Annotated in this window: 115 protein-coding genes, 3 tRNA genes, 1 other RNA gene and 1 other annotated feature (2 of these 120 cut by a window edge); of the genes, 25 read left to right on the plus strand and 94 right to left on the minus strand. The window is 39.1% G+C overall.

Annotated elements, in window-relative coordinates; genetic code table 11:
• From AC6UDD_RS04225 to AC6UDD_RS04240, 4 genes are all read left to right on the plus strand, one after another.
• On the plus strand, window positions 1-342 hold the 3' portion of the coding sequence (locus AC6UDD_RS04225) for a YueI family protein (protein ID WP_500718998.1). Its footprint begins 117 nt before the window's first position; the window shows 342 of its 459 coding nt (coding positions 118-459); the start codon falls outside the window, past its left edge; its stop codon occupies window positions 340-342.
• A 14-nt stretch (window positions 343-356) separates the two neighbouring features.
• A complete protein-coding gene (locus tag AC6UDD_RS04230) occupies window positions 357-1640 on the plus strand; it encodes a replication-associated recombination protein A (RefSeq protein WP_500719001.1) in 1284 nt (427 codons plus the stop codon).
• A 6-nt stretch (window positions 1641-1646) separates the two neighbouring features.
• A complete protein-coding gene (locus AC6UDD_RS04235) occupies window positions 1647-1931 on the plus strand; it encodes a hypothetical protein (RefSeq protein WP_500719003.1) in 285 nt (94 codons plus the stop codon).
• 68 nt (window positions 1932-1999) lie between these two features.
• On the plus strand, window positions 2000-2491 hold the full coding sequence (locus tag AC6UDD_RS04240; protein WP_500694366.1) for a universal stress protein: 492 nt from the start codon (window positions 2000-2002) through the stop codon (window positions 2489-2491).
• A gap of 20 nt (window positions 2492-2511) precedes the next feature.
• Here AC6UDD_RS04240 and AC6UDD_RS04245 read toward each other — a convergent pair whose 3' ends face one another.
• The 23 genes from AC6UDD_RS04245 to AC6UDD_RS04355 form a co-directional block, all read right to left on the minus strand.
• On the minus strand, window positions 2512-3381 hold the full coding sequence (locus AC6UDD_RS04245; protein WP_500719005.1) for a helix-turn-helix domain-containing protein: 870 nt from the start codon (window positions 3379-3381) through the stop codon (window positions 2512-2514).
• Window positions 3382-3418: 37 nt separating this feature from the next.
• Complete coding sequence (locus tag AC6UDD_RS04250; RefSeq protein WP_500719007.1) at window positions 3419-3997, minus strand: DNA-3-methyladenine glycosylase I; 579 nt, start codon at window positions 3995-3997, stop codon at window positions 3419-3421.
• Between the two features lie 80 nt (window positions 3998-4077).
• Window positions 4078-5214, minus strand: coding sequence for a D-alanine--D-alanine ligase family protein (locus tag AC6UDD_RS04255; RefSeq protein WP_500719009.1), 1137 nt, complete (start codon window positions 5212-5214; stop codon window positions 4078-4080).
• A 94-nt stretch (window positions 5215-5308) separates the two neighbouring features.
• Window positions 5309-6505, minus strand: a complete 1197-nt coding sequence (locus tag AC6UDD_RS04260) for an FtsW/RodA/SpoVE family cell cycle protein (RefSeq protein ID WP_500719011.1) — start codon at window positions 6503-6505, stop codon at window positions 5309-5311.
• Between the two features lie 31 nt (window positions 6506-6536).
• A complete protein-coding gene (locus tag AC6UDD_RS04265; protein ID WP_500719013.1) occupies window positions 6537-6752 on the minus strand; it encodes a DUF2969 family protein in 216 nt (71 codons plus the stop codon).
• 42 nt (window positions 6753-6794) lie between these two features.
• Complete coding sequence (gene yidD, locus AC6UDD_RS04270) at window positions 6795-7070, minus strand: membrane protein insertion efficiency factor YidD (protein WP_500719015.1); 276 nt, start codon at window positions 7068-7070, stop codon at window positions 6795-6797.
• 11 nt (window positions 7071-7081) lie between these two features.
• Window positions 7082-8095, minus strand: a complete 1014-nt coding sequence (locus tag AC6UDD_RS04275) for a rod shape-determining protein (protein WP_500719017.1) — start codon at window positions 8093-8095, stop codon at window positions 7082-7084.
• 106 nt (window positions 8096-8201) lie between these two features.
• Complete coding sequence (gene murA / locus AC6UDD_RS04280; RefSeq protein ID WP_500719019.1) at window positions 8202-9494, minus strand: UDP-N-acetylglucosamine 1-carboxyvinyltransferase; 1293 nt, start codon at window positions 9492-9494, stop codon at window positions 8202-8204.
• A 21-nt stretch (window positions 9495-9515) separates the two neighbouring features.
• Window positions 9516-9746, minus strand: coding sequence for a DUF1146 family protein (locus tag AC6UDD_RS04285; protein WP_500719021.1), 231 nt, complete (start codon window positions 9744-9746; stop codon window positions 9516-9518).
• A gap of 125 nt (window positions 9747-9871) precedes the next feature.
• Window positions 9872-10300 carry a F0F1 ATP synthase subunit epsilon gene (locus AC6UDD_RS04290; RefSeq protein ID WP_010021955.1) on the minus strand — a complete coding sequence of 143 codons (429 nt, stop codon included), beginning with the start codon at window positions 10298-10300 and terminating at the stop codon, window positions 9872-9874.
• Window positions 10301-10313: 13 nt separating this feature from the next.
• On the minus strand, window positions 10314-11738 hold the full coding sequence (gene atpD, locus AC6UDD_RS04295; protein WP_500701338.1) for a F0F1 ATP synthase subunit beta: 1425 nt from the start codon (window positions 11736-11738) through the stop codon (window positions 10314-10316).
• Between the two features lie 23 nt (window positions 11739-11761).
• On the minus strand, window positions 11762-12688 hold the full coding sequence (locus AC6UDD_RS04300; RefSeq protein ID WP_500719023.1) for a F0F1 ATP synthase subunit gamma: 927 nt from the start codon (window positions 12686-12688) through the stop codon (window positions 11762-11764).
• A gap of 22 nt (window positions 12689-12710) precedes the next feature.
• A complete protein-coding gene (atpA, locus tag AC6UDD_RS04305; protein ID WP_500719025.1) occupies window positions 12711-14246 on the minus strand; it encodes a F0F1 ATP synthase subunit alpha in 1536 nt (511 codons plus the stop codon).
• A gap of 36 nt (window positions 14247-14282) precedes the next feature.
• Window positions 14283-14825: an ATP synthase F1 subunit delta gene (gene atpH, locus AC6UDD_RS04310; RefSeq protein ID WP_500719027.1), complete on the minus strand. Its 543-nt coding sequence runs from the start codon at window positions 14823-14825 to the stop codon at window positions 14283-14285.
• Window positions 14812-15330 (minus strand): F0F1 ATP synthase subunit B, encoded by a 519-nt coding sequence (gene atpF, locus AC6UDD_RS04315; RefSeq protein ID WP_500694351.1) that lies wholly within the window; start codon window positions 15328-15330, stop codon window positions 14812-14814. The genes atpH and atpF overlap by 14 nt, the downstream gene beginning before the upstream one ends.
• 41 nt (window positions 15331-15371) lie before the next feature.
• Complete coding sequence (gene atpE / locus AC6UDD_RS04320; RefSeq protein WP_010021947.1) at window positions 15372-15584, minus strand: F0F1 ATP synthase subunit C; 213 nt, start codon at window positions 15582-15584, stop codon at window positions 15372-15374.
• Window positions 15585-15604: 20 nt separating this feature from the next.
• A complete protein-coding gene (atpB, locus tag AC6UDD_RS04325; protein ID WP_500719294.1) occupies window positions 15605-16321 on the minus strand; it encodes a F0F1 ATP synthase subunit A in 717 nt (238 codons plus the stop codon).
• A 292-nt stretch (window positions 16322-16613) separates the two neighbouring features.
• Complete coding sequence (upp, locus tag AC6UDD_RS04330) at window positions 16614-17246, minus strand: uracil phosphoribosyltransferase (protein ID WP_500694349.1); 633 nt, start codon at window positions 17244-17246, stop codon at window positions 16614-16616.
• A 71-nt stretch (window positions 17247-17317) separates the two neighbouring features.
• The gene (gene glyA, locus AC6UDD_RS04335; RefSeq protein WP_500719029.1) at window positions 17318-18562 is read right to left on the minus strand and encodes a serine hydroxymethyltransferase; all 1245 of its coding nucleotides are present in this window, start codon (window positions 18560-18562) and stop codon (window positions 17318-17320) included.
• Window positions 18563-18598: 36 nt separating this feature from the next.
• Window positions 18599-19612: an L-threonylcarbamoyladenylate synthase gene (locus AC6UDD_RS04340; RefSeq protein ID WP_500719031.1), complete on the minus strand. Its 1014-nt coding sequence runs from the start codon at window positions 19610-19612 to the stop codon at window positions 18599-18601.
• A gap of 15 nt (window positions 19613-19627) precedes the next feature.
• Window positions 19628-20479 carry a peptide chain release factor N(5)-glutamine methyltransferase gene (prmC, locus tag AC6UDD_RS04345; RefSeq protein ID WP_500719033.1) on the minus strand — a complete coding sequence of 284 codons (852 nt, stop codon included), beginning with the start codon at window positions 20477-20479 and terminating at the stop codon, window positions 19628-19630.
• Window positions 20463-21551, minus strand: a complete 1089-nt coding sequence (gene prfA / locus AC6UDD_RS04350; protein WP_500694425.1) for a peptide chain release factor 1 — start codon at window positions 21549-21551, stop codon at window positions 20463-20465. The genes prmC and prfA overlap by 17 nt, the downstream gene beginning before the upstream one ends.
• Before the next feature lie 20 nt (window positions 21552-21571).
• Window positions 21572-22144, minus strand: coding sequence for a thymidine kinase (locus AC6UDD_RS04355; RefSeq protein ID WP_500719298.1), 573 nt, complete (start codon window positions 22142-22144; stop codon window positions 21572-21574).
• 231 nt (window positions 22145-22375) lie between these two features.
• Here AC6UDD_RS04355 and AC6UDD_RS04360 point away from each other — a divergent pair, with 231 nt between their 5' ends.
• Window positions 22376-23740: a MurT ligase domain-containing protein gene (locus AC6UDD_RS04360; RefSeq protein ID WP_500719036.1), complete on the plus strand. Its 1365-nt coding sequence runs from the start codon at window positions 22376-22378 to the stop codon at window positions 23738-23740.
• Window positions 23740-24444 (plus strand): type 1 glutamine amidotransferase, encoded by a 705-nt coding sequence (locus AC6UDD_RS04365; protein WP_500719038.1) that lies wholly within the window; start codon window positions 23740-23742, stop codon window positions 24442-24444. Before AC6UDD_RS04360 ends, AC6UDD_RS04365 begins: the two co-directional genes overlap by 1 nt.
• 39 nt (window positions 24445-24483) lie before the next feature.
• Here the strand turns inward: AC6UDD_RS04365 and AC6UDD_RS04370 are convergent, their stop codons facing one another.
• Window positions 24484-24840, minus strand: a complete 357-nt coding sequence (locus tag AC6UDD_RS04370; protein WP_500719040.1) for a DUF1516 family protein — start codon at window positions 24838-24840, stop codon at window positions 24484-24486.
• Between the two features lie 123 nt (window positions 24841-24963).
• Here AC6UDD_RS04370 and AC6UDD_RS04375 point away from each other — a divergent pair, with 123 nt between their 5' ends.
• A complete protein-coding gene (locus tag AC6UDD_RS04375) occupies window positions 24964-27354 on the plus strand; it encodes a Xaa-Pro dipeptidyl-peptidase (RefSeq protein ID WP_500719042.1) in 2391 nt (796 codons plus the stop codon).
• A gap of 44 nt (window positions 27355-27398) precedes the next feature.
• Here the strand turns inward: AC6UDD_RS04375 and AC6UDD_RS04380 are convergent, their stop codons facing one another.
• From AC6UDD_RS04380 to AC6UDD_RS04390, 3 genes are all read right to left on the minus strand, one after another.
• A complete protein-coding gene (locus AC6UDD_RS04380) occupies window positions 27399-28403 on the minus strand; it encodes a serine hydrolase domain-containing protein (protein WP_500719044.1) in 1005 nt (334 codons plus the stop codon).
• Window positions 28404-28476: 73 nt separating this feature from the next.
• Window positions 28477-29499, minus strand: a complete 1023-nt coding sequence (locus tag AC6UDD_RS04385) for a linear amide C-N hydrolase (RefSeq protein ID WP_500719046.1) — start codon at window positions 29497-29499, stop codon at window positions 28477-28479.
• 78 nt (window positions 29500-29577) lie between these two features.
• Window positions 29578-29651, minus strand: a tRNA-Glu gene (locus AC6UDD_RS04390).
• A gap of 117 nt (window positions 29652-29768) precedes the next feature.
• On the opposite strand from AC6UDD_RS04390, the gene AC6UDD_RS04395 reads away from it, so the two are divergent.
• Window positions 29769-29841: transfer RNA gene (locus tag AC6UDD_RS04395), tRNA-Gln, on the plus strand.
• A gap of 63 nt (window positions 29842-29904) precedes the next feature.
• Here the strand turns inward: AC6UDD_RS04395 and AC6UDD_RS04400 are convergent.
• The 4 genes from AC6UDD_RS04400 to AC6UDD_RS04415 form a co-directional block, all read right to left on the minus strand.
• Window positions 29905-30372, minus strand: coding sequence for a DUF2798 domain-containing protein (locus tag AC6UDD_RS04400; RefSeq protein WP_500719048.1), 468 nt, complete (start codon window positions 30370-30372; stop codon window positions 29905-29907).
• A gap of 132 nt (window positions 30373-30504) precedes the next feature.
• Entirely contained in the window at window positions 30505-30999 is a 495-nt protein-coding gene (locus tag AC6UDD_RS04405) for a DnaJ domain-containing protein (RefSeq protein WP_500719050.1), read from the minus strand.
• Window positions 31000-31022: 23 nt separating this feature from the next.
• The gene (locus AC6UDD_RS04410) at window positions 31023-31214 is read right to left on the minus strand and encodes a hypothetical protein (protein WP_500719052.1); all 192 of its coding nucleotides are present in this window, start codon (window positions 31212-31214) and stop codon (window positions 31023-31025) included.
• Window positions 31215-31285: 71 nt separating this feature from the next.
• Window positions 31286-31492, minus strand: coding sequence for a MerR family transcriptional regulator (locus AC6UDD_RS04415; protein ID WP_500719302.1), 207 nt, complete (start codon window positions 31490-31492; stop codon window positions 31286-31288).
• Between the two features lie 309 nt (window positions 31493-31801).
• Between AC6UDD_RS04415 and AC6UDD_RS04420 the strand changes: the two genes are divergently transcribed.
• Together AC6UDD_RS04420 and AC6UDD_RS04425 are read left to right on the plus strand one after the other, a co-directional pair.
• On the plus strand, window positions 31802-33880 hold the full coding sequence (locus AC6UDD_RS04420) for an NlpC/P60 family protein (protein WP_500719054.1): 2079 nt from the start codon (window positions 31802-31804) through the stop codon (window positions 33878-33880).
• Between the two features lie 114 nt (window positions 33881-33994).
• Window positions 33995-34309 carry a hypothetical protein gene (locus tag AC6UDD_RS04425; protein ID WP_500719056.1) on the plus strand — a complete coding sequence of 105 codons (315 nt, stop codon included), beginning with the start codon at window positions 33995-33997 and terminating at the stop codon, window positions 34307-34309.
• A gap of 72 nt (window positions 34310-34381) precedes the next feature.
• On the opposite strand, the gene AC6UDD_RS04430 is transcribed toward AC6UDD_RS04425, so the two are convergent.
• The gene (locus tag AC6UDD_RS04430; protein WP_500719058.1) at window positions 34382-35746 is read right to left on the minus strand and encodes a glucose-6-phosphate isomerase; all 1365 of its coding nucleotides are present in this window, start codon (window positions 35744-35746) and stop codon (window positions 34382-34384) included.
• Window positions 35747-35843: 97 nt separating this feature from the next.
• Window positions 35844-37013, minus strand: coding sequence for a class I SAM-dependent rRNA methyltransferase (locus tag AC6UDD_RS04435; RefSeq protein ID WP_500719059.1), 1170 nt, complete (start codon window positions 37011-37013; stop codon window positions 35844-35846).
• A gap of 117 nt (window positions 37014-37130) precedes the next feature.
• Between AC6UDD_RS04435 and AC6UDD_RS04440 the strand changes: the two genes are divergently transcribed.
• Window positions 37131-37904: a Cof-type HAD-IIB family hydrolase gene (locus tag AC6UDD_RS04440; protein ID WP_500719061.1), complete on the plus strand. Its 774-nt coding sequence runs from the start codon at window positions 37131-37133 to the stop codon at window positions 37902-37904.
• A gap of 49 nt (window positions 37905-37953) precedes the next feature.
• Window positions 37954-38320: a transfer-messenger RNA gene (gene ssrA, locus AC6UDD_RS04445) on the plus strand.
• Window positions 38321-38591: 271 nt separating this feature from the next.
• Here the strand turns inward: ssrA and AC6UDD_RS04450 are convergent.
• The 9 genes from AC6UDD_RS04450 to AC6UDD_RS04490 form a co-directional block, all read right to left on the minus strand.
• Entirely contained in the window at window positions 38592-38753 is a 162-nt protein-coding gene (locus AC6UDD_RS04450; RefSeq protein WP_500719063.1) for a hypothetical protein, read from the minus strand.
• 113 nt (window positions 38754-38866) lie between these two features.
• A complete protein-coding gene (locus tag AC6UDD_RS04455; RefSeq protein WP_500719066.1) occupies window positions 38867-39451 on the minus strand; it encodes a YdeI/OmpD-associated family protein in 585 nt (194 codons plus the stop codon).
• Window positions 39452-39528: 77 nt separating this feature from the next.
• Window positions 39529-40032, minus strand: coding sequence for a C40 family peptidase (locus tag AC6UDD_RS04460; RefSeq protein WP_500719068.1), 504 nt, complete (start codon window positions 40030-40032; stop codon window positions 39529-39531).
• Window positions 40033-40240: 208 nt separating this feature from the next.
• A complete protein-coding gene (locus AC6UDD_RS04465) occupies window positions 40241-41641 on the minus strand; it encodes a DHA2 family efflux MFS transporter permease subunit (protein ID WP_500719070.1) in 1401 nt (466 codons plus the stop codon).
• A gap of 121 nt (window positions 41642-41762) precedes the next feature.
• Entirely contained in the window at window positions 41763-43160 is a 1398-nt protein-coding gene (gene asnS, locus AC6UDD_RS04470) for an asparagine--tRNA ligase (RefSeq protein WP_500719072.1), read from the minus strand.
• A 43-nt stretch (window positions 43161-43203) separates the two neighbouring features.
• Window positions 43204-43412, minus strand: a binding site (T-box leader).
• 46 nt (window positions 43413-43458) lie between these two features.
• Window positions 43459-44208, minus strand: coding sequence for a sulfite exporter TauE/SafE family protein (locus tag AC6UDD_RS04475; protein ID WP_500719074.1), 750 nt, complete (start codon window positions 44206-44208; stop codon window positions 43459-43461).
• 23 nt (window positions 44209-44231) lie between these two features.
• Window positions 44232-44978: a sulfite exporter TauE/SafE family protein gene (locus AC6UDD_RS04480; protein ID WP_500719076.1), complete on the minus strand. Its 747-nt coding sequence runs from the start codon at window positions 44976-44978 to the stop codon at window positions 44232-44234.
• Window positions 44979-44999: 21 nt separating this feature from the next.
• Complete coding sequence (locus AC6UDD_RS04485; RefSeq protein WP_500696035.1) at window positions 45000-45773, minus strand: sulfite exporter TauE/SafE family protein; 774 nt, start codon at window positions 45771-45773, stop codon at window positions 45000-45002.
• Window positions 45774-45790: 17 nt separating this feature from the next.
• Entirely contained in the window at window positions 45791-46318 is a 528-nt protein-coding gene (locus AC6UDD_RS04490; RefSeq protein WP_500719078.1) for a GNAT family N-acetyltransferase, read from the minus strand.
• Window positions 46319-46475: 157 nt separating this feature from the next.
• Here AC6UDD_RS04490 and AC6UDD_RS04495 point away from each other — a divergent pair, with 157 nt between their 5' ends.
• Window positions 46476-47357 carry a 3-hydroxyacyl-CoA dehydrogenase gene (locus tag AC6UDD_RS04495; RefSeq protein ID WP_500719080.1) on the plus strand — a complete coding sequence of 294 codons (882 nt, stop codon included), beginning with the start codon at window positions 46476-46478 and terminating at the stop codon, window positions 47355-47357.
• Window positions 47358-47416: 59 nt separating this feature from the next.
• Here AC6UDD_RS04495 and AC6UDD_RS04500 read toward each other — a convergent pair whose 3' ends face one another.
• From AC6UDD_RS04500 to cdaA, 12 genes are all read right to left on the minus strand, one after another.
• Window positions 47417-48757, minus strand: a complete 1341-nt coding sequence (locus tag AC6UDD_RS04500; RefSeq protein WP_500719082.1) for a dihydrolipoyl dehydrogenase family protein — start codon at window positions 48755-48757, stop codon at window positions 47417-47419.
• A gap of 82 nt (window positions 48758-48839) precedes the next feature.
• Window positions 48840-49442: a cation efflux transmembrane domain-containing protein gene (locus tag AC6UDD_RS04505; protein ID WP_500719084.1), complete on the minus strand. Its 603-nt coding sequence runs from the start codon at window positions 49440-49442 to the stop codon at window positions 48840-48842.
• Window positions 49432-49752: an ArsR/SmtB family transcription factor gene (locus AC6UDD_RS04510; RefSeq protein WP_500719086.1), complete on the minus strand. Its 321-nt coding sequence runs from the start codon at window positions 49750-49752 to the stop codon at window positions 49432-49434. Before AC6UDD_RS04510 ends, AC6UDD_RS04505 begins: the two co-directional genes overlap by 11 nt.
• 89 nt (window positions 49753-49841) lie before the next feature.
• Window positions 49842-50090, minus strand: a complete 249-nt coding sequence (locus tag AC6UDD_RS04515; protein WP_500719088.1) for a hypothetical protein — start codon at window positions 50088-50090, stop codon at window positions 49842-49844.
• Window positions 50091-50136: 46 nt separating this feature from the next.
• A complete protein-coding gene (locus tag AC6UDD_RS04520) occupies window positions 50137-50964 on the minus strand; it encodes an HAD-IIB family hydrolase (protein WP_500719090.1) in 828 nt (275 codons plus the stop codon).
• A 94-nt stretch (window positions 50965-51058) separates the two neighbouring features.
• On the minus strand, window positions 51059-52102 hold the full coding sequence (locus AC6UDD_RS04525; protein ID WP_500719092.1) for a lactonase family protein: 1044 nt from the start codon (window positions 52100-52102) through the stop codon (window positions 51059-51061).
• 102 nt (window positions 52103-52204) lie between these two features.
• A complete protein-coding gene (locus AC6UDD_RS04530) occupies window positions 52205-52519 on the minus strand; it encodes a hypothetical protein (RefSeq protein WP_500719094.1) in 315 nt (104 codons plus the stop codon).
• 57 nt (window positions 52520-52576) lie between these two features.
• Window positions 52577-53722 carry an ABC transporter ATP-binding protein gene (locus AC6UDD_RS04535; protein ID WP_500719096.1) on the minus strand — a complete coding sequence of 382 codons (1146 nt, stop codon included), beginning with the start codon at window positions 53720-53722 and terminating at the stop codon, window positions 52577-52579.
• Between the two features lie 149 nt (window positions 53723-53871).
• Window positions 53872-55689, minus strand: a complete 1818-nt coding sequence (gene glmS / locus AC6UDD_RS04540; RefSeq protein WP_500719098.1) for a glutamine--fructose-6-phosphate transaminase (isomerizing) — start codon at window positions 55687-55689, stop codon at window positions 53872-53874.
• 201 nt (window positions 55690-55890) lie between these two features.
• The gene (gene glmM, locus AC6UDD_RS04545; RefSeq protein WP_500719100.1) at window positions 55891-57243 is read right to left on the minus strand and encodes a phosphoglucosamine mutase; all 1353 of its coding nucleotides are present in this window, start codon (window positions 57241-57243) and stop codon (window positions 55891-55893) included.
• A gap of 17 nt (window positions 57244-57260) precedes the next feature.
• Complete coding sequence (locus AC6UDD_RS04550) at window positions 57261-58232, minus strand: CdaR family protein (protein WP_500719102.1); 972 nt, start codon at window positions 58230-58232, stop codon at window positions 57261-57263.
• A gap of 2 nt (window positions 58233-58234) precedes the next feature.
• Window positions 58235-59083 carry a diadenylate cyclase CdaA gene (cdaA, locus tag AC6UDD_RS04555; RefSeq protein WP_500694311.1) on the minus strand — a complete coding sequence of 283 codons (849 nt, stop codon included), beginning with the start codon at window positions 59081-59083 and terminating at the stop codon, window positions 58235-58237.
• A 167-nt stretch (window positions 59084-59250) separates the two neighbouring features.
• Here cdaA and AC6UDD_RS04560 point away from each other — a divergent pair, with 167 nt between their 5' ends.
• The gene (locus AC6UDD_RS04560) at window positions 59251-59901 is read left to right on the plus strand and encodes a DUF1361 domain-containing protein (protein WP_500719105.1); all 651 of its coding nucleotides are present in this window, start codon (window positions 59251-59253) and stop codon (window positions 59899-59901) included.
• Window positions 59902-59938: 37 nt separating this feature from the next.
• Here the strand turns inward: AC6UDD_RS04560 and AC6UDD_RS04565 are convergent, their stop codons facing one another.
• Window positions 59939-62050, minus strand: a complete 2112-nt coding sequence (locus AC6UDD_RS04565; protein ID WP_500719107.1) for a cation:proton antiporter — start codon at window positions 62048-62050, stop codon at window positions 59939-59941.
• A 15-nt stretch (window positions 62051-62065) separates the two neighbouring features.
• On the minus strand, window positions 62066-62965 hold the full coding sequence (murB, locus tag AC6UDD_RS04570) for a UDP-N-acetylmuramate dehydrogenase (RefSeq protein WP_500719110.1): 900 nt from the start codon (window positions 62963-62965) through the stop codon (window positions 62066-62068).
• A gap of 100 nt (window positions 62966-63065) precedes the next feature.
• Between murB and AC6UDD_RS04575 the strand changes: the two genes are divergently transcribed.
• Window positions 63066-63836: an exodeoxyribonuclease III gene (locus AC6UDD_RS04575; protein WP_500719112.1), complete on the plus strand. Its 771-nt coding sequence runs from the start codon at window positions 63066-63068 to the stop codon at window positions 63834-63836.
• Between the two features lie 14 nt (window positions 63837-63850).
• Window positions 63851-64384, plus strand: coding sequence for a 3'-5' exonuclease (locus tag AC6UDD_RS04580; protein WP_500719114.1), 534 nt, complete (start codon window positions 63851-63853; stop codon window positions 64382-64384).
• Window positions 64385-64402: 18 nt separating this feature from the next.
• Here the strand turns inward: AC6UDD_RS04580 and AC6UDD_RS04585 are convergent, their stop codons facing one another.
• From AC6UDD_RS04585 to gap, 12 genes are all read right to left on the minus strand, one after another.
• On the minus strand, window positions 64403-64897 hold the full coding sequence (locus tag AC6UDD_RS04585) for a GNAT family N-acetyltransferase (RefSeq protein ID WP_500719117.1): 495 nt from the start codon (window positions 64895-64897) through the stop codon (window positions 64403-64405).
• Window positions 64887-65363, minus strand: coding sequence for a tRNA (adenosine(37)-N6)-threonylcarbamoyltransferase complex ATPase subunit type 1 TsaE (gene tsaE, locus AC6UDD_RS04590; protein WP_500719119.1), 477 nt, complete (start codon window positions 65361-65363; stop codon window positions 64887-64889). Before tsaE ends, AC6UDD_RS04585 begins: the two co-directional genes overlap by 11 nt.
• A gap of 15 nt (window positions 65364-65378) precedes the next feature.
• Window positions 65379-66353, minus strand: coding sequence for a phosphate acetyltransferase (gene pta, locus AC6UDD_RS04595; RefSeq protein ID WP_500719121.1), 975 nt, complete (start codon window positions 66351-66353; stop codon window positions 65379-65381).
• Window positions 66354-66355: 2 nt separating this feature from the next.
• The gene (locus AC6UDD_RS04600) at window positions 66356-67057 is read right to left on the minus strand and encodes a uracil-DNA glycosylase (RefSeq protein WP_500719123.1); all 702 of its coding nucleotides are present in this window, start codon (window positions 67055-67057) and stop codon (window positions 66356-66358) included.
• Between the two features lie 82 nt (window positions 67058-67139).
• Window positions 67140-67613 (minus strand): SsrA-binding protein SmpB, encoded by a 474-nt coding sequence (smpB, locus tag AC6UDD_RS04605; protein WP_500694301.1) that lies wholly within the window; start codon window positions 67611-67613, stop codon window positions 67140-67142.
• Between the two features lie 11 nt (window positions 67614-67624).
• On the minus strand, window positions 67625-69964 hold the full coding sequence (gene rnr / locus AC6UDD_RS04610; RefSeq protein WP_500719125.1) for a ribonuclease R: 2340 nt from the start codon (window positions 69962-69964) through the stop codon (window positions 67625-67627).
• A gap of 116 nt (window positions 69965-70080) precedes the next feature.
• Window positions 70081-70317: a preprotein translocase subunit SecG gene (secG, locus tag AC6UDD_RS04615; RefSeq protein ID WP_500694299.1), complete on the minus strand. Its 237-nt coding sequence runs from the start codon at window positions 70315-70317 to the stop codon at window positions 70081-70083.
• An 86-nt stretch (window positions 70318-70403) separates the two neighbouring features.
• Window positions 70404-71354 carry an LPXTG cell wall anchor domain-containing protein gene (locus AC6UDD_RS04620; protein ID WP_500719127.1) on the minus strand — a complete coding sequence of 317 codons (951 nt, stop codon included), beginning with the start codon at window positions 71352-71354 and terminating at the stop codon, window positions 70404-70406.
• Between the two features lie 102 nt (window positions 71355-71456).
• Entirely contained in the window at window positions 71457-72776 is a 1320-nt protein-coding gene (gene eno / locus AC6UDD_RS04625; protein WP_500719130.1) for a phosphopyruvate hydratase, read from the minus strand.
• 86 nt (window positions 72777-72862) lie between these two features.
• Entirely contained in the window at window positions 72863-73630 is a 768-nt protein-coding gene (gene tpiA, locus AC6UDD_RS04630; RefSeq protein ID WP_500719132.1) for a triose-phosphate isomerase, read from the minus strand.
• A 113-nt stretch (window positions 73631-73743) separates the two neighbouring features.
• On the minus strand, window positions 73744-74961 hold the full coding sequence (locus AC6UDD_RS04635; RefSeq protein WP_500719134.1) for a phosphoglycerate kinase: 1218 nt from the start codon (window positions 74959-74961) through the stop codon (window positions 73744-73746).
• 90 nt (window positions 74962-75051) lie between these two features.
• Window positions 75052-76056 carry a type I glyceraldehyde-3-phosphate dehydrogenase gene (gene gap / locus AC6UDD_RS04640; RefSeq protein WP_500719136.1) on the minus strand — a complete coding sequence of 335 codons (1005 nt, stop codon included), beginning with the start codon at window positions 76054-76056 and terminating at the stop codon, window positions 75052-75054.
• A 237-nt stretch (window positions 76057-76293) separates the two neighbouring features.
• Between gap and AC6UDD_RS04645 the strand changes: the two genes are divergently transcribed.
• From AC6UDD_RS04645 to clpP, 4 genes are all read left to right on the plus strand, one after another.
• Window positions 76294-76365 (plus strand) — tRNA-Arg (locus tag AC6UDD_RS04645).
• Window positions 76366-76461: 96 nt separating this feature from the next.
• Complete coding sequence (locus AC6UDD_RS04650; protein WP_500719138.1) at window positions 76462-77118, plus strand: helix-turn-helix domain-containing protein; 657 nt, start codon at window positions 76462-76464, stop codon at window positions 77116-77118.
• A gap of 201 nt (window positions 77119-77319) precedes the next feature.
• Window positions 77320-79236: an asparagine synthase (glutamine-hydrolyzing) gene (gene asnB / locus AC6UDD_RS04655; protein WP_500719140.1), complete on the plus strand. Its 1917-nt coding sequence runs from the start codon at window positions 77320-77322 to the stop codon at window positions 79234-79236.
• Window positions 79237-79334: 98 nt separating this feature from the next.
• The gene (gene clpP, locus AC6UDD_RS04660) at window positions 79335-79928 is read left to right on the plus strand and encodes an ATP-dependent Clp endopeptidase proteolytic subunit ClpP (protein WP_500694292.1); all 594 of its coding nucleotides are present in this window, start codon (window positions 79335-79337) and stop codon (window positions 79926-79928) included.
• 71 nt (window positions 79929-79999) lie between these two features.
• Here clpP and whiA read toward each other — a convergent pair whose 3' ends face one another.
• The 4 genes from whiA to AC6UDD_RS04680 form a co-directional block, all read right to left on the minus strand.
• On the minus strand, window positions 80000-80935 hold the full coding sequence (whiA, locus tag AC6UDD_RS04665; RefSeq protein ID WP_500719142.1) for a DNA-binding protein WhiA: 936 nt from the start codon (window positions 80933-80935) through the stop codon (window positions 80000-80002).
• A gap of 11 nt (window positions 80936-80946) precedes the next feature.
• Window positions 80947-81954 (minus strand): gluconeogenesis morphogenetic factor MgfK, encoded by a 1008-nt coding sequence (mgfK, locus tag AC6UDD_RS04670; RefSeq protein ID WP_500719144.1) that lies wholly within the window; start codon window positions 81952-81954, stop codon window positions 80947-80949.
• Complete coding sequence (gene rapZ / locus AC6UDD_RS04675) at window positions 81955-82836, minus strand: RNase adapter RapZ (RefSeq protein WP_500719146.1); 882 nt, start codon at window positions 82834-82836, stop codon at window positions 81955-81957. It abuts the gene before it with no gap.
• Window positions 82837-82932: 96 nt separating this feature from the next.
• On the minus strand, window positions 82933-84276 hold the full coding sequence (locus AC6UDD_RS04680) for a glutamate--cysteine ligase (protein WP_500719148.1): 1344 nt from the start codon (window positions 84274-84276) through the stop codon (window positions 82933-82935).
• A gap of 240 nt (window positions 84277-84516) precedes the next feature.
• Between AC6UDD_RS04680 and AC6UDD_RS04685 the strand changes: the two genes are divergently transcribed.
• A complete protein-coding gene (locus tag AC6UDD_RS04685; protein ID WP_500719150.1) occupies window positions 84517-85569 on the plus strand; it encodes a lactonase family protein in 1053 nt (350 codons plus the stop codon).
• Between the two features lie 66 nt (window positions 85570-85635).
• Here the strand turns inward: AC6UDD_RS04685 and AC6UDD_RS04690 are convergent, their stop codons facing one another.
• From AC6UDD_RS04690 to AC6UDD_RS04765, 16 genes are all read right to left on the minus strand, one after another.
• Complete coding sequence (locus AC6UDD_RS04690) at window positions 85636-85905, minus strand: CsbD family protein (RefSeq protein ID WP_500694432.1); 270 nt, start codon at window positions 85903-85905, stop codon at window positions 85636-85638.
• Window positions 85906-86051: 146 nt separating this feature from the next.
• On the minus strand, window positions 86052-86591 hold the full coding sequence (locus AC6UDD_RS04695; protein WP_500719152.1) for an HdeD family acid-resistance protein: 540 nt from the start codon (window positions 86589-86591) through the stop codon (window positions 86052-86054).
• A gap of 53 nt (window positions 86592-86644) precedes the next feature.
• Entirely contained in the window at window positions 86645-89503 is a 2859-nt protein-coding gene (uvrA, locus tag AC6UDD_RS04700; RefSeq protein WP_500719154.1) for an excinuclease ABC subunit UvrA, read from the minus strand.
• 9 nt (window positions 89504-89512) lie between these two features.
• Window positions 89513-91528, minus strand: coding sequence for an excinuclease ABC subunit UvrB (gene uvrB / locus AC6UDD_RS04705; protein ID WP_500719156.1), 2016 nt, complete (start codon window positions 91526-91528; stop codon window positions 89513-89515).
• 152 nt (window positions 91529-91680) lie between these two features.
• Complete coding sequence (gene trxB, locus AC6UDD_RS04710) at window positions 91681-92613, minus strand: thioredoxin-disulfide reductase (RefSeq protein ID WP_500719158.1); 933 nt, start codon at window positions 92611-92613, stop codon at window positions 91681-91683.
• Window positions 92614-92629: 16 nt separating this feature from the next.
• A complete protein-coding gene (tpx, locus tag AC6UDD_RS04715) occupies window positions 92630-93139 on the minus strand; it encodes a thiol peroxidase (RefSeq protein ID WP_500719160.1) in 510 nt (169 codons plus the stop codon).
• Window positions 93140-93256: 117 nt separating this feature from the next.
• Complete coding sequence (gene galU / locus AC6UDD_RS04720; RefSeq protein ID WP_500719162.1) at window positions 93257-94156, minus strand: UTP--glucose-1-phosphate uridylyltransferase GalU; 900 nt, start codon at window positions 94154-94156, stop codon at window positions 93257-93259.
• A 23-nt stretch (window positions 94157-94179) separates the two neighbouring features.
• Window positions 94180-95196 (minus strand): NAD(P)H-dependent glycerol-3-phosphate dehydrogenase, encoded by a 1017-nt coding sequence (locus AC6UDD_RS04725; protein ID WP_500719164.1) that lies wholly within the window; start codon window positions 95194-95196, stop codon window positions 94180-94182.
• A gap of 26 nt (window positions 95197-95222) precedes the next feature.
• Complete coding sequence (lgt, locus tag AC6UDD_RS04730; RefSeq protein ID WP_500719165.1) at window positions 95223-96035, minus strand: prolipoprotein diacylglyceryl transferase; 813 nt, start codon at window positions 96033-96035, stop codon at window positions 95223-95225.
• A gap of 11 nt (window positions 96036-96046) precedes the next feature.
• Entirely contained in the window at window positions 96047-97063 is a 1017-nt protein-coding gene (hprK, locus tag AC6UDD_RS04735) for an HPr(Ser) kinase/phosphatase (RefSeq protein WP_500719167.1), read from the minus strand.
• Between the two features lie 116 nt (window positions 97064-97179).
• Complete coding sequence (locus AC6UDD_RS04740) at window positions 97180-98337, minus strand: PDZ domain-containing protein (protein ID WP_500719169.1); 1158 nt, start codon at window positions 98335-98337, stop codon at window positions 97180-97182.
• Window positions 98338-98355: 18 nt separating this feature from the next.
• A protein-coding gene (prfB, locus tag AC6UDD_RS04745; RefSeq protein ID WP_500719171.1) for a peptide chain release factor 2 occupies window positions 98356-99472 on the minus strand; the annotation gives its coding sequence in 2 pieces (ribosomal slippage) (window positions 98356-99399 and window positions 99401-99472; 1116 coding nt in all).
• 52 nt (window positions 99473-99524) lie between these two features.
• Window positions 99525-101891 carry a preprotein translocase subunit SecA gene (gene secA, locus AC6UDD_RS04750; protein WP_500719173.1) on the minus strand — a complete coding sequence of 789 codons (2367 nt, stop codon included), beginning with the start codon at window positions 101889-101891 and terminating at the stop codon, window positions 99525-99527.
• Between the two features lie 133 nt (window positions 101892-102024).
• Window positions 102025-102558, minus strand: coding sequence for a ribosome hibernation-promoting factor, HPF/YfiA family (hpf, locus tag AC6UDD_RS04755; protein WP_500719175.1), 534 nt, complete (start codon window positions 102556-102558; stop codon window positions 102025-102027).
• 88 nt (window positions 102559-102646) lie between these two features.
• The gene (locus tag AC6UDD_RS04760; RefSeq protein ID WP_500719177.1) at window positions 102647-103246 is read right to left on the minus strand and encodes a ComF family protein; all 600 of its coding nucleotides are present in this window, start codon (window positions 103244-103246) and stop codon (window positions 102647-102649) included.
• Window positions 103247-103328: 82 nt separating this feature from the next.
• A complete protein-coding gene (locus AC6UDD_RS04765; protein WP_500719179.1) occupies window positions 103329-104669 on the minus strand; it encodes an ATP-dependent helicase ComFA in 1341 nt (446 codons plus the stop codon).
• A 46-nt stretch (window positions 104670-104715) separates the two neighbouring features.
• Between AC6UDD_RS04765 and AC6UDD_RS04770 the strand changes: the two genes are divergently transcribed.
• Complete coding sequence (locus AC6UDD_RS04770; protein ID WP_500719181.1) at window positions 104716-105348, plus strand: YigZ family protein; 633 nt, start codon at window positions 104716-104718, stop codon at window positions 105346-105348.
• A gap of 29 nt (window positions 105349-105377) precedes the next feature.
• Here AC6UDD_RS04770 and AC6UDD_RS04775 read toward each other — a convergent pair whose 3' ends face one another.
• A complete protein-coding gene (locus AC6UDD_RS04775; protein WP_500719183.1) occupies window positions 105378-106529 on the minus strand; it encodes a glycosyltransferase family 4 protein in 1152 nt (383 codons plus the stop codon).
• Between the two features lie 202 nt (window positions 106530-106731).
• Here AC6UDD_RS04775 and AC6UDD_RS04780 point away from each other — a divergent pair, with 202 nt between their 5' ends.
• The 3 genes from AC6UDD_RS04780 (at window position 106732) to ade (ending at window position 109660) form a co-directional block, all read left to right on the plus strand.
• A complete protein-coding gene (locus AC6UDD_RS04780; protein ID WP_500694450.1) occupies window positions 106732-107154 on the plus strand; it encodes a CidA/LrgA family protein in 423 nt (140 codons plus the stop codon).
• Window positions 107155-107160: 6 nt separating this feature from the next.
• Window positions 107161-107898, plus strand: a complete 738-nt coding sequence (lrgB, locus tag AC6UDD_RS04785) for an antiholin-like protein LrgB (RefSeq protein WP_500719186.1) — start codon at window positions 107161-107163, stop codon at window positions 107896-107898.
• 85 nt (window positions 107899-107983) lie between these two features.
• Window positions 107984-109660: an adenine deaminase gene (gene ade, locus AC6UDD_RS04790; protein WP_500719188.1), complete on the plus strand. Its 1677-nt coding sequence runs from the start codon at window positions 107984-107986 to the stop codon at window positions 109658-109660.
• Window positions 109661-109707: 47 nt separating this feature from the next.
• Here the strand turns inward: ade and kimA are convergent, their stop codons facing one another.
• The 5 genes from kimA to tsaD form a co-directional block, all read right to left on the minus strand.
• Window positions 109708-111543: a potassium transporter KimA gene (kimA, locus tag AC6UDD_RS04795; protein WP_500719191.1), complete on the minus strand. Its 1836-nt coding sequence runs from the start codon at window positions 111541-111543 to the stop codon at window positions 109708-109710.
• A gap of 149 nt (window positions 111544-111692) precedes the next feature.
• Window positions 111693-113318, minus strand: a complete 1626-nt coding sequence (gene groL, locus AC6UDD_RS04800; protein WP_500696130.1) for a chaperonin GroEL — start codon at window positions 113316-113318, stop codon at window positions 111693-111695.
• A 34-nt stretch (window positions 113319-113352) separates the two neighbouring features.
• Window positions 113353-113637, minus strand: coding sequence for a co-chaperone GroES (gene groES, locus AC6UDD_RS04805; RefSeq protein ID WP_500694454.1), 285 nt, complete (start codon window positions 113635-113637; stop codon window positions 113353-113355).
• A 144-nt stretch (window positions 113638-113781) separates the two neighbouring features.
• Window positions 113782-114417: a redox-sensing transcriptional repressor Rex gene (locus AC6UDD_RS04810; RefSeq protein WP_500719195.1), complete on the minus strand. Its 636-nt coding sequence runs from the start codon at window positions 114415-114417 to the stop codon at window positions 113782-113784.
• A gap of 151 nt (window positions 114418-114568) precedes the next feature.
• A protein-coding gene (tsaD, locus tag AC6UDD_RS04815; protein ID WP_500719199.1) for a tRNA (adenosine(37)-N6)-threonylcarbamoyltransferase complex transferase subunit TsaD crosses the window boundary here: on the minus strand, window positions 114569-115343 show its 3' portion. Its footprint extends 254 nt past the window's final position; only the last 775 of its 1029 coding nucleotides appear in the window; its start codon lies off the right edge, out of view; the stop codon is at window positions 114569-114571.

The following is a 115343-nucleotide window of genomic DNA, read 5'->3' on the forward strand; positions in this document are numbered from 1 at the left end:
GACTTCGCCATTACGATTTCTGAAGATAAAAACCAGGATGCAATCGATCAGTTGAGTGCCGAGATGAAACAACATCCTAATTACCAACTCTTCATTAATGGCAATATAGCTGAAGAACAGCAACAACCGTACATGAAGTTAGCTAGCCAAAACAACACCAAGTTCACTTTAAAAAATAACAGTGCTTATGGTACGATGCCTAATCAATATGCCGTGGTCTTAGTTGCCCCTGATGCAATTAATAAAGACCACATTGATTTTGATCCTAGTAAGGTTAACGCCAAACATGACGACGATCAACCTAAAAAACACCAATCATGGTTCTCACGGTTATTTAAGTAGAAAGAAGCTATAGAATGCAAAAGCCCCTCGCCTACAGAATGAGGCCCACTAAAATTGAAGATATTGTTGGCCAACAGGATTTGGTCGGCCCGGGCAAAATTATTGATCGCATGGTAAAAGCCAAGATGCTTTCGTCAATGATTTTATATGGACCTCCAGGCACTGGAAAAACTAGTATTGCAAGTGCAATCGCAGGTTCGACTAAATATGCTTTTCGGATGTTAAATGCGGCAACTGACACTAAAAAGGACCTCCAGGCAGTAGCTGAAGAGGCTAAAATGAGTGGAACGGTAGTGTTATTACTAGATGAAATTCATCGGTTAGATAAGACCAAGCAAGATTTTTTGTTACCACTACTAGAAAGTGGGCAAATTATCTTAATCGGGGCAACGACAGAAAATCCTTATATCAATATCAGTCCGGCCATTCGTTCTAGAACAGAAATATTTCAAGTTCATCCATTAACCAGTGCTGACATAGCCAAAGCCGTTAAGCGAGCACTAGCGGACAAGCAAAATGGCTTAGGTAATCTAAAGATCAAACTCGACCATAACGCCATGAGCTTTTTAGTCCACAGTACTAACGGTGATTTGAGAAGTGCTTTAAATGCCCTAGAATTATCCGCCAAGTCCACTACGCCTGACCAAGATGGCGTCATTCACATTACTCTGTCTGATATTGAAGCTTGTTTACAAAAGAAAGCACTGAGTCAAGATAAAAATGGTGACGCTCACTACAACGTGATGTCAGCACTTCAAAAATCAATTCGTGGCTCCGATGTTAATGCGGCCTTACACTATGCCTCTAGATTAATTGAATCAGGCGATTTAAACTCCCTAACCCGCAGATTAATGGTAATTGCTTATGAAGATATTGGGCTAGCTAATCCGGCTGCTGCGTCTAGAACCGTATCGGCAGTGCAAGCTGCTGATAAACTCGGTCTCCCTGAAGGACGGATTCCACTGTCTGACGCCATCATTGATCTTTGTCTTTCACCAAAATCAAATTCAGGAATTACAGCGATTGATAAGGCTTTATCTGACGTAAAGACTGGCAATTATGGGGACATTCCCGATCACTTAAAGGATGCCCACTTCAAAGGTGCCAAAAAACTAGGCCACGTCGGTTATAAATATCCACATAATTATCCCAATGACTGGGTTAAACAGCAGTATCTTCCTGACAAAATTAAGAATGCCAAGTACTATCAACCAAAGCTGAACGGTAAATACGAAAAAGCTTTAGCCGATCAATATAAAAAAATCAATGAGGCTGAAAAGCATGTCGGAAAGGAATAATTGTCAATGCTTATCAAAGTTTTAATGTTATTTTTCTCCGTAATTTTAATCATTAACGGAATTTATTTTTTAACCAATGCTCATAAAAGTTTCCTACTGTTTCATCCCGAAAAGTTTACCTCATTAAGCATCATCTTACTCATTAGCGGGGTCATTCTAATCGTGGTAGCAATTTTTGGGATTATTTCAATATTCTTCGACAACACCGTTTTTACTCTGCTAGTCCTATGTGCGGGGTGTTTGTGTGCTGTGATTCCAGAACTATTCATCATTCAGTACATGGATAAATAACCTTTATATCTGACTTTTCAATTAAAAAATACTAGAATTAAGTTAAATAAAACATCGAGGTGGTTTTTATGCTACAAGAATACAATAATATTTTAGTTCCCGTTGATGGTTCATACGAATCAGAGCTGGCTTTTAAAAAAGCCGTTGCCGTTGCCAAACGTAATGATGCCCATTTACACATTGTCCACGTTGTAGACACACGAGCATTTCAAAATATCTCTAGTTTTGATACATCAGTAGTTGAAGAAGTAACTCAAAACGCTAAAAAAACACTCGAACAGTACGCCAGAGAGGCCAAGGATGATGGCGTTAACAAAGTTGATTATTCAATCGAATATGGCGCTCCGAAAACAATCATCTCTAAGGAAATTCCCGACAAACTTGATATTGATTTAATCATGATCGGTGCAACTGGGTTAAATGGTGTTGAACGATTACTAATCGGTTCAGTAACTGAGTACGTCACTAGGATGGCGGTCTGTGATGTATTGGTAGTAAGAACAAATCTAAATAATCAAAAAGTTGATCCTAAAAAAGGAAAACAAAAAGTTTCTAAGTAAAGCAAAAAATCATTCGATAATTATTTCGAATGATTTTTTATTTTGGCAATTTTTAATAATTTATCAATCCGCCCGCTATCTCTTACTCCCTTCAAAAGGTTGATTTTACTTTGAGTGCTTTCCGCCTTTTCAAATAGTTTCTCCCGTTTATAACTCAAATACTTTAAACTGTAAAAGGATTTCAAACAATAGAAGGAATACTTACGTTTTAGATAAGATATCATAACATTTGATTCAGAAATCACTAGTTGATTGTCGTTAGCTACAAAGGCAAAAGTGACAATGGCAAGTCCCAATTTAATAACAATATACCGATCAATAGTGCTCATTTTTCTTCGATGCAGTAATTGTCCCATCCTCATCAGGGCATCATCCAAGTACTTACGAGCTAATTTCTGACATCCCAATCTCCGATATGAGATTGCAATGCCCAAATAACTCCATGCCGTACAAATAAAATTTGTTTTGACGGAACACGAGTCAATCATAGTATGAAAGCATAGGATTACTTCATCTAAGGAAAAACCACAAAATAATTCTACAAAACCCCGTTCACAACAGTATCTTCCTTTGATTTCTCTTGAATCAATATTCTCAACTTTGATTGTTTCAATAATCGTATTAGCTTTCTTGAAATGATAATGAAGTAAAATACATTCAACTTTCTTCAGTATTTTTTTAGCATAGCAATACTTTTCATCAGAACAAACTTCATCTAAGTTCAATCCCAATCGAGACACAATTTCTGGAATAATCACCCATTGATTAAAACACCCATCATTTTCAAGCGCACTGATGGTTGACTGAGTACATAGTCCTTTGGCAAGCTCAGACTGCGTCATATGAATATCAATTCGGCGTCTTTTAATTCTTGCTCCAATCTTTTTCAATAGCGCTTTTGAGGGCATTATGACTTCCAATTACACGTCATCTCCCTTGACGATTCAAAATTTCATCGTGTCTAAAACAATTAACGTTATGATCATTAATAATCCCTGAAGCTTGTAAAAACGAATAGAGTGTCGTGGGTCCAACCCTTTTAAAGGGATACGTTTGAAAAACCTGATTAAATTTTTTAATCACTGGTTCCATTTGCTGAATATCGATTTGATCATTAATAACTAAATGATCAATGGGAGTATAATTCACTTGCTGCCATAATTGGTCAAAAAAATGAATCCCCTTTCTTTCTAACTCAAAAACAATCTTGGCGTTGGTTAAAATGGCATCAATTTTTGACCGATTTCTAATTCCACGCTTGTCACTCACTGCGATGTTCTTGACGATTTCCGCGTGGGTAGACAAATAATTAAAATCGAAATTGTGATAAATATCATCTAACCCGTCTAACTTCTTTAAAATTAAATTCCATTGAAGTCCTGCCTGCATTATCTCTAGTGACAGTTCTCTAAATAATGATTTTTCGTCATAATCTGGAACACCCCACACCGTATCATGATAATTCATCAATTGTGGACTCTTAGTTGCCCAGTTACATCTTTCCATTATTATCACCTCTTATAAGTATATACGAAGAACTGTCCTCAAATAAAAAAAGATTATGACTATGTCATAATCTTTTTTTATTACTTATCCTTATATACTTTTTTCTGATCGCCCTTTTGAAGCGGCTTGAAGTCATGCAAAATTTTTGACTGACGATCAAATTCAGCATATGCCAATGCAATCAATTTATCGATTAATTCGGTATAACTAATCCCAGAAGCTTCCCAAAGTTGTGGATACAAAGAAATATTGGTGAAGCCCGGTAATGTGTTAACTTCACTCAAATATGGCTTAAAATCCTTTGAAACAAGAAAATCAATTCGAGCCATTCCCTTTAATCCAAGAGCCTTATAGGCGTCTAGTGCCATGTTCGTAATTTGATCATCGACACCATCTGGCAATTCAACTGGGATCGTAAATTGAACCTGACTCGCATCAACAAACTTGTTGTCATAGGTGTAGAATTTATCGTCAGCGGGAACTTTAATTGCACCTAATTTTGATGCCTTGGGATTTTCGTTTCCTAAAATAGAAATTTCAACTTCTTCTGGTCCCTCAATTGCTTCCTCAATCAAAATCTTGTTGTCATAACGAAAAGCATCTTCTAGTCCACTATCCAACTCATCTTGATCATGCACCTGATGAATACCGATGGAGGAACCTTGATTGGCTGGCTTGATAAACATTAATGAACCGAGCTTTTTCGATAATTTAGCATAATTCCAATCTTTTCGATTATCCGGAGTCAATAAGACGTATTTGGTATTGTTGATACCGGCTTCATCCAGGATTTTCTTGGTAATATCCTTATCATAAGCCATTGCAGAAGCTAAGATTCCACTTCCAACGTAGGGCTTATTCATTAGACGTAATAGTCCTTGAATGGTTCCATCTTCTCCTAGGTTACCATGAATAATGGGAAAGAAAACATCAATATCTTTAGCACTATCGAAATTAATAATAGGAGCTAGCGGATTATTCATGTCGAGATTTAAAGCCTCATCTTTTTCCACCTCTGCTTCATCTTCACCATCAAATACACGATGTGAAGCATCATCACTCAAGACGATTCCATCCTTGGTAATTAGGAATAAGCTGACTTCGTACTTATCCTTGTCCATCGCATCATAGATATTATGCGCGGATCTTTTTGAGACGTCGTGTTCCGATGAATTACCACCAAATAATAACGCGACGTGCTTCTTATTTTTAGTCATATTCGCACCTCTGTCGTTCATAATAGAACCTTAATTATAACACAAAAATTAACCGATAAATAATCCCAAATAAAAAAGCATGAATGAACATGCTTTATGAGAAATTCTTATCTGTACTAAACATTGAACTCTTGTTATGGTATTGCATCGACATTATTAACCCAATCCCTATCATGTTACCAATTAAGGCAGAACCTCCTTGGCTCACAAACGGGAGCGGAATTCCAGTCATTGGAAGTAACCCAATGCTCATTCCGATGTTTTCAAAAACATGGAATAAAATCATCATAATAACTCCACTAGAAATATAGGCATAGAAAACATTCTTAGTCTCAAAAGTAACCTTGATCATCTCATAAATCAATAAGAAATAAAGAAGAATCAACAGTACTCCACCAATGAATCCAAAGTTCTCTCCCATCACAGAAAAGATCATATCAGATTCACGAACTGGAACATAAACTTTGGAAACGTTAAATCCCGTTCCAGTGAGACCACCTGATCCGACTGCTTTCATACTTTGCCATAGTTGAAATCCTTGGTTACTTGTATCTGATTCAGGATGCAGCCAGGTATCAATTCGAGCGAATTGATACGACTTAAAACCAAAATGACCAAGTAACATTCGACCTTCTTTAGTAATGGCAAGTGTCAGCGCGATGGCGCCAAGACCACCTGTAACACCAAAGATTGGCGCCAGTATCTTCCACGTAACACCAGATACAATCATCATCCCTGCCAGGATAGCAATGAACACGATGGTGGTTCCAAAGTCATTTTGTAGCTTCAGTAAAATCACAATTGGAATCGTCCATAAAATCATCTTACCAAGTAGCGCCCAATCACTTCGAGTTTCATGAATTGGATGTTCATTATTGTGAGAAGCAATGACTTTAGCCAACATCAAAATATACGCAGGTTTCATGATTTCAGATGGTTGAAATGTTAATGGCCCTAACTGAAACCAACTTTTAGCACCGGTTTGTGCCGCATAGGAACGACTGTACAAGAACAAAACAGCAACTAAAAGAAAGATCCCAAACCAATACGCATAGGGTGCTAATTTCCATAATTGTTCCGAATCAAATTGCATAATCACAACGATGGCAATCGCACCAATTGCGTACCACACTAATTGTGAAACAACGGCCTTTACGACACTCGTCTGACTTGTATCATGACTGGCAGCTACAAAGATCGATCCTAGGCCCACCAAAGCAAGCATCAGTACACAAAAAATGATTCCCCAATCGATTCGATTCTCGTCTGTACTTTCCGACTTATTAAACACGATTAGAACTCCTTTTTTTCATAAATCATACTTATCTTTGGTGTAAATTATACTCTCTTATTACTTCAGCAACAGCATCTTCATCGCTGTTTTCGTGGAAAGTTTTGTCACCAACTACACAAATTGACTTCCCATTCTTTTCCTCAATGGTGCCAACCGTATGACCACCAATTTGCACTAACTTCAACGTGCTTTCCTCTGGATCATCAATAATATTAACACCAATTTGCTTTTCTTTTCGAGACACGCTTAAAAACCTCCTAGAATAAAAAATAGTTGATAAAATCAACTATTTTAGCTTCATTGAGCGACGATAATCTTCCTCAGCTCTCTTATTTCTTCCCAATGAAAATTGTTTGGGAACTGGATCGTATCCACCCTTAACCAATGGATTACACCTCAAAACTCGTGCAAACCCCATTAGTGTTCCTTTGAATGCCCCGAAGCGATCAATCGCTTCAAGCGTATAATGCGAACACGTTGGTGAGTATCGACAACTAGGTGGAAACAACGGTGAAATAAAACGCTGATAAAACTTAATTAAAGATATAAATATTCGTTTCAATTTTTTCTCGATTATTTTCTACTGAAAAATCCCCGACTCTTCTTGTTGTTACTCATGTGCTCAAGCATTTCACCAGCACCTTTTGCAACGTTATCTAAAGGATCTTCAGAAATATAAACTGGAACCGTTAACGCATTTGAAATTACAGTATCAATGTCTTTAAGGAGTGCACCACCACCGGTTAACATTACTCCTCGATCAATAATATCAGCTGAAATTTCTGGCGGAATTGTCTCTAAGACTGCCTTTGCACCTGACACAATGGAGTTAATTGAGCCACTAATGGCTCTCGCGACTTCTTGACTAGTAATGGTTACCGACTTAGGCATCCCACTAACCGAGTCACGACCTCTAACTTCCATCTCTTTAACATCTTGGTTGGAAACGTCAGCGGTTCCAATCTGCATCTTAATTCGTTCAGCGGTGTGTTCCCCGATAATAAGGTTATGTTCTTGTTTCAAGAAGTTAACAATATCAACGTTCATCACATCTCCGGCAATTTTAAGTGACTTGCTGGCTACAATATCACCGAGTGAAAGAACTGCAATGTCTGAAGTTCCACCACCCATATCGATCACCATGCTACCATGAGGCTGGTAAATATCCATACCGGCACCCACGGCAGCCACTTTAGGTTCTTCCTCAATGAAAACTTCACCGCCAGCGGCGCGTTCCGCTGCTTGGATAATTGCTTTTCGTTCAATGTTAGTGATGTTTGTAGGAGCACAGATCATCGTCTGTGGTTTAGAAACAACGCCCTTAACGCTTAATTTACTGATAAAATACGAGAGCATTTCTTGAGTAATGTCAAAATCAGAAATAACTCCGTCTTTTAAAGGTCTAATGGCTTTAATGTTTCCAGGAGTTCTACCTACCATTTGGTAAGCTTCAGAACCGACCGCCAATACCTTATTTGTCTTAGTATCAACGGCAACTACAGATGGTTCATTAAGAACAATACCCTTCCCCGTAACGTATATAAGAACGTTAGCGGTTCCTAAGTCAATCCCAATATCTTGTGCCATAAAAATACTTCCTTCCGTAACATCGTTTAACTAAATTATAGCATATCCAGAATAGCAAAAGAGGATTATCACATACGAAATTATCTAAATTTTTCTAACGATTAAGTTAGTCATTAGCAATTGCGTCGCTTTCTTTAACTGGGATTCGTTCAACTTCTGCACCAAGTTTTTGCAGTTTCTTGTGAAATTCGTAGTAGCCACGATCAAGATACTTCAGATTAGTAACTTCCGTATAACCATCAGCAACTAGGCCAGCTAAAATCAATGCAGCCGCAGCTCTAAGATCAGTTGCAGCAACTTTAGCGCCCTCAAAGTGAGTTGGTCCATACATAGTGACAGTTTCGCCATTAATGTCGAACTTAGCACCCATTCTGCGTAATTCTTCCATGTGCATAAACCGATTTTCAAAAACCGTTTCCGTTAGCTTGCTAACACCATCGGCCCTTAACTGAAGCACTGTCATTTGAGGCTGCATGTCAGTAGGAAAGCCCGGATATGGAGCAGTTTTAACGTCAACTGGCTTTAATTTTGCTGGTCCAATGACACGAACACCATCATGTTCTTGCTCAACTTTAACACCCATCTGTTTCATTTTTGAAATTAATGGTAAATTATGTTCAGTAATACCGTTTTCAATCAAAAGGTTCCCTTCGGTAAGTGCTGCTGCAACCATAAAAGTCCCAGCTTCAATTCGATCCTGGACCACTTCATGACTAGCACCATGAACACTTGATACTCCAGTAATTGTAATCGTATCAGTGCCTGCTCCAGAAACTTTTGCTCCCATTTTATTCAATACTTTTTGTAAATCAACAATCTCAGGTTCACGGGCAACGTTTTGAATCTTGGTAGTTCCCTTAGCGAGGGTAGCGGCCATCATCACGTTTTGAGTAGCACCAACGCTTGGAAAATCGAAGTAAATGTCGGTTCCAGTAAGTCCATTAGGAGCGGATGCTTCAACATAACCATCATGTTGCTCAATGTGAGCACCTAGGGCTTCAAATCCACGTAAATGTAAGTCAATAGGACGACTTCCAATTGCACATCCCCCCGGTAAAGCAACTTTTGCTTTACCTAGGCGAGCTAAAAGTGGACCCATCACAACAATTGACGCTCTCATTTTTGAAACATACTCGTAAGGAGCTTCTGGTGAAATTTGTCCAGAAGCATTTACCGTGATTTTATTTTTACTTTTATCAAAATTAACCTTAATGCCTAAATGTTTTAAAACTTCATTCATAGTGAAGACATCGGACAACATGGGACAGTTTGTTAAAACGGTCTCGCCATCACTTGCAAGAATAGTAGCAGCTAGAATCGGTAAAACGGCATTTTTAGCACCCTCAATGTGAACTCGACCATTAAGTTTGTTTCCGCCATGCACAACAATTTTTTCCATGGTACTCTCTCCTATTACGTATTATTTAAATAGTACTGTTAAATTTTTTAAGTTATCAATGAATGACATAAAGAACGAACTGCATACAAAACCAACTACGATCGAAAGTAGGACAATCAAGACCTTCCCCTGTCGTTCTTGAATTGGCAAAAACCGTTCAAAGTGAATTCCTTGTATAGACCAAAAAGCTAGTGCAATAAAGAATAGCTGACTAATTATTGTTATTAAAGATTCAACTCCAAATGGATTCATTACGCGATACTCCTAATATTCATTCTTACTATATACTATCATAAAATCATTCAATTGTCGTAAATCGGAGGTCCATGTAAAAAATTGTAACAAAAAAGAGGAACTAAAAAGTTCCTCTTTTTTAATTAATGTTGTGCCACATTAATTCTATTAACAGCTCTTTGTAAAGCAACTTGTGCACGTTTCAATGCATCCGTATCGTTCTTAGATTGAGCATCTTTAATCTTCTGTTCTGCACGCTCGCGGGCATGAGTAGCTCTCGATACATCAATGTCACCTTTACGTTCAGCACTATCAGCAACGATGGTTAAAGTATTATTGGAAAATTCGGCAAATCCACCGTTTACTGCAACAGTATCCATGTCATTCCCGTTAAACTTAAATCTCGTCTCACCAATTCTTAAAGAAGCAATCACTGGAACATGGTTAGCTAAGATTCCAAGGTCACCCATCATAGTCTCAATAACAGCCATGGTGACCTGATCGTTGGAATAAACTTCGCCATCAGGAGTAACGATACTAACGGTTAATACTGACGATTTATTATCAGCCAATTAGATCAGCCTCCTATTTGCTTTGACTTGCTTTTTGTTCTTTCAGTTTGTTGTAGTTTGCAACGACATCATCAATTCCACCACAATTTCTGAAACAGTCTTCAGGAATATCATCGTACTTACCTTCAAGGATTCCCTTGAAGCCGGCAATAGTATCCTTAACGGGTACATACTTACCTGGAAGACCCGTAAACTGTTCGGCAACGGTGAAACTTTGTGATAGGAAGAATTGGATACGACGAGCACGACCAACAATGGTCTTTTCTTCGTCGGATAATTCATCCATTCCTAAAATTGAAATGATATCTTGTAATTCACGATATCGCTGAAGAACATGTTGAACTTGACTTGCAACGTCAAAGTGTTCTTGTCCAACAATTTCTGGAGAAAGAGCAGATGATGTTGATGCCAATGGATCAACGGCAGGATAAATACCTTGTTGCGTTAATGAACGTTCAAGGTTGGTGGTAGCATCCAAATGGGCAAACGTTGTTGCAGGAGCAGGATCAGTATAATCATCGGCTGGAACATAAACAGCTTGAATTGAAGTAATCGCACCCTTTTTAGTTGATGTGATTCGTTCTTGAAGTTGTCCCATTTCAGTAGCCAGAGTAGGCTGATAACCTACGGCTGACGGAATACGTCCTAACAGAGCTGAAACTTCCGTACCAGCTTGAGTAAATCTAAAGATGTTATCAATGAATAAAAGAACATCATCACCTTCAGCATCTCTAAAGTACTCAGCAAGTGTAAGACCCGTCAATGCAACACGCATACGAGCACCAGGTGGCTCATTCATCTGACCATACACCATGGCAGTATGCTTTAACACACCCGATCCTTTCATTTCAAAGTACATATCATTACCTTCACGGGTTCTTTCACCAACACCAGTGAAAACGGAAATACCGTTATGACCCTGGGCAATGTTATGAATTAATTCTTGAATCAAAACGGTCTTACCAACACCGGCACCACCGAATAATCCAACTTTACCTCCACGAATATATGGAGCTAATAAATCAATAACTTTAATTCCAGTTTCAAGAACTTCAGTAGATGGGTTTAACTCATCGTACTTAGGTGGTTGTCTGTGAATGGCCCATCTCGTTTGATCAGGACCAAATTCTGGTCCACCATCAATTGGCTGACCTAAAACATTAAATACTCGACCTAGAGTATCATTACCTACTGGTACTTCAATTGGAGCACCAGTATTTTCAACATCCATACCACGACGTAAACCATCGGTTCCGTCCATAGCGATGGTACGTACCACTCCGTCACCTAACTCAAGAGCAACTTCAACAACTAATTGCTTATTGTCACCCTTTTTAACGTTCAAAGCAGTATTAATTTCTGGTAAATCACCGTCTAGGGGAAATTTAACATCAACAACTGGCCCGATAACTTGTTGTACTTTACCAGTAGTATTCATTATGCTTTAATTCCTCCCATCTATTAATGGTTCAATGCTTCTTGACCACCAGTAATTTCTGTAATTTCAGTAGTGATAGCTGCCTGTCGTGCCCGGTTATACTTGAGTTCAAGTGATGAAATCAAATCATCGGCATTATCAGTGGCTGATTTCATTGCGGTTGAACTGGAAGCATGTTCAGCTGTCTTGGCATCCAAGATCGCTCCATACATTAAACTTTCAGCATATTGTGGAATTACGACACCAAGTACAGCCTTAGCGGATGGCTCAATATCATAATCTTCAATCAAGTTTTTAACTTTGACATCAGATCCAGCTTGACCACTATTCTTATCTTCCATAGATGATTGAATTGACTCTTTATCCATTGGAAGAAGCTTTTCAGCTCTAAAATCAGAGGAAATTCGGTTAACGAAGTGATTATAACAAATGTATAAATCAGTATAAATTCCATCATTATACATAGAAGTAATGGCCTTAACGATCCCTTGCACTTCGGTATAAGTGGGAACATCTGAAACGGTACGGTTTTCGTACGCAACATTTGCTCCACGCTTCTTATAAAAGTCAGCTCCATTACCACCAATTGCTAAAATCATATAATCATCGGTATTGGGAGTGTTTTTTTCAATAAACTCATTAGTACCTCTAATTACATTACTATTGTAACTTCCAACCATTCCACGATCAGATGAAATTACAATATAGGCAGTCTTTTTCTTAGCATTTTTTGAATCTTGACTTGAAGGTTTATTATCCTCTAACAAATCGGACTGAGCCAGATGAGCGATTACAGACTTAACCTTAGATACATACTGATTATAATTCTCTGTATGTGCCTGAATTCTGTTCAACTTAACCGTTGAAACCATCTGCATCGCCTCGGTAATCTGACGCGTACTCTTGGTCGATGCGATTCTGTGCTTTACATCATTCATCGATTCAGCCATTAGTTGTTATCCTCCCTTCAAGTTAATTACTATTAACTATACTGTCACCCTTAGCTGAAGGCTTAAAGGTGCTTGCAAATTCTTGGATTGCACTGTTTAGCTTCTTTTCATCCGGAAGATCACCAGTTTTCTTAATGCTTTCAAGTAAGTCAGAATAATTTGCATCAAAGAATTTGAAGATCTCATCCTGGAATTTCAAAACATCATCAACGGCAATCTTATCAAGATAGCCATGAGTCAAGCAATACAAGATCAAAACTTGTTTTTCAACTGGTAGTGGCGAATGAAGTGGTTGTTTTAATACTTCCACCGTTCTAGATCCACGATCCAGTTTAGCTTTAGTAGCTTCATCAAGATCAGAACCGAATTGAGCAAACGATTCAAGTTCATGATATGAAGCAAGATCCAAACGTAATGTACCGGCAACCTTTTTCATTGCCTTGATTTGGGCATCTCCACCAACACGAGAAACTGAAGTACCAGCATCAACGGCTGGACGGTCTCCAGAATAGAACATGTCAGAGTTTAAGAAGATCTGACCATCAGTAATTGAAATTACGTTAGTTGGAATATAAGCGGAAACATCCCCTGCTTGCGTCTCAACAATTGGAAGAGCGGTCATTGAACCGCCACCCATCTTGTCACTCAACTTAGCAGCACGCTCAAGTAAACGTGAGTGAGTGTAGAAGATATCACCAGGATAAGCTTCACGACCAGGTGGACGTCTCAAAATTAAGGAAAGTTCACGATAGGCATTAGCTTGTTTCGTTAGGTCATCGAAAACAATCAAAACATCTTTACCTTTGTCCATAAAATACTCACCCATGGTTGCACCAGCATATGGCGCAATGTAAAGCAAGGGAGCAGGTTCAGATGGACCAGCTGACATAACAATCGTGTAATCCATCGCACCATATTTTTGGAGGGTGTTTACTTGTTGTCTAACAGTTGAATCCTTTTGTCCAATTGAAACATAAATACAAATCATATCTTGATCTTTTTGATTCAAGATTGTATCAATCGCAATTGAAGTTTTACCAGTCTTTCGATCACCAATGATCAACTCACGTTGACCTCTACCAATTGGAACCAAAGCATCAATCGACTTGATTCCAGTCTGTAGTGGTTGTTTAACACTTTGACGCTGCATGATTCCAGGTGCTTTTTTCTCAATTGGAGCAGTTTGATCAGTTTTGATCTCACCCTTACCATCAATTGGTTGACCTAATGAGTTCACAACTCGTCCAACCATATTGTCTCCAACAGGAACTTCCATGATTCTTCCGGTTCTTTTAACACTGTCACCTTCACGAATACCTGTAAAGTCACCTAAAACAACGATACCAACTTCGTTGCTTTCGAGGTTTTGCACCATTCCATAAACACCGTTTTGGAACTCCAGTAATTCACCGGATAAAGCATTATCTAGACCATATGCACGAGCGACACCGTCACCAACATAGGTAACGACACCAGTCTCGTCGACGTTAAGTTCGTCTTTGTAGCCATCTAATTGTTTTTTAATTAGGGCACTAATTTCTTCAGCCTTAATGCTCATAAAAGTTTCACCTCTTCAATATAGATATCTTACCGACTAAGAGAGCAATTTCCGTACTTCTTTAATCTTAGTACGAACACTTCCGTCGTAAACAACGTTATCTGACGACAAAATTGCACCGCCAATAATACTGCTGTCTACTTTCGCAGATAAGTCAACCGTCTTAGCACCAACCCGTTTGGCAAATGTCTTAGTTAGCTTGTCTTTCTCTTCGTCATTCATTGGAACTGCTGTAACTACGCTAGCACGCACGATTCCTTGTTTCTTATCATATAATTTGCCAAATTCATCAATAATCGCGACCATATCATTAATACGCCCATAGTCATAGACCATCTTTACAAAATTCTTGACGTACTGAGAAGTTGCGCCATCAATCAAAGAATTAATGATCGAATCTTTTTGCTTAAGATCAAGTACTGGTCCTGCCAATGCGGTAGATAAACCGGGATCACTTTGAAAAATGTCTTTAATCGCCATTAAATCAGCGTTCCCTGTTTCTAACTCATCATGCTCTTCTAGTACTTGAAAGAGCGCATTAGAATATCTTTTGGCAAGTGTAACCTTATCTAGACTCATTTGGATTACCTAGCCCTTCAATATAAGAATCGATTAATGCTTTTTGATCATCAGCATTTAAGTTCTTCTTAATGATTTTGGAAGCAATCTCAATAGATAAATCTGCCACATCATCTTTAGTACTTGCTAAAGCGTCTTCACGTTCTTGTTCGATATCTTTATGAGCTTTATCCTTTAAGGTTTTAGCATCATCTTGAGCATCGGAAATAATTGTGTCGCGACGTTTTTGACCAGCTTGTTCAGCATCACTAACGATTTTGGTTGCTTCGTCATGCGAGTTTTGTAATGCATCGGCACGTTCTTTGGCTAACTTAGCAGCATCGTTACGTGATTGTTCAGCAGAATCAATATCGTTGGCAATTTTAGTTGCACGATCTTGCATCATCTTTGTGACGGGTTTCCATGCAAAAATCTTAACAATCCACATCAAGAGTAAGAACAAGATGGCATAAAACAGCATATCACCAACATTGAATCCAGCCGCAATAACTAAATGTGTATACATCTATTGACACCTCCTTTTTCTAAACTAAGAAAATGTTTTCTCTATTTGTTCATAACCAAGAAGGCAACAACAAAGGCCAAGATGGGCATAACTTCAACTAAGGCAACACCAATGAACATATTAGTTCTAAGGGTTCCTGATAATTCTGGTTGACGTGCCATACCTTCAAGCATCTTGGAAATAATTAAACCGTCACCAATTCCGGCACCAATAGCGGCACCACACATTGCGATTCCAGCAGCAATAGCTCCCATAATATAATCCTCCTATTTTCTTATTCCTCAATTGATAATTTTTGAGAAACATATACAGATGATAATGTTACAAATACATAGGCTTGAATACAGCCAATAAACACTGAGAATCCTTGCCATGCTAACTCAAGTGGGGCAGCGACTGGAATCAGCCACAATCCATTTGAAAATGCTAAATTAGCAATTATCCCGGCCAACAATTCACCAGCAAAGATATTCCCATAAACACGAATTCCAAGTGTTAAGAAGTTCGTAAGCTCCTCAAGCAGGTTGATCGGTAGGAACAAGAAGACAGGTTGTAAGAATCCCTTAAAGTGTCCCTTATAACCTAATTTCTCAACACCGCAATACATAGCAAATGTCAGAGACATTAATGAGAACGTCAAAGCAACGATTGGATCGGCCGTAGGACTCTTAACATAGACAATATCACCTACCTGAATATGCAAGAACAAACCAAGTAAGTTGGCTATTAAGATGAAATAGAATAGCGTAAATGCCCATAGTCCATAGTTCTTAGGCGCATCATTACCAATCGTTGACTTTATAATTCCATTTGTAAAATCAATCATGTACTCCAATAAATTCTGTTTCCCTTTTGGTTTCAACTGCAGGTTTCTCGAGCAGACGAATATAAAAGCGAACAAAATAACAGCCACAATCACACCAGAAATCATATTGCTGACGTTGAAAGTAAGACCTAAAAATTGAAAAGTACGAGTTGGCTCCACAGATATCACCTCTTTTCGCAACTATTATCACTCGCAATAAAAAACGTGCCATAAAAAGTAGTTGAATAATTGCGATTCTATATTCAAACAAGTCAAAAGCTCACTTATTCAAATCTGATGAAATAATACCACCATTTCAGGCAAATTTCAAAGCTATAAAGCACCAAAAATTCTAATTTTATAGTCTTTATAACAATTACCTCACAATCGAAATTGACAAACCTTAAACCCGGCCTTTACGTAAAGCAATCTAACAAAAAAGTGGGAGTTCACTAACTCTCACTTAAAATTATTATTTTTATTTTGTTCCAAACAAACGGTCACCAGCATCACCCAAACCAGGAACGATGTATCCATGATCGAGATGATCGTCAAGTGCAGCGGCATAAATGTCAACTTCAGGTTCAGCCTTTTGCACCGCTTTAACTCCCTCAGGAGCGGCAACTAAACAAACAAACTTAATGTTCTTGGGATTAGCGCCGTGTTTCTTTAATGCATCAAGCGCCATAATTGCCGATCCACCCGTAGCAAGCATTGGATCAACTACAAAGATTTGTCTCTCACCAATATCACTTGGCAACTTTAAAAAGTACTCGTGAGGTTGAAAGGTTTTTTCATCACGATACATCCCAATATGACCAACTTTGGCTGTCGGAATTAGGTCAAGTACTCCATCAACCATTCCAATTCCAGCTCTAAGAATGGGAACGACAGCAACTTTTTTACCAGCTAATTTCTTAGCGTGCGCAGTTCCTTCAGGTGTCTCAACTTCGACGTCTTTAAGCGGCATATCACGAGCAACTTCAAAAACCATCAAGCTAGCAATCTCATTAACGACTTCTCTAAACTCACGTGTCCCACAATTCTTATCTCTAATAATGCTTAATTTATGTTGGATCAACGGATGATCCATTACGTGAAACTCGCCCATAACGCACTCTCCTCTTTGTATTATATTTATAAGTATTATAACACAAGGAATAACGAAAAATTTCTAGCTTCCTATCGTGTAATTGGGTTTTCTTTACACAATTCAGCCACGTCGCTCTTGATTTGAGACAAAACATCGGGCTGATCATAATTGTCAATGGCTTTAATAATCAAATCAGCAACTTTCTTTGAATCATTATCATCAAATCCTCTTGAAGTAATCGCAGGAGTTCCAATTCGTAGTCCACTAGTTAAGGTTGGTTTCAATTTTTCATTTGGAATTGCTTCCTTGTTAGTAGTAATCATTAATGAATCCAACATGTCTTGGACTTGTTTACCATTTAAACCAGTATCAGTTAGATCAACGGTCATTAAATGATTATCGGTTCCACCAGAAACTACTCGTAAATGTTTTGAATTATTGAACTCGTTAGCCATGACATTTGCATTTTTAAGAATTTGTTTGGAGTAAGTAACAAAATCGGGTTGTAAATCTTCATGAAAGGCAACGGCCTTAGCAGCAATTACCTGTTCTAAAGGACCACCTTGGGTGCCAGGAAAGACGGCTGATTTAATCTTTTTGGCGTACTTATCTTGGCTCAAAATCATCCCACCACGAGGACCACGCAAGGTTTTATGCGTTGTCGTTGTAACTACATCGGCAATTCCTACTGGACTAGGATGTAATCCGGTTGCAACCAGTCCAGCAATGTGAGCCATATCTACCATTAAGTAGGCTCCCACACTATCCGCAATCTCTCTAAATTTCCGCCAATCAATGATTCGACTATAGGCAGACGCACCAGCCACGATAATTTGTGGTTTCACTTCCTCTGCAATCTTTTGAATATTATCATAATCTAATTGTTCGGTCTTAGGATTGACTCCGTAGGTGAACGACTGATAAATCTTGCCAGAAAAATTAACCTTAGCACCATGTGACAAGTGTCCACCGGCATTTAGATCCATTCCAAGGATCTTCTCTCCCGGCTTTAAGAAAGCAGCATATGCCGCCTGATTAGCTTGAGAGCCGGAATGAGGTTGTACGTTTACATACTCGGCACCAAATAACTTTTTTGCTCGTTCAATGGCAAGCGTCTCTACTTTATCAACATACTCACAGCCACCGTAATAACGATGACCGGGATATCCTTCCGCATATTTATTGGTTAAAACGGAACCCTGGGCAGCTCGAACACCCTTTGAAGCAATGTTTTCGGATGCAATCAACTCAATTGTGTCCTCTTGACGCTTCTTTTCACCGTGAATGGCGTCCCAAAGCTCAGGATCCATCTTTTCGTAATCTTTGTCTGACATGATATCTACCTCATTTCACTATTTGAATTAAGTATACTATTCAAAGTGCTTTTGTCCTGCAGATTTGTTTAAGCGGTTCATATAAGCTTCCCCTAATGCAGTCGGAGTAAATCCCTGTGTCAAAATATTGTCAATACCATCTTCTAAATCAAATTGGCGAAGTCCGGCAAACAGTAAATGACTAGCCGTGGTAATATCTTGTCCCAGACTGTAGGTTTCTGCATTGTTCGGCCAATCAACTGCATCAATTACATCGTCAGTTGCCATCACCCCTACAGTTCCATCTTGTCTTTTAATCCAATCAGCCGCTCGCTTCCAATCATCTTTATGATCAACAATCTGAACTTGAGCATCTGGGGCATAATGACGATACTTCATTCCGGGAGCCTTTGGAACCTGATCCGCACTAACATGATGAACGGCATCGTCAACTGGCCCGATGATCTTTTCAATCTGGTCAACGGTAACTGCACCAGGCCGCAAGATTGCCGGCTTCCCGGTTGACATATCAATAACCGTCGATTCAACCCCAAAGTCAGTGGCACCGTCGTCTAAAATTCCAGCAATCTTACCATTTAAATCATGATAAACGTGCTTTGCAAGGGTCGGACTAGGTTTGCCAGACGTATTTGCTGATGGACCAACTAACGGAACACCAGCGCTCTTAATCAAATTTAGTGTTGACTGCTTATTGGGATTTCGAAAGGCAGCGGTATCAAGTCCACCAGTAACTTCTTTAGCAAGTGCACCCTTTTTTAACTTTAAGATGATTGTCAATGGACCAGGCCAAAACGTTTTCATTAATTTTTTGACGTCTTCGTCTAACGGTTGAGCATACTTTTCAACCGTCTCAACATCAGCAACATGAACGATTAACGGGTTATCACTTGGACGCCCCTTAGCCTTATAAACTTTTTTAACCGCTGAGACATTAGTAGCATCGGCTCCTAATCCGTAAACTGTTTCGGTGGGAAAAGAAACGAGGTTCCCCTTCTTAAGTTCCTCTGCGGCCGCATCAATCTGATCCGGCGTAAATATCTTTGTATCCATTTTAAAAATTCTCCTTTATTTCATTTTAATCATTCGATCTCGCTTCTCCATATCCTTTCGGAGACGAACCGACCGTTTTTTATTATCCTTCATTAAAATCTTTTGAACTGGATCTCCCTGTCTAAAGCCAATCTCTAAATAAAGAGAGCCATCCCTCTTTAAATGAGCATCAACGTCACGCGAAATTCTCTGATAGATTGAAAGCCCATTATCATCAGCAAACAAAGCCTGACGTGGCTCATATTTTAAGACACTTTCATCCATATATTTAATCTCATTTTGAGCCACATATGGTGGATTAGACACAATCAGGTCAAATTTTTGTTCACTAAAAGCGTCAAATAGGTCACTTTGCACGAAATTAATTTCGGCGTAATTTGACGTTGCATTTTTTTGAGCAATTTTTAATGCATCAAGTGAAATATCAGAACCAGTTATTTCCCAACTTGGGCGTTGCTTTTTTAATGAAACCGCAATGGCACCACTACCAGTTCCAACATCCAATACGTTAATAGGATGATCATCGTAATCATTTAAGATCCACTCCACTAATTCTTCCGTTTCAGGCCTTGGAATCAAAACACTGGGATTAACTTGAAACGTGTAGCCATAAAAATTAACAGTTCCAATTACATATTGCAGCGGCTCATGATCTAGAACCCGTTCTATCATTTCAATAAATTTAGCTTCCTGATCATCAGACAAATTAAACCGATAATTCATCAATAAATCCGTCAAATTCCAACCCATCAAAGATCTCATTACTTGGCGACCTTGATCAGGATCCAAATTTTCTTGCTCCAGACGCAAAGAAGCCCATTTAAGGGCTTCAAAAACAGTTGCGTTATTTTTAAGCTTCTGAGTCATTCAATTTCTCCAGCTTTTTAGCTTGATCAGAAACAATTAATGCATCAATAATATCATCTAAATCACCATCCATGATTTTGTCTAACTTGTTCAATGTCAAACCAATGCGATGGTCGGTAACTCGATTTTGGGGATAGTTGTAAGTCCGGATCCGTTCAGAACGATCACCCGTCCCAATGGCATCTTTCCGTTTCTCATCGTACTCATTCTGTTCTTTTTGTTTGTAGTAGTCGTAGACACGCGCTTTTAACACTCGCATTGCCTTAGCACGGTTCTGTTGTTGAGAACGTTCATCTTGCATGGCAACCACGATCCCAGTTGGGAGGTGGGTCATTCGGACGGCTGATGAGGTTTTATTAATGTGCTGACCACCCGCACCAGAGGAACGATAGACATCCGTTCGAATGTCGCCAGGATCAATGTCAATGTCAACATCTTCCTCCTCAGGCATTACACCAACGGTAGCTGTAGAAGTGTGAACTCGTCCAGCCGACTCCGTTGATGGAATTCGTTGTACTCGGTGAGCACCATTTTCGTACTTTAACTTGGAATAAACTTTATCACCAGTGATCATTAGAACAATCTCTTTAAAACCACCAACTTCGGTATCAGTTTCGTCGATTACTTCAATCTTCCATCCCTGACGTTCGGCATACTTGGTGTACATGTTATACAAGTCCGCTGCAAACAAACTGGCTTCATCTCCACCAGCTGCTCCACGAATTTCCATGATAATATTTTTCTCGTCATTAGGATCCTTAGGAATCAACAACAACTTCATTTGATCTTCAAGTTGCGTTTTCTGATCCTTTAAGTCACTAATCTCGGATTTAACCATGTCTTCCATTTCGCTATCAAGTTTTTCTCTTAACATGGTTTCATCATCATCTAATTGTTTACTAATCTTTTTATACTTATTGTAAGTTTCAACCGTTTCTCTGAGACTGCCCTCTTCTTTTGAGAGTTTCATGAACTTCTGTGTGTCAGCAATCACTTCCGGATCACTTATCAGTTCGTTTAATTCATCGTATCTGTCAGAAACGGATTGTAATTTATCAAAGATTTTATCCATATCGGCTTCAGCCATTCTTATTACTCCTTATTCTTTTGTGCTTCAATCGGAGGATTGAAATAATGATAACGACAAACAGGATAATATGACTCGTTACCACCCATAAAGATCTGCTCGCCCTCATAAACGGGCTTCCCATCATGGACTCTTAGGTTCATAATGGCTTTCTTTTCACAAAACCAACAAATCGTTTTCATTTCTTCAATCTTATCCGCATACAATAGTAAATACTTCGATCCCTCAAACAATTTATTTTGAAAATCATTTTTAAGTCCAAATGCCATGACCGGAATATGTAATTGATCAACCACTTCGGTTAATTCAAAGATGTGATGTTTATTTAAAAACTGGGCTTCATCAACTAGCACACAACTAATGGGTTCATCGCGTTTTTCAATTTCATCTTTTATCATTTTAAATGCGTTTGAATCGGAATTAATTGAAAGTGCCTTACGAGTCAACCCAATCCGAGAAGCGATGGTCCCCTTCTTTTCCCTGGTATCAACGCCACTTGTCATCAAAATAACTGATTTACCCTGTTCCTCATAGTTATGAGCGACTTTGATAATTTCGATTGATTTTCCGCTGTTCATTGCTCCGTAACGAAAGAATAGTTGTGCCAAGCTATCACCTTTTCTCTATTTTCACTAACTTTTTCATTATATCGAATTTACCACTTTTTCGCATCCAAATTCAAAATTTGTTCTACCATTTGAATAATTGCTTTTTCTTAAATTAGTCACTATTCTTACTTATAAGAGTGATTTTATGATAGAATTATTTTTAATTGTGTAAAACTAATCATTTCTAAGGGAGAACTCATTATGTCATTTCAGAGTAGAATTGCCACCATGGCTGGTAAGTCATCTTACTGGTTCTTGCATAACTTTTTGCACCGTGGTAGCTCATTACCAGGAAAGATAACCACAGCGATTGATCCCAACATTTTAAAGACGCTAGGTGAAAATTACGATGTGATTATTGTGTCAGGAACGAACGGTAAAACTTTGACTACCGCACTGATCGTTCAAGTCCTAAAGGAAGAATATGATCAAATTCTGACTAATCCAACTGGATCTAACATGACTCAGGGAATTGTCTCAACTTTTTTACAAGCCAAGCATCCCAAGTATGGTGAAAATCCAATTGCGGTCTTAGAAGTTGACGAAGCCAACGTAAAACCAGTTGTTAAGGCCATCAAACCAAAGATGTTTGTTTTGACTAATATCTTTCGTGACCAACTGGATCGTTATGGTGAGATTTACACTACCTACCAAAAAATCTTAAATGGGATCTTACTAGCTCCAGATGCCTTAGTGGTTGCAAACGGTGATTCCGCCATTTTTAACTCTAAAAAAATGCCAAATCAACAAGTGTTCTATGGCTTTCAAGATCAACCAGCTGATAAAGACATCAAGGCAGCCCCTAACACGGATGGTGTTCTTTGTCCCGTTTGTTCGCACATTATGCACTACCATTACATCACTTATGGAAATCTGGGTGACTATTTCTGCCCCAACTGCGGCTTCCATCGCCCAGAACTAGATTACAAAGTCACCAAAGTGGTGGACGAAACCCCTACTAGTTCGACCTTCGACATTGATGGAAATCAGTATTCAATCGATGTTGGGGGGACGTACAATATTTACAATGCCCTAGCTGCTTATGCGGCGGGTCGACAAATGGGAGTTCGTCCTGATCAAATTAAACACGCTTTTGAAACCAACAAACGACTCTTTGGCCGACAAGAAGAAATCAAAGTCGGCGATAAAGAAGTCACCATTGTTTTAGTTAAAAATCCAGTGGGACTTAACCAGGTCATTGACATGATTTCTCATGAAAAAGAACCATTTTCGTTTGTTTTCCTTGAAAATGCCAATTATGCTGACGGAATTGACACAAGTTGGATCTGGGACGGTGACTTTGAACGTCTGCCAAAGATGAACATTAAGAAATTCATTTCGGGTGGTGAACGATACAAAGATATCACCTTCCGCCTTAAGGTTGCTGGAGTTCATGATGATAATCACATCATTGAACCAAACATTGAACCAAACATTGAAAAAGTGCTGGAACAAATCAAACAGTTACCCACCAAAAAAGTCTACGTTCTGGCAACGTACACGGCCATGCTTCAATTCAGACATTTACTAGCACAAAAAGGATTCATTAAAGGAGGAATGGACTAATGACAAAAACCATTCGAGTGGCTCACTTATACGGTGATTTAATGAATACCTATGGTGATATTGGTAACATTTTATCTTTACGATACTATGCCAAACAAATTGGTATTGAGGTCACCTCTGACGTTGTGAGCCTTGAAGAAAACTTCAATGCTGATGATTATGATTTCATGGTTTTCGGTGGTGGACAAGACTTTGAACAAACCATTGTTTCAAAAGACATTCAAACCAAAAAGGATGAAATTAAACGTTTCATTGAACAGGGTAAACCAGTCATCGCAATCTGTGGTGGCTTCCAGTTACTCGGAAACTACTACGTTGCGGCTAATGGCGAAAAACTTCCTGGCATTGGCGCCCTTGATCACTACACAGACGCAATGAAAGATAATCGTTTCATTGGAAACATTGAAATTCAAAACGAACAAACCAAGGAAAAATACCATGGCTTTGAGAACCACGCCGGGGTTACATACCTGGGACCAAGCGAACGAGCACTTGGCAAGGTCATTAAGGGACATGGAAATAACGGAAAAGATGGGACCGAGGGTGCCATCTATAAAAACACCGTTTGTACCTATTTTCATGGACCCATCCTAGCTCGAAACGGAAACCTAGCAAAGCGAATGATGTTTCACGCACTTGAAAAGAAGTATCCTGATACCGATTTTTCAGAAGATAAGAAAAAAGTAAAAGTTAACTCATTTTAAAACTAAAGCACTACCAATCAAATTGGTAGTGCTTCTTTTTTACATAAAATGAATAAACGGTCGACCGCCAGCCAGCAACAACCCAAGAATTGCCACCACTATAATTGCAATCACAGTCAACCACAAAAACCATCTTGAAAGTTTCTGTTGTGATTTAAAGGCAAACGCCATCTCAATCAGACCAATCAATAGTAACGCGCAAACAATCTTGATAATCGTCAAAACCGGATCACGTCCCCACGCAAATGGGATCAGAAAAATTCCTGAAATAATCAAAATTACATAACAAAGTCTGGCAATCATCGTCATGACTTTAAAGTGCCAGTTCGAAAAAAGAGCGATACAAACCACAATCAACAGCACCAACCATGTTAACAAATGAATCCAAATTAGCATAATAACACTTCCCCATTTAGATTAACTCCATTATACACAATCCATCAGGAATTTTAGTCACAATTCGTTAACACCCTTCTCTGGTTATGGCATAATTACTGAAAAGAAGGAGTGGTGGATGACATGAAAAATAATCAGTTCGCACAAGTACTAGTTGACCTTAACACCGCTAAGCAAGAGTTAGCCCAAGTTGGTTTTAATCCAACAGACATTGAAAATTCTCAAACCGTTTCAGAAGCATTTTTGAAATTACTCAGTAAAACGCTTATTAACGTAAATAATGAAAGTGGTCAAATGGAGCAATTGAATAATCGACTAGCAACTCCCGATAAACGACTTGGCGATTACTTGCAAAACAATGGTGAAGTCAACCAACGGGTTTTCTATCTAGTAGCTCTCCAACTGCTTGAATTTCAAGCAAACGTCGACTTTCAGGTTGATGCACCACTGGCAGCAATGAAAAAAATTAACTTGAAGTACCTCAATAAAGCTGGTCAGTGGGACATAAACGACTTGCTTCAGGCTTGGTACCTTCTACTAACTACTCATAACAAGACTGGTCAGACCTACCTTGATCACTTAGCAAATCAGGGATTCTTTAAGGGATTTCCAAAAGACAAGCCCCTCTTCTTTAATGGCAAAGCGCAGGCCATCTTTGAACCAGAAGACCTCATTTATGAAACTGTCTACGTTGAAACCGACACCGATTCTGATAAGGATGGAAAAGCTGACTTAGTTAAAGCTGAGATCATCCGTCCCAAAACTAATTTCAAGCTAGGAACCCTTTACACTGCTAGTCCATACGATCAAGGGACAAACGATGTACTTGGAGACCAAATCACTCATGATGTAAACAAACCAATTATTCGAAAAGAACCAGATGATACCATTTATTCTGACATTATGTACGAAGAACAACCCCAAAAGTTTAGTACTAGAACACCAAAGGGTTTTTCTGATGAAGCCACTGAGGGACACGTTGCAAAGCCTGGTTATACCTTAAATGACTACTTTTTAATGCGGGGATATGCAGTGGTTTATTCAGCTGGTATTGGAACCAAAGATTCTGACGGAATTCAGACGTGCGGTTCCCCCGAACAAACCGATTCAACAATTGCGGTAATTGAATGGCTCAATCATAAACGACAGGCATTCACCAACCGAACGGACAACATCGAGATCAAGGCTGACTGGTCCAATGGTAACGTAGCAATGACCGGACGTTCCTACCTAGGAACTCTTGCCAATGCTGCAGCAACTACTGGAGTGGGCGGCCTTAAAACCATTATTTCAGAAGCCGCCATCTCTTCTTGGTACGACTATTATCGTGAAAATGGTCTTGTAATGGCCCCGGGTGGATTTCAGGGAGAAGACGCTGACATTTTAGCGGTTGAGACATTCAGTAGAAGTCTCAACCCTGGTGATAATTTCCAGATCCGTCCTTTCTTTGATCGTTACTTATCGATTATGCAAAAACAGATGGACCGCACTACTGGAAATTACAACGAATTTTGGGACAAAAGAAACTACCGAAACAACGTTAAAGACATTAAAGCCGATGTCTTAATCGTGCAAGGCTTAAACGATTGGAACGTTAAACCAGTCAACGCAGCCAAACTATGGCAAGGAATCAAGTCTCTTCCAATTAATCAAAAGATTATCCTTCACCAAGGTCAACACATTTACATCAACGCCTTTCGTTCGTTTGATTTCAACGATATCGTCAATATGTGGATTTCACATGAGTTATATGGGATTGAGAATAACGTAATGAACCAAATCCCAAATATGATTGTACAAGACAACGTCAAGCCGGAAACGTGGAACAAAAAGAATAACTGGCTTGATAATCATAGTAAAAAATACTATTTAAATGATGAAAAACTAAGCAAAACTTCAAACAAAGGCCAACTTAAATACCAAGACCAGTTGGATTCGTCGCGATTTAAGGCATACTGTTCTAATCCAACACGGTGGGAAAAAGACTTACTTGATCCAAACAGTTCGTTAAAAGGACACCGTTTGATCTTTAAGACCTTACCTCTTAGTGAAGAGCAAATCATTTCGGGATTTAGTACCCTTCACCTGCGCATTGCCACGTCTAAGAACGTCGGAATCTTGTCAGCCCAATTGGTCGATTACGGAGATGCTAAAAGATTGAATGTTACCCCAACCATTCTTGAGCCCAAGGGAATTCTACTAGGACACAAATGGTACACGGATGATCTACGGGAATTCACCTTAAATAAGCATTCAACACCAAATAAAATGATTTCGTTTGGACATATGAACCTTCAGAATCGCCATTCTGCTTATCAAAACGATCAATTGGTCCCAAACCGATTTTATGATATTGATTTAACGTTACAACCAACCTTCTACCACCTTCCAGCTGGCAGAAAACTTGGACTAGTACTATACGGAACTGACTTTCAGATGACTCAATGCGGGAATCAAGAGATTGAGTACACGATTGATTTGGAAAACAGTTATCTTAAAGTTCCTTATAAATAAGAAAAACACGTTTGCCTTAAAAATAAAGCAAACGTGTTTTTAATCTAATTAAATAGTTCATCAAGATAAGTGTCAATTAAGTCATTTCGATCTTCCATGAAATGCTCACTTAAGTGAGGGTGAACCCGATTAGACAAAAAGACAAAGCCACTCTTTTGGTTACGATTGAGTACGATTACCACCCCTGTGTAACCAGACTGCCAAATGTACGGATGACCTTCGTAATCAGCTAAAGCCCATCCAAATGACCGAGTGCCATCCCCCATTGGCGTCTGATCGGTATACAACTCATCAAACGTCTCATTATTAAAGATACTACTACGACTATTAACCTGAAGCATCCATTGAGCAAAACGAGACAAGTCATTTAAAGTACTAAACATCCCAGCTGAACCACAGTCATCGCCCAAGATTTGCGCCTTGGGGTCATGAACTTCACCCTGCAAATTAGTACGGGTTTCTTCATTGTACGTGGTGGGAACAGAACGTTGCGCTTCTGGATGAAAAGTCGTGTCATTTAAACCAAGTGGTTTTAGGATCATTTGCGTGATCAGTGGTTGAATGGGAATTCCCATTACCAATCCAGCAATCCATCCTAAGAAAATATAGTTCACGTCTTCGTATTTCATTTGCTTGTTAAAATTATCACCTACATGAAGACCTAAAAGGGCCTCACGAAGCTGATTGATGTTCATTTGATTTCGATTGGGAATGTACCCTTCAATCCCGGACGTATGGGTCAACAAATGACGAATGGTAACCTCTGGATACTTCCATTCTGGTAAATAATCAGAAACAGAATCATCCAAGTGAATTCGCCCATCTTGAAGCAAGCGCATGATAACCGGCAGGGTCCCGACCACTTTGGTCAAAGAAGCAATGTCGTAAACGTCGTTTGGTCCAACGGCTTTTTTCGTTGGCTCCACTTGCTTTAATCCCATCTCATCACTTTCAACGTTCATCCCAGTGATAAACGAAAACGCCGCGCCTGGGATACTCTGGTTTTCAATCATTTTTTTTATTTTAGCTTTTGTCTTTGAAAAATTCATTTTTTTCTCCTAATAACCTCAATTATACCAATTTCTCTAAAAATTAAGAGAGCAAAATGCCTCCAGATTGAATTTACTGAGGCTCATTAACTTTCCACGTCTGATCAACGTCAAATTTCTCAATTTCAGTGCGGTTAGGATCAAGAGTAGCACGGGTCATCGTCGGACAGCTTGGTGTTTGTAAATACAAGGTCCGGTTTTTGACGTCATAACCAACCCAATACTGAGTAGAATCACATTGTTGCGGCAAATCAGGATTTTTACTGATACCCTTTGGAACGATGAATGGCTTAAAACAATTGTATAAAGTGCTTATTCCTTCAGCATCGGAAAATTCATCCATGTTTTTCGAGATAAAAGTTGCCCGAATAAACCGCGATGGTGAAGAATAATCTCCTGGAAGCCCAAACATTCCATATCCAGTACCACCTTCGATTGGATTAACCGGTAATTTTCCACCAATCTTAGTCGGCTTCTGATTATAAGCATTTAACGAAACGTAATTTCTAAGGTTAGTAGTATGAAATGAATATTTCGGACTATTGGTCATCACTCCAATACTATCGTATATTTTAAATCCACCATTATCCGTCGCTTCAAGCACAATGGAATTCCCGTTTTCATCAGAAAAGGTGTAATGAAGATGAAGCTTACCAGCCTTTCCATGAAAAACATAATGTTTATCAATCAATCCAGTGGTCTTAGCGAGTTTTCTGATGTCATCAAGCGTTGCACATTGAGTTAAAACATATGTCCCAAATTCCTCACCAAAAACTGGTGTTAGATTACGAGCTTTTAAATCTGTTTCACTTCCATGAGTGGTTTCCAGAAGAACCTGAAGATCTCCGGTGATTCCTTTTTCATTGATACCATCAAACAGAAGACTTCCTTCGTCAGGGCCAATCCCCATAACTGCATACTTGCTACGCCAGTTTTTTAATTCTGACTGAATTATCTGATTTGCAGGAATATTTACGATTTTAGTTGAGACAGCTGCTTTTTCGTTAGGGAAATCAAAAAGTGAAACCATAAAGTCCATCGTACGGCCCCAAAACGGATGACCATCCGTAGATTTAATAATAATTGAAGTACACATATCCAAATCCTCCTCAGATTTATTTATAAAAAAATGCCCTCAAACATAACTATGTTTGAAGGCACCATCATCTTTGAATTACCCGTATGAGACTTGAACTCATAGCTCCGCCTTGAGAGGGCGACGTCTTAAACCAGTTTGACCAACGGGCAATAAACTGAACAATTACATAGTTTACCCAATTTAAACCGGTCTGTCAACAAAGTAATGCAAAATTTTCTGTTGACAACTGTCCATAAAGAATTGTAGTATATTAGATGTTCAATTATTGAGTATTCGCCAAATTGGTAAGGCAGCGGACTCTGAATCCGCAATTTACTGGTTCGAGCCCAGTATACTCAACTATAAATACTAAAAGAACCATTTCAATAATTATTGAAATGGTTCTTTTTTATTGAATTGATTTTAATTCCTGATTTCTTGAACTTTACCCAAAACCATTCTAGCAATTGGTCCAACGATCAGAAGTTGTAATGGTAGAGCCAAAATCAAGTTTCTAATCCACGTCATCCCAAACGTTGCTAGATTAAGACTTGACAATCCGCCTTCAACTACAATTCCGAAAATTGACATGCAAGTTACCATTCCTAACACCATCAAAATTGAAATTCCTAAAGAAATCAAAAGTGGCTTCTCTTCCATTTTTTCATTAAAGATAAATTTGAAAAAGATCCCCTTTGCAAGTGGTCCCACAAAAAGCAAATCGCAAACAGCCGCAATAACTAACGCAAATGGATAACCCACTAACACACTTTTAACAAAAGTAGAATCAACCCCACTTCCGAGTGCAATATTATAGGCCTCCATCACGATCACCATCATTCCGGCCATTAATCCAGTAAACAATAATTCTTCCTTAAAATCCTTTGGCATACTTAACCTCCTAATTTTTCAGCAATGATTAATCTACCATAAAGAATTTTTTCATGTAAGCTTTTATTACAATAAAAACTTAATTAATAAAAATAAGGACCAAGCATTTTAATGCTCGATCTTTATAATTAATCACTTTTTCTGATAGAAGTAATACAAAATTCCACACACAATCAAAACCGCATAAATAATACTAAGAGGTAGTACTTTGATGACAATCACTACCGTCGCAATCGAAATTGCGATTGCAATCCAGAAAATTACCTTACCAATGTCAGCTTCAGTAAAATGATGAGGTTCATGACTTTGATTTTGATGCTGGTAATTAGAATAATTATAATTAGTGTTTTGCTGATAAGAATCATTGTTAGCGTTAGATTCACTAGAATGTGACTCATAACTAGACTGACTTGATCCTGCATATGATCCAGAACTGTAATTATTTTCTTTAATAATTTCGTATGCACTGGTAATTTCTTTGAACTTGGAGGCATCATCAGGGGAATGATTAACATCGGGATGATACTTCTTAGCTAATTTGCGATAAGCTCGATCAACTTCTTGTTTGTTAGCTGTTGTGGGTAATCCTAATATTGCATAATAATAGTCTAAGTTTCCATATGCCATCATAATCCCCCCCATAAGTGTATTTACACTAATTCTACCAAACATTGAACAATTCGGTTAATCAGTGCTTGATAAAAACGTCTTGGGGATTTAGGGTCATTACTTTGCATATTTTTGAATTGATTGAACCAAAATTTCTGTAGCACCAGTTCCAATCCTACTATCATAATATTTTTAAAACTGATTTTTGTGTGATTTGTAAATTTTTCTTCCATTATAATAAGTATTTTTATTCCCTAATGATTATTTTAATGAATTAACAGCAAACAAATTAAAATACTTTTCATTAATTGGGTCTTTTCAGACAAAGCATCCCTTGAATCAGGACTTTATTGTGAAAACTAAAATCTGGATTGTTCATAATTTTTTTAATTTCTTTTAAGTCAAAACCAAAACTTTTGTAAAACAAAATCAACTGTAGTCTTAAAATATCAGTAAAATTATATCTTCGATAACTAGATTCTAAATCTCGTTCAATGATCGATAAATCTATTCACCCATAGTATTAAAAGATACAAGCTGTAATACCCGTCATGACAGCTAACTCTTTTATTTTGTGTATGAATACTGTCTCCATATAAATCATTACTAACTGTCACATAACGTCGTAGTCAAGCCGTTTAGTCATGTTTTGTAAGTAACACAGTTATATTACACTAATGTTACTGAAACATTACTAGTTTAACAAACTATTTCCTGAATGTTTCGCACTATATCATTATAGTTACGCTTGAGTTTAACTCTTTTTTTCACATAGTTTTGATGTTATTGTTTATATATTCCAAAGGAGGAAATTAAATATATGAATAATGATAAATTACACTATAAAATGTACAAAGCTGGTAAGAGATGGATGTTTGCTGCCCTTGCAACTACAATGGTTGCCGGTGGCCTTCTAACTACCAGTAGCGTTGTTAACGCTGACGCCTTAGGAAATAACACACAAGCTACTCAAAGTGCCAAGAAAGATAATGGCACTATTAAAAATGATTCATCTAAGAGCGCAGCCAAAGTTAACACTAACGTTGATAATCAAACAAACGATGCTAATGCTACTAAAGATGCCACTACTCAAACTAATGTTGCTTCAAATAATGATGTAAACAACACCACTAATGATGCAACAAAGGCTACAACTACTAACGATCAATCAGCAACTACTGATAATAATCAAGTAGCTGAAAACAACCAAAACAATCAAAATGATGCTAACAATGATGCAGTTAAAAACGATAACCAAACATCAACTGTTACACCAAACAAGATTGAAAACAAGGTTGCAGAAGCCGTTACTCCTGCACAATCAGCTAAAGCTGATGTTAACGTTAATAATTTAGACAACGCTGTTTCTGCTAAAGCAGATAACAACCAAAACAACAACGCTGACCAAAAGACTACTAACAATGATTCAGTTAAAGCCGAAGCTACTACACAAGCACAATCAGTAAATACTGAAAAAGCTGAAAATAATGTAACTCCAGCTACTAAATCTGAAACTACTCAACAAGCACCTGCTAAGCAAGCACCAGTTTCAAACAACGATGCAAAACAAGCTGATGCTAAAACTACTACCCCTGCACAATCAGCTAAGACTGAAACTGTTAAGACTAACACTCAAAACAACAATGTTACCCCAGCAACTCATTCTTACTCGAACGTTCAATTGAGTGCCGCTCGTGCAGCCGCAACTAATTTTAGAGTTCAAAATGTCAGCTTTAGAGCTCAAAACACTAATGCCGATCAAGTAGTTAACATTGGTAGACAATACGTTGGAACTCCATATGTTTGGGGTGGCAGTACACCAGCAGGATTTGATTGCTCTGGATTCGTTCAATATGTATTTGGCAAGGCTGGATACAGTCTTCCAAGAACTACTTACAGTCAATACCCTGCTACACAACACATTTCACGTAGCCAAGCTCAAAAAGGTGATTTAGTATTCTTCTCTAACGGTGGAGATCTTTACCACGTTGGAATTTACTTAGGTAATGGTTTAATGCTTGATGCTCAAAACCGTGGTGTTATTTACAACGATTCACTTAGCTACTTCCCTGGTACCGTATTATTCGGACGTGTTAACGGATTTAACGGTGGTAGTGCAAGTACTTACACACCAAGCCAAAACACTAACAACAATTCATATACTCCAAGAGCTAACAACCAAGCTAGTTCAAACTACGTTCAACAAAACGTAAGCACTCCAGCTGCAAGACCTACTAATAACAGAGCATATACTTACAACTTGAGAGCTAATGTCCCTACTACTCAATTGAGCACTGTTAAAAAATCAGCTAGTGTTACACCAACTCCAGCTGCTTCAAATAACCAACAACAAACTGCTAGTGTTGCACCACAAAACACTAAGACTGTTAACTTGAGTGCTCAACCAGTAAAGGCATCTGTATCAAATACTAGTGCCAACACTAACGAAACTGTCAAAGCTCCAAAGACGACTTCTAACGTTCAACAAAATGTTCAACAAACTCCAGCAGCATCAAAACAACAAGTAAGTAACTTGTCAAATGACACTACTGCTAAGAAGAACATGGTTGATTTAAATGCTTCAAAGAAGTCAACTGACCAAAAGGCAGCTCTTAACAAGAATACTTCCGCTAAGGTTGTTTCAAACAAAGAAGTTTCTGACAAGAATGCTTCAAACAAAGAAACTGCTGCTAAGGTAAACAATGATGATAAGACAACTTCACACATTGCTACTAAGGACAACGGTCAAGCTTCTGCAGTTAAGAACAATGACCAAAAGAATGGTCACATCTTGCCACAAACTGGTCAAGCAAGTACACTACTTATGAGTGCCATTGGTTCTATCATGGTTGCTCTTGCCGCAGTACTTGGTTTCAGACGTAAAGATACTGACAAATAATATCTAAACTAATAAATGGTCTTCCGATAATCGGAAGACCATTTTTATTTATAAAATTAGATTGCTATTGAAACAGCATTAGTGCTATTCTTTTTATATTGGAGGTATGACAATATGGACGCACACTCAAAAGAAAAAGAACTCAAAAAATTAATCAAGGATCAAGAAAAGTTTCAAAAAGAAAACTCAGATAAATTCAATGCTGATTTACTAGCTAACTACAACGAACGAATGGACGTTGTGAAAGAGTTGATTGAAAACGAAAATCAAACCAACAACCTACGTGATACTAAGGTTGATAAGCCCGCTCGAGATGACAAACGTGGAATGGATAAAAACCGGCACGTTGACGACCAAATGAATGACCTTGAAAGAGCCCAACAACGTTTGATTAAGAAACTACGTACTCTTGAGGGAAAATGGGAATAACTCTCTTATTACAATCAAATCATTAATCATATAAAAAGAACGGATTCAAATGAATCCGTTCTTTTTATTTACTTAGTTATCGTTTTCTTTTTTTAATTCTTCATCAAGCTTCTTGGTTAATTCTTCGTAACCAGGTTTACCTAATAGTGCGTACATATTATTCTTGTATGCTTCAACGCCTGGTTGGTTGAATGGATTAATACCATTTAGGTAACCAGAAATAGCAACCGCAACTTCAAAGAAGTAAATCAAGTAACCTAGTGAATACTCTGATTGATCAGGAATATGAACGGTCATAACTGGAACTCCACCATCGGTATGAGCTAGCACAACCCCTTCATAGGCTTTAGTATTAACTTCGTTAACCGTGTCATCTTGAAGGTATTTAAGACCATCAAGGTTTGATTCTTCCTTAGGGATAGAAATGTCGTAATCCGGCTTATCAAGTTTAACAACCGTTTCAATCAGATCACGGAGCCCCTCTTGAATGTATTGACCTAATGAATGAAGATCAGTTGTAAAGTTAGCTGATGATGGATAAATTCCCTTTTGATCCTTTCCTTCTGACTCACCCATTAACTGCTTCCACCATTCTGAGAACATTCTCATATTTGGTTCGTAGTTTTCGAGTAATTCTGTGGTGTAACCCTTTCTGTAAAGGATATTTCTCAATGCAGCGTAACGATAAGCATCATTCTTATTAACATCTGGATTGGTGTATTCCTTAGAGGAATCAAGGGCACCCTTCATTAATTGACTAATGTCAGCACCAGTTGCAGCAATTGGTAATAAACCAACTGGTGTAAGAACTGAGTAACGTCCACCAACACCATCTGGAATTACGAATGTTTCGTAGCCATTAGCGTCGGCTTCTTGTTTCAAAGCACCTCGATGAGCATCAGTAGTAGCATAGATTCGTTTGTTAGCTTCATCTTCACCGTACTTTTTAACTAACTTTTCTTTGAAAATTCGGAAGGCAATTGCTGGCTCAGTGGTGGTCCCAGACTTAGAAATGATGTTAATTGAAAAGTCATCGTCACCGATGTAGTTCAATAAATCATGAATATATGGAGCACTGAGTGAATTACCCGCAAAGACAACCTTGACACCACGACGCTTGTCATCAGGTTCAGAGTTGTAAAAAGTACCATTCAGAAAATCAACGGCCATCTTAGCACCTAAGTATGAACCACCAATTCCAATCACAACTAAAACTTTTGAATCAGACTTGATTTTGTCAGCTGCCTTTTGAATTCTTGCAAACTCATCTTTGTCATAATTTTCTGGAAGATATAACCAATCCCGGAAATCACTTCCAGCACCAGTACCATCCCTTAACTCTTTATCCGCCGCAGTCACCATCGCTTGAATCTCAGGCAACTCATCTGGATGTACAAACTTGCTTAACTTAGAATCATCAAATTTCAAATAAGCCATTACACTATCCCCACTTTCTGTAATATCGCTTACATTATACAACAAAAATTAATTGCATAATGATGTTTTTGCTCTGTTAATTTTATTATATTAGTTCTTATTTAATCCGCACATTGATTCCCTTAAACGAACCCTCCCGTTCATAGTCAGGGTCAATCGGAAAATCATTTGGGTTAGAATAAGTCTTGCCAAAATTAACGTTGACACCGTTTGCAGCAAAGGCATCTGAGATTTCAGACCGAAATTTTTTCGAATTCATTTTACTAGTGTCCGTGGTAAAGAAGATGGACGCATCCTTATTAGCAACTTGACTTACCGCACTAACAAGAGTTGGCAAGTCATGCTTAATTTCAAACCGATTCTTTTTATCTCTAACAAAGACGGGTACGTTAACGGTAATTATGTCAAACTTCAAATCGTGCTTTTGTGCATAATCTAAGTAGCCAAAGACACTCATTTTTCTTACTTCTTGAGCACCAATCACATAGCCATTAGCATCAATTTCATTAATCAATTGAGATTTAGCACGATTACTATCATCAACGTTAACGGTCTTCACACTGCCACCACCAATCATGGCACTAGCAACTCCAGTTCCCTCATAAAATAGATTTAGACCAACTTTATCCTGTGATTGATCAAAAACATCCTGCCTGACATCGCGATAAATAATGTCTAATCCTGTCGTTTTCGCGTTCTGCAAACTAATCGGATACGTTACTTCACCCTCCAAGACATTAGCAGAACCTACTGGATCGGGACTAGCGTTTTCAATCGACTTGATCTCAGAACCATGCTCAAACTGCTGGTATTCGTATAAGTTCTGGTAGCTCCCCAATTGATTAACAATGATTGGAATCAATTGATTTCGTAATTGATAAATTCCAGCATTTTCCCAGATAATCACGTCTTGACCATCGTAGCTGTCAATCGTAATTCCGGCCAAACCATCTCCTTGTCCGTTGAACTGGCGATGAATATCAATGCCTTCATCTTGAAGTAAGATCCGCTTACTAAAAGCATGACTAAATATGTGACCAAAGAAATGATCGTCAATGGATTGATTTTCCTTACGGTCCAAAATCCAACCAATTCCGCCGGCTTGTTTGCCAAAATAAGCACTGGCAACGAAATGATCACCCTTAATCAAAGCCACGATTTCGCCATTGCTAAAATCAGCTTCGTTAACTAAATCTTTTTCACTAATTTGTGGGTAACCACCCTCAAATTTTTTGACGGCTTTACCGGTTATTTCAACTTTTTTCATATTATTTTATTCTCCTCTAAAAATCGCTTCTTATCTCATTGTACATGTAATCACGATTAATTAGTAGGATTGCAAAGTAGGTCATATGTTAAAATGATAAGCAAAGGAGATTCGATTATGTATAAATATTTAGTATTTTTTGACTTGGACAGAACCTTGTTTGATGAACATTCAAAGGTGAACGATGAAGTCGCAAATGCAATGGAAGAAATCAGAAAACACGGTGGCCTTCCGGTAATCTCAACCGGAAGGAATCTTTTTGAAATTAGAGATACCTTAGAGAAAACCAAGATTGATTCCGTAGTGGCCGCAAACGGTGATTTTGGGATGTTAAGAAACCAAGAAGTCTTTTCTAATACAATCGATCCCAAAATCATTGATCGATTGTATAGTTTCGTTGAAGAACACGATAATACATTAGTTCTATTGAACCAAAAACGTGGTGCCATTACCAACCACGATGAACTGGCAGTTAAGGCCTTTGAACACGTCCACGCTCCACTTCCAACCATTGTTACAAGAAAATATTGGCACGAAAATCCCATTAACATGATGGTGGTTACTAACACTGATCTGGATACTGACTATGTGGAAAACTTCGGAGATGTACTAACCTTTTACCGTAATTCTCCCTACTCAATCGATGTGGTCGTTCATGACGTTTCTAAGGCAACTGGCATCAAACAATTAATCAATACTGCTGGACTAACTGGAATCACCACATACGCATTCGGAGACGGCAATAACGACATCCCAATGTTAGACTACGTTGATCATCCCGTCGTAATGGGTAATGGACTTCCAAACGTTAAACCACATGGTGAATTCATTACCACTAAAAATACCGACCACGGAATTGTCAACGGACTGAAGCATTTTAACTTGATCTAAATTACTGTAAATTAGGCAGATATCATGGTATAGTAGTAATGTGTCTGTCGGGGGCGTTATGGATTCGACGGGTATAGTTTGAGCCTGAATTGCATTCCGTACGACGATGCGTCAAATCGCTCAGTTTAATTATAACTGCAAAAAATAATAACAATTCTTACGCCGTAGCTGCCTAATAAGCGCTTGACGTAGATCTAGCTGATTTTTCCTATGGATCAGTCCTAGGTCCTACCTTTAATAGGATACGCTTACTGCTCCCATCTGAAGTAGTATGAAGAGATTAATCAGATTAGCTGTGCATGCTAGCATTGACTAATTGCGGATTGTACAGTGAATTTCAAATGATTAGCCTACGAATGTAGACGTTCAGGAGGCAATGTGCTCGGACGCGGGTTCAAATCCCGCCGCCTCCATTTTAAATAGTTTTATATTACTGCTTTTTCAATGTTTTAAACAGATGGGCATGATGTAAAACTAATAATATGTGTACAAAACACAAAAGCGACTATCAATAATTGATAGTCGCTTTTATTATTATCTCAAATCATCTTTTCTACTGTATTTAAGCTTAAATTATTTTACAGATCATTTAGTCTTAGTTTAATTAATTCTGCTAATTCGTCATTTTCATTGAAGGAAAATAATTCATGTAAATGAACAAAAATATAATTCTTTTTATTCATTCGCTCATTTTTTGGCAAGTTCTCTAAGAGAATTAATTTGTTCTTTAGTAGCTAGCTTACTTTTAAAATTATTAATTTTTGGCGAATTCTTTTCTAATTCTCTATAGACATTTTTATTATCTTTTTTTGATACATAAAAGTTTTTAAAGAAGCTCGTACTTGCCATAATATCCCTCCTGTTAATTATATTGTATATAAAAGCCCTATATTTAGCATAGGAAAACAGTTAAAGAAAGTTAAACCTAAATAATGTTTAGAAAAATTGAACCAGATACAAACTTAATAATGCAGCAATCTTCCATCATCACACCAACCACCATACATTTCATTGGCTCTCGTCTTCTTTACTAGCCTATGCAACCGGTGTTTATATGATTGGGGTTTACTAAATTTCAAGCGTGATTGAACGCCATCAACGCGAACTCGTTGGTACAAATCGGGAAACTGGTTAAAGTTATCCCATACTTTCGGGTCACGTTTTAAAGCTCGTTTAACTGGCTGGATAATCTTAAACGATTTAGGCGACAAATCTGGCAACACCCGTTTGCCTTCGTCAGTCATTAAACCCAATTTAATTAGTCTTCGAGCGCGTTCTTTGTTGAGCTCGGTCCAATTACTGTTTTCTTTTCGAGGAGTAAGACGTTGAGCCAGTCCAGTCTCATCTGAACTTTTGTGCAAACCATCAACCCAGCCAAAACACAGTGCTTCTTCGACGATATCCAAATAAAACATCTTTTCTTCAGTCGTTTTACTCATACTGACCGGGATCCACAGACAATCTTCTCTCTTGCAGTTTTCGGTAAACCAGTCCCGAAGCTCCTTTCTTGATGTAATCGGTAAAAATGGCTCGTCTTTTCTTAACACTTGAAATGCACTCCCTTCAACATTTGCCTACATAGTAATCAGCAAAGTTAAAGAAGTCAAAAAAGCCGTTAGGCTCATTAAAACCTAACGGGACTTTGAACTGTTTTCTTAGCAAATGAAACGGGACGCGAAACACCCACTAAATGCCACCACGGGGCATGAATTGGTTCAATCACCACTCCACGATTTTGCGCATCGATCATTTGATGTTTGTTTAAAGCAACCCCAACGTGGTAAATGTCACTTTTACTTGAACCAAAGAAAACCAAGTCACCCTTTTTAATTTTACTCTTTCTGACATGCTTATAAGTATCGTATTGAGCCTGTGCGGTTCTTACAAGATTGCGATTAGCACCATTTTTCATGACATACTGAGTAAAGCCAGAACAATCAAAACTGTCTGGTCCAACTGCACCGTACGAATATGATTTACCAAGCTCACTAGTCGCAACCCGCTTAACGTTTGAAAAATGGACTTTACTTGCGGATACCCGTGTTTGATTGGTGGACATGCTGACAACACCAAATAAACCTAACGCCGCAATTGTTACCACTATGCTTTGAATTAATCCTTTGAACATCTTACCAGCTCCTTTATGTAATTTATTGTGTATTTATTTACAATCATCCCACAACTTCTATGATAGGTTGGGATTAATACCAAATGATTACATCACGATTGCAAATCCATTAATTCCAGTAATTATAGCAAAACTTTGTGAATTTAATTTCCTATTAAACAAAAAAAGATGGAAATCACTTGATTTCCACCTAAAATACGTTTTTAATTTATTTTTGATCTTTTTTTGGCGTTCTAATCATAACCGCAAACAGTAGTCCAATAACCGCAATTACCAAGAAAACCCAGTAAACCATGTGGAATCCATTAACCTGAGCTGGCATTGCTGGCATGCTGAGTTTGAAGAATCCAGTTGCTCTAACTAATACAATCGTAGCAACCGCAACTCCAGTTGAACCCAGCACCTGTCTAACCGTCGTAATTAAAGCCGTTCCATAAGAAATCAAATCTTCTGGAAGTGAATCGGCCCCAAGGGTTACGGCAGGCATCATGACAAAGGCATTTCCACCTTCAATGAGCATTGCCAGAACCATCATGCCCCAAATATTGTAAATTGGGAAGAAGGCTAAGATAGCCCATCCCACTACAATCATCAACATTCCTGTTAACATAACTGGCTTAAATCCAATTTTATCAACAATCGTACCCGTGATTGGGTTCAAGATACTTAAGAAAACAGCTCCAGGAACTAGTGCCATCCCGGAAATGAATGGTGATACTCCTAGTACCTGTTGATAGTACAGTGGGAAAATGATCGTAACTACAATCAATGAAATGTATGAGAAACCGGTCAAAAGCACCGCTAAATCATAGTTAAAGGTCTTTAAAACGTTCAAGTTCAAAAGTGGATTGCTGATTCTGAACTGACGGAATACAAACAATGTAATCAAAACGATACTAATAACCAGGATGAGTAAAAGCATTCCATAGTTATTGTTTGGTTTAGCAATTTCACTAATTACGTACAAGATTCCAATCAAACCAAATGAATAGATGATTGAGATCCAATCCAACTTCGATTTAATTCTTGGCATAACGTCTTTCATCACAAAGAATGAAATCAAGAATACAGCAGTGATAATCACAATGAAGACATCAAACAAACCACGCCAAGTGGTAAACTTCAAAACGATTCCGGAAATGATTGGCCCACACGCCAGAGCTGAACCCATGACCAGTCCAGCAACTCCCATGATCGTTCCTCGATCATCTTCTGGCGTGATATTTAGTAAAACAGTTTGATACGATGGAAACAAAATTCCAACGGCAATTGCCTCTAAGGCTCTCCCAATCAAAACCCACGCAAAACTATTGCTGATTAAAATAATCAACGTTCCCAGGTCGAACATCAGTAAAACTCCCATAAAGAGTTTCTTAAAACTCATGTTGTTCAACAGCCAAGGACTGATCGGCATCATGATACACATGATGATCATAAAACCAGTCGTTAGCCACTGAACGGTTGATGCTGAGATATCAAAGTACTTCATCAATGTGGGATAAGCCGTCGATAACGATGACTGACTAATCGACATGGTGAAAGTACCAATTAACATGATGGTAATAAACCAAAATCTTTCTAATCTACTAAGTCCATTACTTTTTGCCATATAAAGCGCTCCTTTTCGATTTGTGCTAATTTAATAGCTATTTATAGACTATCATTTTTTCATTTGAATTGTTACAAAAGATAACAAAAAAGCTCATGATTTCTCATGGGCTCATTTTAGTCTAAAATTTAATGCTACCTTGGGTTCTTGGATAAGGGATAACATCACGAATATTATCCATCCCAGTAACATACATCAGTAATCGTTCAAAACCAATTCCAAAGCCAGAGTGCTTGGTGCCCCCGTATTTCCGTAATTCGAGATACCACTCGTACTCATCCTTTGATAAATGAAATTCATCCATTTTGTCAGCCAGTTCTTGCTCACGCTCTTCACGTTGGCTTCCTCCAACTAGTTCACCAATTCTTGGGACCAAAAGATCTGAAGCAGCAACGGTCTTGCCATCATCGTTATCACGCATATAAAAGGCCTTGATATTCCGTGGATAATCGGTAACAAACACGGGTTTACCAAACACTTTTTCGGATAGATAACGTTCGTGCTCGGCCTTTAAATCAATTCCCCACTTAACTGGGTACTTAAATTCAACGTCGGCTTTTTCAAGCAAATCAATTGCTTCAGTATACGTGATCCGCGCAAACTTCTCGTTCACAGTAGTTTGAAGTAACTTAAGTAAGTTGTCATCGACGTTGTCATTTAAGAACTGAAGGTCCTCTGAAGCATTTTCAAGTAAATAATTAATGACATACTTTAACATGTCCTCAGACGTTTTAATAATGTCATCCAAATCAGCAAAGGCCATCTCTGGTTCAATCATCCAAAACTCAGCAGCGTGACGTTTAGTATGCGAATTCTCAGCTCTAAAAGTTGGCCCAAAAGTATATACGTTTCTAAATGCCAGAGCAAAAGCCTCAACTGGTAATTGTCCACTAACGGTTAAGTTCGTCTCTTGACCAAAGAAATCCTTTGAGTAATCGACTTTACCATTCTCATCTTTGGGGAGGTCATTTTGATCTAAACTAGTGATCTGGAACATCTCGCCGGCACCCTCAGTGTCACTACTAGTAACAATCGGAGTGTTTACATAAACAAAGCCATGTTTTTGCATGTATTCATGAATCGCAAAGGCTGCCATCGAACGAATCTTAAAAACAGCGAAAAAAGTATTAGTTCGCGGACGTAAATGTGCAATAGAACGAAGGTACTCAAGTGATTGTTTCTTCTTTTGCAGTGGATAATCTAGATCAGAAACACCCTCAATCTTAACTTGCTCCGCATGAATTTCAAATGGCTGCGGGGCATCCGGAGTGTCAACGAGTTTGCCAACCACCTTCAGAGTTGAACTAATCGGCAGTTTGATGACGTCATCAAAGTTATCGAGATCACTCTTGACGATCACTTGAACATTCTTAATGTATGAACCGTCGTTGACTTCGATAAAAGCAATCTTTTTGGAATTACGAATGGTCCGAATCCATCCTTCTAAAACTACTGATTCATCACCAAAATCGTGTTTCTTAGTGTACAAATCTTTTGCTAAAACGTTTTGCTCTTTCATACTTAACAACTCCTTTTTAGACAATAAAAAAGACCTCATCCGAAAAAGGGACGAGGTCATCGCGGTACCACCCATATTGTTTATGTAACATAAACCAACTCACACAATGATAACGGATTGCAACCGTTAGCCCTACTTCGTTCAAGCTTCAAAACTCAAGGTGTTTTTCCCACTAACTCTTTATCGAACTCTCACCAGCTTCGACTCGCTATAAAAGAAATTAATGGTACTCGTCTTTTTTATTGCCATATCTTATTTGATTTAAAAATACCATAATCACAGGCTGGTTGCAACAGCATTAATAAGTTTTAATTCCTAAATAAATGGCCAATAAAACCGCTAAGATTCCAACCCCATACTTCATGATATTGGATGGGATGAGACGTACGATTGCTGGCCCAATGTATCCACCAATAATCAATCCAATCGTTAAAGTAATCAGAACCGGCCAATTAATCTGAATTGTAAAAATAAAGATCAAAGCCGAGATCCAATTCATCACTAGTGACATCACATTTCGAATGGCATTATCCACGGCATATGACTCATTTAAAGCTCGCATTAAAATTGCCATGATCAGAATTCCACCACCAGCACCAAAATAACCTAAGTATATTCCAACCAACGTCAGTGCGATGGCGGTAATGGTCTTACCCCATAAGCCCAAATGGGTTTTCGTTAACTGCCTTTGACTCTTCGGTAGCATGATCAAAATTCCAGACAACATGATGACAACTGGTGCGATATCCGCAAAGCTCTTGTTGGAACTATGAAGAAGGATTAAAGAACCAAGTGCGGATCCGATTCCGGCAAAAATAACCACTTTTAAAATGGTTTTACCTTGACCCTTTAATTCTCTTTGAGATGAAGCCACTGCGCTCATGTTACTAAACGCAAAACCAACGATGTTAGTCACACTAGCAACGATTGGTGATAGACCGGCAGCTAACATTGCTGGATATGAAACAACACTAGCGAGTCCCACAGCGGTTCCCATAATTCCACTTAAAATCCCAGCAACAATCAATAAGAAATACTTTAAAATCAAACTTCCACTTTCTCCTTGTTTTACTAATAAGTCTTAATTCCCAAACAAATCGCTAATACAATGGCACCAATCCCAACTCCATACTTCATAATATTGGATGGAATATGACGTACGACTGACGGTCCAATGTATCCACCCACAAGTAAACCAATCGTGATGGCAATTAAAGCCACCCAATTGATTGGCATCGTAAACATGAATATGATGGCCGAGATCCAGTTCAAAATTAACGAAACAAAATTTCGAATTGCGTTACAAACGGCATAGGGTTGATTGACGGCTCGAAGTAAAATCGCAATCAACATGACCCCTCCACCAGCACCAAAATAACCTAAATACATCCCAACAAAAAGAAGTGCAATGGCCGTAATTATTTTCCCCCACACGGTCATATGCGTCTCAGATAATTGTTTTTGACTCTTTGGCAGCAACATCAAAATTCCCGAAATCATAATGATGATTGGAGCAACGTTTTCAAAACTCTTATTTGAACTATTAAGGAGGATAAGTGAACCAATAATGGTCCCGATCCCAGCACAAATGGTGACCTTAAAGATGACCTTGCTTTGTCCTTTAAGTTCTTTTTGAGACGCTAAAATGGCGCTTGAATCACTAAAAGCAAAGCCAACCGTATTGGTGACATTTGCAACAATCGGTGCAAATCCTGCCAGTAGCATCGCCGGATAAGCGACCAAGCTGGCCAGTCCAACCGTACTTTCAAGCACTCCGCTAACAACTCCTGCAACCACTAAAAAAATTAAATTCCACATAATATTTTCCCTACATCTTTTTTAAAAATATGCCTGATATGCTAAGAAAGCAGCCAGGATAATCGCACCAATCGCAACCGTGTATTTCATTACAGCTGACGGAATTACTCTCACGATAATGGGACCAATGTACCCACCAATAAACAACCCAATGGCAAGCACCACTAAAGCACTCCAACTAATCGGTGTCGTGAAAATAAAGATGGCAGCTGATACTGCGTTCATGGTTAAAGTCGTCACATTTCGGACCGCATTGCAAATGGCGTATGGTGCATCGATAATTCGAATCAAAATGGCAGCCATTAACACTCCGCCTCCGGCACCAAAATAGCCAACGTAAATCCCGACAATCACAATGGCAATCGCGGCAATTGCACTCGCTGTTTTTGAAATGCTTTCAGAAGCAAACGTTGACTGCCGCTTTGGAATTAACATTAAAACCCCAGACAGTAAGATGACAAAGGGAGCTACATCTTGAAAGCTCTTATTGGAACTATGTAACAGGATAATTGATCCAATAACCGCACCAATGACCGCAAATAGCATAACGTGGAGAGTGACCGAGCCCTGTCCCTTAAGCTCTCGTCTCGATGACAAGACGGCACTCGTTCCGCTAAAAATAATTCCCACCGTAATCGTGACGTTTGCCATAATTGGTGGTAATCCAACAAACAAAAGTGCCGGATAAAGAATCACACTTGCCATGCCAACGACACTACTCAACGTTCCGGCAATGATGCTAGCAATTAAAAGAAAAATGCCATTAAATAACAACGAAAGAACCAACTTTCCCAATTAAGATTATTAACTACTTACTTAATGTTAACACTAATTGGCTTTTCCATTATCAAATCACGCTGCGCACTCTTGCCAAGTTGAAATACATGATCACCAACTGGCTTAAATCCCATTTTTTGATAAAATTTCAATCCAGCATCATTATGTTCCCACACGCCAAGCCAAATCTTTTCTTTCCCTTTTTTCTGTGCCTCTTTAACCGCCAAATTAATCAATTCGGTCCCTAGACCATGACGTTTAAACTCTTTTTTCAAGTAAATTCGTTCCACTTCTAAGAGACGCGGACCCATTTCTTCGGATTGAGCATCATCAACGTTTAGTTTTAGATAACCAGCTAATTTTCCATCAATGTAGGCAAAATAAAATTGAGAATTGGGATCAGAAATTTCATTCTTCAATTTTTCCGGATCGTAAGCATTATCCAAGTATTGATTTAAATTTTCAGGTTTATTTTCAGTGCCAAACGTATCGGCAAACGTTTCTCGACTAATGGCTTGTAAAGCACCAACATCATCAATCGTTACCCTTCTAATATCACTCATCACTTTTGACCTCCATTAATAATTTAGTTAATATTTTAACTAATTTACTCTAGCTTGCAACCATTGTCATTTACAACAGATAAATAAGGTTGCTTAAGCGCTTTCACTAGCATAAAATAGAAGTGGGTAATAAGTAAAAATATAGGAGGAAATCACCATGACATTCAATAACGTTGTCATTGTCGGTGGAGGCACCTTAGGCTCACAAATTGCTTTCATGTCGGCTTTTCACGGAAAAAACACTACTATTTGGGGCCGTTCAGATGGCTCACTCGATCGCGCCAAAGCTCGGGTTGCTCGTTGGGAAAAAGCAGTAAAAAGAGACATTGGAGCTACCGATGAACAGGTCAAAAATGCGGAGGAACATCTCCATTACACAACTGACTTAAAGGCGGCTCTTAAGGGAGCTGACTTAGTTATCGAGGCTCTTTCTGAAGATCCAGATGTAAAAAACGACTTTTACAAGAAATTCAGTGAACTGGCAGATCCAGATACCACCATCGTTACTAATACTTCGACGCTACTTCCATCACAATTTGCTGATGCAACTGGTCGTCCAGATAAGTACCTTGGCTATCACTTTGCCAATTCAATCTGGAAAAACAATACTGCTGAAATCATGTCACAATCTAAGACAAATAAGGACCTTCCTAAAGCAATGGAACAGTTCTCCCGTGAGATCGGGATGGTTCCTATCCTGGTCAACAAAGAACAACCTGGCTACCTCTTAAATTCACTATTGGTGCCCTTCCTATCAGATGCTTTAGTCCTCTGGAACAACGGTGTTTCTGATCCTGAAACGATCGATAAAGCATGGATGATTGGGACTGGTGCCCCACTCGGTCCTTTCGCTATTATGGACATCATCGGAATGAAAACCATGTATGATATCACTAAGATGTCAACTAATCCTGAAGTTAAAAAGGCTTCTGAAAACTTCAAGGATATGATTGATCAAGGTAACATCGGGCTTGAATCAGGCAAGGGCTTTTACACTTACCCAGATCCTGATTTCAGAAAACCGAAATTTCTTAAATAAAATTAGATACAAAAAAAGTTCGCCATTTGGCGAACTTTTTATTTTACATATTTTTAATTTTATAGATGATTCAAAGTCTCAGAACCAAGTGTTGGGAACAATGGAATCAATTCGCTCATCTTTTCTGGTGAGATGTGATACTCAACAAATGGTGCCAGGGTACTAATAACGTTATCAGCTTCAGAACTGATTTCGGTAGCACCTACTAGGTAACCTTGTTTGTCGGTAATTGAAATGGTCTTACCCTTGTTCTCTTGCATTGCAAATCTGAACCAATCAGTAGCAAGGTCTGATTCTTTAACATCATACTTATCAGGGTTAGCCTTAGCTTCATCGACGCTAACACCGATTTCAGCAATTCGTGGTGATGAGAAGACCGCACTTGGAACAGCTGGATACTTGATCGGATCAGTAGTTGCACCAGTGAATAACTTAGTGAGGTACATTGACTCAAAAATGGCAGTTGGAGTTAACTTACCAACTTGTTTATCAAGAACATCTCCGGCAGCGTAAATGCTGTCAACTGAAGTTTGAAGATGATCGTCAACTTTGATTCCGTTCTTATCGTAATCAACGCCAACTTCTTTAAGACCGAATCCTTCAACGTTTGGATCACGTCCAGTTGCGTCAAGAACCCAATCGGAATCGATGTCGTCTTTGTTAGTCTTAACTACAAAACCATCACCCGACTTTTCGATTGATTCAGGATCAACGTTTCGAATGATTTGAACTCCTTGACCCTCAAGATCCTTAAGTAATGACTCAACAAATGGTTGATAGAACTTTCTTAAAGCCTTGTCATGGTGCAATAGGATGGTAACCTTAGTGCCAGCATTTGCTGCGATGGTAGCAAATTCAATAGCAATGTATCCTCCACCGATAACGGTCATGTGTTCTGGTTGTTTTTCTAAGTTCAAGAAATCAGTTCCGTCATATGCCAAATCAGCACCAGGAATATCAATCTTGTGGTAGTGAGCACCAGTTGCTACAACAAGCTTATCAGCGGTGTACTTGGTACCGTCAACGTCGATGGTGTGAGCATCAACAATCTTCCCATATCCATGGATAACATCAATACCAACACTCTTTAGACCTTGTTCGATCCCGCCAGGTAATTGACTGATAACCTCTTTTTCATGCTTAACGTTATCGGCCCAGTTGATCTTAGTAGTTCCATCTAAGCCGTGTCCTTGGAAGTTATCAACGTCTTTTTTCATCTTAACTGGGAAGTCTAAAGCGATTTTAGCGTTACATCCACGGTTAGGACATGTTCCACCAATTTTGCCAACTTCAATAATACCAGCTTTTTTACCCTTTAAGGCCAATGGAATAGCACCGTTAAAGGCACCGTGTCCACTTCCTAAATACAATACATCAAATTGATAATTGTTTTCACTCATACTTGACACCTCACCTTTTAGTTTTGTACAACTAAACTTTATACAACTATTATTATAAATCTCTAATAATCCTTGTCAAGATTTAGCTCTCTACAAAACATTCTAAAGCCTCCTTACCAATAATGAAAACAATTAGAATTGCGGCTACTGAATCGATCCACCAAATATGGAAAAAATAGTTAAGCAAAACTCCAATAAGGACTGTTCCGGCGAGATAGGCGCACGTCACACTACACATGGCATCCTGAATTAAAGCGTTCGAACCAATTACCTTTCCAATCCAATACTTAGCATAGGCAATCATCGGCATGATTACGAGTGACAGAATTGAAATAATCATGCCCGTTAGACTGGAATCAGCGTCTTCATGATGAAATAAGTTATATCCTGAGGTGAATAGAATATAAACACATAGAAGCAGTAAAATAACGCTAACAATCCTTGTGGTAATGTCATCCAGTCGATTAATATCGATTTTATAATTACTCTTAAACTGGATTCCCAGCCGTACTAACAACACGATTCCGGCGACGATTTCCATTAAACTATCAAGTCCAAAAGCAATTAATACGACCGAGTGGGCATCAATTCCAGCTTTCAATCCGACTGTAAATTCCACTACCATCCACGCAATGGCGACCAATTCAACTAAAATTCCATATTTAACAACGTTTCTAACTTCCATGTTTGACTCCCCTAACCACGTGATCAGAATGAGCTAATCCTTCGTTTACAATATCCATAATGTGTGGATCATCCAAACGATAATAAATTGACTTGCCCATCCGTTCACTACTTACTAGTTGATGTTTTTTAAGCGTTGCCAACTGATGAGAGGTTGCCGATTGTTCCAGCCCTAACTCATCACTGATTTCACCAACGTTTAAGGAATGACTTTCAAGCAGCACTAACATCTGAATTCGAATTGGATTGCTCAAAATTTTGAACAATTCATGAGCTTCTTCTAATTTTTGGGAATTAATTTTAGCAGGCATACTTTATCTCCTCACATATGTATTATTGTTCATATGAATATACTATCATATGTATCCTAATAAAAAAAGTCACTTCTGACTAATCAATGTTAATCATTAATTCCGTGACTTTTAAAAACAACCTGATTAATAGCGTGATCAATGTCACCAAAATCAGAGAAAGCCTGGTTGATCGCATCGTTAATTGTAACTTCATCTGAGATTTTAGCTAATGCATCTTTGACAATCGAACGCTTTAATTCAATTTTGTACATCTCAACATCAGGTGTACTTGGATATTTTTCAAAATACTTATCCAAACGTCCTTCAACAATGTTATTTAATTCTTCGTTATCCATTTTAATCGCCCCACGTATATACTGTCATTATGTCCACTAAATAAAACTACTGATTATCTAAAATGGTATCAATTGTCCTTAAAACTCCATCGTCGTTATTATCAAACTCGGTAACGTGACCAGCGACATCCTTGGCTTCCCGAATGCCATTTTTCATAGCATAACTATTCGGAGTTAAATCCAACATCCCTAAGTCATTCTCGTTATCTCCAAATGTAACGACTTCCTCAGGATTTGCGTCATACTTTTTCATTAGATAACGGACACCGGTTGCCTTATCAACTCCTTTAACACCAATCAGATCAGTATTAAACCCAGAGTTTAAACTCTCAAGATTATCTGGAAGCATCTGCCGCATTTCATGAACTTTTCGCATCACGTTTGCACCTTGCTTAAACGTCACACCAACTTTAACTAATTGATCATCAGTGTTCTCACTGGTGATGTTAGCCAAATTATTCAAACGGACCGTATTACTGTAGTATTGCTTCATCAACTGATACATTTTTTCGGGCAGCCTTTTATCTACATAAGTGTGCTTAAGCCCAGATACGTTAACCCCGACAATGTCAGGACCAAAATCATCGTAAAGCATCTTTAGCGTCTGTTTAATTTGATCGTCATTCAAAGATTCGGCATGAACTAAATCACTGCCACGATAAATGACTGAACCATTTTGAGAAATAAAATCCATTTGGTCCCGATAATCAACAAACAGGCTTTGTATTTTATCGTTCGGCCCACCACTAGCAACGGCAAAATTAACGTTTTGGTGTTTCATCTTTTGAAACGTTTTTAAAAACTTAATCTCATCATATCGATTAGCTTCGTTTAAAAAGGTTTTGTTCATATCCGTCACAATTAATTTAATCAAAATCTCACCCCACCTGTTTAAATTAATTATATCAATTTGTTAAGGGAATGAAAAAAGTTAACGCTATAAAAGCATTAACTTTTAATTAAATTAACTATTTTCGAGGAGCAACACAGGTTCCTTCTGGTACCGCAAAATCCTTTTGAATGACTGACAACTCACCATTCTCATGATTTCGCTCGTACAAGGTTGCGTTATTAGTGTTTTGATTTACAGCAATTAAAAAGGATTGATCTGCATTAAAGTTAAAATCACGAGGAAACTCTCCTTCAGTTGAAATTACTTGAATTCGTTCTAAATCGCCATCATCTAGGACCTTAAAAACAGCAATCGAATCATTGCCACGATTAGAAACATACACAAACTTCTCGTCGTCAGTTATTCGAATCGCAGCTCCACCATTGGCATCCTTGTAATCATTGGGAATGGTCTTAACAACTTGTTGGACGGTAAAGATACCGGCTTCCTCGTTATAATCAAGAACTGCAATCTTACTACTTAGTTCACCAATTAAATAAGCTTTCCCCGTTGATTCAGCAAAAGCAATGTGTCTTGGACCAAATCCAGGCGCCAACTGAACTTCACTAACGGGGGTAATCTCACCTGCGTCAGAGACGTCATACAGATAAACCCGATCCAATCCTAGGTCACAAATTACTAAGCGATCATCAGGAGTCAAATCGGCATAGTGAGGATGAGGACCACTTTGTTGCTCTGGTAGTGGACCCGTCATTCCATCGTCATGGATTCGTTGTGATTCCTTGACGGTCCCGTCACTTTCAATGTGGTACGCAATAACATTACCAGTATGATAGTTTGCCGTATAGACCATCTGACGTCCTTCGTCTACAGTAATGTAGGCAGGTGAAGGACCCACTTCGATGTCCTCTTGCATTAATTTAGCTGGCATGGTACTGCCATCAAAAACAGCAATCCCACCACGGGTTTCCGATTCATCTTGATTACGATCAATCGCATAGATTTTATGGTCATCAGACTCAGCAACATAGGTCGGACAGCTAATTTGCGCAATTAGCTGAGCATTTTCCAACTGTTTCTTGTCTGTGTTTAATTCAATTTGATAAACGCCCTTACTGGTTTTTTGGGTATAAGTTCCAATTAAAAATTTTTCAGTCATCATTAACACCTCCAAATATTGTTCATTCTCATTATGCCATACTTAGTGGTTAGTGATAACAAATATTAATGATTTAATTCACAAAAAGATTAGCCAGTCAATTTAACCGATATGATTCTCTTTTAAAATCATCTGGACCTCATGATCCATTGCTGGGGTTCGTTTCCACTCTTCAAAGTGATCAAAGTTTTCCTTTGGCATCTCATAATTCTGGTTAATGTAGTTTTCGTAATTAATGACATGAACGGAATGAGGAATATTTAGTTGAAGGATCCGAACCTGTTTAATCATTTTTCGTTCCGCAGCAAGCTCAGCTCGTCCGTTCTGCACCATGTTGCTGATTTCAAGGTATTTTGAACCATCTAATCGTGTAATTTCCTCAATCAACGTAAATGTTTCATGACTTTTCATTGCCATTTAAGTCTTCCTCCTAAATAAAAATGCCATTATTCACTTTGAATAATAGCAAAATTTTTAACGTTGTCCCCAAGCGTGTTTCTCAAGTTGTTTGTATTCATGTTTGGTGACCATCACTGATTTACCATTTTTCTTCTGGTACCTCATCTTTTTACTTGGGTGAATGATGTAACTTGGATGTCTAACGACCGCCATCGTTGGATGACCAGACACATTTACCAAGCAAAAGAAAATCATGGCAAAGAAAACCGCCCACGTCATAATCTTAGCGGTCAACGGCATCTTTTCTTGAATAACTTCACTATAGAACCGCTTATGAATGGTTCGTGCTGGATTAGGATCATTCGGATGATCTTCAGCATACTCATTAGTAATTTCTTTTTGATATTTATCAATATCAAAATTCTTCTGTATGGTCTTTTCTTTTTTCTGGAATTGTTTCTTCTCTTTTTTGCCTAATGATTTAAACCACTTGATGAACTTCTGATATTCGGAAACGACTTCTTCCATCGGACCAATCTTACGTAGCTTTCCGTAGTTAATCCAGGCAACTCGATCACACAACAAGCGCACCTGCTTTAGTGAATGAGATACAAAGATAATGGTTTTACCCTCTTCTTTGAATTCATCAATCTTATCAACACATTTTTGGTAGAAAGTATCATCACCAACGGATAAAGCCTCATCAATAATCAAAATGTCGGGCTTAATGTGAACGGCAATGGCAAAGCCAAGTCGTGACCTCATACCACTAGAATAGTCTTTTACTGGTTGATCAACAAAATCACCAATATCCGCAAATGCAATGATATCGTCCATCATATCATCAATTTGGCGGTTCGTAAGACCCTGCATTAATGACTTCATGCGGATATTTTCACGACCAGTCAAATTCTTTCTCAAGCCAGCGTTAATTGCCACGATCGAGGTGTCCCCACGAACGTCAACTAGACCAGTTGTTTGAGGAATGATGCCAGAAATAATGTTAGAAATGGTCGACTTTCCTGAACCATTTACACCAATGATTCCTAGTGCTTCACCAGGCTGAACGGTAAATGAAATCCCCATCAAAGACCAAAAATGTGGGGTTTTATTTTTTCTTGATAATGAGAAAAACGACTTTAACTTGTCAGATTGAGTCTTGAACATGTCATACTCTTTGGTGACATCTTGTACTTTAATTTTATAATTTTTTTCAGTCATGGTTTACTTCCTAAATTCAAAATTACAACTGACACGATAATAAAATCATACGAGAAAATCACAAAAATGTAAAGAAAGTTCAGTATTCAACGATTCACTGATAAAATTATTTATAAAAAAAGCCACCATTCATGGTAGCTTTTTAAAAACTATTCAACTGTAACACTTTTAGCAAGATTTCTTGGACGGTCCACGTTCAATCCCTTGTTTAAACTAGTGTAATAAGCAATTAATTGAGCTGGAATGACACTAAGCAGTGGCGTAAGCAACTCATCAACGTCTGGAATCACAAACGTATCACCATCTTGAGCCAGACTCTGTCGTACAATTGTCAAAGCACTAGCACCACGTGCCGCCGTTTCTTCTAAGTTACTACGAGTCAATCCAGCAGTCTTCTTTTGGGTGATAATACCAATCACTGGAGTCCCCTTTTCAATCAAAGCAATCGTTCCGTGTTTAAGTTCACCAGAAGCGAAGCCTTCAGCATGAACGTAAGAAATTTCCTTGAGTTTCAAGGCTGCTTCAAGAGAAACGGTGTAATCAACACCACGTCCGATGTAAAAGGCTTGTTTAGCATCAACGAAATATTTCTTAGCAATTTCATCAATCTTATCTTTTTCTTCAACAATTGACTGCATCCCAGTAGCAACCAGACCCAATTGTCGCGCTAAATCAAAGTCTTTTGCGACCTGACGATTTCCTCGCATACCAACGGCTTTAGCTAAAATAGCTTGAAGAGCGATTTGAGCCGTATATGCTTTGGTTGAGGCCACCGAAATTTCTGGACCAGCATTAAGCAACATCGTGTAAGTTGCTTCACGTGACAAGGTTGAGTTAGCAACATTGGTAATGGTTAAACTAGGGAAATGATGCTTATTAACGTTCACTAAGACTTCCCGACTATCGGCGGTTTCCCCACTTTGAGTCAAAAAGATAAAGAATGGTTTCTTAGAAAGCAATGGATCTTCGTAAGCAAACTCGGATGAGACGTGCACTTCGGTTGGAATTCCAGTGTACTTTTCCATCAAATCTTTACCGACCAATCCAGCATGGTAGCTGGTACCAGCACCAACAATATAGATTCGATCTGAATCAAGGATGGTATCCATTACACCACAACCAACGTTCATGTTTCCATCTGCATCAAAGTACTCTTTAACTAATTTTCTCATGACATTCGGTTGTTCATCAATCTCTTTAAGCATGTAGTAAGGATAAGTTCCTTTATCAGACGCACTTGGATCAATGGTTACCTTGAACTGATGACGCTCTGCTGGCTTGCGGTCTTCATCCAGGATGGTGACCTTATCAGGCTTTACGATCGCAACATCACCATCAACCACCTCAAGAAAGGTATCGGTAACGTCTAACATGGCAATTGAATCGGAACAAACCACATTAAATCCGTCACATAACCCAATCAACATTGGACTCTTGTTTTTAGCCGCATACAGAGTGTTGGGATCTTCTTTATCCATTAAAATGAAAGCATATGAAGAATTCTTAAGGAGTGAAAGCATCTTAATGAAGGCATCTTTAGTGCTCATCTTATCTTCAGTCACAAACTTATCAACCAATTGGACCGCCACTTCGGTGTCAGTTTGACTATGAAACTTCACGTCTGACAAGTATTCTTTCTTCAGTTGTTCATAGTTTTCGATCACACCATTGTGAACCAGATAAAACCGGTTGTCATCTGAGAATTGTGGATGAGCATTCTCAATGTTTACCCCACCGTGAGTAGCCCAACGAGTGTGCCCGATTCCGGCAGTTCCCTGTACTTCTGGTCCAATCTTTTTCTTTAAATCATCGATACTTCCAGTCGTTTTCACTAAATAATCTTTGTGGTCTTGTCCCTCCACAAAGATTCCGGCTGAATCATATCCTCGATATTGTAATTTTTCTAATCCATTAACTAAAATGGATGTCGCATTCTTATTGCCTGTAACTCCAACGATTCCGCACATGGGAATGACCTCTCTTTAAAATTGGTATAGATGTATTTAAATTTTATTTATATACTTAACATCTTTGATAATAATGGTTTCACAAGTGTTTGTCAAATATAAGTTAGAATTGGTATAGCACTGATAAGCAAAATTTAATAAAAATTTAAGCATAATAAAAGAGTTAACCAACGTTAACTCTTTTATTAATTCGTGGTTGCTTTATTCAATTCCCATGTCGTCTCTGACAACGTCAGCAATCTTGTTTGCGTACTTGTCACTTTCTTCTTGAGTTGGAGCTTCCACCATCACTCTTAACAAAGGTTCAGTCCCACTAGGTCGAACCAAGACGCGACCATTACCATTCATCTCATCTTCAACATCATCAATGGCCTTTTTAACATCATCATGATCCATCGCGTGCTTTTTGTCAGAAACCTTCACATTAACAAGACTTTGAGGATATTTTTTCACTTCGTCTGCTAACTCGGAAAGTGGCTTCCCGGTCTCTTTCATAATATGCATTAACTGCAGACTGGTTAACATCCCATCGCCAGTGGTATTAAAATCCAAAAACACAATGTGACCGGACTGTTCGCCACCTAGATTGTAACCATTGGCTTTCATTGACTCAACCACGTATCGGTCTCCAACCTTAGTTTTTACACTGTTTAAACCGTTAGCTTCCATCGCCTTGTACATTCCAAGGTTACTCATCACCGTCGTAACGATGGTGTCGTGCTTTAAGCGACCATTAGCATCCATGTACTTACCACAGATGTACATAATCTTATCACCATCAACGATGTTGCCTTTTTCATCAACAGCAATGCAGCGATCACCATCACCATCAAAGGCAATTCCTAACTGGGAACCATTTTCAACAACCATTTTCTGCAATTCCTCTGGGTGAGTGGAACCGACGTTATCATTAATGTTTAGTCCATTAGGTGAGGTCGCCATTGTTTTAAAATCAAGACCAAGATCAGCATAGAGGCGGGGAACCAAGTTGCTGGTAGCACCATTTGCGGCATCAACTGACACCTTAATCCCACTTAATTCATCTGGAATCGTTTGGGACAGAAAGTGAAGATACTTTTGCGATGCTTCAGTGTACTCTGCTGAAGTGCCTAATCCCTTTGCTGATGGACGTGGTAAGTCATCAGTATCACTTTCAAGAATCTTCTCGATGTCAGCTTCGATGTCATCGGACAATTTATATCCGTCACCACCAAAGAATTTAATTCCATTGAACTCAGCTGGATTATGCGAAGCCGTAATCATAACTCCGGCATCGGCACTTTGATCTCTAACCAAGTATGCTACTCCGGGGGTAGTGACAACTCCGAGTTGAACCACTTCAATTCCAACGGACAACATTCCAGCTACCAAAGCATCTTCCAACATCTGTCCGGAAATTCGTGTATCTCTTGATACCAAGACACGTGGCTGATGATCTTGAGCACTGTGCTTAGTCAGAGCATAACCACCCGCACGTCCGGCACGAAAAGCTAACTCTGGGGTTAAGTCTTTATTCGCAACTCCTCTAATTCCGTCTGTTCCAAAATATTTCATATATATTCCTCACCTTATTACTTATTCTTTGCGTTAATCTGTACTTTGACCGTTGCTGGATCCAAACCACTTACTTTGGAATTACCAGCATCAAGTGAAACCGTCTTAGTATTATCTCCAGACATTTTTTCGACATCAACGTCGGCATCAACCGAATTAATCCCATCAATTGTGTCTTTATCACCTAACAATAACACATCAGATGGATCACACTTAACGTCATAAGTCTTACCTGCCTGCTTGTTAATCAAATTAACCTTGACGGGTACTCTCTTATTATCGCCTGCTGAAACCGGTAAATCAACCGAACTTGTTGAGGGGGTGATAATAACGTTGATGGTCTTTCCTTTTTTATCTAAAGCTTCAATCACCGCATCCTGTTTTACATTACTCTTAGTGTTAGGTTTCAAGTTGGTTTTAGCAACCACTGAATCAATTCGATTAATTTGATCACTCGGACCAGTCACCTTTGCCGAACTAACGTCTAACGATGGTTTCCCAACCTTGTAACCAGAAGCAATGTTCTTCTTGTCATAGGCAGCTTTTACGGGGAACTTAACGGTCCGACGTGGTTGGATGTTAACTTTAATGCTAGCAGGTTTAATCTTACTCTTAATGTCAGAATTTAGACCCTGCTGTTGTAATTTAACAATGTGTTCCCCAGGTCCCAAATTACTAAGGTTAGCGTACACCTTAAAATTCTGGGTATTAGCGGTCGTAGTGACTAACGCCGACGGTCCTGACAACTTGACATTAACTTTTTCTGGATATCCAATTACAAAATACTTGTCTGAGTTTACGTTGAGCTGCAATGGAACTGACAGCGTCTTGGTCTTATTAGCTGCCATCTGGGTACTTTTAGTCGAATTACTGGTACTGTTAGTCAGACCCATATCATTTTTGCCATCATGAACATAGAAAAACAGTGCAATTGTAAAGACTAGTGCCAAGATAGCATAGAATAATTTACTCCGAAAAGACTTTTTCATGGCTACTTGTCACCTCCGAAATGCTTCTGAAAGAAGCTAATCGCACGAGTCACAATCGTTGGATGTTGCTCCTGTCTATCACGAGGAATCAACTGACTTCTCAGGTATTTCAGGTAATCCTCCTGAGTCATTCCCCGAAGAAGCTCATTGTTTCTAGTGATTGAAACTTCTCCCGTCTCTTCTGAGATAACAATCGTTAAAGCATCAGAAACTTCCGAAATTCCAACCGCCGCACGATGACGGGTCCCCAATTCCTTAGGGATCAAATTACTCTGTGATAGCGGTAAGTAGGCAGCCGCTGCAGCAATCTTATCATCCTTAATGATGACGGCTCCGTCATGAAGAGGTGTATTGGGAATAAAAATATTAATCAATAACTGACTTGAAATGTCAGCATCAAGCTTAATCCCGGTCTCGATGTATTCTTCTAACCCGGTGTGCATTTGAATGGTGATCAACGCTCCAATCCGGCGCTTGGACATGTACTGAATCGCACCGTCTAAAGCATTAATCATTTTTTTAGCTTTTTCATCCTGATTCTGGGTCGCCCTAAAGAGTGAGCCGCGTCCTAATTTTTCAAGTCCACGTCGAATTTCAGGTTGGAAGATGATAATGCATCCAATAACTCCCCAATTAATAATTTGATCCAGAATCCAAGATACCATCGTCAGTCCTAAATACCAACTGGCAATTTTAGCAATAATAATTACAATAATGCCGCGAAACAGTTGCACTGCTCGAGTACCACGAAGAAGCATGATTAACTCGTATATCACGAGCCAAACAACCAATATATCAATTAAGTTGCTTAGGTTATGTAATGTAAATAAGCTACTCCAATCAATCCCCATAGAACGACCTCCAATTTGTATATTATTATATCACTGAATTATTGCCGAAATAAAGACAGTTAACTAATTCCAAATATTAAAAAAATTAAATTCTATGGTTAAATTTCTAGTTTTTTTTGCTAATTTGGGGTTTAATTTATATATAGAAGAAAAGGGGTCAAATTATAATGTCACAAAATAAAAGATGGCAAGTTAGAATATTTTTCATCGGGTGGATCGTGCTTTTATTCATGTTTCTACGTGATACACGCTTCGGCTTTTTAGCGCTCAACACCCTTTTAGGATACATTCCAATTGAGCTTAGTTTCCACATCGGTAACAAACCACACCAAAACAGTTTCGTGTTCTGGATCCTATCACTTCTGTGGTTATTGTTCTATCCCAATTCACCCTACATTCTGACCGACCTACTTCATCTGGCTTGGTTACATCCTGATGAAGCAAATGGTTTACTTCGACTTGATCCGCACGTCTGGTTTTTATACACATGCTTGATGATCAGTGCCTTAAGTTGTGCTTTTATCGGTTTCTGGAGTTTAGTCCACGTTGCTAAAGCCATTGACGTTAAAATTCATTTACCCGGTAATTTTTCTAACTTCGTTACAATCGTGATTCTAACGGTCGCAAGTTCCATTGGACTATTCATTGGACGGTTTATGCGAGTCCACACAATTTACCTCATCCTTTCACCCAGGATGTACATTCGACCATTTTTAAACATGTGGAATATGCACATGGTCGTATTCGTATTTTTGATGACCGTTTTACAGTTAATGATCTACTGGATTTATTCCATTATCAGTAATAATAAGGAATAACTAAAAAATCCTCCACTTATTGAAAGTGGAGGATTTTTTAGTTATCACTCAACATTAACGTTTCCTTATAATTAATGTCCTGACGTAAGTGAAGCCCCATTGCGTGACTAACTTTTTTATTATTAATCAATTGTTCCACAGCGCGACGTTCTGCTTCCAGTGCAACCGATCGCAATCTTAACAACTGATACTCAAAGACTTCATCATCTTCGTCGGGATCATCGTATGAATTGGCCCGTTCAATCTGACTCTGATAGAAAGTGACAATAAAGTGAACAATTTGTGAGTCAAAGTCCTTACCATTAATGTCACTTCGACTCAAGAAATCTGAAATAGCATCAATGGCGGCCTGATCACCAACAATCGTAACAAGTCGTAATTCACTCTTGGTCTTTTTACTTTCTGATTCACTTACCTGCCAGGTTTTAATGGAATGAAGAATCGAAGAAAACCATCCCGGATAGTACCAGTGATTTTTGCGATACCCATCGTAACCATTCGCAAACATTCGACGTTCCTCACGATTAATCCTTCGGTTGGCAATCCAGTAAGTATCTTTTGAGATTTGTTTTTCCCGATACAGGTCTTTAACAGCGTCACGCTTCCCTTCTAAAGCAACTCGCCTCAAACTAAGTTCTTCATTAAGGGACGTACTTTCCGCACTATCGTCTCTCGTCTTTCTTAAAAGTTTTCGCAACTCAACCTGATAATCCAAAACAATGTCATAAACCGCTCGTTCATTATCGTTAGTCTTATTATTTTCAAGACTGGCAATGGCACTCTTTACGATGTAAATCCGAGCGTCATCTTCTGAAATATAACCCTCCTGCTCGTCTTCTTCATCTTCCGTCTCATCATCATCTTCATCCTTATCAATCAATGAGGCTCGAGTCTGAAGTGAACTAGCATCCGGAGAAATGATTGGTAAGATAATGGTAGCCGCAACTAAACTAATCACAATGACCATTGCGGCAATAAAAAGCATCAACGAACGGTCTGGGAACTCCTTCCCATTTGATAAGAAGGCGGGAACCGAAAGAATTCCTGCCATTGTAATGGCACCACGTACTCCGGAAATTCCAGCTAATAAAGCAACTGACAAGCTGGGTTTCTTACTGGATCGTTTAGTTACGTAATACGAAAAGAATTCGTATCCTAAAATCCAGACCACTCGAATTACCAAAAGGGCCACCCAAACGGCAAAAGCAATCCCAAACGAAGCTAAAGTACGATATTCCGATCCATTGATGACCACTCTAGTAGCAACGGGTAATTCAATTCCTAAGATTAAAAACACAATTCCGTTTAAACAATAAACAATGACATCCCAAGTACGATTGGTCAACAAGTTAACTTCTGGTGACTTGGTATTGGTGACATTGGTCTGTAAGTGATCAATAATCCCAGCGGCAACCACCGCAATGACTCCTGAAGCATGAAGAAGATCTTCAGCAATTACATAAATAATGAACGGCGTCAAGATGTGCAGGACAACGTTAAAGATCACGTCATTGAAGTGTACCTTTAATAGCAAATTACGAAGCACAATAATTAAAGACATTCCAACAATTCCGATGATCAGACCTACCAGTGCGGTATAAACAAAATCAACCGCAGCGTGTTCCAAAGAAAAGTAACCAGTAACAACCGCAGCAATCGCATATTTAAACGCAATTAGTCCACTAGCATCGTTAATCAAACTCTCACCAGACACTAGATGCAAAATATTGCTTGGAAGATGAACACGCTTTGAGATGGATCGCACAGCAATTGGATCGGTTGGAGACAAAATCGCAATTAGAGCAAAACATGCTGCCAGTGGCATTGATGGCACCAACAAATTAACGAAATAGCCACCAATAATGGTGGTAATGAACACTAACCAGATGGCATTTTCAAAAATGGGGCCCCGTAGTTCCCATAGTTCTCGCTTGGGGAAGTCACGACCATCATTAAATAGCAATGGTGCAATGAACAGTAATAAAAACCAGTCCGTGTTCAGATCAATCTTGAATTTAAAGAATAATGCTAATCCTAAACCAAGCAAAATTTGAATCAAACTGACTGGAATTTTAGTGACATAGTGGGAGATAATGCTAGAAAGCAGGACTAGAACTATTAATGTGATGACTGCTTCAACTATTACCATAAGCTATGTTTCCTCCTATTTAGGCTCACCGATAATTCGAACCTCAGTTTCAAGGTGAACCCCATTATCCTTATACACAGTTTCCTGAACGTGCTTAATCACGTTTAAATAATCAGTAGCGGTGGCACCACCAACGTTAATGATAAATCCAGCGTGCTTTTTGGACACTTCAGCCCCGCCAGAGCGATATCCTTGTAGTCCGGCATCGTGAATCAATTTCCCAGCAAAGTATCCCTTAGGACGCTTAAAAACACTCCCACATGAAGGCCACTCTAAGGGTTGCTTTGATCTTCTCAAGTAGTTTAAATGATCCATCTCGTTTTGAATCTCGCGTTTATTCCCGGGTTCCAGTTTAAAGGTTGCTTCTAAAACAACGTCCCCATAGTCTTGAATACTACTATGACGATAACCAAAGTCTAACTGGTCGTTGTTTAAAACAATAATCTCACCCTTACGCGTCAAAACCGTGGCTGATTCAAGTGCATACTGGGTCTCTCCCCCATAAGCGCCGGCATTCATAAACACTCCGCCGCCGACACTTCCAGGAATTCCAGCAGCAAACTCTAATCCAGTCAAACCAGCTTTTTGAGCAGCCTTCGTTGCGTCAATGTAAGCAGCTCCAGCCTCGGCAATTACCCGATGGTCCTCAGTTCTAATGTCATTCATTTGGGTCAAAATCATGGTTAACCCACGAATTCCACCATCTCGTACGATTAGATTACTGGCATTTCCCAGCACCGTAAGCGGCATTTTAATCTCATTTGCATAATTTAATAATTCTTCGGTTTCTTTAAATGATGAAGGAAATGCAAGAAAATCAGCTTTTCCACCAGTTTTAGTCCAAGAATACTTGGAAAGTGGTTCATCTTTTAAAATTTTAATATCCTTGAATTTTTTTGTTAAATCTTCAGTCATTCGTCATTTTCCTTTCTAAATATCCATGTTATATTCTAGCACGTTATCATTATTTAAACACTTCTGATCGTGATATACTGGCACTAAAGGAGGGGATACAATGAATTTTATCTCATGGAACGTAAATGGTTTACGTTCAGCAGTTAAAAAGAATTTTTACGAATTTTTTAATGAAACTGATGCTGACTTTTTTAATGTTCAAGAAACTCGAGTTCACGAAAATGATATTGCCTTAGAAGTACCAGGTGACTACTACCAGTATTGGGACTCAGCGGAACGTCCCGGGTACTCGGGAGTAACTACTTTCACAAAGCATAAGGCTGATAATGTGTTTTATGGTGTGGATGGAAGCGATACTGACACTGAGGGTCGTTGTTTGACACTTGAATATCCTGACTTTTATTTAATTAATACCTACGTACCCAACTCAGGTGAAGAGTTGCAAAGACTCGACTACCGTCTCGATTGGGACCAAAAATTTATTACTTTTGTAAGTAAACTTGCCGAAAGAAAGCCGGTTGTGATCGGCGGTGATATGAGCGTGGTTTATCAACCAATTGATATTGATGACCCCGAAGAAGATCACCACAAGGCTGGGTACACCCAACAGGAACGTGACGACTTTGGTCGATTACTCGCTTCTGGATTTGTTGACACTTTTAGGGCACTCCACCCTTACCAAAGTGGTGCATACACTTGGTGGAGTTACCGTTACGACGAGCGAGCTCAAAATCGTGGTTGGAGAATGGATTATTTCTTGGTCTCTAACTCAATTCAAGATGACGTTGCCGAGTCAAACATTCTTGGTGAGGTAACCGGCTCAGATCATGCTCCGATCCAACTAATTACTGACGGGCTTAAGATTGATTAGAGGAGAATCATTAAATGAATTTTGCGGCAATTGACTTTGAAACTGCTGCGGGCCAACGGGCTAGCGCTTGCTCGGTCGCATTAACGGTAGTAAGAAATAACGAAGTCGTTGATGAGTTTTACTCATTAATTAATCCCGAATGTGAGTTTAACTGGCGCAATATCAATGTTCATGGTATTCATGAAAAAGATGTAATTGATTCACCAACGTTTCCAGAGGTGTGGGACCAAATTAGTCCCCTCTTCGATCGAAACAAGCTAGTGATTGCCCACAACAACAATTTCGACAATAGTGTATTAAAAAAGAGTCTGGAAAGATATGGTTTATCAAAACCACACTATCAGACTCTTGATACCGTTAAGACTTCCAAAAAGTTTTATCCTGGATTTGTTAACCATAAGTTGAACACGGTTAGCGAAAACTTAGGAATCGAATTAAAACACCATCATAATGCATTAGATGACAGCTTAGCGTGTGCTAACATCTTGATTTATGAATACCAGCAGTTTGGCAAAAACGCCGTTAAACCGTTTGTTAATTTAATATAAAAAGACTGAGATATTTTCTCAGCCTTTTTTTACGTTCATTTTCATTTCAATGACATGATCGTCCTGATCCGTCGTGATAAATCCTAATTTTTTGTATAGTCGAAAAGCCCCTAAATTGGACTTTAAGACCGTTAATCGCAATTCATTAAGGTGACTAAAAGTGGCCACCCAGTCAATGGCTTCCTGAATCAGATAGGTTCCAAGTCCCATGTCCTGATAATCAGCTAAAACGGCAACACCGAGTTCACCGGCAGTATCGGCAACCTGACTAATGCTCAAAACGCCAATCAATTTCGTCCCATCGACTGCCACTAAGATGATGTTAGTACCAGTTGCATTCATCGCGTCAATGGCCTTCGCCTCAGTCTTAGCGGTCAATTGATCGATCTGGACATCCGTTGTAAAGTTACTGGATTCTTGACTTAATTGTTTCATTAATTCGATTAACGCTTCCGCATCGTCTGAAGTAGCAGCACGAATCGTAATTTCTTCATTATCACTTTCACTTGCCAAGCCTTAAGTCTCCTGACTTTAAAATCGAATCAAAATGCTGTCCCTTGGCAGTCATTTCAATTGTCCGATCGTTATCACCCAGATCATCATTTCTAGTAAATCTGATTCTCAAGTACTGGTCGGGAAGTTCGTCCTCCGCAAATTTGGACCATTCAACGACGCTCACTCCATCACCGTTAAAATATTCATTCAAGCCTAATTCGTCGGCCCCACCCTCTTCAAGACGATAAACGTCCATGTGATAGAAGGGTAATCGTCCATTTTTGTATTCACGAATAATGGTAAAAGTCGGACTTTTGATGTTTCGCTTAATTCCGAGACCCTTCCCAAGTCCCTTTGTGAAGGTAGTTTTCCCAGCTCCAAGGTCACCATCGAGTAAAATAACGTCTCCAGCTTTTAAATCCGGTGCGAGTTCTTCGCCTAATTTTTCGGTTTGATCGGGACTATCAACCTTAAATTTAATCAATTTAATCGCCTCAAATTAAAGTGCTTGAGTAGCCGTGATAATGGCTACTTTGTAAACATCTTCAGCATTGCATCCCCTCGACAAATCAGAAACTGGTTGATTCAATCCCTGAAGAATCGGACCGATGGCTTCAAATCCACCTAAACGCTGGGCAATCTTGTAGCCAATGTTTCCCGATTGAAGTTCTGGAAAGACAAAAACGGTTGCTTGACCCGCAACGTTCGAATTTGGTGCTTTACTTTTGGCAACCGATGGAACGATTGCAGCATCAAATTGAAGTTCACCGTCAATGGGAGTATCTGGATCCAACTTTTGGGCAATCTGGGTTGCACTTTGAACCTTATCAACTTCTGGCCCCTTAGCTGAGCCCTTCGTCGAAAAGCTTAATAAAGCCACCTTAGGATCGATATCAAACAGACGAGCAGTATGAGCACTTTCAACGGCAACTTCACCAAGTTGTTGATCATCAAGTTCAATGTTAATAGCACAATCCGCAAATAGATAACGAGTATCGCCCTTTTGCATGACAAAAGCACCACTAATCAACTTCACACCTGGTTTAGTTTTAATAATCTGAAGCGCAGGACGAACCGTATCACCAGTTGGGTGAGCCGCACCTGACACCATTCCATCAACGGTTCCCATGTATACCATCATCGTGCCAAAGTAATTCGGATCTTTCAGCCATTGACGAGCTGTTTTTTCATCCGTTTTGCCGTTACGACGTGTCACAAGTGATCCAACCATCTTGTTGAACGTGTTAGAGTCAACGTTTTGGATATCAATGATTGTGATTCCATCTAAATCACTTCCGTTTTCTTTAGCAACTTGTTTGATTTTTTGGGGGTCACCCAATAACGTTGGTTCAACCAGATTATCCTTTTTAAGCCGACTAGCTGCTTCAATGATTCTAGGATCTTCCCCTTCAGGGAATACTAGCTTAATGTTTTTACCGCTGATTTTTGCTTTCAAACTATCAAAAAGGTCCATAATTAACTCTCCTTATTAGTGGCAGTGACGTGTTCCGGTAATTTCCAGTTAATCGGCGTCTCACCCATGGCTTTTAGTGCTTCATTCGTCTTTGAAAACGGCTTTGAACCAAAAAAACCTCGATTCGCAGAAAGGGGACTGGGATGAGCCGACTGAATAACAATGTTGGCATCAGTATTGATTAACTTGATCTTATCTCTGGCTGCCCTGCCCCATAGAATGAAGACAACTGGTTCAGGACGCTTTGACAATTGTTCAATAGCATAATCAGTGAGTCTTTCCCATCCTTTGCCACGATGAGAAAAAGCCACTCCATCTTGAACGGTCAAAACAGAGTTTAACAACAATACCCCTTGCTCAGCCCAACTCTTTAGATAACCATGATTAACTGGTTTAATTCCCAAATCACTTTGTAATTCCTTATAAATATTCTTTAAAGATGGTGGAACAGCTACGCCTGGCATTACCGAAAAGCTAAGACCATTGGCCTGATTAGGACCATGATATGGATCCTGACCCAGGATAACTACCTTCACCTTACTAAAGGGGGTCCACTCAAACGCCTGAAAAATATGGTGCATTTCTGGATAAATCGTCTTGTTATTATACTCTTCAACCAAAAAACGCCTTAACTTTTGATAATATGGTTTTTCAAATTCTGGCTTCAGAATCGGCCACCAGTCGTTATGAATAAACGGTTTCACTATTAACACCTCCAACTTATTTTACCATAAAATGTGAATTTTTAGGCAAGCAAAAAGAGAGTGCAGTAGCACTCTCTTTTAATTAATAATGTTTCATAACGCGATCAATTTGCCGCTGGGTATCACGCTGCTTAATGGTTTCACGTTTGTCATATTCACGCTTCCCCTTAGCAACCCCAATCAGCACCTTAGCGTAGCCATGTTTTAAATAAACTTTTAAGGGAACAATGGTAATTCCCTTAGTCAAAGTCGCTTCACCAAGTTTTTTGATCTCTTTTTTATGCAACAATAACTTTCGATTACGCAATGGGTCATGATTAAACTGATTTCCCTGCGCATACTCACTAATGTGGACATTCATCAAATAAGCTTGGCCATTTCTAACCTGCACGAATCCATCCTTTAGATTCATGCGGCGTTCTCTGACTGATTTAATCTCAGTTCCGGTTAGTGATATGCCCGCTTCATAGGTATCAGAAATAAAGTAATCATGTCGGGCCTTGCGGTTGGTTGCCATTACGTTCTTTTCGGTTGGTTGATGCTTTTTTCTAGCCATACTCCCATCCCCTATTTTTTGTGACTATTAGATGGTTTGGTTCTGACCTTAAACGAATGACCCTTTTTACCGTTCTTTCTACGATCTTGATTCTTATAACTCTGACGACGATTCTTTCCATCAGAGTGTTTGCCACTGTGATGGTGCTTATCATTTTTATGTTCTTGTTTTGGAAGAAGTTCACTCAGCGGAGCATCTTCTGGTTTAACAATCTCAAAGTCAACAGTCATTTGATCAACGTCGGCCGCAACACATTTAACTCGTAACGTTTGTCCGATCTTATACGTTCTTCTGGTATTCCTACCAACAAGTGCCAGGTACTTTTCGACGTACTCATAATAATCATCGTTCATCTTGCTGATATGAATAAGACCCTCAACGGTGTTTGGAAGTTCAACGAACATTCCGAACTTCATCACTGAAGATACAACGGCATCGTATTCCTCACCAATATGTTGAGTCATGTACTCAGCCTTCATCATCGAATCAACGTCTCTTTCGGTGTCAACACCGCGACGCTCAGTTTCTGAACAGTGAACCGCAACTTCTCCAACCTGGTCAGAATAAGTTTGTTTGGTAACATCATTAATCCCATTATCTTCATAGTAATGAACTAAACGATGAACAAATAAATCAGGATAACGTCGAATTGGTGAAGTGAAATGGGTGTAGTATTTGGCACCTAATCCAAAGTGTCCTACACATTTATCACTATATTTGGCCTGTTGTAAACTTCTAAGCATCATTACTGATACCATCGTTTCTTCAGGAAGTCCGTGTACTTTACTTAAAATGTTCTGTAAAGTCTTGGGAGTTAAGTGATCTGGATCAGCCTTTACCTCAATTCCAAAGGCAGTTAGGAACTCAAAGAAGTCCTTAACCCGCGTTGGATCTGGCGTCTCGTGGACACGATAAATGAACGGAACTTTAAGCCGATAGTAAGTTTCGGCAACGGTTTCGTTTGCAGCCAACATGAATGATTCAATCATTCGTTCAGCTAAACCTCTCGTTCTAAGTTTAATATCAACGGGTTTACCTTCTTTGTTCATGATGATTTCTGCTTCATCATCATCAAAGTCGATCGCCCCACGACGCTTTCTTTGCTTGTATAAAATTCGGTGTAACTCAGCCATGGTTTCAAACATTGGTACTAAATCATGGTATTCTTCTCTCGTTTTCTTATCATGTGATTCAAGAATGTTATTAACAGCTGTATATGTCATTCGAGCCTTCGACTTCATAACACTCGGATGAATCCGCTTTTTGACAACTTTTCCTTGCGGATTAATCTCCATATCACAACTTAAACACAACCGTAACTGTCCCTCGTTTAACGAACAAATCCCATTCGATAGACGGCGAGGCAACATTGGAATAACTCGGTCGGTCAAATAAACTGAGGTTCCACGCTTATACGCCTCACGATCAAGTAGTGTTCCTTGTTTAACGTAGTGACTAACGTCAGCGATGTGAACCCCTAAATGATAATTGCCATTTGGTAATTTCCATGCCGTTACCGCATCATCCAAATCTTTGGATGATTCTCCATCAATGGTAACTAACGTCTGATCGGTAATATCTTCTCGTCCTTTGGTCTCCTCAGGTAAAACATGGTCCGGAATAGCATCTGCTTCTTCTAGCACGTCTTCTGGGAATTGGGAAGGAACATCATGAGCATAGACGACCTGTAAAATATCAATTCCAGGGTCATCAACACTTCCAATGACTTGCTTAACGATTCCAACCATATAATCCGGATGCTCGTTATTTGGATATTCCGTAATATCAGCAGTAACCACTTCTCCTGGGGTAGGATGAAGACCAGCATCTACCACGTAAAACTTAAATCCTGCCAATTTTTTGTCTTTTAAAACAACCTGCCCAAGATAACCATGGTCATCATCAGTCTGACGAAATTCACCAACCACGTGCGTGTAATGGTGTTCTAAAATGCTAACCACTTTAGCTTGTGGACCACGATCAGAATCTTTTTCACCCGGCTTAGTAATCTGAATCTCAACCTTATCCAGGTTCATTGCATGCATTGTTTCATCAGGTGCAATAAAGGCATCAGGTAATTCATCATCATATCTAACAAAGCCAAATCCCTTTGGATTAGAGTGGAAAATCCCCTCTAGCTTCAACTCACTTGGATTAACCTTAAAATCACCATTTTCAGTAACCACAACGGCACGGTCTCGTTCCAGTGAAGCGAGCTCCGAAACGATTAATTTGAAAGCTGATGATCCATGATAATTCAAATCATCAGCTAATTTTTCGACACTATAACTTTGATCAGGATGTGATTGTAACTCCTGCTCAATTTCATTTTTCAACTTATTATCTTGCAATATATTTTCCTCTACAATCCAATTGACTTATACGTCAATTATAAATCTCATTCTTTAACAAACGCTAGTAATCCGCTTTAAATGCAAAAACCCCCTGTTTAACAGGAGGTTTTTTATTAATGTGATGAAATCCACATTAGAATTAATGCGATACCAAAGAAAAAGATTCCTAGTACCACAGTCACTTTTTGCATAAATGCCTCAAAGCCCCTCGGCTTGGACTCAGAGGAAGAATCGTTGGCACCACCAGAGAGTGATGACATCGCATCATTATTTTTAGAAGGTTGCATTAAAACTGCACCAATAATGAGAATACTAACGATCCATAATAATATCATCAAAAGATTATTCAAAAAAATGCCTCCTACCCATCAGCTAAACAGGCTTATCAATACTTTAACCAGTTTAGCATAAACCAGGAGTTATTTCCAGTCCATCATTATTTCTCGGTTCGATTGGTCCTAATAAACAAAAACGAACTGAACAGCAAAATTACCATTCCAATCAGTGAAAGGAATGTACTTACGTGTTCCCCGGTTTGAGGCAACTTTTTAGCATGTTGGCGATTCGCACGGGCACTGCTTACCCCATGTTTACTTCTTCTTACATGAACCGCTGCCTTTGGATCGCGGTTCGCACCTAAGTAAGGATCGTGATGCGTAAAATTACGATGATTATTCTTGTTCATTTTATTCTCATTTAGCCCTTGAACCGAACGTTCAAATCTTTTTTTACCATGTGACAATACTGGACTCATCTCACTTTCAAGCACTTTCTTCGTGGTTTCATGATTGTTTTTCTCATCATTATCAACCCTACCAGTTCGTTTTACCATTGGTTCATTATGATTCCCAGCTATCTTTTTATCTGGAGTAGTTTGATCTGATTCATGAGGTCGGTTATCTGGCAAATCTTGAGAATGATCGGTCTTTTTAGTCGATTCATTCGGTACGATTGGTTTATGATTATCAGCCGGTTCAACTGGATGATCATGCTTATGATCATTGAACGGAACTACTCCACCAGAATCTGGATGATCGTTACTTGGAATTGGTTTAATCGGAATATGGGGTGTCGGGATTGGCAAATCTTCGTCTTTATTGTAATTAAAAACGACCACGTCACTTCCTACATAGATTGGTGGAATATTTTTGTCTAAATGAAATCCAGGAATTAGTGGTGCCTTGATATCGGCTCGGTTTTTGACGTTCACTTTGGCAATACCAAAGGCATACGATGAATCCTTTTCTCCGTCCTTATTTACCCAATGTTTATGAGCGGTAATGGTGTACTCGCTTGCCCTCACATTTGGAGTAAAAATCCTAAGTGATAACCCAACTGTAATCGCAATTAATGCTAAAAATAATGAAAATTGTTTTGTAATATTCATGTTTCTCCTCCTCTTTCTGTGATTAAATACGAGGAAGGTTTACGAACTCACGAAATTTATGTATAAAAAAACACCTTCATAACGAAGGTGTTTTTAAATCAATTATTTTTTGATGATTGCTTCTTTAGCTTCTGGGCTCAAGTTGTAGAATGAGTTAATTCCCTTGTACACAGCAACTGATCCTAATTGATCTTCAATTCTCATCAATTGATTGTACTTAGCAATTCTTTCACCACGACTCATTGAACCAGTCTTGATTTGGCCAGTGTTAAGAGCGACAACTAAGTCTGAAATAGTGGTGTCTTCAGTTTCACCAGAACGGTGAGAAATAATTGCAGTGTAACTAGCTTCCTTAGCCATGTTAACGGCATTAACAGTTTCAGTTAAAGTACCGATTTGGTTAAGTTTAATCAAGATTGAGTTAGCAACGTTCATCTTGATACCCTTTGACAAGTACTCAGTATTAGTAACGAACAAATCATCACCAACGATTTGAACTTTCTTGCCTAAGCGCTTAGTAGCCATTTGCCAATCTTCCCATTCGTTTTCATCCAATGGGTCTTCGATTGAAATGATTGGGTATTTTTCAACGATGCTGTCAAGCAAAGTGATGAATTCATCAGCAGTGTATGACTTACCGTCACCAACCAAGTTGTACTTCTTAGTGTCAGCATTGTAGAATTCTGAAGCGGCACAGTCAAAGGCAATTGAAATGTCCTTGCCTGGCTTGTATCCAGCACGCTTGATTGCTTCAACTAAGATTTCAAATGGTTCTTCGTTATTCTTCAAATCAGGTGCAAATCCACCTTCATCACCAACAGCAGTTGAGTATCCGCGTTCTGCCAAGATTGCTTTCAAGTTATGGAATGTTTCTGATCCCATTCGAACAGCTTCTCTAAATGACTTTGCACCAATTGGCATAATCATGAATTCTTGGAAATCAACCTTGTTGTTAGCATGCTTACCACCATTGATAACGTTCATCATTGGAGTTGGAAGAACATGTGCATCGAAACCACCTAAGTAGTTATATAGTGGAACACCAAGTTCGTCGGCTGCAGCTCTAGCAGCAGCAATTGAAACGGCTAAGATTGCGTTAGCACCTAACTTAGCTTTGTTTGGAGTGCCATCAAGTTTGATCATAGCTTGGTCAATACCTAATTGATCAGTTACATCGAAACCAACGATTTGTTTGGCAATAATGTTGTTAACGTTGCTAACAGCCTTAGTAACACCTTTGCCCATATATCTATTTTTGTCTCCGTCACGAAGTTCTACGGCTTCGTGTTCACCAGTTGAGGCACCAGATGGGACGATTCCACGGCCCATTGCACCGTCTTCTGTGTAAACTTCAGCTTCAACAGTTGGATTTCCACGTGAATCCAATACTTCGCGAGCATAAATATCAGAAATAATTGACATGTTATCTCTCCTTAGTGAATTTGTTACCTATATTTAAAGGTCAACTTAATTCTATTAGTTTAGGCTTTAACTTGCAATCATAATAACTAATTATTTTGCAAATCTTGGTAATTTGCGAGCTCTAAAAATTCCTTGGGTTCTAGACTACTTTTCCCGGCCAAAATCCCGTCAATATCAATCTGCTTCATAAGTGAAACGATGTTGTCTGGATCGACGCTGCCACCATATAAGATCCGGATCTGGTTAGCAATATCATCAGAGTAGATATCAGCTAGCGTCTGTCTGATAAGGTAACACCCCTCTTCTGCTTCAGTAGTTGAAGCACTATGGCCTGTCCCAATTGCCCAACTCGGCTCGTAAGCAATGACAACCTTTAGAGCGTCTTTTTCGGAAACACCCTTTAAGCCAGCCGTAACTTGGTTAACTACCCAGTGAATTCGATCACCAGTCTCAAGGCGACCCATCGTTTCATCACAACAAAGGATTGGCTTCATGTTATTACCTAAAACCGCATGCACTTTCTTATTAATGATGTCATTAGTTTCATTAAAGTAACGACGTCTTTCAGAATGCCCCACAATCACGTACGGGATTCCCATTTGACTGAGAGCCTTGGGACTAACTTCTCCCGTATAGGCCCCCTCATTTTTGTAAAAACAATTTTCAGCCGTTACGTGCAATGGACTTGATCCATTAGCTTTAAGCATTGATTCAAGAAACAACGGTGAAGCTGCAAGAGCCGTTTCAACGTTTTTAGGGTCTGGTATTTTATCTTTAATATCAATCACAAACTGAACTGCCTCATCTAACGACAAGTTCATCTTCCAGTTCCCACCAATAAAAGGAATACGCATGATACTTCTCCTCTCGTAATTCATCTTTACCTACATTCTAGCGGAAAGAGAGGTAATAAGCTAGAAAATTGATACAAACAAAAAAGTCACCGATTAAATCGGTGACTTTTAAATTACTTTTTATCAGAAATTGATGCAATCCCTGGAAGAGTCTTACCTTCAAGATATTCAAGTGAAGCTCCACCACCAGTTGAGATATGAGTAAGCTTATCAGCCACACCCAACTCCTTAACGGCAGCAGTTGAATCTCCACCACCAACGATGGTAGTAGCATCCTTCAAAGTGCCTAAGAACTTACCAATTGCCAAGGTTCCCTTAGCAAACTTAGGAAATTCAAAGACGCCCATTGGTCCGTTCCAAACGACGGTCTTTGCGTCCTTTAAAACGTCCTCGAATAACTTAATACTCTTAGGACCAATGTCAAGCCCCATCATGCCGTCTGGAATTCCACCATCAACGACTTCAGCCTTGGCATCATTTGAAAACTTGTCGGCTACCACTGAGTCAACAGGTAAGACAATCTTGTCGCCACCCTTTTTAAGGATATCTTTAGCAACATCAATCTTATCCTTTTCAACAAGTGAATTACCAACAGGAATTCCCTTAGCAGCGTAGAATGTGTAAGTCATTCCACCACCGATAATAATCTTATCAGCCTTGTCTAACAAGTGATCAATCACACCAATCTTGTCAGAAACCTTCGCACCACCAAGAATTGCGATAAATGGGTGCTTGGGATTATCAACGGCATTCCCTAAGAACTTAATTTCTTTTTCCATTAAGTATCCGGCAGCAACTGGCTTACCAGCCTTTTCCATTGCTTTAGCGATCCCGACATTTGAAGCGTGTTCTCTATGAGCAGTTCCAAACGCATCATTAATGAATTCATCACCAAGTGAGGCCCAGTATTCGCCTAACTTGGGGTCGTTACCAGACTCACGTTTAACGTTTTTACCATTAACAACATCCTCATAACGAGTGTTTTGTACCAAAAGGACTTGGCCGTCAGACATGTTGTCAATTGCTTCTTCAAGCTGTGGACCTTCAGTAACAGGAACAAATGTAACTGGTTTGCCAAGCAATTCAGCTAATTTTTCTGCAACTGGACGAAGGGATAAACCTGGTTTATCGCCTTCTGTTTTAACTCTGCCTAAATGAGAAAATAGGATTGCCTTCCCACCATGATCAATTACATACTTGATTGTTGGAAGAGCAGCAACGATTCTGTTATCGTCACCAATTTTACCGTCCTTAACTGGGACGTTAAAATCAACACGCATCAGAACTTTTTTACCTTGAACATCTAAATCGTCAACGATTACTTTTGCCATCGTGATTGCCTCCAGTGTCTAGTTATATTTTATATAGGAAAAGACGGAAGAGATTTCCCTCCTCCGCCTTTTCAAAGTTGCAATCTAAAATTATAGAGTAGCAAATTTCAACAAGGTACGAACCATGTTGCAAGTGAAGCCCCATTCGTTATCGTACCAAGCAACAGTCTTAACTAATTGAGTGTCACCACTTTGAGTGATTTCAGTTTGACCTGGGTCAAATACTGATCCGTGTGAGTCTCCGATAACATCAGTTGAAACCATGTAATCATCAGCGTAACCAAAGGCATCGTTTACATGACTCTTCATAGCATCGTTAACTTCTTCAGCAGTAACATTCTTGTCTAAGATAGCTACTAATTCAGTTAATGAACCATCAGCTACGGCAACACGTTGTGCGTGACCCTTAAGGACACCATCAAGTTCTGGGATAACCAAACCGATTGCTTTAGCAGCACCACTTGAGTGAGGTACAGTGTTAATAGCTGCGGCACGGTTGTTTTGTAACTTAGCGCTACGTGGGCCATCTTGAAGTGCTTGTGAAGCAGTGTAAGCATGAACAGTAGTCATAGTACCTAACTTAACGCCGAAGTCTTTGTTCAACCAGTAAGCCATAGGTGCTAAACAACTAGTGGTACATGAACCAGCAGAAACGATCTTGTCTTCTGAAGTTAAGTCATCCATGTTAACACCAGGAACAACAGTAGTCATTTGACCAGCAGGTGCTGAAATCAAGACACGCTTTGCACCAGCATCAAGATGAGCTTGTGCTTTTTCTTTTGATGTGTAGAAACCGGTACATTCAAGTACGAAGTCAACACCATCATTTTTAACCCAAGGAATGTTCTTTGCGTCACGTTCTGCATAAACTGGGATACGAGTACCGTTAACGATAATTGCATCTTCAGTAGCTGAAACGTCACCATCAAAGCGACCATGAACTGAGTCATATTTTAGTAGGTAAGCTAACATTGAAGGGGTAGTTAAATCATTAATTGCTACAACTTCGATATCACTTGAATTCAATTCAAGGATACGTCTGAATGCTAGACGACCAATTCTTCCGAAACCATTAAGACCAATTTTTGTAGTCATAATATGCTTCCTCCTTTTGGAATAATCAAATTTTAATACATTCACATCTTAACACTTTTGCCAAATCATGTCAGTGATTAAAAACACCGAATGACAAGCCGCAAGCGATAAAATTGTGACAATGAATTCGAAATTCATCACCAGAAACAGTATAGCAAAAACAAACCCCATTTGTAATTAAAAAACCATTATTATCTTGAGTTTTTTCCTCTAATCTACTATATTTAATATTGTGTTGCGCGTGTAGTGTAATGGATAGCACGTAAGATTCCGGTTCTTGAGATGACGGTTCGATTCCGTCCATGCGCATAAAGCAGTGAGAGAGTCTCGCTCACTGCTTTTAATTTCTTTCAATTGACCATTACCGTTATAATAGAGGTTAAGTCGAACTGTAGGAACTTATATATGAAATTAAACGCAAACCTTAAAAAATATCGAAAACAAAATCAACTAACTCAAGCAGAAGTCGCAAACAAAATTAACGTTTCAAGAAAAACCATTTCAGCGTGGGAAAATGGTCGTAGTAAGCCTGATCAAAATGCGATAAGCAACCTTGCTACCCTTTATCAAGTTCCAGTCAGTGTCCTGACTGGAAGTAAATCTGAAAATAGCCACAAACCAAAATTAAGTTTTAGACAAAAAATGATCCGTATAAAGCGGTATGGTTATATCTCAAAGTATGCTTACTTTTTTGAGCTGGTCTTACTCATAATTGGGGTAGTATTATTTATCTTGCCCTTTAATTTACATGATCTTTGGCTAATTCCACTTTTTGTGATCGATCTTTGCATCATTATTCTCTATGAGAAGAACTGGAAAACCATCACACAAGATAAACCTTTAATGAAAAAAGTCGAAATTTTATCTCCGATATTATGGGTGGTAATCTTTCTAATTGGGTGTGTTATCAACCTTGATGCCATGCTTAGTCATGATTTAATGATGAAAGTTGGAACCATTATTGGTATAATTATGTTTTCATTTACATTAAGTATTGGCTTGATTCTTGGAATCTTGTTTCCGTTAAAGCGGATGACAGTTAAACGCTCGTCTAAAAATTAATTAGACAGTTCGGGTTAACAAATGCCGTTCTGTAGGCAATGTAACCCGTAATGTAACCGTCAAATAGACAAATTTATTAATATTTTATTGAGACTAGCCATACATAGCTAGCCTTTTGTGTGCGAACAACTTAAGATAGTTAATGGAGTTTGGTTAGCAGAAGTAATCAATTTAATAAGCAATTGAAAAGGAGAAGATACTATGTGTGGATTTACTGGTTATATTAACCAAAATAATATCCCAAAGGATACTATCAAAAGCATGGCTAAAAGAATTAAACACCGTGGACCAGATGATGATGGTTTCTTCCAAAATGATGAGATCTCAATGGGTTTTCGTCGTCTATCAATCATTGACTTAGCCAATGGGCATCAACCAATGTTTGGTGATAATGATACCGACGTTCTAACCTTTAATGGTGAGATTTACAATTATAAAGATCTTCAAAAAGAATTAATCGCAGCGGGACAAAAATTTGATACCGACTGTGATTCAGAAGTTTTAATTCGTGGATACGAAGCATGGGGCCCGAAAAAATTACTTTCAAAGCTTCGTGGGATGTTTGCATTTACAATCTACGATTCAAAGAAACACCAGGTCTTCGGAGCTCGAGACCACTTTGGTATCAAACCACTCTACTACTATGATGATGGAACGAACTTTATGTGGGGATCCGAAATTAAAGCCTTTTTGGCAAACCCTAATTTTAAAAAGGAACTGAATACCAAATTATTACCAGTTCACTTAAGTTTTGAATTCATCCCATCAGCAGAAACAATGTTTAAAAACGTTTATAAGGTAATGCCAGGACAATACTTCATCTATAAAGATGGTAAAACTACCACTGACACATACTACAAATACAACTATGATCACATTGATAATTCGCAAACAATTGATGGGGACGCTAAAAAAATCGAAGGATTAGTTGATGACAGTGTTAAGGCGCACATGGCATCTGACGTTCCTCTGGGTAGTTTTCTATCAAGTGGTGTCGATTCCAGCTATGTGCTCAATGAAGCCGCTAAGATTAAACCCATGCAATCATTTTCGCTTGGGTTTAACGGTTCCAAGTACAGTGAATTAAAATGGTCAACTAAATTTGCAAAAGAAATTGGACAAAAGAACACGGCCACCACAATTGATGGTGAGGATTACTTCGATTTCCTTCCTACTATGATGTACTACATGGACGAGCCGCTGTCTAATCCTTCCGCCCCACAACTTTACTACCTATCACACAGTGCTAGAAAAGACCTAATTGTTTCATTATCAGGTGAAGGTGCTGATGAATTCTTTGGCGGATACAATACCTACCTCGAAGCTTTTACCTTTGAGAAGTACCAAAAGATGGTACCAAAGTTTGTTAGAACGGCTCTTGGTAAGATTGCCTCATCGCTCCCACGTTTTCACGGTCGTCGTTTCTTAATCCGTGGTGCTCAACCACTGTATGAACGATACTATCGGGTTAACTACGTGTTTGACGAACATGATCGTGAGCGTGTCTTAAAGGATAAATCACTTAACTTCGATACTGGTCAGTACACTAAGCATATCTTTGATGAAGTGGCTGGCAAGGATGAAGTAACCCAAGAACAGTACTTTGACATTAACACCTGGTTACCTTTCGATATCCTGCAAAAGGCTGACCGGATGAGCATGGCTAACAGTCTTGAGGTCAGAACTCCCCTAGTGGACAAAAACGTAGCGGAATTTGCCAAAACCATGCCAACTAAGACCCGAATTTCATTTGATAAAGACGGCAATCCAATCACTAAGGTGGCCTTTCGAAAAGCGGCTTCCTCACAAGTACCAAAGGTCGTTGCCGACAAAGAAAAATTAGGTTTCCCTTCCCCAATCGCGCAATGGATCAAAGAGCCCAAATACCATGCTAGAATCGAAGCAGCATTTCATTCCGACATTGCCAAAAAATTCTTTAACGTGGACGACTTAGACCGCATTCTGAAAGAACACATGGAAGGTAAATCCAGCATGCAGAAGATCTTTACCATTTATACTTTCATTCTTTGGTATGGCGTTTACTTCCCAGAAGACACCAACATGGATTACAATAAGGAAGTTGATTTACACAAATACTCACGTGAATCAATCGCATAATTATCATCAAGCAAAGTCTTTGACCTTTATTGACCTTTAATGTAGAATGACTTTTATAACTTGATATAATTTAAAATTATCAAAGGAGGAGTATGGATATGAATTTAGTTCCAACTGTCATTGAAAACTCACCACAAGGTGAACGTGCATATGACATTTACTCACGTCTTTTAAAAGACCGAATCATTATGTTATCCGGTGAAATCCAAGATGATATGGCCAACGCAATTATTGCCCAACTATTGTTCTTGGATGCTCAAGACTCTGACAAAGATATCTACTTGTACATCAACTCACCAGGTGGTGTTATCACTTCTGGAATGGCAATCTATGATACGATGAACTTCATCCACGCGGATGTTCAAACCATCGTAATGGGAATGGCAGCATCAATGGCCAGTGTACTGGCTTCATCTGGTGCCAAAGGTAAGCGTTTTGCATTACCACACGCTCAAATCATGATTCACCAACCATCTGGTGGTGCTCAAGGTCAACAAACTGAAATTGAAATCGCCGCAAAAGAAATTTTGCGAGCTCGTAAGATGATTAACGAGTTACTTGCTGAAAACTCCGGTCAACCCCTTGAACGGGTTAACCGTGATACTGAACGAGATAATTACCTTACTGCCGACGAAGCGGTTGATTATGGTTTGATTGACGGTATCATGAAAAACAGTTCAGACAAGAAATAATCAGTTTCTGTCTATAATAAAAGCAGCATTTAGAATAATTATTCTAAGTGCTGCTTTTTTCGTTGGTTTAATTAGGCATTCCCGGAACGTAACTCCGTTGCAAACTCATTAATCTTACGTAATCGATGATTTACTCCTGATTTAGAAATTGGTCCACCCGGAATCAGATCACCTAACTCCTTTAAACTCACCTCTTGGTGCTTCATTCGCACTTCAGCCACATCACGCAATTTGGGCGGCAACTTTTTCAGCCCCACCGTCTCCTTTATGAACTGGATGTTTTCAATTTGCTTAGTTGATGCGTTAGCCACCTTGTTCATATTGGCGTTTTCACAGTTTACCAGTCGGTTAACGGAATTCCGCATGTCCCTGACAATTCGAATATCCTCGAATTTGAGCATGGAATTAGTGGCTCCAATTAATTGCAGAAAGTCCGCAATCTTTTCGGCTTCTTTCAAGTACGCAATGCACCCACTTCGTCTCGTAGTGGTTTTAGCGCCCAGATGATAACGATTCATCATCTCCGCAATCATTTCATTATGATTCTCGTACGTTGAATAGATTTCAAGATGGTACCGAGATGTCTCTGGATTATTAACGGATCCCCCCGCTAGGAATGCGCCACGTAAGTAAGACCGAACCTGACCATCATCTTTAAGTAACTCTAATGGCACTCGCTCAATAATCTTATTTCCATCCAAAATGCCCAAATCATCCAAGATTTCTCTTACATGCTGATTCAGACGCACCACGTACAGATTGTTCTTTTTTAGTTTCATCTTTTTTCGAACCAGGACTTCGCCCTCAACGTGATAAAACTGGAGTAAAAGTTGATACAGTCGTCTAGCAATGGCTGGATTTTCGGACTGAACATCCAGTACAAGGTGTCTTTCGGATATTTTAAGTGTCCCGTTCATTCGAATCAATGCCATCAGTTCCGCTTTCGCGTTAGCTCGATGGACTTCTAGGTTAGTTAATTCTTTTTTGACGTCACTAGCATATGACATCTAATCATCCCCTAATGGCGAATTTTAGGTTGCCCTAATAAACGAATCAGTTCGTCGGACACTAGTAGTCCATTATGAAAAGCTCCGTGATCTCTTAGTTCAAGAAAATCAGAAGAAATCACCCGACAACCCTGTTTCTTTAGTCCCTTAAAATCAGATTTAACTGGTTGAGCTTCATCGCCCCAGCGTTGGTGATCAATGTAACTCGCCGGAACCTTTTTATTATTAACCAAAACGGTATCAATAAAATTAGTTTTCAAGTGTCGATTTAAGACCCGAACATGATCAGCATCAGTAAAATTATCGGTTTCACCCTTTTGGGTCATGATATTACAGATATAAACAACTTCTGCATCGGTCTCAGTGACCGCTTTGCCAACATTATCAACCATCAGGTTTGGCAAGATACTAGTAAACAAGCTCCCCGGTCCCAAAACAATTTGGTCAGCGTTCATGATTGCATTGATCACACTTGGTACTGCTTCCGGTTTCTTGTTTCCATCAGTGGGTTCCACCCACACTCTTTTAATCATTTTGTCAGAATTGGTTATTTCGGATTCCCCAGACATGGTCGTTCCATCGGCAAATTCAGCATGCAGTTCCAGACTTTCATCACACACCGGATACACATGTCCATCAACTTTCATAATGTCGGTCAATTTTTGAATGGCATCAAAAAAGCCGCCGCTCATTTCAGAAAGCGCCGCAATTATTAAATTCCCAATGGCATGGCCAGCGAGAAACTTGTCGGAAGACTCAAAGCGATACTGAAAGATATCCAGATCAATCTGAGGCAACGTTGAAAGAGCCACTAGGACGTTTCGTATATCTCCCGGTGGCAAAACATTAATGTAGTTTCGCAGGATTCCTGATGATCCTCCATCATCAGCCACCGTAACAACGGCGGTAATATCAACATCACGCTTTTTTAAACTTTTTAAAATTACAGGTAAACCGGTTCCTCCGCCAATTACAACCATTTTAGGACGTCCGATTCTTTTACCTACTTTATCGATCATTTATTTAACCCCTTTGTGACGGTTAATGTCTCTGTGGGTGACATTAACTGGATATCCAAGTTGATCTTTGATATCCTTAGCCAATCGTTCCACCATTGCAACTGAACGATGTTGGCCGCCAGTACAACCGATTGCCATGGTGACAGTCGATTTTCCTTCTTTCTTAAATTTAGGTAACGTAAATTTAACGAGGTCAAAGACTTTTTCATAAAATTCATTAGCTTCATCTTGGTTCATAACATAGTCATAAACATCTTGATCTTTTCCAGTCTTACTTCTTAGTTTAACTTCATAAAATGGATTCTTTAAAAAACGCACATCCAAAATAATATCAGCATCGATTGGAAGCCCATATTTAAATCCAAATGACATTAATTCCACGTGAAATGGCTCTGAATGAGAGAGCTTAAACTTATGAATAATCTCCTCACGCAATTCCTGTGGGGTCAAATCACTAGTGTTAATAACAAGATCAGCTGAATCTTTGACCCTTTTCATTAATTTTCGTTCTTTTTCAATTCCGTCGACCACCCGTCCATTTCGAGCTAACGGGTGGGTTCTCCGGCTTTCTTTATATCGAGACACTAATTTTTCGTCAGAGGCATCGAGAAAAATCACCTGATCCTCAGTGTCTTTATCGTTAGACATGTTAACCAAAGTATCAACAATTTCACGATATGAGGCGGGAGCCCTCAAATCAATTACTAAAGCAACCTTCTTAATTTCACTAGAAGTGTGAACCAATTCCATGAACTTTGGAATTAAAGAAGGCGGGATATTGTCAACACAAAAGTATCCTAAGTCCTCACATGTTTGCATGGCCAGTGTCTTACCTGCTCCACTCATGCCAGTGATAATCACAAATTGTTCGTTATCTGCCATTTTGATGCCTCCAAACTCTTATAAGTATAACATACCGGGTGTGTCATTTATATAGTCACCGATTAATTCAAAAAAAGAGCGCTTAATGAATATCCACTAAACGCCCTTCTGCTTTTCAATGTATTGACTGATGGTATCTGGCTGTACGCCAGGAAACGCATCATCAATGGTCTGATTTTCATACTCATTTTTTAATTGTTCACCGCGTTTGATCCCAAACTCCATCAGTGAATGATCTTTAACGTAACCAATCAGCTTCGCGGCCGGCGTCAGGTCGGGATTAACCACTTTCTTTCTGGCGTCAAGACTAGCTTTCACTAGTTCTTCTTGTAAATCATCAGGAGCACTCTCAATTAATTCGTCAATCCGATCCAAAATATGATCAGCTTGCTTTTTTAGTAAGCTTGGTAATGGAGCAGTAGGATGTTGTAAAGCAACCTGATTATTTTGCTTCTTGGCTTCGTTTAAACTTTCATCAGTCCATTTCTGAGGATTAACGATTCCGTCAACTATTACAAGATGAATAAAATCCAAAGTTTTTAAATCAATCTCTAAAAAGTCAAATGGATCAAGATCGAGGGTTCGGAGTTCAAGATAGTCGAAGCCATTTTCATTAACAGAATTAATTCCATCCTTCGCCTTCAAACGCACGGGACCATAAAACTCGCTCTCGGAAAACAATTTGCGGGAATTAACCTCATGCTGCAAGTTGTTTACATATTGACTCAAACTGGCGTAAGAGACATGGATATTATCCAAATTCTCGTATCCGTATTGACTTGAACGTAAAGAACGGACTGGGATAATCTTTTTTTCCGCACCGAATAAATGATCTTCTGGATTTTCTGATAACGGACTTGCCCCGAAAAGGTACGTTAAAAGCCAACGATATCCTACCAATTGCTGAGCAATTTGAAATAACAGTTCTGACCGTGCCCTTTTCCGACTATCAATGGAATGATTTCGTTGAAAAACCTCAATAATTTGGTCGTTGGGTGAATAGTTAAAATGAATGCCACACATGATTTGACGAAAGATTCCGTAGCGTCTCACGAGCCATTTGCGATAATCGGCCATCCAATAACGCTTAAACGTCTTTCTTACAAAATCAACATCATCTTCATCCAGTTTGGGTGGCATCGACATCGGCCAAATGATCTCACTTGGTTCTAGTGTTCCATGAAGAATGGACTGAAGCGACCGCATTTGTAGGAGCACTCCTTTGGTGGACTTGTGTTTATCCGTAACCAATTCTTCCATACTTTCGGCAAAGTCAGTCTGAAAGTGGGTTTCCCCTCGTCGATCACCTAGTTCACGTCTGTGGGCGTAGCGAGAAAGACTGTCACGATTATGATCAACCCGTTCCTCCTCAATCTCGATGCCAAACGAACCGGCAAAAAGTTCATTTGATGAGTTAACAAATTTTGCTTTGTTTCTCATTTTCATCCCTCCAAGCATGTTGATAATTTCACGAGTAGTTGATAGGTGAAATTTCCAATAGTTTACACCGCTCATGTGACACGTCAATAGGATTTGCTAAATTAATTTCATTTCCGTCCTGATTACTACTTTTGACATTGATAAAATTTGAAATTTGAAGAAATAAAAATACATTTCGACTGCAAAAGAATCACTTTTGTGGCAAAATGAAATTGTATATATTAGGAGGGAATTGAGACCATGATTGAAAAATATTTAATTGGAACTTACACCATTAATGCTAGCCAAGGAATCTACCAAATCGAGTTAGATACCGACAAAAAAAGATTACAAAACACTCAGTTAGTAGCCGAGATTGGGAGCCCTACATATCTTGCCGAGTCAAAAGCCCACAAGATCTACGCTGTCGATCGTAATATGGACGAACCAGAACTCCGTGGTGGAGTGGCAACCTTCGACGGTAAAACCATCCCAGCTAAAGAAATGCAGGAATGCATCGAAAAAGGTACTTCAGCTGCATTTGTTTCCATTGACGAACGACGCCAATTTGTCTTTACCGCTAACTACCACATGGGACATGCCAGTGTCTACAAGATCCAAGAAGATGGCACTTTAAAGCTTACCGATCGTGCCCAAGATAATGGAATTCCTGGACCACTTCCGGAACAGGCCGACGGACCACACCCTCATTATGCTAACCTAACTCCTGATAATCGACTGGTAGTGTGTGACCTTGGACTTGACCGTGTCTACCTCTATGATGTTTCCGATCAAGGTAAATTAAACCTAGTCAGTGAAGTCAACGCTCATCCTGGCTTTGGGCCACGAAACATTACCTTTGTTCCAGGAACTGGTAAGGGTTACCTTGTTGGTGAACTAAGCAGTAAAGTTGCTGTGATTGACTACAACGAAGAGGCTGGATTATTCACGGTTCAACAAATTGTTTCAACCATTCCTGACGATTGGGAAAGTCACAACGGTGCTGCTGGAATCAAAGTTTCAAAGGACAACCGCTTTGTCTATGTCTCAAACCGTGGTAACGATTCAATCGCGGTCTTTAAGATTAAACCCAATGGTGATTTAAAACGAATTCAACTGATTTCAAGTGAAGGTGAGTTCCCTCGCGACTTTAACTTTAGTGCCGATGAGTCAATGTTCATCGTTGCTAACCAAAACAGTGATAATGCCACCCTTTACTCACGAGACGCCGATACTGGAAAATTGACTTTGATTCAAAAAGATTTCAAAGTTCCTGAAGGTACCTGTGTGGTTCGCCGCGAAAACGTTGACTAAAACATACTGACTCCAAACAAAAAGCAACTTGCTAATAACATAGCAAGTTGCTTTTTTTATCATTAATTATTCGTTATCAAGGTCACTGTCGATGTCATCTTTAACATCTTGGGCTTTGTTCATAAAGTTCCCCTTACTGCTTTGTAGGTCACCTTTGATCTTATCCATGGTATCACCAGAGATAGCACCTTTAATTTGCTGTGCCTTACCTTGGGCAACGTCACTCAAGTTATCGATGCGATCAGCAATATCATCTAAATCATAGCGATCTTCAAGTACTAAGTAACCTAACACGATGTTTGCACCCAAACTAAAACCTAAAAGTAAATTCTTCATAATGACCCTCCTAATATTGATTAATAATTCAATATAATAGTATCATGCCTGTAAAATAATAACTAGTAAAGACTTCCTCATTAAGATATTAATTAAGAATTAATCCAAAAAAGACACCTCATTAATTGAAGGTGTCTTAATTAATTTTATAGTTTGTGAGCAAATGCCAGCATAATCATATTAATTCCTGCCACTAACAGGACAATTCCCACGATTATAGCTAAAACCTTAGCGGCCAGACTTGGGTCTAACAGCAAGAAAATTCCCAAAAATAGTGTAATAAGATCAAAAACAAGTGATGTCCAGAAGACCCCACCGTTAAACTTACGAATGTGATCAACTACAATCAACTGACAGATTGAGTAAACCAGAATCCAAACTGCAAATAGAATTCCTAGAGTAAAGGTCCCAGCGTGAACGTTAAACAGGAATAATAGTGCTAACAGGATTTCAATCGCACCACCAATTAACATCGTAAAACTTCGATAGCCAATTTCTTGACTTAACTTTCGATAGACCCAAATTGATTTTACCCCGGCAACTAAGGCAACAATGGCGAATATGATCGCCAAAACAGCAGCACTTGTAGTTGGGTGGAAGAACATCAAAACAGCGGCTAATAATAAGACAACTCCAAATAGACATTCAAACCAATCAAATCCCCATTTTTTATCTTCGTACATCATAAATATGACCTCCAATAGTTTGTTTCAACCATATTTTACCACATCTACTTTTGCTAATGCTTTTGAGCTTCAATGGTTCGCTTGGTATCACGCTCTAAGACTGGTTTTAAATACTCGCCAGTATAACTATTTTTCAGTTTAACAATCTGTTCTGGGGTTCCGGTTCCAACCACGTATCCACCGGCAGCGCCACCTTCTGGACCGAGGTCGATCACATGGTCAGCCTCTTTAATAACGTTTAAATTGTGTTCAATGATTAGAACGGTATTTCCCTTATCAACGAGTTTAGAAAGGACACCAATTAATCGTTTGATGTCATCGGTATGAAGTCCCGTAGTGGGTTCATCAAGGATATAAAAATTATTTCCAGTTGAACGCTTGTGGAGTTCAGCAGCTAACTTCATTCGTTGTGCTTCCCCACCTGACAAGGTATTAGCTGGTTGACCTAATTTCACGTAACCAAGTCCCACGTCAGAAATGGTCTGCAACTTTCGCGTAATCTTTGGAATGGCCTTGAAGAACTCTAACGACTCATTCACGGTCATATCAAGAACTTCAGCAATATTTTTTCCCTTGTATTGAATTTCAAGCGTTTCAGAATTATACCGTTTTCCATGACAAACTTCACACGGAACGTAAACATCGGGCAGAAAGTTCATCTCAATCTTCAAGATTCCATCACCATGACAGGTCTCACAACGACCACCCTTAATGTTAAAACTAAACCGTCCCTTTTTATACCCGCGAAGCTTTGCCTCGTTAGTTTGGGCGAACAAGTCCCGAATATCATCAAAGACTCCAGTGTATGTAGCTGGATTACTTCGAGGGGTTCGGCCAATCGGACTTTGATCAATACTTACTAGTTTCTCAATGTTCTTCCATCCAGTGATTGATTTATACTTACCCGGTTTTTCCGAATTATGATTTAACTTCTGTGCCAAGGCACGTTTTAAGATATCATTAACCAACGTAGACTTGCCGGAACCAGAAACTCCCGTCACCACGTCAAACTTACCAAGTGGAAATTTAACGGTAATGTCTTTGAGATTATTTTCTAAAGCACCCTTTAAAATGATGTTCTTGCCGTTCCCCTTTCGTCGTTTTAAGGGAACGGGAATAAACTTCTTTCCAGAGAGATACTGACCAGTTAATGATTTCGGATTTTGAGCCACTTGTTCCGGAGTCCCGGTGGCAACAATCTTACCACCCTTCTCTCCTGCTCCTGGACCAACATCAATTAAATAATCGGCCGAACGCATCGTATCTGAATCATGTTCAACAATAACCAACGTATTTCCTAAATCACGCATCTTTTTAAGGGACTTAATTAAGCGATCATTGTCACGCTGATGAAGACCAATGGATGGCTCATCAAGAACATACAAAATTCCTGAGAGATTTGAACCAATCTGAGTAGCAAGCCGAATTCTTTGAGCTTCACCACCAGAAAGCGTCCGTGCTGATCTGGAAAGGGTCAGGTAATTTAATCCAACGTTTTCCAAAAATTCTAGCCGGTCACAGATTTCCTTAATGATTGGATGAGCAACAACCGTGTCTTGTTCACCAAAAGTAAGGTGACTAAAGAATTGTCGTTCGTCAGCAATATTCATATCAGAAACCTCACCGATATGTTTGCCATCAATTTTAACGGCCAAAGCCTTTTCGTTTAAACGATATCCGTGACAAGTCTGACAGGTTAATTCCGTCATGTACTTTTCCATTTGTTCACGAGTAAAATTGCTGTTGGTCTCGTGATAGCGACGCTTGACGTTGTTAATGACTCCCTCAAAGGGAGCGTCAACATCGCGAACGCCACCAAAGTCACTCTTGTAGTGAAAATGAAACGTCTTACCCTTTGAACCGTTCATCAACAAGTCACGTTGTTTTTTTGGTAATTTACGGTAAGGCGTATCCATATCAATATTAAAGGCTTTACAAGCCTGTTCTAGCATTGCTGGGTAGTATTTAGAACTAATGGGGTTCCAAGGTTCAATTGCGCCCTCATTAAGCGTTTTATCTGGATCTGGAACCACGAGGTCATTATCAACTTCAAGTTTGACTCCTAAACCGTCACATTCAGGACAGGCTCCATACGGAGCGTTGAATGAGAAAAGGCGTGGTTCCAGTTTCCCAACTGTAAACCCACAAATTGGACAAGAGTAATGTTCCGAAAACACCATTGGATCTCGCTTACCAAGAAAGTCAGCAATGGCGTATCCATCACTCAGACGTAAAGCTGTCTCAAGTGAATCTGACAATCGTGAATTAATCCCGTCTCTAACGACAATTCGGTCAACTACCACGTCAATGTTATGACGCTTATTCTTATCTAAATCAAAATCTTCGGTCGCATCATGGATTTCACCATCCACTCGGACTCTTACGAAACCTTCGCGTTTAATTTTTTCAAAAACTTTTTTGTGTTGTCCCTTTTTATCACGGACAACTGGTGACATAATCTGCAACTTAGTACGTTCGGGGAGGGCCATGATTTCGTCAATCATTTGGTCGACGGACTGACTAGTAATGACCGTTCCGTCATTTGGACAGATTGGTGTCCCCACTCTTGCCCACAGTAAACGTAAATAATCGTTAATCTCAGTCACGGTTCCGACGGTTGAACGAGGATTCTTTGAAGTCGTTTTCTGATCAATTGAAATTGCCGGACTAAGTCCCTCAATCGAATCAACATCGGGTTTATCCATTTGACCCAGAAATTGTCTCGCATAAGAAGAAAGACTCTGGACATAGCGACGTTGCCCTTCAGCGTACAGAGTATCAAAGGCCAAAGAACTTTTGCCAGAACCAGATAAACCGGTCATTACCACCATTTTATTCTTGGGGACATCAACGTTGACGTCTTTTAGATTATGTTCACGGGCGCCCTTAATTTTAATGACGTCATTTGCCATCTAACCACCTCACTTTTTCTTCTTTTCACCTTTAAGTTGCATCACGGTATCTCTTAAATTAGCAGCTTGCTCAAAATCAAGTTTCTTAGCTGCCGCTCTCATTTCGTCCTCTAAATTATCAATCATTTCCCTTTGATCCTTAGCACTCATTTGGTCAAAGTCCGACTCAACAAAACTGCCGTTGGTATTATCATCGTTGTTTTTCTCGCCCTGCTTATAGGCAGAAATCGCCTTAGGAATGGGCTTGATAATCGTCTTAGGAGTAATGTTGTGTTCTTGATTGTACTTGATTTGAATGGAACGCCTACGAGCGGTCTCGTCCATCGCATACTTCATCGAATCGGTGACATTGTCTGCGTACATAATAACATGTCCGTGTGAATTACGTGCTGCTCTTCCAATCGTCTGAACTAGTGACCGTTTATCACGCAAGAAACCTTCCTTATCGGCATCCAAGATCGCAATCAATGATGTTTCAGGAACGTCAATCCCTTCACGCAATAAGTTAATTCCAACCAAAACGTCAAATTTACCCAAACGTAAATCACGTAAAATCTGAGTTCTTTCAAGGGTCTTAATGTCACTGTGAAGGTACTTCACCTTAATTCCAAGATCTTTTAAGTAGTCAGTTAAGTCTTCGGCCATTTTCTTGGTCAAGGTCGTAACGAAAGTTCGCTCGTTATTTTGAACTCGTTTATTGATTTCACCCACCAAGTCATCCATTTGATCCTTAGTCGGACGAACTTCAACCGTTGGATCAAGTAAGCCAGTAGGACGAATAATTTGTTGGACAACGTGGTCAGTCCGATCCTCTTCGTAAGGTCCGGGAGTGGCCGACATATAAACAACCTGATTAACCCGTTTTTCAAATTCAGGTAACTTCAATGGTCGATTATCAAGTGCACTTGGTAGTCTGAATCCATAATCAATCAGTTGTTGCTTTCTGGCCTTATCACCGTTATACATCCCACCAATTTGTGGGACCGTTCGATGTGACTCATCAATAAACATCAAGTAGTCTTTAGGAAAAAAGTCCAACAACGTATAAGGAGCTTCACCAGGCTTTCTGCGATCCATGTACCGAGAATAGTTCTCAATCCCAGTTGTGTACCCCATTTCACGCATCATTTCGATGTCATAGGTGGTCCGTTGCTTCAACCTTTGGGCCTCAAGTAATTTGCCCTTTTTCTCAAAGTCAGCAACCTGCTTTACCATTTCATCTTTGATTTCAGGTAAAGCCACGTCCATCGTTTCTTTGTTAGTCAAGAAGTGAGTGGCAGGAAAAATCGTAATCTGTTTCCGTTCCCCAATGACTTCTCCCGTTAACGTATCCACTTCGGTAATCCGATCAATTTCGTCACCGAAAAATTCAATCCGATAAGCGTGTTCATTTCGAGAAGCCGGGAAGACTTCTACCACATCACCATGGACACGAAAGCGACCACGTTGAAAATCAATATCATTTCGATCAAACTGAATGTTAACTAGTTGACGCAAAAAAACATCACGCTCTAGTTGTTGCCCAACGTGTAACGACACGGTGTGGTCTTGGTACTCTTTTGGACTTCCTAATCCGAAGATTGAAGAAACTGAAGCAACAACGATGACATCATTTCGTTCTAGTAGGGCACTAGTTGCAGCGTGTCGAAGTTGATCAATCTCGTCATTAATTGAAGCATCCTTTTCAATGTAGGTATCACTAGAAGGAACGTAGGCTTCGGGTTGATAAAAATCATAGTAACTCACAAAATACTCCACCGCATTATTTGGAAACAACTGCTTGAGCTCACTATAAAGTTGCCCAGCCAAAGTTTTATTGTGCGATAAAACGAGTGTGGGTTTGTTAATGTTCTTAATCACGTTTGCCATGGTGTACGTCTTACCAGTTCCAGTAGCACCCAAAAGGACCTGATCTCGATCTCCATTCTTGATTCCTTGGGTCAATTCCTTAATAGCTTCGGGTTGATCACCAGTTGGAGTAAATTTCGAAACTAGGTCAAAATTATTATTCGTTTTTTTAATCATATTGGCACCTCTTCTTAAACTCGGAAAAAAAGGAGAAAGCATTAACTTTCTCCCGTTACTTATAATAATTCTAGCATACGAACATACTTTCGCAAAGCAATTAGACCAACGCTTCCATACAAAAAGAGCAGATAACCTCTGCTCTTTTTCGTTTAATCTTTAGTTTTAAGCTCTTCGACGTAATTGAAGACACCTTGACCAGCAGTACCACCGTCACCAACGGCAGTGGTAATCTGACGAAGATGCTTCTTTCGCACGTCACCAACCGCGAAGACGCCGGGAATCTTAGTCTTCATTTCATCATCAGTGTCAATCCAACCCTGTTCATCAGTAATTCCAAGGTTCTTGAACGCATCAGTCATTGGTAAAATACCAACGTAAATAAAGACACCAGAAGCTTTGATGTTTGAAGTTTCACCGGTCTGGTTGTTTTTAATCGCAACCCCGGTTACTTTTTGACCGTCACCTTCAATATCAGTAACGTTACTGTTCCAGACAAAATCGATATTGTCCTTATCAAAAGCCCGCTTTTGCAGAATCTTCTGAGCCCGAAGTTGATCACGTCTGTGAATGACCGTAACGTGCTTTACGATATTAGCTAGATAAGTTGCTTCTTCAATGGCAGAGTCACCACCACCGACAACAACAACATCTTCGCCCTTAAAGAAGGCCCCATCACAAACCGCACAGTAAGAAACACCCTTTCCACTGTAGTCTTGTTCGCCGGGAACCCCGAGTTTCTTGTACTCAGAACCAGCGCCAATAATTACAGAAGGAGCTTCATAGTCACCGTCTTCAGTCTTAACAATTCGTTTATCACCATCAATCTCAATGCCGGTAACGGTTCCGTAGCCATACTCAGCACCAAATTGAGTACTCCCATCATACATTTTCTTGGATAAATCTGGCCCTAGAACTGATTTAAATCCGGGATAATTCTCAATCTCAGCGGTGTTGTTCATCTGTCCACCATAGATTCCACGATCAAGCATTAATACAGATAATTCGGCTCGTGATGCATACAATGCCGCCGTCATTCCTGCTGGCCCAGCACCGATTACAATTACATCATACTTTTTTGCCATTATATCGCCTCAATCATTATTTATTGTTTGTTACTTTCTTTAACTCGTCAAGAACTGGTTCGTAGTTTGGTTGATGAGTAATTTCTGGAACTGCTTGGCAATACAAAATTTTGCCTTCAGCATTTACCAAGTAAACCACCCGAGCTAAGTGACCAAAAGCCGGGATATATAAGTGCATGGCTTTTCCAAATGAACCATTAAAATCAGAAAGAATTTCCATGTTGTTGACACCGTGAGCGGCACACCAATTTTTTTGGTATTCAATCGGGTTATTTGAAATGGTAACAAATTTAATTCCCTTAAACTTTGATGCTTCCTGGTTAAAACGAGCAGTTTCTAAACTACATACCTTTGTCTTTAAGTTGGGAACAACACTAATCAACGTTGTCTGACCCTTCAAGTCATCAGTCGTAACATCTTTACCATCAGCATTCTTTACGGTAAATTTTGGTAGATAATCGCCAACCTTTGGTTGATCATCACCCATTAACCATGATACTGGTAGTCCACCTAATTTAATTTTCATAACCAAAAACCTCCTTGACTAATATCAATTGTACAAAATTATATTATCATAAACTGAATTAAATGTTTAATCATTATACTTCAAAATAAAAAATGCCGGCAAAAGTCGGCATTTAATCTATTTTTTCTGTTGTTCGTCTTCCTTAGTCAACTTTTGACCAAGGTCTTTAATGTATTCACGTAACTCTTGCTCGATTTCAGGGTGCTTTAAACCAAAGGTGATGTTAGTTTCAAGCCAGCTAAGTTTGTTACCGGTATCGTAACGATCACCCTTAAACTCATGGGCAAATACTCTTTGAGTTTGATTTAGGGTATTGATGGCATCAGTTAACTGAACCTCGTTCCCCTTGCCAGGTTTAGTGTGTTCCAAAACATCGAAGATCTGTGGAGTTAGTAAGTAACGTCCAATAATTGCTAGATCACTAGGAGCATCCTTTGGGTCTGGCTTTTCAACGAAGTTTCTCACATTATAAAGTCCCTTTGAAACCTCACTAACGGGTTCAATTACTCCGTACTTAGAAGTTTCTTTATGAGGAACCTTCATAACGGCAAGGGTTGAAGCTCCCGTCTTTTCATAACTATTCATCAATTGCTTGGTAAGCGGAGTTGTATCCTCCATCAAGTCGTCTCCAAGCATAACCACAAATGGATCATTACCAATGAAACTTTTGGCTGTTAAAACGGCGTCGCCAAGCCCACGTGGGTATGATTGTCTAATAAAGTAGATGTTCATGTCATTTGTCTTCTGAATTGACTTGAGCATCTTTTCTTTACCCTTTTTTTCAAGGTTTTCTTCAAGCATTACATTTGAATCAAAATGGTCTTCAATGGCACGCTTGCCCTTGCCAATCACAATGACAATGTCTTTGATTCCAGAAGCCTTAGCTTCTTCAACAATGTATTGAATGGTTGGAATATCAACAATTGGTAGCATTTCCTTTGGAAGCGCTTTTGTTTCAGGTAAAAATCTTGTTCCTAGGCCAGCGGCAGGAATAACAGCTTTAGTTACTTTTTTCATCTTCTTATATACCCCTTTTGGAATTAACCTTGTTCTGAACGTCCTTCTCTAGACATTAAATTAGAAATCGCGTCAGAAACGGTTTCTTCATTATTAATTACTGCATGAATTGCGGATGTAATGGGCATTTCTACCCCACGTTGTTTTGATAATTCAAATGCAGCTTGATTAGTGTCGATTCCCTCGATCACCATGCCCATGTCTTTAACAACGTCATCCAATTTCTTACCCTTGCCGAGTTGATAACCAGCCCGCCAATTGCGAGAATCAGAACTAGTTGCGGTAACAATCACGTCACCTAAACCAGACAATCCGCTAAAAGTTAATGGGTCCGCACCAAATGATACACCCAAACGTGATATTTCCGCAATACCACGGGTCATGAGGGCTGCTTTCGCATTGTCACCGTAACCCAAACCTACCAAGGCTCCAGCACCCAATGCAATAATATTTTTCAAAGCTCCACCAAGTTCAACCCCAATAATGTCGTTATTAGTGTAGATTCTAAAATAATCATTCATAAACAGTTTCTGAAAATGCTCAGCAGATGGCATATCATCGCTGGCAACCGTTACCAAGGTAATATCACGTCTAGCAACATCTTCAGCTTGACTAGGTCCAGAAAGCGCTGAAATCGATTTACGATTTTGAGGGTTAATTTCTTCTTGCAGTACCTGTGACATTCGATCATAGGTACCCTTCTCAATGCCCTTACTTCCATGAATAATATATGGTTTAATTTTTAACTTATCTAAAATCTTGTTCGCTTGATTTGCAACCGAACGGGTCGCCTGGGACGGAACAATGAATAAAACATCATCCACGCCATCCAACGCTTCCTCCATGTCAGCATAAGCCTTCATTTCTTTGGGAAACGTAAAGTTCTTGATGTAGTGAGAATTAGTGTGATGATGATTTAATTCATCCACTTGTTCCTTGCTTTTCGACCAAATCCGAACTTCATGCCCATTCTCAACTAAAATATCCGCAAGCATGCTGCCCCATGATCCTGCACCAAGTACTGCAATTTTTTCTGTCATTATTTAAATTATCTCCTACAAATCACTTAACTACCGTAGTACCAGACTAACTGGTCGTTTCGTCTACGATAAATTAAAACAAATAGTGCTACTACGAATAATACAATGGAAAGCAACTGTGATACCCGAATTACCCCGAATAACATTAAACTATCAGTCCGCATGCCCTCGGTGAAAAAACGACCAAACGAATACCACATCACGTAACTCAAAAAGACTTCCCCACGCTTAAAGAACTGTGGAGCATGCCTCATAATCATCAAGACCGCAAATCCTGATAAATCCCAAAGTGACTCGTATAAAAACGTTGGCTGGCGGTACGCTCCACTAATAAACATTTGATTGATGATAACGTCAGGTAAATGTAAATGCTGTAAAAATTGAAGTGATGTTACCGCTCCAAAAGCTTCCTGATTCATGAAATTACCCCAACGGCCAATTCCTTGAGCCATAATGACAGTTGGGGCGGCAATATCTAATATCTGCCATACTGATAAATGATGTTTGTAACAGAACCACCAAATAAATAATGCTGCCCCAATTAAAGCTCCATAAATGGCAATTCCGCCATCCCAGATTTGAATGATTTCATCCAGATGATGACGGTAATAGCCCCATTGAAAAACCACATAATAGATCCGGGCTGAAATAATGGCAATTGGAATCGCCCACAAAATCATGTCATACAAAATATCTTCATTTAAGTGTTGTCGCTTGGCTTCTTTCATTGAAAGGTAAACGGCAATCAAAACGGCGGCCGCAATAAAAATACCGTACCAGTGGACCGCAATTGGTCCGAGATGAATTGCAACCGGATTTAACGCCAATATGCTAAACACAACTTCCACTCCTATTCAGGATCCTTATTAGCATCTTGGCTAATATCTTTCTTATTTTGTTCAACTGCTTGTTCTTCGTGTTTCTGCTCCTGGTTGTTTTTAGAAGCATTTTCTTTGATTAACTCATTTAAGTTATTATCAAAGACCTTAGTTGCATCGTATCCCATCGAACGAGCCCTAAAGTTCATCGCAGCGGTTTCAATGATAATGGCTAGGTTTCGACCGGGCTTGACTGGAATCGTCAATTTCTTTAAATCAACGTCGAAGATTCGTGTCGTTTCACGGTCAGTCCCAAGTCGATCGTACTTAGTATCCTTGTTCCACTGGTCCAAATGAACAATTAGGTCCACTTTTGATTGTGAACGGACGGCACCAGCACCAAACAGGTTCATCACATCAATAATTCCAATTCCACGAATCTCTAGTAAGTGGTTAAGGATCTTAGGAGCCTGACCAATCAAGGTTTGCTCATCTTGTTGATAAACCTCAACTCGATCATCAGCAATTAACCGATGTCCACGTTTAACTAATTCCAACGCAGTTTCACTCTTACCAATTCCAGAATCACCAGTAATTAAAACTCCCAATCCATAAACTTCAACAAGAACTCCATGAATGGATTTTCGTTCGGCTAACTTGGCTTCAAGATACGTTGTCATGTTACTCAGGATTCTAGAAGTGGTTAACTTTGATCCTAAGATTGGGATGTGAGCCTTTTTGGCGGCTGCCACTAACTGCTCAGGTGGTTCTAGTTGAGTAGAAATAACAAATGCAGGTGTTTCCGGTTGACACATCTTGGTCATTACTTCTTTTAATTTTTCATCACTCATTCCTTTTGCAAATGAGGTTTCAGTTATTCCAAAGATTTGAATTCGTTTTGCTGGGTAGTAGTTAAAATATCCAGTCAATTCCAGTCCCGGACGCGAAATGTCACTAGTGGTAATGGGACGATCTAAATATTCACGACCCCAAAAGACACTGAGATGGGTGTTTTTTACTAAATCAGCTACCGATACACTCTGAGTCATTGGACCTACCTCCAAATAAAATTAATTTACTTAATTCTAACACAATCGGGCATGATTTAGGCGGTTCTTAATTTTACGTAAAACAAAAGAAGCACCCAGCTAATGGGTGCTTTTGACTAATTATTCTGAAACATTTCAATTCCAATCTCATGCGGTGAGCCATCGTAAATCGCCGTTTCTTTAATTTCTAATTGATTCTTACGATTTTTAACCTTCATGTGAACAAAGGTCGGATCATCTTGTAAAGCAGAATACAGTTGACTTTCTGAATTTACCGCAACGTTGTTAACTTCCACAATTAAATCACCCGTTTTAAGCCCCATCTTATCAGCCGGGGTACGGGGTTTAATCCCAATAATTCGAATGCCGTCAACCGCTTGACTAATCTGATTTCCGGTCTTTCGGTCAACGCGATGGAAATGATACATGATGATTGCATACAACAATGCCAGTAAAGCAATCGCAATGATAACATAGTAACTATTTCTAATAAAGTAAGCGCCCGCCGTTAGTAAAATGGCTAACAATGACAGTTTTCCAATCGCGTTTGAAATCCGTGGCATTAATTCATTTGGCAAATGGTTAACAAACTTGAAGCGAAAACCAAGCAAAAACGGAACAACCAAAAAGGTCACGTGTGCCCCAAAAATATTAAAAACTGGCCACATTGGTACGACCGTTTCGATTAATTTACCAGGAATCATGAGTACCAGTGGAATCACAGCTAACTCATTGTATCCATAAGATGCCACTCGATTGCCCCGCCGATTCTTTGAAACCTGCGGTGAGTTAATCGTCCTACCATTCATCTTCAAAAAGATGAACATCAGTACGAGCATAATCGTGACTAAGGCTAAGTAATTGGCCGATCTTGATGCGTTCATATTCACGGCACCAATAAAGTCGCCACCCTTAATCATCGGAATTGAATAATCATTGAAGAAGACCCCAACAAGTACTGATCCAAATAAAATCAAAGTTGGCACTAAGATTCCTGGGATCAGTAAACTAATGGCGATCAATAATTCGTACAGTAAAATCCAATTTAAAGACGCTTCAATCCCGACCAAAGCAGTTAAGACTGACCCAATAATTCCTAGAACAATCAGGGACTTAAAGAAAACCCATCCCTCGTGAAACTTAGGGTTAATGGCACTTTCGAATAAGCGTCGTTCTCGATTTACTCTTCGATTGTAAACGAAGAAAATGCGAATAAGTGCAAACCAAAAAGCTGGCATAAAGACAAAAAACAAAATATTAGTCGCAACTGACATAATGAACTTCCTTTTTCGTTATTTTGGGTTCTTCCGTTTTAAATTCCACTGCAAATAAGCGTTAATGAATGGATTCAAATCGCCATCCATCACTGCCTGACCATTACCAGTCTCATAGTTGGTACGATGATCCTTAACCATTGTATAGGGATGAAAAACATAAGAACGAATTTGTGAACCCCAACCAATATCAAGCTGCTTACCCTCAATCTTGGCTTTTTCTTCTTCTTTTTTCTCTTGTTCACGTTCGTACAACTTCGATTTTAACATATTCATCGCCGTAACTCTATTCTGTAATTGCGAACGTTGGGCCTGACTTGAAGTGACAATTCCCGTTGGCAAATGGGTGATCCGAACGGCTGAAGAGGTTTTATTAATGTGCTGACCGCCAGCTCCACTCGATCGAAAAACATCAATTCGTAAATCCTCTGGATTAATGTCAACGTTCACAGTTTCATCAAGTTCTGGCATAACATCGACGGAGGCAAATGACGTGTGCCGTCGGCCAGCTGAATCAAAGGGTGAGATTCGTACTAACCGGTGAACGCCTTTTTCTGATTTCAGGTATCCATAGGCGTTGGTTCCGGATACTAAAAATGTCACACTGTTGATCCCAGCAACGTCACCGGGCTGATAGTCTTCGACCGAAACCGAAAAGCCGTTTTGTTCGGCCCATCGTTGATACATCCGAAATAACATGGATCCCCAATCTTGTGATTCAGTTCCACCAGCTCCAGGATGGATTTCAACAATTGCATTATTTGCATCATATTTCCCATTCAAAAGCAAACTCAGCTGATAACTACTAAGTTCCTTTTGGGTCTTAGCTAGTTCATCATCAAACTCTTTTTTTAAATCAGCATCATTATCTTCTTCAAGAAGCTCTAGATTAACCTTTAAATCTTCCACTTTTTTAGCCAGTGAATTAAAATTATCGTATTTTAATTTTAATCGATTATTCTCATCAATTAACTTTTGAGCTTTTCTTTGGTCATCCCAAAATCCCGGTTCAGCCATTTTAGCCTCATTAACCGAGATATCCTCACTCAGTTGATCCAGGTCAAAGTGACCCCCTAAAGCTAGCTACGGCTTTTTTAATCTTTTCGACCTGTCCACGTGCTTCACTTAATTCCATTTCATACTCCTGAAGATGAAAAAACGGAGACCAAAAGTCCTCCGTTCTTAAACTATCTTTCCATATTTTGTCTGATCTCAGCTTTCATAAACAACCTAGTGACATCGTAGTCAATATCAGAGACCATTTCTTCAAACATCCTAAATCCTTCACGTTGATACTCAACTAATGGGTTTAGTTGACCATAACCACGAAGACCGATTGACTCTCGTAATTGGTCCATTGAATCGATGTGATCAGTCCAGTGTGAATCAACCACCCTAAGCACAACCACTTTTTCAAATTCGAGCATCTGCTCGGGATCCTGGAGCTCTTTTTCTTTCTTATCATACTCAGTATCAACGAGTCCCATCAAGTATGACTTAATTTCATCACTTGATTTCCCCTTCAAGTCATCAATGCTGATTTGATCGGGACTAACTAATGAATTGATCGCAAAATCAAGGATGGTTTGTAGATCCCATTTCTTTTGATCACCCTGAGTGTGCAAGTTAACAATTCGATTAACCGTTCGTTTGATCATTGGCATAATAACCCACTTAAGTGACTTATTTTCGTCAATCACCTTACTACGCTCCCCATAGATTACATCACGCTGTTGACGCATCACATCATCATACTTTAACACGTTTTTACGTGAATCATAGTTATTACCTTCAACTCGTTTTTGAGCCGATTCAACCTGCTTCGTGATCATGTGACTCCGGATAACCGCATCATCGCCCTCAACTTTCATTGAATCGAGAATACTTTTAACCTTATCTGATCCGAAACGACGCATCAAATCGTCTTCAAGGGAGAGATAGAATTGGGAATAACCAGGGTCACCCTGTCTTCCAGAACGTCCACGTAACTGATTATCAATTCTTCGTGACTCGTGTCGTTCGGTCCCGATAACCGCTAATCCACCTAGTTTGACCACTCCAGGTCCCAGCTTAATATCAGTTCCACGACCAGCCATGTTGGTTGCAATGGTAACAGCCCCTTTTTGACCGGCGTTAGCGACAATGTCAGCTTCTTTAGCGTGATTTTTTGCGTTCAAAACCACGTGAGGAATCTTCTCCTCATCCAGTCGTTTTGATAAGTATTCAGACGTTTCAACCGCAACCGTACCAATCAGGATTGGTTGCCCACGCTTGTGTAAATCTTTAATTTTATCAATAACGGCATCAAACTTTGATTCCAAACTTGGATACAAAACATCTGGCTCATCGATTCTCACAACTGGTTTATTAGTTGGAACCGCAATGACATCCATGTTGTAAATTTCCCGAAACTCATCCTGTTCCGTTTTAGCGGTACCAGTCATTCCAGCCAACTTACTGTATTGTCTAAATAAGTTTTGATAGGTAATGTTAGCCATCGTCTTGCTTTCTTCTTGGATGGTAACGCCTTCTTTAGCTTCAAGCGCTTGATGAAGCCCATCCGAAAAACGACGACCTTCCATGATTCTTCCGGTAAAGGAATCAACGATTAAGACCTCGTCTTTTGAGACAACGTAATCTTTATCTTTTTCCATCACATAATTGGCACGTAAAGCCTGATCCAAATGGTGGGTTAAAGCAGTATTTTCCGTATCGTAAAGGTTATTTAAATTGAAATACTTTTCAGCTTTTTCAATTCCAACATCCTTTAAAGAGACCGTTTTAGTCTCTAAATCAACCTTAAAATCAGTTTTAGGATTTAGTGTCTTGGCAAATTTATCTGCCTGCATGTAAAGCTTGTTTGAACCACGAGCTTCACCAGAAATGATCAATGGGGTTCTGGCTTCATCGATTAAGATTGAATCAACTTCGTCGACGATGGCAAAATTAAGTGGGCGTTGAACCCGATCTTCCTTATAAACCACCATGTTATCCCTTAGATAATCAAATCCAATCTCACTATTAGTTGAATAAGTGATGTCACTATCATAAGCGGCTCGTTTTTCTTCCGGATTCTTATCAGCCGAGTTCACTCCTACCGTTAAGCCCAACCAATTGTATAACTGGCCCATTTGAGTAGCATCACGTTGGGAAAGATATTCATTAACCGTAACAACATGAACACCCTTTCCCGACAAAGCATTCAGGTAGACGGGCATCGTAGCCGTTAACGTTTTCCCTTCACCAGTCTTCATCTCAGCAATGTTACCCTCATGAAGGACAATTCCACCCATAATCTGGACTCTAAATGGATTTAACCCGAGCACTCGTCTGGCACCCTCACGGGCAACCGCAAAAGCCTCAGGTAACATGTCATCTAAGTTTTCACCATTTTGATAACGCTTTTGAAATTCTGGGGTTTTAGCTTGTAATTCTTTATCACTTAATTTTCGATATTGTTCTGAGTATGAGCTGACCTTATCGGCGAGCTTTCCTAATCTCTTCAGTTCGCTTTTGTCGCTTTCAACCCATTTCTTTAAAAGGTTTGTTGCCATTGATTGATTTCTCCTCTAGTGTCTAAACCGTTTTTGTTTCTCGAATTCTCAGTCTATTTTCTTATTCTAACATTTTATCAAATCAATTAAAAATTCATCACAAAAAAACAGAAATAGAACATTTCTGTTTTTTCTAACGATCGGTTTTAATTAATCCGTAATCTCCATCATGTCTTCGATAAACAATGTCAGTGGTGCCATCGGTGACATCAACATAGACAAAAAAATCATGCCCAATCAAATTCATCTGAATAATGGCATCTTCCGAAGTCATCTTCTGCAAAGGAATCCGCTTTTTCCTAACGATTTTAGATTCGGCTAATCGTTTATCGGGATCATTAAAAACGTGGGATAACTTGTGCTCAGTTAATTCTTCATTTACCTTTGAGCCATATTTATCGATCTGTTGCTGGATATCGTGAATGGCGATATCAATGCTTTTGTGAATATCATCAGAGTTTCCCTCACCTCGCAGTAAGAAGTTCGGTAGGATAATAGTGATTTCAGCTTTGATTCGTTCGTCAGAGTAGTTCATAAGATCAACATGAGCAGTCCCTTTCACGTTTGCATCAAAACGTTTATCAATTGTTTTGACATGATGATTAATGTAATCACGGAGATCACTGGTGATTTCAACATCATCACCTCTTAATTTAGTTTCAAGCATTTTAATCTCTCCCATGCTTAGTATCATTGTCTTCAAACGAATCTCTTATAACTATTATAAATTCTAATCGATTAAATAACAATCAATACTAACGTGCAAGGGTAATACTTGAGACTTTCTTAACCCCATATGAATACAACAGTTTGGCCGCTAAGTGCAGGGTGGTTCCAGTCGTATACACATCATCAATCAAACAAACCTTTCTCCCACGTAGGTTGTTAGTCGACCACTCCGGTTCAACGTAAAATGGTTGTTTTAAATGCATCCTATCAAATTTATCTTTTTTAGACTGGGGTAAGCCCTTTTTTAACACAGCCCCTAAGACTTTTTGATATTTCACACCATTCATCCAGCCCTCAACCTGATTAAACCTTCGCACCTCAAATGTTTTCTTACTAATTGGGATCGGAACAATCATCCCACCATCGTTATGTTCAAATATAAAAGACTGAAACTGGCTCTGAAATAGTCGTCTTAACCGATAATCACCCTGAAACTTGTACCGAGCCATGTAATCACTCACTTCATCATATGGAAACAGTGCGTGGTTAATTAATTTGGGAGCAGATTGCTTTTCCCAAATTTTACAATCATCACACAATTCTAATTTTGCTTGCTGCTTGCCACAGTCTGGACACGCCGTTTCTAAATCAATGGGACAAAAAAGTTTTTGACATTCATCACACATGATTGGCGGGACAAAGGAACGAAAACTTAAAATAAAGGAAATCCTCATATCACTTCTAATAATTTGATTACACCATAAACATTTATTCATTATTTTTTAATTTCATCCCTTTGCGATTCATAACCCTAATCTCATTTTGGGCTCTAGTAATTTGTCTTGAAAAACTGCCCACAAAAAAGTCAACGTTACCGGTCGGTCTGGTCTTTTTTCGGCCCACTCTTCCTGCCATCTGAACTAGTGACGATGTGGAAAAGACCTCATCATCAGCCCCAAGTACCATTACATCAATATCTGGAAACGTCACTCCTCGTTCTAAAATGGTCGTCGTCACCAAAAATAACACTTGCTGGTTACGCATGGCTTGAACCTTTTCCATTCGTTTCTTGTCAGCAGAATAAACACATTCCCATACCTTTGGACCACTGATTTGTTTGCTTAAGATCCGATCAACCACCGGTAAATCTTTAATCTTAGGAACAAACAACAAAAATCTTCTTCCAATCGCAACGTTACGCTGACACATTTTGATTAATTGATGGGGTAACCTTCTCTTTGATAATTGCATCCGCCACTTTCTTGACAAGTGAACTTTAATCACAGGCAGTAAATGACCATGAAACCGAATCGGTAAATAACTCATATCTCCATTTCCACGAGTGAGTTGGGTTCTTAGTCGTTTACTTGGAGTGGCACTTAACATGATTCTTTGTCCCGTAGTCTTTAAAGCATGCTTTACGGCAAACTCCAGATTAACGTTGTTAACGAATGGAAACGCATCAACTTCATCAATAATCAACAGATCAAAAGCATGAAAGAAACGCATGAGTTGGTGGGTTGTACAGACGGTCAGTTGACAATAACGGTACTTGTCCTTACTTTTACCATGCAATAAAACCATATCAAGGTTAGAGAAAGCCGCTTTAAGACGCGGATAAAGTTCCGAACACACGTCCACTCTGGGAGAAGCAATGGCAATTCGAAATTTACGTTCAATTGCCCAAGTTAATACCGGAAAAAGCATCTCGGTCTTACCCGCTCCAGTAACTGCCCACAGCAAATGATCACAGTGATGTTTTACTGATTCAATCATCCTTAACGCACAGTCTTTTTGATTTACAGTTAGCGTTCCATCCCAAGTCAAAACATTACTTGAAACCACAAAACGATTTGTTTCTAAGACACTAACCAGTTTCATCGACGAATCAATTCGCCCCATTTCGATGCAATTGGGGCAGTAAAAAATATGATTAGGAAGTTCACATTTTGATTTTTCACAATTGAATCCACATCGGTTACAATGAATAGTAGTTCGATTAACCGTTATTGCTAATTCAAAATTAAGAAGTGGATTACTTAAAAGCATCGGGTCAATCAAAGTGCTTGGGGTAAGTCTCCCCATTAGTTCTTTTTGATCTTTGATCATTAACTATCCGCCTCCATTTTTAAATACGAAGAACAGGAATAATTTAATGCAAAATTCTTTTTTAACCATTAAACAAGCTGGTCAAAATGAAATTATTATCAAAAAATCAAAGTTTATTGCTTCCATATCTCGTGTCACGGACGAAACGGGTGCTCAAGCATTCATCACCAGTATCAAAAACCAAAATAAAAAAGCCAACCACAATTGTTTTGCCTATGTTATTGGCCCAAATAATGATGTCCAGCGAGAAAGTGACAACGGCGAACCTAGTGGGACTGCTGGAGTTCCAATCTTGGATGCCATTAAAAACATGGAGCTTCATGACACAGCCATTGTAGTAACAAGGTACTTTGGTGGCATCAAACTAGGTGCTGGTGGTCTCATTCGAGCATATAGTAACTCGGCATCGGATGTTATTGAAAGCGCTGGAATCAGCAAAATGACGCTTAAAACTGCGCTTACTATTTCAGTATCCTATAAGTTAAATGATAAACTCCAATATTTTCTTAAACAAAATAATTTACCAATTACTAACGTTGAATATGGCACTAGTGTTCAAGTAAGTACCGCCATTTCAAATCATACGATTGATAATTTCAAAACAAAAATCAACAATTTGCTTGCAGGAGACGTTCAATTCAAGATTGGTAAGGAAGCCTATTTTGAGAGTCCAGTTTAGTCTAAAAAGAGTAGTTCACCTTCAATGAACTACTCTTTTTTGTTTGATTTGGTTTTACGTTTTGTTTTGGTTTTAGTGATTTCGGTTTCGTGATTAGCCTTACTGGTTGTTCCAGTTACAACGCGTTTAATCAAATTAAGTAAAGGCTGCCGGTTCTTTCCGACTAATCCAATGGCTTCCACAAAAAGCTCAATCCCAATCAAAGTGGCAACCGTCAACAACACTGATCCCCAGAAACTGGACAACGGATAGAGTAAAGAGATGAAAGCAAAAATTAGCGCAATTCCATAAATTACTAAAACGGTTTGCCGATGGGTCAGACCAATCTGCATCAATCGATGATGTAAGTGGTGCTTGTCAGCGTGAGAAATGGGCTGTTTGTTCAAAATACGCCGTAAAATTGCATAAGCTGTGTCCGAGATGGGAACTCCCAAAATCACAACGTGAATAATGACTGATATGAAGGTTGCGTTTTTAAGGCCTTGTAAGGAAAAGACCGAGATCATAAATCCAATTAACAGGGATCCGGTATCACCTAGATAGATCCGAGCTGGGAAAAAATTATACGGTAAAAAGCCCAAACAGGAAGCGGCAAAGGTGAAAATCATGATTGAAACGTAAATGTTACCGACATTTAAAAAGAATAACCCGATGATTCCCATGGTAGTCAGAGCAATAATGGCAATCCCCGTCGCTAGTCCATCCAGTCCATCGATTAAATTAATTGAGTTCGTAATCCCAAGAATCCATATCCAGGTAATTGGCAGACTTAACCACCCTAGACTCACATCACCAAAAAATGGGAGCGTGATGGAGCTCATCTGAATACCCGCAAAGATGTACACCCATAGTGCTGCTAGTGAAATCCCAATTACTTTTTGCCGTGGCTTCAATTCAAAAATATCATCAATTAGACCAGTCATAATGATAATAATTTCTCCACCAAGAATTCCCCATAACTTACTTGGTGGAATTTGGTTGCGCAAAAAAACGCAAGTCGTAATGGTATAAGCAATAAAAATTGCTAGGCCACCCAACGTTGGCATTGGAATTTTATTTACGCGTCTTTTATTCGGTTTATCAATGGCGCCAATTTTGAATGCTAAAATTCGGATAAACGGCGTTAAAACTGCCGACATTATCATCGTTGCAAACAAATAGACGAATATTTCAAATTTCAATTAAGTATGGCCTTCCACGATTAAGTTTATATTCAATTATACAAACGGAAAATAACAAACACAAGGTTCCCTCATTTAATTTAATGATAATTAAATCTAATAATAACAATTAAAATTTTTGTTTGTTTTCTAGCTCATTTCATATATTATATTAAATATAGAGATAGCTAAATAAATCACATACTTTTGAAAGGAGCAAAACATGCAAAATAAAGAAGAGAAGCCCCAAAAAGATGCTCCATTATTAACTCAACTCGGTATCTTTGGAGTCATTTTATTCGTCTCAAGTTTAATCTCAGCACTCTTTCCCGCCAACTTCCCAGTTCCCACCCCAGTAATTGGCTTGGTGATATTATATTTATTATTGACCTTTAAAGTCATTAAACCAGAACAGGTCGAAAAGGTCGGATCATTTTTTATTGGAATCCTAGGATTCCTTTTCGTCCCCTCTGGGATTCAATTAGCGGCCTCCCTCGACATTATGAAACATTCTGGCGTCAAACTAGTGATTATGATCATTATTTCGACGGTCGTCATGTTGGTGTCGGTAGCTTTAGTTGCTACTTTTCTGATATGGGCCCGCAATAAAATCTTTGGCAAAAAACAAGACATTGATAAGGAGTAACCAAATATGCAAACGGAACTATTAAAATTTTTAGGCAATCCAATGTTTGGAATCGCTCTATCATTGGTAGTCTATCTGATTGGATCATTTCTATTTAAAAAATTTAACGGCTTTTTTCTTTTTCAACCATTATTTGTTGGGATGGTGCTCGGGATCTTTGTTCTCTGGTTAATGAGCAAAGCAACGGGAATTAACATTACCTGGATTTACACCAACTTGTATAAGCCCGGTGGTGATATTATTTTTTGGTTCCTATTTCCTACCACAATTGCTTTCGCAGTCCCACTCTTCAAGCGAAACGACATCGTAAAAAAGTACTGGTTTGAAATTTTGTTATCACTAATAATCGGTTTAACCATTTCGGTAATCATCATGTACTTTGTCTCCAAGTTAATTGGACTCAACAAGTCGGAAATTGCTTCCATGCTTCCACAGGCTGCCACTACCGCAGTTGCAATGCCAATCGCTCAGGGCATTAACGGTGTGCCAGCAATTACCGCCATGGCATGTATCTTAAACGCTGTTATTATTTACGCACTTGGCGACTGGATCATTAAAATATTCAAACTGAAGAACCCCATCGGAATTGGATTGGGTCTTGGAACAGCAGGACACACCCTTGGATCAGCTAAAGCCCTTGAACTTGGTGAAGTTCAAGGATCAATGGCTGCAATTGCAGTGGTAATCATTTCGGTGGTCGTTGATATCATCGTTCCACTATTTGCTCATATTGTGCACCTTTAAATTAAAAGTATAGAATATCCTTAATTGTTAAACATCAAGTTTATCAAATATTAGGGATATTTTTTTATCTTGAGGAGAAAATAAAATGGAAGAATACGATACTAAAATTATCAACGGCAAAATCTTAAACACTAATCAGCAAACATTCGTTAGTGAAAATTTGTTTATTAATAATGGTAAATTTATCAGTAAACATCAAGTTCAAAACATGACTCCCAAGGTCACTATTGATGCCAGAGGTAAGGTAATTGTCCCAGGCTACATCGATTCCCATGTTCACATTGAAAGTTCACTAGTAACTCCAAGTGAACTGGGAAAATTGTTGTTAAAACATGGAGTAACGACAATCTTTGCTGATCCTCATGAAATTGCTAACGTTCTCGGTAAAACCGGGATCAAATACATGCTTACTGACGCTTCTCAAACTCCATTAGATATTTTTTACATGTTACCGTCAAGTGTTCCTTGTGTACCATCTGATCACAACGGTGCAACACTTAACGCGAGTGCATTACATGGATTTTACAAGTATCCCGAAGTGAAAGGTCTGGCCGAGGTAATGGACTATCCCGCCGTTGCAAATGATAATAACGACATTATGACTAAGATTAAGGATGCCAAAGACCATGGTTTGAGTGTTGATGGTCATACTTCCGGTTTTGATGATCATCAACTTGCTGTATATGAAAAAGCAGGAATTCAAACTGATCATGAGAGTGTCACAGCTGATGAAGTTAACGACCGCTTACGTCACGGTTTTAAAATATTTTTACGTGAAGGAACAGTTGAACGTGACTTAACTAACACAATTACAGCCATGAACAAGAAAAATGCCACTAACTTTTCCTTCTGTACTGATGACAAATTAGCCTCTGATTTATTGGATGAAGGAAGTATCGATTATAATATTAAATTAGCAATGCAAGCTGGAATTGATCCTGCAATGGCATATACAATAGCCAGTACTAATGCCGCAAGGGCTCATAAGCTGCAGAATACTGGCAAACTACAACCGGGATTTAAAGCTGATCTAAATATTTTAAATGACCCAAAGAATCCAACTCCAATTAAAACAATGAAAAATGGTAAATTTGTTAACAAAAGTAGCAGTCATCCCGTTACACTTAATGAAAATACTGTGCATACTAAATTTAATGTTGAACAATTCCGTTTACCATTAACCACTGGCATGGCTAATGTAATCGGCATAAGGCCTAATCATATTGATACGGATCACTTAATTAAACATATTCCTCCCGTTAATAATTTTCAAAGCGATACCACTAACGATTTCTTAAAAATTGTGGTCGTAGAACGTCATCATAATCGGGGAACCGTTGGAGTTGGCATCGTTAAGGGATTTAAAATTAAACACGGTGCTATTGCCACTACGATTGCCCATGATGATCACAACATCGTTGCCGTTGGAACAAGCGATAGCAACATTAAACAAGCGATCAATAACTTAATCACTGCTGAAGGTGGAATTTCAGTTGTAAACAATCAACAAACGTTGAGCACACTAGCTCTTCCTGTGGCAGGACTGATGTCAGATAAGGATTATCAAACAGTCGCTACGGAAACCAAACGAATTTATCAAGACTATAAACAAATTGCTGCTCCAATTAATTTCGATCCGTTCATTACCCTCTCCTTTTTAACGTTACCCGTTATCCCAACTCTCAAAATAACCGACCAAGGACTGTATGACTTTAACCAACAACAATTTATTAATGTTGATGTTTCTCCTCATAATATGTAAGTTAAAAAAATCAGGCTACCTGTTAAGATAGCCTGATTTTCATTCTATTACTCACTTAAATGGTAGTTATACGTCGACACAATGATGTCTTGACGTGAATTTAAAGCACTTCTTAATCGAACAGCAGTCTGATTATGGAGGACTTGTTGCCAGTAGTGTTTTGGTACAAACTGAGGAACCAAAACTGTCGTAGTATAATTGCGATCCTCATCCTGTTTAGCAATAACATCACAGAAACGAAGTACCGGATCGACAACCGAACGATACGAAGTATGAATATCGACAAATCGAATGTCTGGATATTCTTCCTTAAACTTCGTCGAAATTTTCTCTTCTTTTTGCGGATTGTCGGCAAACGAAACGTGCATGGCAATGACGTTGTCACCAATCGATCTTGCATAGTTAATTGCTTGTCTAGTAACTTGGGTAACATTCCCTACCAGCACGATTACCGTTGAACCAGCATAGGTATGATTCTCATAATTTGGATCAGTTGAGATACGAAGCTGCTCAGCAATTCGTTGATAGTGAAGATGAATTTTGTAGAACATCAAAAGAAGGAGCGGCATGATAATGAGGTACGGCCAAACGTTTGCAAAATGAAGTGCAAAAAGGAAGAAGACTAACATTACTGAGATAAACGCTCCAATAAAGTTAATAACAGCCTTCACCGGCCACAAACCATCTTTATTTCGGAACCAATGAACAATCATTCCGGATTGAGACAACGTAAATGGAACAAACACACCAACAGCATAAAGTGGAATTAAGAGGTTGGTTTTACCCTTAAAGAGGACAATTAAAACAATCGCACCTAAGGCTAATGAAATAATCCCATTTGAATAACCTAACCGGTCACCTTTATCCAGGTAAGCATGTGGCAAATATTTATCCTTAGCCATGTTGTAGGCCAAAATTGGAAAGGCAGAGAAACCAGTGTTAGCAGCAACGGCTAAAATCAAGGCAGTTGCAAGCTGAAGTAAGTAGTACATGATTCCGTGACCAAAGACATTGGTACCAATCTGTGATAAGACGGTATCCTTAGCGTTAGGAATAACTCCCATGTAGTAACTTAGAAAGGTAATCCCAGCGAAGAAGATTCCTAAAATAATGGCCATGATGCCTAAGGTATTTGCAGCATTCTTTCGCTTTGGTTGTTTAAAGTTTGGAACCGCATTACTGATGGCTTCAACCCCAGTTAACGATGCTGAACCAGACGAGAAGGCCTTAAAGAATAATACCAAAGTCATTCCCTTAACCGAGTTATTCAGTGGAACATACGCATGATAAGTAATTTTATTAGTTAAAATATTATAAGCACCAACGATGATCAAAATGATAATCATCACAATGAATAGGTACACTGGGATAACCAGGAACGAAGCTGAATCATGCATTCCACGAAGATTCAAAATCATGATAAATATTACAATTAAGATTGCAATCGGAACTTGATAATTATATAACGCAGGAATGGCAGAAGTAATTGCTTCAGTCCCAGAAGTCGTTGAAACGGCAACCGTTAACATATAATCAACTAGTAATGATCCACCGGCAACTAAACCAGCCGTGTTACCCCAATTGGTTCGAGCAACAACGTAGGCACCTCCACCAGATGGATAAGCATAAATAATCTGTCGATAAGATAATGTGATTGCGGCCAACAGAACTAAGACTAGCAGTGCAACCCACATTTGATACATTAATGCCGCGGTTGATAAAGTAATCAAAACGGCAGTGATTTGTTCAGTACCATAAGCAACTGACGACAAAGCATCAGATGATAGTAATGCTAAACCCTTGAACTTAGTGAGAGACTGACCAGAGCCTTCCGTTGTCTTAAGCGGACGTCCAATAATTAATCTTTTTAAATACCGCCACATTTAATCCATACTCCTTTAACATGTCATATTTAACCTAGTAAAACCGTAATTTTAAAGTCAAATGCAATTGTACTACATTAAAGTAGATAATTCATCATAATTGGAAATAAAAAAGAGTCCATTCGGACTCTTTTTGGTTAAAACTTAAATTACATCATTCCACCCATTCCAGGTTGTTGTGGAGCAGCTGGTTGATCATTATCATTTTTTGGTTGTTCGGCAACAACGGCTTCAGTAGTTAATAGAAGAGCTGAAACAGATGCAGCGTTTTGAAGAGCTGAACGACTTACCTTAGTTGGGTCAACGACACCAGCTTTGATCATGTCTTCGTACTTGCCAGTTAATGCATTGTAACCAATGCCTGGTTTCTCGTCTTTCAAGTGATCAACAATAACTGAACCGTCGATTCCAGCATTTTCAGCAATTTGTCTTACAGGTGCTTCTAAGGCTTTAACAACAATGTTAACTCCAGTTGCTTCATCACCTTCAGCAGGGATTTTAGCAACGTCATTCAAGATGTTGATAAAGGCAGTACCACCACCTGGAACAAATCCTTCTTCAACAGCGGCTCTAGTAGCATTCAAAGCATCCTCAATTCGGTACTTACGTTCTTTAAGTTCGGTTTCAGTAGCTGCACCAACTTTGATAACAGCAACTCCACCGGCTAACTTAGCTAAACGTTCCTTCAACTTATCACGGTCAAAGTCAGAATCAGTGGCATCAATTTGTTGTTTGATTTCATCAATTCGTTTGTCGATAGCTTCTTTGCTACCTTTACCTTCAACGATAGTTGTGCTGTCTTTAGTAACGTTAACCTTATTAGCTTGACCTAATTGATCAATGGTTGTGTCTTTTAGATCTAATCCAAGATCAGAAGTAATTACAGTACCACCAGTCAAAGTAGCGATGTCTTGAAGTTGTTCTTTACGACGATCACCAAAGCCAGGGGCCTTAACAGCTACAACGTTAAAGGTTCCACGCATCTTGTTCAAAACTAAGGTTGGAAGAGCTTCCCCACCAATGTCATCAGCAATGATCAAGAGTGAACGACCTTGTTGTACGACTGATTGAAGTAGTGGCAAAATGTCTTGGATATTAGTGATTTTCTTGTCAGTAATTAAAATGTAGGGATTATCGAGGTTAGCTTCCATTTTTTCTTGGTCGGTAACCATGTATTGTGACATGTATCCACGATCAAATTCCATACCTTCAACAACGTCTAAACTAGTGTCAACACCACGTGATTCTTCAATCGTAATAACACCATCATTACCAACTTTTTCCATTGCGTCGGCAATCAAATTACCAACTTTTTCGTTAGCTGATGAGATTGAAGCAATTTGAGCGATATCTTCCTTGCTAGTTACTTGGTGACTCATCTTGTGAAGACTATCAACGGCTGTTCTAGTAGCTTTTTCAATTCCTTGACGAACTCCAACGGGATTAGCACCGGCAGTAACGTTCTTCATACCCTCTTTAACAATTGCTTGGGCAAGAACAGTAGCGGTAGTAGTACCATCACCGGCAACGTCATTCGTTTTAGAAGCAACTTCAGATACTAACTTAGCACCCATATTTTCAAAGTGATCTGGAAGATCAATTGCCTTAGCAATGGTAACACCATCATTTGTGATTGTTGGATCTCCAGCTTTTTCTTCTAGAACAACGTTACGTCCCTTTGGACCCATAGTTGTTTTTACAGTGTCAGCTAACTTGTCAACACCATTTAACATTGAATTTCTAGCATTTTCAGAAAACTTAATTTCTTTAGCCATTATTATCACCTCATATTAATTAATTTATTTTTTATTATTTAACGATTGCAAGTAAATCTTTTTCGTGCATTACAAGGTATGGAGTACCATCGTATTCAACCTTTGTACCTGCATACTTATCAAACATGACCATGTCGTCTTCTTTAACAGAAGGGGCAACTTTTTGTCCGTTATCAAGAACTCGACCCTCGCCAACAGCGACAACTTTACCCATCTGTGGTTTTTCTTTAGCGTTATTTGCTAAAACAATTCCACCGACGTTTTTTTCTTCTGGTTCTTGCACTTCGACAATTACGCGATCTCCTAATGGTTCTAACACGTTAATCCCTCCAATAAATATCTTTATTAAATTTTAGCACTTGCACTTATCAAGTGCTAACTTACATTCTTAATATATTATTTTTTCTCAACTAATGCAAGAACTTTGACCGATAAAAATAAAAAAGCATCCAAAATTGGATGCTTAATCTTTATCATAGTGATCAATAAAATAGATCAGAGTTTGAAGTTCATTAGTTAAATCAACATTATGAACTCTAATTTCCTTTGGAACCGATAATCGGACTGATGTGAAGTTTAAAATTCCTTTTACACCCGCTTTGGCAACTTGATCAGCAACTTGTTGAGCAACTTTACCAGGAACTGTGAGAATCACAACACTGATTTGTTGATCTTTAAGCTGTTTTACCAATTGGTCCATTGGGTAAATTGGAACCCCACCTTGAATGGTATTAACATTTTTAGGATTAACGTCAAAAGCAGCGGAAATTCTAATATTACTATCCATGTGGAAGTTAAAATTCAGAAGAGCATGACCCAAATTACCAACACCAATCAGTGCTACATTGGTTAATTGATCTTGGTTCAAGATCTTCTTGAAAAATTCTAGTAAACTGTCTACGTCATATCCGTAACCTCGCTTACCAAGGGCACCAAAATATGAAAAGTCACGACGAATTGTAGCAGAATCCACTTGAATTGCGTCGGCCAATTCATTTGATGATATTCGTTTCTTCCCACCGTCATGTAAAATATTTAAATAACGATAGTAAAGCGGCAATCTTTTCGCGGTTGCACGTGGAATTTTTGTCTCAGTCATTTTCAAATCTCCTATTATTATTATCGAGATTAATAAGTCACAAAATTAATTTTAACATAAAGAAATTGTTTGTGAAATAATATAAAAATGAAATCAGCTGAAAAGCCCGACAACGTAGGATAAATTAATTTCATAATTTGTTATTAACGATTTATTTTTCATTTGGAGCCCATTCAAATTCCAATCCTGGGTCAGCATTTAGTGAAGCTTTTCCTTTTTCCTGATGGCGCTGCATTGCCGCTGCAGCAGCTCCTATCATGGCTGCGTTATCTCCACACAATTTAAGCGGAGCTTTGACAAACTCCACATTTTCTTCACTTGTAATCGCATCTAAACGATCTCTAATACCCTTATTTGCGGCAACGCCACCAGCTAAAATAAACTCTTTAACGGGATAATTTTCAAGTGCACTTTGTGATTTTTTTGCCAAAACGTCCACTACGGCAGCCTCAAAACTGGCAGCTAAATCGTTCTTATTTAGAGTCTTTCCAATCTGATCGGCATGGTGAACGGTATTTATAAAAGCACTTTTAAGTCCGCTAAAACTAAAATCATAATTATCATCTGATTCCATCGCGCGTGGAAAATTAAAAATATCCTTTCCCTTCTGAGCCATTTTGTCAACGGTTGGACCAGCTGGATAATTAATTCCTAAAACTCTCCCAATTTTGTCAAACGCTTCACCCGCAGCATCGTCTCTGGTCTCACCAATGATCTCAAACTTACCTTCTTCGGGCATTAAAACGAGTTCTGTATGACCTCCGGATACCACAAGTGCCATTGCGGGAAACTCAATTGGCTTAACAAAGTTAGTAGCATAGATATGTCCCGCAATGTGATTAATTGGAATGAGGGGTAAATGATGAGCCCAAGCCACAACCTTGGCAGCCGTAACCCCAATCAAGAGTGCCCCAACTAGTCCTGGG

This window comes from Fructilactobacillus sp. X2R1C3, from assembly GCF_059901425.1.

What these genes read in the sequence shown, in the direction of transcription:
- AC6UDD_RS04230 (WP_500719001.1), top strand. Translation starts at nt 357, where the DNA reads ATGCAAAAGCCCCTCGCCTACAGAATGAGGCCCACTAAAATTGAAGAT.
- AC6UDD_RS04235 (WP_500719003.1), top strand. Translation starts at nt 1,647, where the DNA reads ATGCTTATCAAAGTTTTAATGTTATTTTTCTCCGTAATTTTAATCATT.
- AC6UDD_RS04240 (WP_500694366.1), top strand. Translation starts at nt 2,000, where the DNA reads ATGCTACAAGAATACAATAATATTTTAGTTCCCGTTGATGGTTCATAC.
- AC6UDD_RS04250 (WP_500719007.1), bottom strand. Translation starts at nt 3,997, where the DNA reads ATGGAAAGATGTAACTGGGCAACTAAGAGTCCACAATTGATGAATTAT.
- AC6UDD_RS04255 (WP_500719009.1), bottom strand. Translation starts at nt 5,214, where the DNA reads ATGACTAAAAATAAGAAGCACGTCGCGTTATTATTTGGTGGTAATTCA.
- AC6UDD_RS04275 (WP_500719017.1), bottom strand. Translation starts at nt 8,095, where the DNA reads ATGGCACAAGATATTGGGATTGACTTAGGAACCGCTAACGTTCTTATA.
- murA (WP_500719019.1), bottom strand. Translation starts at nt 9,494, where the DNA reads ATGGAAAAAATTGTTGTGCATGGCGGAAACAAACTTAATGGTCGAGTT.
- AC6UDD_RS04285 (WP_500719021.1), bottom strand. Translation starts at nt 9,746, where the DNA reads ATGAATCCATTTGGAGTTGAATCTTTAATAACAATAATTAGTCAGCTA.
- atpD (WP_500701338.1), bottom strand. Translation starts at nt 11,738, where the DNA reads ATGAATACTACTGGTAAAGTACAACAAGTTATCGGGCCAGTTGTTGAT.
- AC6UDD_RS04300 (WP_500719023.1), bottom strand. Translation starts at nt 12,688, where the DNA reads ATGGCTGAATCGATGAATGATGTAAAGCACAGAATCGCATCGACCAAG.
- atpA (WP_500719025.1), bottom strand. Translation starts at nt 14,246, where the DNA reads ATGAGCATTAAGGCTGAAGAAATTAGTGCCCTAATTAAAAAACAATTA.
- atpH (WP_500719027.1), bottom strand. Translation starts at nt 14,825, where the DNA reads ATGAGTCTAGATAAGGTTACACTTGCCAAAAGATATTCTAATGCGCTC.
- atpF (WP_500694351.1), bottom strand. Translation starts at nt 15,330, where the DNA reads ATGTATACACATTTAGTTATTGCGGCTGGATTCAATGTTGGTGATATG.
- atpE (WP_010021947.1), bottom strand. Translation starts at nt 15,584, where the DNA reads ATGGGAGCTATTGCTGCTGGAATCGCAATGTGTGGTGCCGCTATTGGT.
- upp (WP_500694349.1), bottom strand. Translation starts at nt 17,246, where the DNA reads ATGGGCGAGTTTCACGTAATGGATCATCCGTTGATCCAACATAAATTA.
- glyA (WP_500719029.1), bottom strand. Translation starts at nt 18,562, where the DNA reads ATGTCAGACAAAGATTACGAAAAGATGGATCCTGAGCTTTGGGACGCC.
- AC6UDD_RS04340 (WP_500719031.1), bottom strand. Translation starts at nt 19,612, where the DNA reads ATGGATACAAAGATATTTACGCCGGATCAGATTGATGCGGCCGCAGAG.
- prmC (WP_500719033.1), bottom strand. Translation starts at nt 20,479, where the DNA reads ATGACTCAGAAGCTTAAAAATAACGCAACTGTTTTTGAAGCCCTTAAA.
- prfA (WP_500694425.1), bottom strand. Translation starts at nt 21,551, where the DNA reads ATGGATAAAATCTTTGATAAATTACAATCCGTTTCTGACAGATACGAT.
- AC6UDD_RS04355 (WP_500719298.1), bottom strand. Translation starts at nt 22,144, where the DNA reads ATGAACAGCGGAAAATCAATCGAAATTATCAAAGTCGCTCATAACTAT.
- AC6UDD_RS04360 (WP_500719036.1), top strand. Translation starts at nt 22,376, where the DNA reads ATGTCATTTCAGAGTAGAATTGCCACCATGGCTGGTAAGTCATCTTAC.
- AC6UDD_RS04365 (WP_500719038.1), top strand. Translation starts at nt 23,740, where the DNA reads ATGACAAAAACCATTCGAGTGGCTCACTTATACGGTGATTTAATGAAT.
- AC6UDD_RS04370 (WP_500719040.1), bottom strand. Translation starts at nt 24,840, where the DNA reads ATGCTAATTTGGATTCATTTGTTAACATGGTTGGTGCTGTTGATTGTG.
- AC6UDD_RS04375 (WP_500719042.1), top strand. Translation starts at nt 24,964, where the DNA reads ATGAAAAATAATCAGTTCGCACAAGTACTAGTTGACCTTAACACCGCT.
- AC6UDD_RS04380 (WP_500719044.1), bottom strand. Translation starts at nt 28,403, where the DNA reads ATGAATTTTTCAAAGACAAAAGCTAAAATAAAAAAAATGATTGAAAAC.
- AC6UDD_RS04385 (WP_500719046.1), bottom strand. Translation starts at nt 29,499, where the DNA reads ATGTGTACTTCAATTATTATTAAATCTACGGATGGTCATCCGTTTTGG.
- AC6UDD_RS04400 (WP_500719048.1), bottom strand. Translation starts at nt 30,372, where the DNA reads ATGCCAAAGGATTTTAAGGAAGAATTATTGTTTACTGGATTAATGGCC.
- AC6UDD_RS04405 (WP_500719050.1), bottom strand. Translation starts at nt 30,999, where the DNA reads ATGGCATATGGAAACTTAGACTATTATTATGCAATATTAGGATTACCC.
- AC6UDD_RS04410 (WP_500719052.1), bottom strand. Translation starts at nt 31,214, where the DNA reads ATGGAAGAAAAATTTACAAATCACACAAAAATCAGTTTTAAAAATATT.
- AC6UDD_RS04420 (WP_500719054.1), top strand. Translation starts at nt 31,802, where the DNA reads ATGAATAATGATAAATTACACTATAAAATGTACAAAGCTGGTAAGAGA.
- AC6UDD_RS04425 (WP_500719056.1), top strand. Translation starts at nt 33,995, where the DNA reads ATGGACGCACACTCAAAAGAAAAAGAACTCAAAAAATTAATCAAGGAT.
- AC6UDD_RS04430 (WP_500719058.1), bottom strand. Translation starts at nt 35,746, where the DNA reads ATGGCTTATTTGAAATTTGATGATTCTAAGTTAAGCAAGTTTGTACAT.
- AC6UDD_RS04435 (WP_500719059.1), bottom strand. Translation starts at nt 37,013, where the DNA reads ATGAAAAAAGTTGAAATAACCGGTAAAGCCGTCAAAAAATTTGAGGGT.
- AC6UDD_RS04440 (WP_500719061.1), top strand. Translation starts at nt 37,131, where the DNA reads ATGTATAAATATTTAGTATTTTTTGACTTGGACAGAACCTTGTTTGAT.
- AC6UDD_RS04450 (WP_500719063.1), bottom strand. Translation starts at nt 38,753, where the DNA reads ATGGCAAGTACGAGCTTCTTTAAAAACTTTTATGTATCAAAAAAAGAT.
- AC6UDD_RS04460 (WP_500719068.1), bottom strand. Translation starts at nt 40,032, where the DNA reads ATGTTCAAAGGATTAATTCAAAGCATAGTGGTAACAATTGCGGCGTTA.
- AC6UDD_RS04465 (WP_500719070.1), bottom strand. Translation starts at nt 41,641, where the DNA reads ATGGCAAAAAGTAATGGACTTAGTAGATTAGAAAGATTTTGGTTTATT.
- asnS (WP_500719072.1), bottom strand. Translation starts at nt 43,160, where the DNA reads ATGAAAGAGCAAAACGTTTTAGCAAAAGATTTGTACACTAAGAAACAC.
- AC6UDD_RS04480 (WP_500719076.1), bottom strand. Translation starts at nt 44,978, where the DNA reads ATGTGGAATTTAATTTTTTTAGTGGTTGCAGGAGTTGTTAGCGGAGTG.
- AC6UDD_RS04490 (WP_500719078.1), bottom strand. Translation starts at nt 46,318, where the DNA reads ATGAGTGATATTAGAAGGGTAACGATTGATGATGTTGGTGCTTTACAA.
- AC6UDD_RS04495 (WP_500719080.1), top strand. Translation starts at nt 46,476, where the DNA reads ATGACATTCAATAACGTTGTCATTGTCGGTGGAGGCACCTTAGGCTCA.
- AC6UDD_RS04500 (WP_500719082.1), bottom strand. Translation starts at nt 48,757, where the DNA reads ATGAGTGAAAACAATTATCAATTTGATGTATTGTATTTAGGAAGTGGA.
- AC6UDD_RS04505 (WP_500719084.1), bottom strand. Translation starts at nt 49,442, where the DNA reads ATGGAAGTTAGAAACGTTGTTAAATATGGAATTTTAGTTGAATTGGTC.
- AC6UDD_RS04510 (WP_500719086.1), bottom strand. Translation starts at nt 49,752, where the DNA reads ATGCCTGCTAAAATTAATTCCCAAAAATTAGAAGAAGCTCATGAATTG.
- AC6UDD_RS04515 (WP_500719088.1), bottom strand. Translation starts at nt 50,090, where the DNA reads ATGGATAACGAAGAATTAAATAACATTGTTGAAGGACGTTTGGATAAG.
- AC6UDD_RS04525 (WP_500719092.1), bottom strand. Translation starts at nt 52,102, where the DNA reads ATGACTGAAAAATTTTTAATTGGAACTTATACCCAAAAAACCAGTAAG.
- AC6UDD_RS04530 (WP_500719094.1), bottom strand. Translation starts at nt 52,519, where the DNA reads ATGGCAATGAAAAGTCATGAAACATTTACGTTGATTGAGGAAATTACA.
- AC6UDD_RS04535 (WP_500719096.1), bottom strand. Translation starts at nt 53,722, where the DNA reads ATGACTGAAAAAAATTATAAAATTAAAGTACAAGATGTCACCAAAGAG.
- glmS (WP_500719098.1), bottom strand. Translation starts at nt 55,689, where the DNA reads ATGTGCGGAATCGTTGGAGTTACAGGCAATAAGAATGCGACATCCATT.
- glmM (WP_500719100.1), bottom strand. Translation starts at nt 57,243, where the DNA reads ATGAAATATTTTGGAACAGACGGAATTAGAGGAGTTGCGAATAAAGAC.
- AC6UDD_RS04550 (WP_500719102.1), bottom strand. Translation starts at nt 58,232, where the DNA reads ATGAAAAAGTCTTTTCGGAGTAAATTATTCTATGCTATCTTGGCACTA.
- cdaA (WP_500694311.1), bottom strand. Translation starts at nt 59,083, where the DNA reads ATGGGGATTGATTGGAGTAGCTTATTTACATTACATAACCTAAGCAAC.
- AC6UDD_RS04560 (WP_500719105.1), top strand. Translation starts at nt 59,251, where the DNA reads ATGTCACAAAATAAAAGATGGCAAGTTAGAATATTTTTCATCGGGTGG.
- AC6UDD_RS04565 (WP_500719107.1), bottom strand. Translation starts at nt 62,050, where the DNA reads ATGGTAATAGTTGAAGCAGTCATCACATTAATAGTTCTAGTCCTGCTT.
- murB (WP_500719110.1), bottom strand. Translation starts at nt 62,965, where the DNA reads ATGACTGAAGATTTAACAAAAAAATTCAAGGATATTAAAATTTTAAAA.
- AC6UDD_RS04575 (WP_500719112.1), top strand. Translation starts at nt 63,066, where the DNA reads ATGAATTTTATCTCATGGAACGTAAATGGTTTACGTTCAGCAGTTAAA.
- AC6UDD_RS04580 (WP_500719114.1), top strand. Translation starts at nt 63,851, where the DNA reads ATGAATTTTGCGGCAATTGACTTTGAAACTGCTGCGGGCCAACGGGCT.
- pta (WP_500719121.1), bottom strand. Translation starts at nt 66,353, where the DNA reads ATGGACCTTTTTGATAGTTTGAAAGCAAAAATCAGCGGTAAAAACATT.
- smpB (WP_500694301.1), bottom strand. Translation starts at nt 67,613, where the DNA reads ATGGCTAGAAAAAAGCATCAACCAACCGAAAAGAACGTAATGGCAACC.
- AC6UDD_RS04620 (WP_500719127.1), bottom strand. Translation starts at nt 71,354, where the DNA reads ATGAATATTACAAAACAATTTTCATTATTTTTAGCATTAATTGCGATT.
- eno (WP_500719130.1), bottom strand. Translation starts at nt 72,776, where the DNA reads ATGTCAATTATTTCTGATATTTATGCTCGCGAAGTATTGGATTCACGT.
- tpiA (WP_500719132.1), bottom strand. Translation starts at nt 73,630, where the DNA reads ATGCGTATTCCTTTTATTGGTGGGAACTGGAAGATGAACTTGTCGTTA.
- AC6UDD_RS04635 (WP_500719134.1), bottom strand. Translation starts at nt 74,961, where the DNA reads ATGGCAAAAGTAATCGTTGACGATTTAGATGTTCAAGGTAAAAAAGTT.
- gap (WP_500719136.1), bottom strand. Translation starts at nt 76,056, where the DNA reads ATGACTACAAAAATTGGTCTTAATGGTTTCGGAAGAATTGGTCGTCTA.
- AC6UDD_RS04650 (WP_500719138.1), top strand. Translation starts at nt 76,462, where the DNA reads ATGAAATTAAACGCAAACCTTAAAAAATATCGAAAACAAAATCAACTA.
- asnB (WP_500719140.1), top strand. Translation starts at nt 77,320, where the DNA reads ATGTGTGGATTTACTGGTTATATTAACCAAAATAATATCCCAAAGGAT.
- clpP (WP_500694292.1), top strand. Translation starts at nt 79,335, where the DNA reads ATGAATTTAGTTCCAACTGTCATTGAAAACTCACCACAAGGTGAACGT.
- whiA (WP_500719142.1), bottom strand. Translation starts at nt 80,935, where the DNA reads ATGTCATATGCTAGTGACGTCAAAAAAGAATTAACTAACCTAGAAGTC.
- mgfK (WP_500719144.1), bottom strand. Translation starts at nt 81,954, where the DNA reads ATGATCGATAAAGTAGGTAAAAGAATCGGACGTCCTAAAATGGTTGTA.
- rapZ (WP_500719146.1), bottom strand. Translation starts at nt 82,836, where the DNA reads ATGGCAGATAACGAACAATTTGTGATTATCACTGGCATGAGTGGAGCA.
- AC6UDD_RS04680 (WP_500719148.1), bottom strand. Translation starts at nt 84,276, where the DNA reads ATGAGAAACAAAGCAAAATTTGTTAACTCATCAAATGAACTTTTTGCC.
- AC6UDD_RS04685 (WP_500719150.1), top strand. Translation starts at nt 84,517, where the DNA reads ATGATTGAAAAATATTTAATTGGAACTTACACCATTAATGCTAGCCAA.
- AC6UDD_RS04690 (WP_500694432.1), bottom strand. Translation starts at nt 85,905, where the DNA reads ATGAAGAATTTACTTTTAGGTTTTAGTTTGGGTGCAAACATCGTGTTA.
- AC6UDD_RS04695 (WP_500719152.1), bottom strand. Translation starts at nt 86,591, where the DNA reads ATGATGTACGAAGATAAAAAATGGGGATTTGATTGGTTTGAATGTCTA.
- uvrA (WP_500719154.1), bottom strand. Translation starts at nt 89,503, where the DNA reads ATGGCAAATGACGTCATTAAAATTAAGGGCGCCCGTGAACATAATCTA.
- uvrB (WP_500719156.1), bottom strand. Translation starts at nt 91,528, where the DNA reads ATGATTAAAAAAACGAATAATAATTTTGACCTAGTTTCGAAATTTACT.
- trxB (WP_500719158.1), bottom strand. Translation starts at nt 92,613, where the DNA reads ATGGCAAAAAAGTATGATGTAATTGTAATCGGTGCTGGGCCAGCAGGA.
- tpx (WP_500719160.1), bottom strand. Translation starts at nt 93,139, where the DNA reads ATGAAAATTAAATTAGGTGGACTACCAGTATCATGGTTAATGGGTGAT.
- galU (WP_500719162.1), bottom strand. Translation starts at nt 94,156, where the DNA reads ATGAAAAAAGTAACTAAAGCTGTTATTCCTGCCGCTGGCCTAGGAACA.
- AC6UDD_RS04725 (WP_500719164.1), bottom strand. Translation starts at nt 95,196, where the DNA reads ATGACAGAAAAAATTGCAGTACTTGGTGCAGGATCATGGGGCAGCATG.
- hprK (WP_500719167.1), bottom strand. Translation starts at nt 97,063, where the DNA reads ATGACTCAGAGTGTATCGGTAGCTGATTTAGTAAAAAACACCCATCTC.
- AC6UDD_RS04740 (WP_500719169.1), bottom strand. Translation starts at nt 98,337, where the DNA reads ATGTCAGTTGCGACTAATATTTTGTTTTTTGTCTTTATGCCAGCTTTT.
- secA (WP_500719173.1), bottom strand. Translation starts at nt 101,891, where the DNA reads ATGGCAACAAACCTTTTAAAGAAATGGGTTGAAAGCGACAAAAGCGAA.
- hpf (WP_500719175.1), bottom strand. Translation starts at nt 102,558, where the DNA reads ATGCTTGAAACTAAATTAAGAGGTGATGATGTTGAAATCACCAGTGAT.
- AC6UDD_RS04760 (WP_500719177.1), bottom strand. Translation starts at nt 103,246, where the DNA reads ATGTGTGATGAATGTCAAAAACTTTTTTGTCCCATTGATTTAGAAACG.
- AC6UDD_RS04765 (WP_500719179.1), bottom strand. Translation starts at nt 104,669, where the DNA reads ATGATCAAAGATCAAAAAGAACTAATGGGGAGACTTACCCCAAGCACT.
- AC6UDD_RS04770 (WP_500719181.1), top strand. Translation starts at nt 104,716, where the DNA reads ATGCAAAATTCTTTTTTAACCATTAAACAAGCTGGTCAAAATGAAATT.
- AC6UDD_RS04780 (WP_500694450.1), top strand. Translation starts at nt 106,732, where the DNA reads ATGCAAAATAAAGAAGAGAAGCCCCAAAAAGATGCTCCATTATTAACT.
- lrgB (WP_500719186.1), top strand. Translation starts at nt 107,161, where the DNA reads ATGCAAACGGAACTATTAAAATTTTTAGGCAATCCAATGTTTGGAATC.
- ade (WP_500719188.1), top strand. Translation starts at nt 107,984, where the DNA reads ATGGAAGAATACGATACTAAAATTATCAACGGCAAAATCTTAAACACT.
- kimA (WP_500719191.1), bottom strand. Translation starts at nt 111,543, where the DNA reads ATGTGGCGGTATTTAAAAAGATTAATTATTGGACGTCCGCTTAAGACA.
- groL (WP_500696130.1), bottom strand. Translation starts at nt 113,318, where the DNA reads ATGGCTAAAGAAATTAAGTTTTCTGAAAATGCTAGAAATTCAATGTTA.
- AC6UDD_RS04810 (WP_500719195.1), bottom strand. Translation starts at nt 114,417, where the DNA reads ATGACTGAGACAAAAATTCCACGTGCAACCGCGAAAAGATTGCCGCTT.